This is a genomic window from Bradyrhizobium sp. P5_C12 (genome assembly GCF_054049735.1).
The window spans coordinates 55,227-149,396 of record NZ_JBFULU010000015.1; the positions used below are offsets into that span (position 1 = coordinate 55,227).

The following is a 94,170-nucleotide window of genomic DNA, read 5'->3' on the forward strand; positions in this document are numbered from 1 at the left end:
CTACGGCATGGCGGTGGCGCAGGCGCAGCACGCGCTGCGCGAGATGGGCGACATCCTGAAGAAGGAGGGCGTCGAGGTGAAATACGCCATCCATCCCGTCGCGGGCCGCATGCCCGGCCACATGAACGTGCTGCTGGCCGAAGCCAACGTGCCCTATGACGAGGTGTTCGAACTCGAGGACATCAACTCCGAATTCGCGCAGGCCGACATCGCCTTCGTGATCGGCGCCAACGACGTCACCAATCCGGCCGCCGAAGAGGACAAGACCTCGCCGATCTACGGCATGCCGGTGCTCCAGGTCTGGAAGGCCGGCACCGTGATGTTCATCAAGCGCTCGCTCGCCTCGGGCTATGCCGGCATCGACAATCCGCTGTTCTATCGCGACAACACCATGATGCTGCTCGGCGACGCCAAGAAGGTCACCGAGAACATCGTCAAGGCGATGTAGTCGCCGAGGGGGACGGGCCGTGGCCCTGAACAGGCAATGGCACCAGTCCCATCGCATGCCGCCCAAGGCGACGCGGGAACGGCGCATCGCATGGCACGCCGCCCATGCGGCGGCGTGCGGCTGCCGCGAGATCCCCTTGAGCATCCGGCCGGATGTCCTCAAATTGCTCAAGAGTCGTCGCAAGCCCTGAATTCCGGAGGGGCGGCACAGCGATGACATTCCTGAAATGGATCGCCATCATCCTTGCGGCCGGCTATCTCGCCGGTCTCGTCCTGCTCTTCGTGAAGCAGCGCGCGATGTTGTTTCCGATCCCGACCGGCGAGCGCACCGCGCCCGCCGCCGCGGGCCTTCCGGAGGCCGAGGAGCACGTCCTGACCACGTCGGACGAGGAAAAGGTCATCGTCTGGCATATTCCGCCGAAGCCCGGCCGTGCCGTGGTCCTCTTCTTTCACGGCAACGGCGATTCCCTTGCCGGGCTTGTCGGCCGCTTCAAGGCTGTCACGGCCGACGGCACCGGGCTCGTCGCATTGTCCTATCGCGGTTATGCCGGCTCGAGCGGCGCGCCGAGCGAGCAGGGCCTGCTGCGCGACGCCGCGGCCGCGTATTCGTTCGCGACGGCGCGCTATGACGCCGGGCGCATCGTCGCCTGGGGCTTCTCCCTGGGGACCGGTGTTGCGGTGTCAGTTGCGTCCGAGCATCCGGTCGGAAAGCTGATCCTCGAAGCCCCCTACACATCGATCGCCGATGTCGCGGCCTCTCACTTCTGGTATGTCCCGGTTCGCCTGCTGATGCGCGACCCGTTTCGCTCCGACGAGCGCATTGCACGCGTCACGGTGCCGCTCCTGTTCATCCACGGCACGGAGGACCTGACCATTCCGATCGCATTTGGCGAGAAGCTGTTTGCGCTGGCGCACGAACCGAAGCGGTTCGTGAGCATTCCCGGCGGCGGACACAATGATCTCGACAGCTTTGGCATCATCGAGATCGCGCGGCAATTCATCAATGGCGGCTGAGGGCTGACGGGCGCGATCTTCTCGCGCATAATCGATCGCCATATTGAAGGAATCGCCTGCATGAGCGCACACGGACCGATGCCGCGGTCGTCATGGATCTTCCCCGCTCTGGCGGTGCTGCTGTTCCTGATCGTGACCGCGACCGGCTACGGTTTCACCCTGTCGGTCGGCGGAGGCCTGTTTGCGATCATCCTGCTGGTGATCCTGTTCGGCACCGTGTTCGCGGCCGTTCATCACTCCGAGGTGATCGCGGAGCGGATCGGCGAGCCCTACGGCACGCTGCTCCTGACGCTCGCGGTCACCATCATCGAGGTCGCGCTGATCACCACGATCATGCTCGGCGACAAGCCGGCGCCCGAGCTTGCCCGCGACACCGTGTTCGCGGTCGTGATGATCGTCTGCAACGGCCTGGTCGGCCTCTGCGTGTTCATCGGCGGACTTCGTTACCGCGAGCAGGGTTTTCAGGTCTCGGGCGCCAACGTCTATCTCAGCGTGCTGATCGCGCTGGCGACCCTGACGCTGATCATGCCCAATTACACGCTGACGACGCCGGGTCCGTTCTTTTCGGCGCTTCAACTCGGCTTCGTCGACCTCGTGACGATCGTGCTCTATGGCGTGTTCCTGTATACCCAGACCGTCCTGCACAAGGATTACTTCGTCCACGAGAGGGCGGATGGCGAGGGCGGGGAGGCCCGCCTGTCGGGCAAGATGCTGGGTCTCAGTATCGCGCTGCTCCTGGTCTCGCTGCTGGCCGTGGTTCTCCTGGCCAAGAAGTTCTCGCTGGTTGTCGACGCGGTCGCCGTCAGGATCGGCGCTCCGCCGGCGTTTGCCGGCCTTCTGGTCGCGCTCCTGATCCTCTTGCCGGAGGGCGTCTCGGCGGTCGCGGCAGCCCGCAAGAACGACCTCCAGAAGAGCATCAACCTGGCGCTCGGTTCCTCGCTTGCAACGATCGGCCTGACGATTCCGGCGGTCGGGCTTGCCACCTATGCGCTCGACCAGCCCCTGGTGCTGGGCCTCAATCCCCAGAACACGGCGCTGCTGTTCCTGACATTCCTGCTGAGCATGCTGACCTTCGGAACCGGCAGGACCAATATCCTGTTCGGACTGGTCCATATGGTGGTATTTGCCGTCTTCGTGTTCATGGTTTTCGTGCCCTGAAGCGCGATCGCGCTTCAGATTATTGTTTGAGCATGATCTTTCCGGAAAACCGCTGCACACTTTGGGCTGACGCGGCCCTCCGGGTCCGGATCATGCTGCGAGGAGAAAGACGCCGATGCTTGCCGCCAAGTCCGAGGTTCAGATCGACAACGAAGAGGTCAGGGTGACCGAATGGCGGCTGGCGCCGGGCAGCGCGACCGGGCATCACACCCACGGGATGGACTATGTGATCGTTCCCGTCGTCGCCGGCGAAATGACCATCGTGGCGCCCGGCGGCGAGCGCTCCAAGGCGCAGCTTGCGGCCGGAAAATCCTACTTTCGCAAGGCCGGCGTCCAACATGACGTGCTTAACGAAACCTCAACCGAGATCGTGTTCCTTGAGATCGAGCTGAAGCCGTAAGGGACCGTTACCCTTTGCCATCGATCCGTCGCAGTTGATCCCTTACAATGCCCCAAAGTTCCCGCATCAGATCGCGCGGGGAGTGGCCGAGAAATGCTGAAATACATCGCTAAAATTTCGATGGATATCTTCCCCTCGGTGCTCGCGACGATCATCGGGGCGTACATCGTTAATCATTACATCAACGCCAAGCCGGCGGCGGATACGCCCGCGGCTGTGGTGGCGCCTGCCCCGGCCGGCAAGAACGGTAAGCCTGCAGACGTGGCCAATCTCCCGGCGCCCGGCGTCAAGGCCAAGGGCGTCTCGGAGAAGAGCGTGACGGACAAGCCGGCGGCCGAGAAGGCCGCCGACAAGCCCGTCGACCAGGCGGCCGCCGAGACCAAGGCTGCGGACCCCAAGGCCGCGGACTCCAAGGCTGCAGACCTGGCGCCGGCCGAGACCGCTCCGGCCAGCCCGCGCGGCCGGCCCGCTGCACGCGAGAAGGCGGTCGCCAAGTCCACCCCGGCCGTCACCGCTCCCGCGACCGCCGCCCCGGCGGTCGAGGCCAATTCGGCGCCGGCTGCAGCCGCTCCGGCCGCAACCCCCGACGCCAATGATCTGGTGCGTGCTGCCATCGAGCGGCTGCGCAAATCGCCTGAGGGCAAATCTGCCGAGACCAGGTCTTCCGAGACCAGGTCTTCCGAGACCAGGTCTTCCGAGACCAGATCTGCCGAGAGGTCGGCGGAGCCTGCGGCGCGGGAAGCCATCCGCACCCCCGAGGCCCCGCGTGTCGTCACCACGGAGCCGTCCGCGATCCGTCCGCTGCCGCCGCCGATCACGGTGTCGACACCCGCATCGGAGGCCTATGGCAATAGCGGCTCGTCGCAGGCCAACCCGCCCTATACCGCCTCGATCGGCAACGACGACCCGAACCGGATGACGCCGCCCGCCGACATCCCGGTCCCCGTGATCGCGCCGCCGCTCGATCTGCGCGCCGACGCCGGTGCGTCCATGCCGCGGCCGAAAAAGACCAACGTCGCCGACGAGATGCTGTCCGGCATGAAGTCGATGTTCCACTCCGTCCTGCCGAAGAGCTCCACCCCCGATTGAGATGGCGCTTGCGCCGCGCCGTCAGCCGCCGACGCGGGCAAGGCCGCTGCGCGCGGCGTCGTCGCGCGGGCGAAGCGAGACGGCCTTGGTGTAGGACGCCGCCGCCTTGGCCTTGTCGCCGAGCCGCTCATAGGCCTGGCCCCGCGTCATCCAGACCTGGGCATTGTGCGGATCGGCCTCGGAGGCCTCATCGAGATCGGCCGCAGCCTCCTTGACCTTGCCGATGGCGAGATAGCTGATGGCGCGGCCGAGCAGCGGCTCGGCCTTCTGCGGGTTCAGCCCGTTCGCTGCGCCGAAATCGGTGATCGCGAGTTCGTGCTCGTTGCTGCCCTGGTGGATCAGCGCGCGTCCATAGAGGGCCTGCGCATTGTAGGGATCGAGCGCCACGGCGCGATTGAACTCGTCGAGCGCCGCAACGGTATCCCCCGACTTCGCCAGGGCCTGGCCCTTGGCCGTATGGCCCTGGGCGTCGCTGACATTACCGGCGCTGACGGCCGCGTCGGTGGCCGCCGCCCTGGGCGCTTCCTGCGGCTTCTCCTTCTCGGGCATCAGCGAGCCCAAGTCGAATGAGCAGCCGCAGAGCGCGATCGACATCAGGGCCAGCGCAACCGGTCGCTGCCAGGTCCGGCATGCGCGTGCCAGGCTGAGCTCGGGGAAAGGGAGAGCCATCTACGGTTCGCTCGCGCTGGTGCCGCATCGGTAGTGCCCCGTCCCAGAAAAGGCACCTCTACAAACAATAACGCGGGCCCGGGGCCCGCGTCATCGAAAACTCAGTATCGAAATCTCAGTCTTGCAAATTCGGCAAAATCAGCGGGGGCCACGCGGACCGGCACCCGGGCCGCCACGGCCACCGGCGCCACGATCGCCACCGGGACCCGCGCCGAACACCGGCTTCGGCTTCATCGGCAGCAGGCCTTCACGCTGCAGCTTCTTGCGGGCGAGCTTGCGCGCGCGGCGCACAGCTTCGGCCTTTTCGCGAGCCTTCTTCTCGGAGGGCTTCTCGTAGTGACCGCGGAGCTTCATCTCGCGGAAGATACCCTCGCGCTGCATCTTCTTCTTCAGCGCCTTGAGGGCTTGGTCGACATTGTTATCGCGGACGAGAACCTGCACGCGGCATCCTCTTTGGTGGATCGGATTTGAATTCTGGTAAGTCAAAGGGGATGGCGAAAAGCCCGGCCCTTAACCTTGAGGGCGCGGATGTATCAGACAAAACCCGACATGTCCACCTGTGAAGCGGCCTTTCGGGCCAAGTTACGCCATTAAATGGGGCGAAAACCTGATGCGCGGGTCGCAATTTGGGTGGTTTGGCGCCAAAAGGCGGGCTGTTTTCCGGAAGTTGATCCGGAAATTCTTGAAATCAGGGGAGACGCCCACATGGACATGAAAAAATATGCCGCCGAGGCCATCGGCACGTTCTGGCTCACATTCGCAGGCTGCGGCAGCGCAGTGATCGCCGCCGGCTTTCCGCAGGTCGGCATCGGCCTGCTCGGCGTGTCCCTGGCGTTCGGCCTGAGCGTGGTCACCATGGCCTATGCGATCGGCCATATCTCGGGCTGCCATCTCAACCCGGCGGTCACCGTCGGCCTTGCCGCCGGCGGGCGATTTCCGGCCGGGCAGATCCTGCCCTATGTGATCGCGCAAGTGGCCGGAGCGATCGTGGCCGCGTGGCTCCTCTACGTCATCGCAAGCGGCGCTCCCGGATTCGACGTCGCCAAGGGCTTTGCGTCCAACGGCTACGACGCGCATTCGCCCGGCCAGTACAGCATGGGCGTGTGCTTCCTCACCGAGGTGGTGATGACCATGATGTTCCTCTTCATCATCATGGGCTCCACCCACGGCCGCGCGCCCGCGGGCTTTGCTCCGCTCGCAATCGGTCTTGCGCTGGTGATGATCCATCTCGTCAGCATCCCCGTCACCAACACGTCGGTGAACCCGGCGCGCAGCACGGGCCCCGCGCTGTTCGTCGGCGGCTGGGCGCTGGCGCAGCTCTGGCTGTTCTGGATCGCGCCGCTGATCGGCGGCGCGCTGGGAGGCGTGCTCTATCGCTGGCTGAGCGAGGAGCCCACCGGCGTCATCGCAGGCGCAAAGACGGCATGATCAGCGTGCGGGATCGCAGCTAATCGCCGCGGTCCCGTTACCTGCCCGTTGCCGGCCCGACTTCGGTGACGTGGCCCATCTTGCGGCCGGGGCGCGGCGCGCCCTTGCCGTAGATGTGGACGGTCGCGCCCGGGACGGTCAGCCACTTCTCGTAATCGTTGATCTCGTCGCCGATCAGATTGGTCATGGTGACGACCTCGCCGTGGCGCACGGGCCTGCCGAGCGGCCAGCCGGCAATGGCGCGGATATGTTGCTCGAACTGGGAGACGGACGCACCGTCGAGCGTCCAGTGCCCGGAATTGTGCACGCGCGGGGCGATCTCGTTGACCAGCACCTTCGGGCCGGTGCCGTTTGCGAGAACGAACATCTCGACGGCGAGCACGCCGACATAGTCCAGTGCGCTTGCGATCTTGCCCGCGATGCTGCGGGCTTCCTCCGCCAGCGCATCCGGGATCGCGGCTGGCGCCCGCGACACTTTCAGGATGTGGTCGCGGTGCTCGTTCTCGGTGACGTCGAAACACTCGACCTGGCCCGCGGCCGAGCGCGCGGCAATCACGGAGATCTCGCGCTCGAACGGCACGAAGGCTTCCAGGATCGCCTGCTTGGTACCGAGGCCGGTCCAGATCCTGGCGATGTCGTCGCCCTCGCGGATGATGGTCTGGCCTTTGCCATCGTAGCCGAAGCGGCGGGTCTTCAGCACGGCCGGGAGTCCGATCCGGACGATCGCCTCGCGCAACGAAGCGACGGAGGTGACGTCGGCGTAAGCGGCGGTGCCGATGCCGAGCCGCGTCACGAAATCCTTCTCGGCGAGCCGATCCTGGGTGGTCTCGAGGACCTTGCGGTTGGGCAGCACCGGGCGGCGCGCGTCCAGCACCATCGCGGCGGCCGCCGGTACGTTCTCGAACTCGTAGGTGATGACGTCGACGTCGTGGGCGAACATCTCCAGCGCCTCGACATCGGCGTATTCGGCGCAGGTCGCGTTCAGCACGACGTCGAAGGCCGGCGAATCCGGATCGGGCGAGAACACCTGGCAGCGCAGGCCCAGCCGCGCCGCCGCCATCGCCAGCATCCGGCCGAGTTGTCCGCCGCCGAGGATTCCGATGGTGTCGCCGGGCTTCAGCTTCACCGGTCTGGTGTCCGTCACGCCTTGTCCTCCGGGCGTTCGGCAACCGCCTCGGTCTGCGCCTTGCGCCACGCGGCAAGGCGCTCCGACAGGGCCGGGTCGGACAGCGCCAGCACGCTTGCGGCGAGCAGCGCAGCGTTGATCGCGCCCGCCTTGCCGATGGCCAGGGTGCCGACCGGGATGCCGGCGGGCATCTGGACGATCGAATACAGCGAATCGATGCCCTTCATCGTCCTGGATTCGACCGGCACGCCGAAGACCGGGAGTTCCGTCAGCGCCGCAGCCATGCCGGGCAAATGAGCAGCGCCGCCGGCGCCGGCAATGATGATCTTGTAGCCTGCCGCCTTGGCGCCCTTGGCAAAGCTAAACAGCCGGTCGGGGGTCCGGTGCGCGGAGACAATGCGGGTCTCGGCGGCGACACCGAGCGCTGCAAGCGTGTCGGCGGCATGCCGCATGGTGTCCCAGTCCGACTGGCTTCCCATGATGATGGCGATCGGCGCGGTCATGACGTCAATTGTTCTCGGGAAAACAGAAACATAGGCCAGATTAACGGTTCCGGCCGGCGGATCGCAAGGCGGTGGCAAGGAGAAGGGAATGCACTATCCTGTCTTGGTGAATCCCCGCAAGCCTTCATTGAGCAGGATGCCCATGAAGAAACCAAAAAGGGCGAGCGCTGCGAAGGCCAAAAAGGGCCGGAAGACCAGCGCGAGCCGATCCAAAACCGCCCCCAGGCGTTCCGCCGAACCAGCGCGGCGCGCCGCACCGGCCAATGACGGCGCCAAGGAAACGACCAAGGCGACGATCCGCGGCCTGCGGGCTGAGCTCAAGCAGGCGTTGCGGCGGGTCGCGGAACTCGAGGCCGCCGCCGACACCGACTTCCTGCTCGAGATTCCGAACCGGCGCGGTTTCGAGCGCGAGCTCACGCGCGCCATTGCCTACATGAAGCGTTATCGCGCCAGTGGCGCGCTGATCGTGCTCGACGTCGACCGCCTGAAGCCGATCAACGATTCCTTCGGCCACGCCGCTGGCGATGAGGTGCTCAAGGCGATCGCCGGCACGCTGACGCGGCAGATCCGCGCTTCGGATGTGGTCGGCCGGCTCGGTGGCGACGAGTTCGCGCTGCTGCTGTGGAATCTCAGCGAGACCGATGCCAAGGCGAAGGCTGCGATCTTCGAGCAGGCGGTCGACGAATTGTCCTTCGTCTTCCGCGGTCAGCGCGTGACTGCGGGCGCTTCCGCCGGCGTCGCGCTGCTCGGCCCGCAATCCGATGCAGGTCGTGCTCTGGAGGAGGCAGACGCCGCCATGTATGTCCGCAAGGCGCAGCGGCGGCATGAGCCGCGGATCAGGCTCGTCAGCAGCTAGAGCACGATCCGGACCCGGAGGGCCGCGCTAGCGCAAAGTGTGCAGCGGTTTTCCCGCGCGACAAACGCGGAACGCGTTTGCGCGGAGCTCATGCTCAAACACAACAATCAGAGCGTGGCGAGGTCTTCCGGCACGTTGCCGAATTTGCGCAGCAGCGTCGCGTCGCCGAATTCACCGGTCATGGGATCGCCGCTGCGGCTGAATGCGACTGCGCCGATGTGGCCGGCGCCGCGTGCCAGAATCTCGGCGCGCCGCAGCGCGGCCACCGAGGACTGACATTCCTCGGCCGCGCCCGCGACCGGCGATCCATCGTCATCGATCAGGAAGGGCATTGCAACGTAATAGGTCACGTCCGACATGGCGTTGCTCCAAGTGCTGAAGTCAGAAAGTGCTGAAGTCAGAAAGTGCTGAAGTCAGAAAGTGCTGAAGTCAGAAAGTGCTGAAGTCAGGCGGCGCTGCTCTTGCTCCGCATCTTGCTGCGTGAGGTCTCCGGAATGCAGCCGGCCGAAATCGCCGCCTGCAATTCCTCGAGTTCGGCTTCCAGATATTCGTTGGCCATGATCAGCGCCTTGATCGTGCTGCGCAGATTGCCGTCGCACATCGCGATCGCCTGATCGCAGGCTTGTTCATAGTGACTGTTGTCGAAGAGAACGGTTGCTGACATGGGCGTCTTCCTGGGCGTTTGCTGGGCGTCTTCTTGGGGAGCGGCTGGGCTGAAATGTTCCTATTTTGTTCTTTTCGAGTCAAGCGGATTCCGGCGCGGCGGGCGGCCGCACGAGGCCCTGGCTGTGGATCAGGCGATGATGTCGGGCGTGATCTGGTCTTCGATGAACGCAATGCGGTCGCGCAACAACAGCTTGCGTTTCTTCAACCGCTGTAACCGCAATAGGTCGGGGGCAGGCGATTGATGCAGTGCATCGATCGCCGCATCGAGATCTCGGTGTTCCTGGTGCAACCGGGCGAGCTCGGATTCGAGTTCGCGCGCATCTTCATTGGTCATGTCTGCGGTGGCCGAAAAACCGATAGGCTTGAGATTAAGGCTGTGGATGCCCTGTGGAAATTATCGTCCTTGCGCGGCTTGATCGCAAGCGATCTCGGACCGTCGCTCACGGATCTCCCGCAAGATATTTTCCGTGGATCGCGATCGCGCCGCGCAAGCGCATTGATATCATGGATTTTTCCAGAGCGGTTCCATTACTCACGCTTCGTTACATATGAATTTTCAAAAATGACACTGCGACGACGGATACCCATCGACAGAACGAATCGGTGATGTACACTTCGCTGTCCGGATCGAATCCAAGGTCACCCCTACCGAGGAGGTTTCGAATGACAATTCAGGCACATCTGGTTGAATTGGAACGGAAGCACAAAACTCTCGAAAACGAATTGCACGAAGCTCTCGTGCACCTTTCAACAGACGACCTGCAAATTGTTGAGTTGAAGCGCCGGAAGTTGATGGTCAAGGACCAGATCGAGCGTCTGAAGCACACCGGCGACACGCTTCACTAGTAAAGTAACCCCCGTATCAGCGTAGAGTTTGATCGCACCCTTTCACGCAGGGATGAGAGCTTTTGCGCTCATCCCTGTTGCAGGGTGCGCGATCATTGTTGCGCGGTGCCTGGAGCCATTCCCGTTCCGATGGAATCGGAACGGGAATGGCTCCAGATTCTTGTTTGGACGCGTTTTCTTTTTCTTTACGCGAACCGGTATCCACTTCGCTCGAAAACGCTTTAGATGCCTGCGAACTCGGCGACGTGGTCCGCGATCGCGAGCGACGACGTCAATCCCGGCGATTCGATGCCGAACAGATTGATCAGGCCTTCGACGCCATGGTCGCGCGGACCCTGCATCAGGAAATCCTGCGTGGCGACGGCCGGCGGCACGATCTTCGGACGAATGCCCGAATAGCTCGGCATCAACGCGCCATCGGGCAGCGTCGGCCAATATCTGCGGATCGCCGGATAGAATCGCTCGGCGCGCGAGGGATCGACCGCGTAGTCGATCGTCTCGATCCACTCGACGTCCGGGCCGAAACGCGCCTGGCCTGCCATGTCCAGCGTCAGATGCACGCCGAGCCCGCCGGGCTCCGGCACCGGATAGATCAGGCGCGAGAACGGCGCCTTGGCGCTGCAACTGAAATAATTTCCCTTGGCGAGATAGGCCGGCGGAATCCGATCCAGTGGCATGCCGTCGATGCTGCGCGCCACCGTCGTCGCCGAGAGGCCGGCCGCGTTGACCAGCAGGCCGCATTGCAAGGTCATCGGCGCTTCGCCGCCGGCGTCGATCTCGATGACGCCGCCCGCCGCCTTGGCGCGGATCATCGGCGTGTGAAACGCGAAGGCCGCGCCCGCCGCCTCGGCCTCGCCGCGCAGCGACAGCATGTAGGCATGGCTGTCGATGATGCCCGTCGAAGGCGAGAGCAGGGCGGCGTCGCAGGCTAGCGCCGGCTCCAGTGCGCGCGCCGCTTCCCCCGGGAGCAGCTGCATGTCGAGGACACCATTGGCCTCGGCATGCGCCTTGATCGATTGCAGCTTCTCGGTTTCCCTGGCACTGGTCGCGACGATCAGCTTGCCGCAATTCTTGTGGGGGATGCCGCGCTCGGCGCAGTAGCGGTAGAGCGCGTGCTTGCCGTCGACGCACATGCGCGCCATCCAGCTCCCGGCGCGGTAGTAGATGCCGGCATGGATCACCTCGCTGTTGCGCGAGGAGGTGACGGTGCCGATGGCCTCGGCTTCCTCGAGCACGATCACCTCGCGGCCGGCCTGCGCCAGCTTTCGCGCCACCGCGAGCCCGATCACGCCGGCTCCGATGACGACGCAGTCGACCCTATCCATGGTTGTACAGGATATCCGCTGGAACCGCCGATGGCATCCGAGCCTCGAAGCGGGCGCCAAGGCCGTTTTCCGTTAAGGAAGCATTTATCATGTCAGGCCAATTGCCGTAGTTGACGTCACATTTTTCTGTTGCGCGTACAGGCGTTTACCCGATCCAAACCGGCGAAGCCAGACAATCCCGTATTGAAATCGCGGGTGGCTGATGGCTGAGAAGAACTGGCATGTGGGCAGCACGCTTCCGATTGCTGTGCAGGCCGTCGTGTGCCTGGCCAGCGCGGTCGCGCCTGCACGCGCCTCTTCCCTGTCCGAACGACTCGTCCCCGTAAGCTATCTCGGCAGCCTCGATCCCAATCTGGTCTGGGAAGCGCTGATCGGCGGAATTGCCGTCTGCTCGCTCCTGGCGGCGATCGCGCTGTGGATCCATTCCGCGGTGGGCCGGGCCAAGCGGGCGCAATTGCGCCGCAACGCTTTCGTCTCCTCCGCCATGAACAATCTGAACCAGGGCGTGGTGATGACGGATGCGCAGCGGCGCATCATCTTCTGCAACGACCGCTATCTCGACATCTACGGCCTGTCGCGGTCGGATCTCTGGGCCGACATGAACGGGCATGACCTCCTCAAGCTCCGTCGCGACCGCGGCATGCTCGATTCCACCGACAATGAATTCTACGAGAAGGCGGCAAGCCTCAACGGCCTGATTACCGAACTGCCGGACGGACGCGCCATCCTGACGAAATATTTCGTGCTGCCGAACGGCGGCTCGGTGGCGACGCATCTCGACGTCAGCGACCAGCGCAAGCTGTCGCGGCAGCTTGCCTCGACCAAGCAGTTCCTGGAAACCGTGCTCGACAACGTGCCGGCATGCGTCGCGGCGAAGAACATCGAGGATGGCCGCTACATCTTCGCGAACAGCGCCTATGAGCGGTTCTGGGGATTTTCGCGGGACCACGCCGTCGGCAAGAATGCGCGCGAGCTGTTCGCGCCCGTCTCGGCGGCCAGCATCGAGGCGACCGACCGGGCGGCGCTCAACGCGCCGGGCGGCCAGTTTCGCAACGAGTTCGAGGTCGAGCGCGGCGCGGCCCGGCGCATGGTTGCCTCGATCCGGATCGTGGTCCGCGACGAGAACAACCAGCCCGAATTCCTGCTGGTGGTGTTCGAGGACATTACCGACCGGCGTTCGTTGTCGCAGGAGCTGGAGGGCACGAAGAAGTTCCTGGAGCTCGTGGTCGACAACATCCCGGTGGCGCTGATCGTGGAGCAGGTCAAGGACGGCCGCTATCTGCTCGCCAACCGCAGCGCGGAAACGATCCTCAACCGCAGGCGCGAGGAAGCCACGGGCCTGACCGCCGCCGATATCTTCAACGCCAAGGAGGCGAAGCTGATCATCGCGCGCGACGAAGCCGCGATCAGGAAGCGCGGGATGGTCACCGAGGAGCATCCGATCTCCACCAAGGACGGCTTGCGGCTGTTCCTCACCCGCCGCGCCACCGTGTTGAACGACGCCGGCGAGCCGCAATATCTGATCAAGACCCACGAGGACGTCACCGACCGCCGGCAGACCGAGTCGCGCATGGCGCACATGGCCTATCACGACGGCCTCACCGACCTGCCGAACCGTGCCGCTTTTCTCCAGGCGCTGACCCAGATGATCGAGGCCTGCGAGGGCACCAGCGAGGAGTTCGCGGTCCTCTGCATCGATCTGGACGGGTTGAAGGAGGTCAACGACGTCTTCGGCCATGCGCTCGGCGACAAGCTCCTGATCGAGGTGGCCCATCGGCTCCAGGACGCCGCGCGCGGCGGCGTGGTGGCGCGCCTGTCCGGCGACGAGTTCGGCCTCATCATCGACGGCAAGCAGCCCGAGGCGGGCCTTGTGCTGGCGCGGCAGCTCGGCGACGCCGTTGCCCAGGAATTCCATATCGACGGCCGCGCGGTGCGCGCCGGAGTCACCACGGGCATGTCGATCTTCCCGCACAATGGCGCCGACGGCGCCTCGTTGCTCGCTAACGCCGGCGCGGCGCTGTTTCGCGCCAAGCAGAAGTCGCGCGGCACGATCGGCCTCTACCAGCCGGAGATGGACCAGCAGATCCGCGACCGCCGCGTGCTGCACCAGGACCTGTCGAAGGCGATCAAGAACGGCGAGCTCTCGCTTGCGTTCCAGCCGCAGGGCCTCGCGCGCCACAGCGTGGCCGAGAGCGACATCATCGGTTTCGAGGCGCTGGCGCGCTGGCAGCATCCGGTACGCGGCCAGGTCTCGCCGGCCGAATTCATCCCGATCGCGGAGGAGAGCGGCCTCATCGTCGAGATGGGCGAGTGGATCCTGCGCCAGGTCTGCCGCGAGGCGGCGTCCTGGCCGAATCCGCTCCAGGTCGCGGTCAATCTGTCGCCGGCGCAGTTCATGCACGGCGACGTGGTCGGGCTCGTTCACTCGATCCTGCTGGAGACTGGGCTTGCGCCCGGCCGGCTCGAGCTCGAAATCACCGAAGGCGTGCTGATCGAGGATTTCGATCGCGGCCTGGCGCTGTTGCGCCGGCTGAAGGCGCTCGGCGTGCGTATTTCCATGGACGATTTCGGCAGCGGCTACTCCTCGCTGAGCTATCTCCAGGCCTTCCCGTTCGACAAGATCAAGATCGACCGCGCCTTCATCACCAATCTCGGCCGCAACCCGCAATCGGCCGCGATCGTGCGCGCCGTGATCGATCTCGGCCACGGCCTCGAAATGTCGATCATCGCCGAAGGCGTCGAGACGATCGAGCAGCTCGCCTTCCTCGCCAGGGAAGGTTGCGACGGCGTGCAGGGCTATCTGCTCGGCAAGCCGCTGCCGATCGGGCAATATGCCGGCCTCGTCGGCCGCGCCGAGACGATGCAGCTCGCCCTCCAGACCGGCTAGAGCGTTTTCGAGCGAGTTGGATGCCGGTTCGCGCAAAGAAAGCGCGTCAAACAAGAATCTGGAGCCCCGTTCCGATTCCATCGGAACGGAAATGGCTCTAGTGATGGGAGCGCTTCCTTTCGCACTCCCTCGACGGCTTCATGGCGGATTACGACCTTGCGATCATCGGCGGCGGCCTGAACGGTGTCAGCCTGGCGCGTGATGCCGCCGGCCGCGGCCTGCGGGTCATCCTGGTCGAGCAGGGCGATCTCGGCGGCGCCGCGTCGTCGGCGACGCCGCGGCTGATCCATGGCGATCTGTCGGTGCTGGAACGCCGCGGCTTCTGGCGGGTGCGACGGGCCTTGTCCGAGCGCCGGACCTGGCTCCGGATCGCACCGCATCTGGTTCGGCCGATGCGCTTCGTGATCCCCGCGCATTCCGACGAGCGTCCGCCATGGCTGCTGCGCGCCGGACTGTTCGTCTATGACGGCCTCACGAACCGGAGCGGACTGCCGGCATCGACGACCCTCGACATCACGCATCATCCGGTCGGCGACGCCTTGAAGCGTCCGTTCGGCATCGCCTTTGAATATTCGGATTGCGTGGTCGACGATTCCCGCCTGTTGGTTCTCACGGCGCTGGATGCCGCCGAACGCGGCGCCGCAATCCGGACCGGGGCGCGTTGCGTGCGGGCGGATCGGGACGATATCTGGCGGCTCGCGGTGGTCGATCGCGGCCATCGCCGGGTGATCACGACCCGTGCGCTGGCCAATGCGACGGGCGGCTGGACCTCGATGGTCGCGGAGACCGTGTTGCGGCAGCCTGCGCCCCCGATGGCGGCCATGCAGATGAGCCAGATCGTCGTTCCGCGGCTGTTCGACACCGACAACGTCTATGTCTTCCAGAACAACGACGGGCGGCTGATCTTCGCAAGCCCGTTCGAGCGCGATTTCACGCTGATCGGCACGATCACACGTGCTTTCACCGGCGATCCGGCGATCGTCGCGATGCCGGGTGCCGATGTCAGCTATCTCTGCGAAGCAGCGAGCCGCTATTTCCGCGAGCGCGTCGCGCCGACCGACGTGGTGCGGACGGTCTCCGGCGTCAACCTGACGCCGCCATCGGCGCGCCGGCGCGACGGCACCACGCTGTTCCACGCGCGAAGGCGCAAGGCGCCGCTGATCACGATGTTCGGCGGCGACGTCACCACCTCGCGCCTGCGCGCGGAGCAGGCGGTGACGCGGCTGACGCCGTTCTATCCGATGTCGCCGCTCTGGACCGCCGGCGCCGCGCTGCCCGGCGGAGATTTCGCCTGGGATCGTTTCGACACCGAGGTCGACCTCGCGCGCGACCGCTGGCGCTTTCTGTCGGAGCCAGAGGCGCAACGCCTGGTCGGGGCCTACGGCTCGCGATTGCCGGCGGTGCTGGGCGAGGCGAAGACCCGTGACGAGCTCGGCCCGGCCTTCGGCCCCGAACTGGCTGGCGCCGAAGTGCGCTATCTGATGAACCACGAATGGGCTCGCTTCCCCGACGACATCCTGTGGCGCCGCTCCAAGCTCGGGCTGACGATGCCGGCGGCGGACCGTGACGCGCTGGCCGCGTTCATGGCGGGTGTGAGCTAGGCGGAGGCGTAGCCCGGATGGAGCGAAGCGCAATCTGGGAAAGTCTCACCGCTGCTGTACTGCCCCCGGATTACGCTCCGCTCCATCCGGGCTACGGGGCTGCAATGGAAGTTACCCCGAACCGGTTGAGCAAAGGCCGATCGGCCGCTAGCGTGCGACGGAATCGGGGTTGGCAGGGACCATGACTGACGAGTTGCCCAGAACAGACGCGGATGCGGCCCGCGGAGATGCGCTTTCCGCGGCGGGCCAGCCGTTGCTGCGCATCGAGGGCGTGGCAAAGACGTTCGGGACGTTCCGGGCTGTCGACGGCGTCTCGCTCGACATCAAGGCCGGTGAGTTCTTTGCGCTGCTTGGCCCCAGCGGCTGCGGCAAGACCACGCTGCTCCGCATGCTCGCCGGCTTCGAGGCGCCGGACGAGGGGCGCATCCTGCTCGGCGGCAAGGACATCGCGCAGGCGCTGCCGCATGAGCGCCCGATCAACATGATGTTCCAGAACTACGCGCTGTTTCCGCATCTTTCGGTGCGCGACAACATCGCCTTCGGCCTGAGGCGCGCCGGCATGGCGTGCGCCGACATCGCCACCCGCGTTGCGGAGATGGTCGCGCTGGTGAAGCTCGAAGGACTGGAAAAGCGCAAGCCCGACCAGCTCTCCGGCGGTCAGCGCCAGCGCGTCGCGCTGGCCCGTGCACTGGCGCGCCGGCCGCAACTTCTGCTGCTCGACGAGCCGCTCGCGGCCCTCGACAAGAAGTTGCGCGAAAGCACGCAAGGCGAGCTGATGGAGCTGCAGCGCCGGCTCGGCATGACCTTCATCATCGTCACCCACGATCAGGAAGAGGCGATGACGATGGCGAGCCGGATCGGGGTGATGAAGGCCGGCAAGCTCGCCCAGGTCGCTGGCCCCCGCGAACTCTATGAAGCGCCGCGCTCGCGCTGGATCGCGGAGTTCGTCGGCGACATCAATCTGTTCGACGCCGAGTCCAGATTGCGCGACGGCCATCGTCTGGTCATCGGCACGCGTGATGCGGGTACGCTGGTGGTGGCCGAGCCGCGCGAGCCGGTCGGCGCGGGAAAATTGTCGGTCGCGATCCGTCCCGAGAAGGTCAAGCTGTCGCGCCGCGGCCCGGTGAGCGAGGCCGGTCGCGAGACGGCAATCAACCGGCTGGACGGCGTGGTCGCGGACATCTGCTATCTCGGCGGCACCACCACCTACAAGGTGAAGCTCGATACCGGCGGGATGGTGCAGGCCTCCGTGGCCAACAGCGCGCGCCTCGACGTCGACGCCTATAGCCTGAACCAGCACGTCGTGGCCTGGTTCACGCCCGACGATTGCGTGGTGCTGCCGCCATGAGTTCGCGCCGCATCTTCGCGCGACCGGCGCGCTTCGCCGCGATCGCGCCCTATGTCTGGATGGTGCTGCTCTTCCTGGTGCCGTTCGGCTTCGTGCTGAAGATCAGCCTGTCGCAGACGGCGATCGCGCAGCCGCCCTACGAGCCGGTGTTCGACCTGGCCGCGGGATGGGTGTCGCTCAAGGCTTCCTTCACCGCGCTGTCGATCGACAATTTCAAGCTGCTCGTCTCCGACGACATCTATGTGTTCGCCTATGTGCGCAGCCTCACCGTCGCGGTCACCGCGACCGCGCTGTTGCTCCTGATCGGCTATCCCATCGCCTATGGCATGGCGCGGCTGCCAAAGCGTTGGCAGGCGGTGGCGATGGTGCTGGTGATCGTGCCGTTCTGGACCTCGTTCCTGATCCGGATCTACGCCTGGATCAACATCCTCCAGCACGACGGCCTGCTCAATCAGATCCTGCTGGCGCTGCATCTGGTCAGCCAGCCGGTGGTGTGGCTCTCCACCGACAGCGCGATGTATATCGGCATCGTCTATTCCTATCTGCCGTTCATGATCCTGCCGCTCTATGCCACGCTCGCCAAGATGGAGCCGGCGCTGGAAGAGGCCGCCTCCGACCTCGGCGCGCCGCCATGGCAGGTGTTCTGGCTCGTGACTTTCCCGTTGTCGCTGCCCGGCGTCGGCGCGGGCGTGCTGCTCTGCTTCATTCCCATTGTCGGCGAGTTCGTCATTCCGGACCTTTTGGCCGGTTCAAATTCGCTGATGATCGGCCAGACCCTGTGGCTCGAATTCTTCACCAACAAGGACTGGCCGGTCGCCTCCGCTGCGGCGATCATTCTCCTTGTGGTGCTGCTGGTGCCGCTGTTGCTGTACGAACGGCTGCAGAAGCGGCAACTGGAACAGGGGCGCTGAGGCGATGCGCAAGCTCTCCCGCCTGTCCCGCTTCAACATCGCCTCGCTGGCGCTGGGGCTGGCGTTCCTCTATCTGCCGATCCTCATTCTCGTCATCTATTCCTTCAACGCCTCGCGGCTGGTGACGGTGTGGGGCGGCTGGTCGCTGCGCTGGTATCACGAGTTCTTCAACGACCGCGCCATGATCGAGGCGGCCTGGATGAGCCTCAAGGTCGCCGTCTCCTCCGCGAGCATCGCCACGCTGCTCGGCACGCTGGCGGCCGTCGCGCTATCGCGCGGCGAGCGCTTTCGCGGCCGCACGCTGTTCTCCGGCATGCTCTATGCGCCCCTGGTGATGCCGGAGGTGATCACCGGATTGTCGCTGCTGCTGCTGTTCGTGGCGCTGAACGCCGAGCGCGGCTTCTGGACGGTGACGATCGCCCACACCACGCTGACGATGTGCTTCGTCGCTGTTGTGGTGCAGTCGCGCCTGGGCTCGCTCGACCGGTCGCTGGAGGAGGCGGCGATGGACCTCGGCTGCGATCCCGTCCGCGCCTTCGTGGCCGTCACGCTGCCGCTAATCGCACCCGCAATCGTCGCGGGCTGGATGCTGGCTTTCACGCTGTCGCTCGATGACCTCGTGATCGCGAGCTTCACCACCGGCCCCGGCTCGGCGACCTTGCCGATCCGGATCTATTCCGAGGTGCGGCTGGGCGTGAAGCCCGAGATCAACGCGATCTGCACGCTGGTGATCGCTTTGATCGCGGTCGTCATCGTCATCGCCTCGCTCGCCTCGAAACTGTCGAGCTCGCAGGGCGAGAGCGCGGCGCCGTTGTAGTCGTCCGACGCGCCGTGTGCGGTGCTTGGGCACCRCTGGAATCTAGGTTAACAATTCATATAGCTTATCTCGTTATCGTCGCGCCGCTTGGGGAAGAGGGACGATGAGGCGGCTTTATATTGGTGTGGCCAGCACTGTCCTGGCGTTGTTCTGTCTGGCCGTTCGGCCGTCGGCTGGCGCGACGCAGATGGTGTCGCTGGTGTACAACGGTTCGCCGCAGTCGCCGCAGCAGATTGGCTCTGACCAATTTCGCCGCAAGCTCGCTGAGATCGCACAGGGTCGTATCATCCTCGATGAACGCGCCGGCAACGCGATGGGCAGTGAGACGGCGATCCTTGCCGCCATGCGCAGTGGTGTGGTCGACATGGCGACTCTGTCGGGCTCGGTGGTCAGCTCCGCCGTTCCGGAATTCGGCGTCTTCGACGTGCCGTTCCTGTTCCGCGATGCCGCGCAAGCCAAGGCGGTTGCGGATGGGCCGGTTGGCGCCCTGTTCGCCAAGCATTTCGCCGACAAGGGGTTGGTGCTGCTCGCGATCGGCAAGCAGGGCTTTCGCAACGTCACCAATTCGAAACGGCCGATTCATTCGCCCTCAGACCTCAAAGGGTTGAAGATCCGCGTCCTGCCGAACGAGGTTTATCAGATGACCTTCAAGGCGCTGGGCGCCGAGGTCGTGCCGATGGAGTTCACGCTGGTGTATTCCGCGCTGAAGGACGGCCGCATCGACGGGCAGGAGAACCCGGTCATGACGATCGCCGCCAGCCATCTCGAGGAAGTGCAGAAATATGCGAGCCTGACAGGGCATTTCTTCGCGCCGATCGCCTTCGTCGCCAATCGCGACGTGTTCCAGGCCCTGAAGCCCGCCGACCAGGCCGCCATCATCGCCGCAGCCAAGGCCGGTGCGGAGGCGACCTGGCAGAGTGGCGTCGCGGAGGAGACGAAGAAGCTGGAGGAGCTGCGCAAGGGCGGCATGGAGATCATCGAGAAGGTCGATCGCCAGCCCTTCATCGATGCCGTGAAGCCCCTGGAACCCGAATTCGAGAAGCGCTTCGGCAAGGATCTGCTCGCCCGGATCCGGGCTACGCCGTAATTCTCCGGGAAACATCATGAACCTGTCATTGCTCCTGTCGCGCATCGGTATCCGCCCGCGCATCTTCGGCGGCTTCGCGCTGGTCCTGGGTTTCCTCTGCGTGCTGGCCCTGCTCGCCGTCCTGCGACTGTCCGAGATCGGCGGCACCGTCGGAGAGCTCGTCACCAGTGCGGATGGTGATGCCGGCATGGCGAGGGTGCATGCCGCGCTACTCTCGTCGAACGTCACCGTCGAGAAATTCATCCGGACGCGCAATCTGGGCGACCGCGATAGCGCCATGAAGGCGATCGACGGCTTTGGCCAGACCTTCGATCAGGTCGACCAGCAATTCGCCCGCCTTCCTGCGATTGCCGCCGGCCGGAGCGCGCTGGTGGACGCGCTCGGTACCTATCGAAAATCCTTCACGGCGGTCGCCGCCGCCGTCGATCGTCTGCGCAACGCGAGCACCAAGAGCGAGGCGCTCGGCGCCTCGGCGGGCCTCGCCGTCGGTGCGATCAATGTGACGCTCGCCAACCAGCCCGACCGTCTGCTCCAGCCGCTGCGCCTGGCCGGCACGGTGGATGCGATACGTGTTTCGATGCTGCGCTTCACCATCACCCAGGCCCAGGTCGACGCCGACGATGCCGGGCTGACGATCGGCTATGCGCTGGCCGCGGTGGCCGATAGTGAGGCGGAGATCGCCGATGTCGAGGCGTCGCGATTGAAGAATCTGATCGCGGCCCTGAAGAAGGTGCTTGCTGATCAATCGACAACGCTGACGGAGCTTGCTGCCGCGATCGGCGAGCTGCGCAAGGCGCAGGCCGATCTCGTCAAATCCAGCAGCGCGATCGACGCCAAGGCGGCCGAGATCAGCCGGGCCCTCGGCGCGATGCGCACCGAGCAGAGCCGGCTGACGGCTGGATCGGTCGATCAAACCCGCAATCTCGTGTTCACGGTGGCCGCGTTCGCGCTCGTCCTGGGCGCGTTGCTGGCCTGGCTGATCGGACGCAGCGTGTCGCGTCCAATCGGCCAGATGACCTTGCGCATGCAGAGCCTTGCGGCGGGTGAGCTCGATGAGGCGATCCCGGGCGGCGAGCGTGGCGACGAAATTGGTCATATGGCCGGAGCGGTCGAGGTGTTCCGCCAGAGCGCGCAGACCGTCCGGCGCATGGAGCAGGACGCTGCCGCGCAGCGTGCCGCAGCCGAGACAGAACGTGCGTCGATGATGGCTCAGCTTGCCGACCGCTTCGATCGCGGTATGGAGGGCGTCATTGGCGGCGTCTCAAGCCGTGCCGAGGAGATGGGACAGAGCGCCGGAAGTCTCGCCCGTATCGCCGAGCGCGGTCGCTCGCTTGCCGAGCAGGTCGCCGCGACATCGGCCCAGGCGTCCTCGAATGTGCAGACCGTTGCGGCCGCGACGCATCAGCTCGCCGCCTCGATCAAGGAGATTTCGAGCCAGGTCTCGCGCTCCGTATCGGTGTCGGATCAGGCGAAGGGCGAAGCGTCGCGTACCGAGGCGCTGATGCGCGCGCTGTCGGATTCAGCCGAGCGGATCGGTACGGTGGTCCAACTGATCCAGGCGATCGCGAGCCAGCCCAACCTCCTGGCGCTCAATGCCACGATCGAGTCGGCGCGGGCCGGCGATGCCGGCAAGGGCTTTGCCGTGGTCGCCAACGAAGTAAAGAGCCTTGCAACCCAGACCGCGCGCGCCACCGAGGAGATCGCAGGCCTCGTCGCCGAGATCCAGGGCTCGACCGGACAGTCCGTCGCTGCGATCGGCCAGATCGGCAGAACCATCGCCGAGATGACGGAGATCGCGACGACGATTGCCTCAGCCGTCGAGGAGCAGGGGGCGGCAACCAGCGAGATCGCGCGCAATGTCGAGCAGGCCGCGAACGGCACAGCGGCCGTGACCGACCAGATCGGCGCCGTCCGCACCGTGGCCGGCGAGACCGATGCCGGCGCTGAAGCCGCACTGACGGCCGCCTCGGCATTGCAGGGTCAGGCACGCGCGCTCAAGAAAGATGTTGCAGAGTTTCTGCAGACCGTGCGCAAGGCGGGATGATCAGCGCGACCGGGGCGCTCGTTTCGGGGCTTTTGCCGAACGCGACCGCGTCGCGGCGGCCGCAACGGGGCCCGCGTATCGCGCGCGCACTGCGCCCTGGACAGCGGATCCGAGTTGCCGCAGCGCCAGGCTGTCGAGCGGAAACTCCAGCAGGATGTGGATCAGGCTCAGCGCCAGCAGGAAGGTGAAGCCGAACGCGTAGTCGTAGAAGTACAGCGCGGTGGATGCGGCGCTGGCGGCGGCCATCGCCGCGAGCCGCGCCTTCGGCACCGCGGTCCAGCGGATCACGTCGGCTTTGATGAACCAGTTGAGGTAGTGATAGGTGTAGACGAAGGCGAGCAGGCTGGTCAGCCTGGTGTCGAGCACGAGGCCGGGCATCCCGAACAGCCGGCCCAGGGCCGGGCCGACATTGCCGAAATAGTCCTGCCCGACGCGGGCAAAGCTCGAGATCCGGATTTCGGCGGTCGGCGGCAGCAGCAGGATCGTGGCGATTGCGACGAGGTAGACCACCACCAGCGCGGCCTGGACGCGACTGCCCGACCTGTGAGCGCCGAGCACCATGAAGATCAGCGTGAACAGCGAGACGTGGATCAGGGTCGGGATCAGGATGCCGATGACGGCGAGTGACGACCCGCTCGAATACATGATCGCGGACAATGCGATCGCGACCATGAACAGCAGCATGCTCTCGATCGTCGAGACGGTCGCCGCCAGCATGGCGCAGACGACCAGCGCGCCCCACATCGCAAAGCCGAACCACGACGCGTTGTCGATCAGGGCCGCGACCACGGCGACGATCGCCAGGACAGCGGCAATCCCGCGGTGAGGCAGATAGTAGCTGCGGTCGTGCAGCCACGAGATCTCGGTGAAATAATGCGCCGGGCCGAGCACGACATAGGCCAGCAGCAGCAGCTCGAACGGCACCAGATAGGCCGCCGCGAGCGCCAGCAGCATCAGGCCGAGATGGATCGCGTCGTTGCCGCGCATGATGACGAGCCCTTGACAGGGCTCGAAGTTAGAGCAGGCGCGGACAACCCGCAATTGTCCACGTTGCCGCTCGTACGCCCTGCTTGCGGCGTCCCGATCCGTCCTATTGCGTCACGACTTCACCGCACCCGCCGTGAGCCCGCCCACCATGTAGCGGCGGAAGGCGTAGTAGATCGCGGCCGGCGGCAGCGCGTAGATGAAACCGGTCGTCATCAGCAGCTCCCAGGGTGAATCGTCGGCGGCGAGGAAGTTGCCGAGCGCCACGGGGAGCGTGATCTCGCGGTCGTTCGAGAGCAGCAGGAAGGCGTAGAGATATTCGTTCCAGGCGAGCAGCACCGCATAGGTGCCGATCGCGACCAGCGAAGGCATCATCAGCGGCAGGTAGACCAGGCGGAAGATCTGGAGCGTGGTGGCGCCGTCCATCACGGCGGCCTCGTCGAGCTCGACCGGCAGCTTGTCGGAGGCCTGCTTCAGCACCCAGATCGCATAGGGCGAAGCGATCGTGACCATGGCGAGGATCAGCGCCCAGTGATTGTTGAGCAGGCCGTAATTGCCCATGGTGCGGTACATCGGCACGGCGAGGAACGCCGCGGGGATGAAATAGGTGAAGAGCGCCAGGTTCATCACGATGCGTCCGCCGGGCACGCGCAGCCGCGAGATCGAGAATGCCGCCGCGGTGGCGATGAACAGCGTCAGCACACCGACCGAGGCGGCGATCACCAGCGAATTCCAGAACTGAATGTAGAAGTCGCGCAGGAAATAGTGCTGCTGCTTGAACACGATCTCGAAGTTGTGCAGCGTAGGATGGTCCGGCCACAGCTTGCCGGAGAACGCGTCCTCCTTCGGAGAGATCGCGAACAGGAACATGTGATAGATCGGCACCATCGTCCAGATGAAGACGGGAATGCCGATCAGCAGCAGCCGCGCTTCGGTCGCGACGTCGCGCCAGGAAAATTCACTTACGCCGGGAAGCTTCATCGCGACAACCGTTTCATCATGAAGTACACGAGCGGCAGGACGAACGGCATCGCGCAGACGATGGAGGCCATCGCGAGCGAGAGCTGGTCGAGCCGGAGATAGCGGATGCCGAGCGTCGCCAGCACGTGCGTGAGGTCGGCGGGTCCCCCGCCGGTCAGCAGATAGACGCTGTTGAAGTCCCCGAGCGTCCAGATCATCGAGAGCAGCGTGCAGGTGATATAGAGGGTCTGCATCGACGGCCACGTGATGTAGCGGAATTTCTGCCACCAGCTCGCGCCATCGACCTCGGCGGCTTCGAACAGATCGTGGGAGATCGCGAGGCGGCCGGTGATCAGGATCAGCGTCCAGAACGGCARSGACTTCCAGATGTGCACGCCGATCGCCATGGTGAGTGCCACGGTCGGGTCGTTCAGCCAGTTCGGGCCGTCATCGCCGGTGAAGGAGAAGATCAAGTGGTTGATCACGCCCCATTCGGGATTGAGCATGAAGCGCACCGACAGGATGGTCGGGATCGACGGCACCGCCCAGGGCAGGATGAAGATCACCGAGAGCCATTTGATCCAGGTGCGCTGCTGCGCGAAGAAGCCGGACAGGAACAGCGCGATCAGCATCTTGATGTTGATGCCGATGACCAGGAAGATCAGCGTGTTGACCGCGGCACGCGCGAAGATCGGGTCATTATACAGCGCGACATAGTTCGCCGGAGCGCGCGCCAGCCATAACCCGTAGCAGACGGGATAGACGACGAAGGCGAGGAAGACGAGCAGATAGGGTGCGAGCAGCGCGATGCCCCAGGCCTGCGCCGGGGTCAGCCGCGACGACAGAGGCGGCGCGGGAAGTGCCTGATCGCCAGAGAGCGTAATCGCCATTCTTTTCGGACTCTTCTCTCAAATCTTATACCTCTCCCCGCTTGCGGGGAGAGGTCGGAGTGCTCTCGGCGATGCGAAGCATCGTCCTGAGCACTCCGGGTGAGGGGGTACAGGACTCACCGCGAGCATTACTCGTGGATAGAGCCCCTCACCCCACCCTCTCCCCGTGAAGAACGGGGAGAGGGTGGGATACAGTTCAACCCGCGACCTGCTTGATGCGGACGATCAGCTCGTCGACGGCCTTGTCGACCGGAACCTTCTCGCTGACGACCCGGTTCATCGCCTTGGCCCACACGTTCTCGTTGTTGAGGATCGTGAACTTCCAGTTCTTGGTGAAGTCGAACGCGGCGGTGCCGCCGGTGAACTGGGCGTAGACCGCCTTGCGGTGCTTGTCGGCCTGCCAGAACGGGCTGGCCTGGCTTTCCTTGGTCACCGGGAACCAGCGGCCGAGCGCGCCCTCGATATAGGGGCGGACGTTCTCCTCCTGGAGCAGGAAGCTGATGAACTGCTTGGCCTCGGCCTTGTTCTTGGCCGCGGTGAAGACCAGCCCGGTCTTGACGTCGGAGCGGTAGCGGATGGTCGACCCGTCGGGCGCCTTCGGGAAAGAGGCGGTGACGATGTCCTGCTCATAGGCCTTCTTGCCGGCCTCGCGCTGTTCGGGCGTCAGCGCCTGGTTCTGCGAATCCTCGAACCACTTCGCCGCGATCGAGATCGTGAAATTGTGGGTCATCACGATCGTCTTGTTGTGGAAGGCGACGTTGTTGTCCGGATCCTTCCAGGTCGTGGACGAGGGCGGCGTGCAACCCTTGATGTAGGTGTCGGTGTAGTCCTTCATCGCCTTGATCAGGTTCTCGCGAACCTTGGGATCGTCGACCAGGAGCTTGCCGTCGTCGTCGACCAGCTTGACGTGATAGGCGTCCATGAAGGTGTAGAACGACTGGAAGGCGTCGGTGGATTCCACGCCCATCGGCTGGCCGACGCCGTAGATACGCTGGCCGCTGGCCTTGCGGATCGCCGGCTGCACCTTGTCGCACCAGAACGTCCAGTAGCCTTCCCAGTCGGTCGGGATGTCGGCGAGCTTGAAGCCGGCCTTCTCCAGCATGTCGTTCCAGATCTCGACATGCATGCTCTGCTGCTTCAGCGGGAAGCCGTAATAGGCCTTCTTCTTGGTGACGTCGTTATAGAGGATCGACGCATCCAGCGTGTTCTGCACGAAGCGATCCTTGATCGGCTCCATGACGTCGGACAGATCCTCGAGCTTGCCCTCATAGGCCCACTTGCCCTGCGCCTGAACGTCATACGAGTCGGAATAGGCGACATCGGGCACGGTGCCGGCATCGAGCGCAGCGACCGTCTTCGGAATCATGTCCTGGATCGCGTACTGCGACAATTCGACCTTGATGCCGGTCTTGGCTTCGAACTTCTTGATCGTCTCGATCAGCGCGTCGTCTTCGGACCGATAAAAGCCCTTGCCCCACCAGACCGTAATCGTCTTCTGCTGCGCAAAGGCGGGTGCAGTGGCCGCAAACAGCCCGACCGCAGCGACCGCCAGTGATACTGCGCCAATAACCTTGGATTTCACGTTTTTCTCCCTCAAGCCGCCGGTGTTTAACCGGTCGGGTAAAACACTAGCGCATGGCGGTGAGCCGATCTAGCGGCATCTTGTCAGACCTAGGTCGTGGGCCTTGCACCGGAGGAGATGTGCTTAAGGTGCGCATCGATCCAATCGCTGCATCAATTCGCGGCAATCAATTCGGGTTCTGCGTTCTGATCGCCTGACCATGTGCATCCGTACCTGCTCGCGACTGGCGAAGCCCGGCTTTGTAAGCGGTATGAGGACTGAACGCAACGCAGTCGGCCGGCCACACCACGGTGCTGCGGCCGGAGGACCCAAATGCCTCTGAAAACACGGCGGGGCTGATCCGAGGAACTTCCGGTTCGACAGGGGAACGGTCTTGCAGCGCTGCGCTGCCGAGCTATCAGCGTTTCCTCTTCAGGCCCGCCGAAACGGCGTTCGAACTGGCCTGAGCGGATCGGGGCTTCGGCTTGTCTTGCCCGCGCGCCCCGGAAGGCGTGTGCCACGCCTCGAGGAGCATCTTGAGAAACTGGCTCGCGTGGGGAGATAGCGTCGCCCCGTGCCTGCGCACGATTCCGATCGTCCGCGACACTTCCGGCTCGATCAAACGAACGGTGTGAATGATGGGGTGACCGGCCGCCGGCGTCGCGAGCCTCGGAAGCACGGCGATGCCGAGTCCCGCTTCGACGAGGCCAAGCGAACCGGAGAGGTGAGCGACTTCATAAGACCAGTTCAGCTGCAGGCCGTGTCGCGCCAGCGCATTGTCGATCAGCGCGCGATTGCCGCTGTTGCGACCGACGGTGATGACCCGGTGCGACACGATCTCCGACCAGCTGACCTGTTTGCGCGACGCCAACGGATGATCATGGCGGCAGGCCAGGACGAAGGGATCTTCAACCAGTTTCTCGAATTCGATCTCGGCATGCGACGCACCGATGAAATTGATGCCGAAGTCGGCTTCTCCGCGCGCGACCGCTTCCAATCCCTCATTGGCACCGATGTCCAGAATCCGGATGCGAATGCGTGGATACGTTTCGGCAAACCGGCCGATCGCGCGCGGCAGGAAATAGAACACCGCTGTCGGCACCGCAGCCACCGAGACGAGGCCCGAACTTCGCGCGCCGATATCGTGGATGGCGAGCACCGAGGTTTCGAACTCGTCGATGAGGCGGCGCACCTTCGGCAGGAAATCACGGCCGGTCATGGTGAGATTGACGTGACGCGTCGAGCGTTCGAGCAGCGGCGCACCGAGACTTTCTTCCAGCTTCTGAATACGTCGGCTCAGCGCCGGCTGCGACAGGTTCAGCGCCCTGGCAGTGCGGACGAAGCTTCCCGTCTCCGCCACGGTGATGAACGCCTTGAGGTCGAGAAGTTCTGCGTTCATGGCACGCTCCATTGTATCGATAATCGGAATAATACATCAGATATTTGCATTTCACAAAAGAGTTCGGTCGAGGGATGCTCCGGATCGAGCGAAGTTGTCGCGAACGGAACAGCACCATGAACGATCAGATTGCCATTCCCTGTGTAGTCATGCGCGGGGGCACCTCGCGCGGGCCGTTCTTCCTGGCCCGCGACCTTCCGGCCGACCCCAAACTGCGCGACGCGATCCTGCTATCTGTGATGGGAGGGGGGCACGATCTTGGAATCGACGGGATCGGCGGCGGCAATGCCGTTATCAACAAGGTCGCGATCGTTGGACCGGCATCGGTGCCAGGCGCCGATGTCGACTACCTGTTCGCCCAAGTGCGTGTTCGTGAAGGCATCGTCGATACCTCCCCGAACTGCGGAAACATGCTCGCGGGGGTGGGGCCATTCGCAATCGAAGCCGGCCTGGTCGCCGCCGCCGCCGCGGATCGCACCCATGTGCGGATTCACAATGTCAACACCGGCAAGCTGATTGACGCGACCGTTCCGACCCCCGCAGGGCGCGTGACTTACGACGGTGAGGCGCGGATCGACGGCGTACCGGGAACGGCCGCGCCGATCGAGCTGTCGTTCCCCAACGCGGCCGGCGCACGCACTGGTCGTCTCCTGCCCACCGGACGACCGGTCGATCGCATCGAAGGGATCGATGTGACCTGCATCGACGCGGCGATGCCCGTCATGCTGGTCCGCGCGGCGGATCTGGGGTGGACCGGCCGTGAGGCTCCCTCCGACTTCGCCGACGGCGGCTTTCGCGCGCGTCTCGAAACTCTGCGCATCGAGGCCGGCCGCCGGATGGGCTTTCCAAATTCCGCGACAATGGTGATTCCGAAGCCGGTTCTGATTGCGCGCGGAGGCGAGGCGACGTTGAACACCAGGTATTTCATGCCGCATGACTGCCATAACGCGCTGGCGGTGACCGGCGCTGTCGCGATCGCGACGGCGTGCGTCACGCCCGGGACGATCGCGGCAGAGATGGTCGGACCATTGGCGCCGCCGGTGCCGATCACCCTCGCCCATCCCTCCGGCCAGCTCGTGGTTCGGCTGGAGCCCGGCCCGGTTGCCCGGGTGCTGCGGACGGCCCGCCGAATCTTCGAGGGCCACGTCTTCGCCCGTCGATCGCACGTGCCTGATTTGGTGCTGGCGGCCTGAAGCCGGACTGCTCTTAAACCGCAAGAATAACACAAGGGAGAAACGAGAATGCAGATGCGAGCGCCAGCTGGGTCCGCGAGCAGCGAGCCGCGAAAGCCATTCTACCGTATTCTCTACGTCCAGGTGCTGATCGGTCTCATGCTGGGTGTCCTCACGGGCCATTTCTGGCCCGAATTCGGCGCCGCGCTGAAGCCCTTTGGCGACGGCTTCGTCAAGCTGGTCAAGATGATGATCGCGCCGATCGTGTTCTGCACCATCGTGAGCGGCATCAACAGCATCAGCGATTCCCGCGAGGTCGGCCGCACGCTGGTGAAATCCATGGCGCTGTTCTACCTGCTGACCGTGCTCGCGTTGCTGGCCGGGCTGATCGCCGTGTCACTGATCCAGCCGGGCGTTGGCATGCATGTGTCCGTCAATACGCTGGATCCGTCGGTGGCCGCGAAATTTACCAAGCAGGCAGGTGCGACCGGATTTGCGGACTTCATGCTGCACATCATCCCGCACTCCTTCTTTGGAGCGTTCGCCGATGGCGAAGTGCTGCCGGTGTTGCTCGTCTCCATCCTGATCGCCTTTGGCCTGAGCCGCACCGGCGATGGCGGCGTTGTGGTGACGAAGGCGGTCGAGTCGTTCTCACAAGTGCTGTTTGTGTCCTTCGGCTTCATCATGAAGCTCGCTCCGCTCGGCGCCTTTGGGGCCATGGCGTTCACCGTGGGGCGCTACGGCATCCGATCGATCGGCTCGCTCGGACTGCTGATTCTGACCTTCTATATCGCCTGCTCGGTCTTCGTTGTCGTCGTGCTTGGGACGCTGGCGCGGCTGAACGGCTTCAGCCTGTGGAAGACGATCCGCTACTTCAAGGAAGAGCTGCTGATCGTGCTCGGCACGTCGTCGTCGGAGCCGGCGCTGCCGGGCGCGCTGCGCAAGCTGGAGCAGCTCGGATGCCGGAAAGGCGTGTCAGGGCTCGTGTTGCCGATGGGCTATTCCTTCAATCTGGACGGCAGCGCCATTTACCTCACCCTGGCGTCCATCTTCATCGCGCAAGCCTGCGACATTCATCTGTCGTGGGGGCAGATCGCGGCGATGCTCGGACTGATGCTGTTGACGTCCAAAGGGGCGGCAGGTGTCACCGGCAGCGGCTTCGTTGCGCTTGTCGCGACCCTCTCCGTCATGCCGGATCTGCCCGTGACCGGCGTGGCGCTGCTCGTCGGCATCGACCGCTTCATGTCGGAGGCGCGGGCGCTGACCAGCATGATCAGCAATTGTGTCGCGGCCATCACCATTTCGCTGTGGGAGGATGCCTGTGATCGCGAGGTATTGGCCCGTGAACTGGGGCAGAGCCTCACGCGCGAGGTCGCGGCGGGGACGGCGATCGGCGGAGCAACAGTGGTGCAGGAGAACGAGGGCTGGATTTCGACGACGCAATCGGCCGCTTGAACCCGAAGAGAGCGACGCCAATCACCCTAGTTGGACTTCGCGCCCTCTTTGGCGTTCTCCGCCGTGGGCGATTCCGGCGCGGGGCGCTTGCCGCCACCGGTGATGCGCTCGATCGCGGAGCGCACTGCGTCGCCGCCCTTGCGGTCCTTCAGCATGTCGAGCAGGGGGGCCGAGGCCGGCGAGCGGCGGATCAGGCTTTCCGGATCGGGGAAGATCAGGGGATCGTCCCAGGGACCCTGCACCACGAAGGGCAATTCGAAGCCCGACGCGCTGTTGAGGCTCGCCACGCCCTTCATGTCGTATTCGCGCGTCGGTACCGAGGCGGTGCCGGTCATCGTGATCTTCGCGGCAGGTCCCTCGACGCGGATGTCCTCGGCGGTCGCGATCCCGTCGGCGAATTTCACCGCGATGGTGAGATTATCGTAGGGGGTCGAGCCGTTGCGGAAATTGCCGCCGCCCGACAGCGGCCGGCGCTCCAGCCGCTTCAGGAGCTGCTCGGCGTTGAAGCCCGCGATCGCGCCGTCGTGGCCGGTCACGTGGGCGCTGCCGTCGAGCGACTGCACGAGGCCGAACGGGCTCGACCCGGAGGCGACGAGCGACACGTTGATGGTGCCGCGGCCGGACAGCTTGTTGATGCCGAACAGTTCGGAGGCGCAGGCCTGGAGATCGACATCGATGAACTGGAATTGCGCCTTGACGTCGGCGACCGTGTCGGAGCGCGCGATGCCGAACGAGCCCTTGGCGATGCCGCCATAGACCTGAGCCTCGCCGACCGAGAGCGCCAGCGTGCCGTTGCGCAAACTCGCGCCGATCGCGGTGCGGCCGAGTTTCGACGGCCCGACCGTCAGCCGCGCCGCCGACAGGCGCATGTCGAGGTCGGTGGTCGACAGTCCATTCAGGTCGAACAGCTGCCTGTTCCAGTCCCGCGCGCCGCTCGCGAGCAGGCGGAAGGTCGAGATATAGGGCGTGAAGTCGAGCGCGTCGGCGGCGAGCGTGGCCTGGAGCGTCTGCCGGCCGTTATTGGCGTAGGTCATCACGCCCTCGGCGGCATTGCCGTCGAGCTCGACATTGACGTTGGTGAGCGCGATCGAGGCGCCCACGACATTGGCGCGTGCCTTCAGCGCGAAGCGGCCGAAGCCGCCGCTGCCGGGCTGCGGCTGGCCGGTCCAGCGCAGCGCGTTGCGCAAGGACGGGCTGTCGATGGTGAGGGTGCCTTCCATCATCGGGCTGGTGCGGTTGGCGACGCTGCCGTCGAAGGCGAGCTTGAGCGGCGCGCTGGCGATCCGCGCCTTCAATCCCGAGCGGTCGCCGGAGAGGGCCGCTACGAAATCGGAAAAGCTGATCGATCCGTCGACGCGCTCGCCGCGCCAGTCGAACTGCCCGGTCGCGGCAAAAGAGCGCGAGATCGAGGGCCACGCCAGCGACAGGTCGATATCGTCGAAATGCTCGGTGGCGTGCGTTGCGGCGTCCTCGTAATTGAGCACGCCGTCCTGGATCCTGATCTCGGAGAACGAGACCTGATTTTCGGCGCCGGGCTTCATGGTGCGCGCAATGGTCTGGATGAAGGGCGTCCAGTTGCTCTCGCCGTCCGGCTTCAGGCTGACATGGATGCGCGGCCGCAGCAGCGTCAGGTCGGCGATCTCGAACCTTTGCAGCAGCAGGGGCAGCAGCCGCAGATTGGCGGTGAGCACGTCGACATGGAGCGCGGGGTCGCTGGTGCCGCCACCCTTCAGGCCGACGTCGTGGAACGAGATGTAGCTCGCCGGCAGCACCGAGATGTCGATGCTGCCTGCGACACTGAGCTCGAGCCCGGTGACGGCGCGGATCTGCGCTTCCACCGCCTTGCGCAGCGCGTCGCGGTTGATGAGCCAGGAGGTCGCGATCAGGGCGATCAGCGCCACGCCGAGCAGCGCCGCGATCGGCGTCCCGAGGCGCTTCATTCCTTGGGCCATGGTCAATGGCATGTCCTGATCGGGTTGGTCGTTGGAGCCAGACGGGCGGACCGGGAAACCTGCGCGCCCACGCCCAAGCCTTGTTAAGTTACAAGTCCTGTTATGTTAAGTCGCGCAACTTGATGGGTTTTCTTGTCGCTTTCAAGGCCGGGGGCGGGTTTGCCCACGGCGTGGGCAGCTTCTATCACCGGGCCGCGGGGCGGAGAACCCCGTATGATTGACGGCCTCGGACGATTTCGCCTAATAATCGCCGCCAATAAGGCGCGACGCCTGCAAGCCGAAGGTTCAGTCGAGGGTTTTTGCATGAACAAGGTCTATCCCGACGCCAAGTCGGCGCTTGAGGGCGTTCTCAAGGACGGCATGATGATCATGTCGGGCGGCTTCGGCCTCTGCGGCATCGCCGAGGCGCTGTCGGATGCGATCCGCGAGTCCGGCGTCAAGGGCCTGACGGTGGTCTCCAACAATGCCGGCGTCGACGGCATCGGGCTCAGCCGCCTGTTGGAAACCCGCCAGATCAAGAAGATGATCTCGTCCTATGTCGGCGAGAACAAGCTGTTCGCCCAGCAATTCCTCGCCGGCGAGCTGGAACTCGAATTCAATCCGCAGGGCACGCTGGCCGAGCGCATCCGCGCCGGCGGCGCCGGCATTCCGGCCTTCTACACCAAGACCGGTGTCGGCACGCTGATCGCCGAAGGCAAGGAAGTGAAGGAGTTCGACGGCGAGAAGTACCTGATGGAGCGCGGCCTGTTCGCCGACCTCGCCATCGTCCATGCCTGGAAGGGCGACACCGCCGGCAACCTGATCTACCGCAAGACCGCGCGCAATTTTAACCCGATGATGGCGACCGCCGCCAAGGTCACGGTGGCCGAGGTCGAGCATCTGGTTCCGGCCGGCGAACTCAATCCCGACCACATCCACACGCCCGGCATCTTCGTGAAGCGCATCGTCGAGGTCGGTACGGCCAAGAAGCGCATCGAATTCCGCAACACTCGCCCGCGCACCGCCGCTTAAGATCAGGAGAGCCACATGGCCTGGACCCGTGAACAGATGGCTGCGCGCGCCGCCAAGGAACTGCGCGACGGCTATTACGTCAATCTCGGCATCGGCATCCCGACGCTGGTCTCGAACTACATTCCCGACGGGGTCGATGTCAGCCTCCAGAGCGAGAACGGCATGCTCGGCATGGGACCGTTCCCCTATGAGGACGAGGTGGACGCCGATCTCATCAACGCCGGCAAGCAGACCGTCAGCGAGCTGCCCTCGACCTCCTATTTCTCCTCGGCCGATTCCTTCGGCATGATCCGCGGCGGCCACATGGACCTGTCGATCCTCGGCGCCATGCAGGTGGCCCAGAACGGCGATCTCGCCAACTGGATGATCCCCGGCAAGATGGTCAAGGGCATGGGCGGCGCGATGGACCTCGTCGCCGGCGTCAAGCGCGTCGTGGTGGTGATGGAGCATTCCGCCAAGGACGGCGCCAAGCTGCTCAAGAAGTGCAATTTGCCGCTGACCGGCGAGCGGGTGGTCGACATGGTCGTCACCGATCTCGCCGTCTTCACCATCGACAAGCACGGCGACGGCGGCATGGCCCTGATCGAGCTCGCCGACGGCGTCTCGCTCGACGAGGTCAAGGCCAAGACCGAAGCCGAATTCCGCGTCGCGCTGACGAACACCTGAGATCGCGGTCGCGAATCATCGTGAATGGCCGGGCCTTCGTCCCGGCCATTTTCGTTTGATCATGTGGGGATGCGAGCCAGTAGGGCGCCACCACATTCTCGGTGTCGTCCTGGCGAAGGCCAGGACCCATACCGCGAGGTCTATCGCGTGCGGGTGGTGCTCATCCCGAACGACGAGCCTTCGCCAAACTTCTCCCTGGGATAATGGGTCCTGGCTTTCGCCAGGACGACATTGAGGGTTTGGGGCGGACTGCCTCCACATCGTCGTTGCGAGGAGCCCTTGCGACGAAGCAATCCAGCCTGTCTCCGCGAAACGATTCTGGATTGCTTCGCTGCGCTCGCAATGACCGAGAGGTCGCGCGAGCAACGCCATCATCGGCCAAACCCGGCGCCGGGACTTTGAGCGAGCGCAAAGTCATCTCCCCATAAACGGGTAGTCCAATGCCATCCGGGACCTGCCGCGACTTGCGCGGCATGAATTTACGAATGGGTAAGACATGAGGACTGATCTCGCAGCGAGCTACGGCGAGGAACGTCTGCCGCGCTACACGAGCTATCCGACCGCGCCGCATTTCTCGCCGGCGATCGGCCCCGAGGCTTACGCCGGGTGGCTGGCCGAGCTTGCTGCCGGCACCAGCGCCTCGCTCTATCTGCACGTGCCGTTCTGTCGCGAGATGTGCTGGTATTGCGGCTGTCATACCCAGATCGTCCGCCGCGACGAGCTCATCGCGGCCTATCAGCGGACGCTGCGCAGCGAGATCGCGCAGGTGTCTGAGACCATCGGTCGCCGCATCAAGGTCGAGCACATCCATTTTGGCGGCGGTACGCCGACGATTATGGCGCCGGAGGCTTTTGCCGAGTTGATGGCGGCGATTCGCCGCGCGTTCTTCGTGCTGCCTTCCGCGGAGATCGCGATCGAGATCGACCCGCGGACGCTGACCGCCGGCATGGTCGAGGCCATGCGGCTCTCCGGTGTCAACCGCGCGAGCCTCGGGGTGCAGAGCTTCGATCCCGTCGTGCAACGTGCGATCAACCGGGTGCAGAGTTTCGAGCAGACGGCCTCCGTCGTCGGCATGCTCAGGGGCGCCGGCATCAAGGGGATCAACTTTGACCTCATCTACGGCCTGCCGCACCAGACTGTCGCTTCCTGTCTTGACACCGTGCGGCGCGCCCTCGCGCTCGCGCCCGACCGTTTCTCGGTGTTCGGCTATGCGCACGTGCCGAGCTTCAAGAAGCACCAGCGCATGATCGGCAAGGGTTTCCTGCCCGACAGCCTGGCGCGCCACGACCAGGCCTGTGCGATCGCCAACGCGCTGAAGGAGGCCGGCTATGTGCAGATCGGGCTCGACCATTTCGCGCGGCCCGACGATTCCATGGCCGTGGCCTACGAGGAGCGGACGCTGCGGCGCAATTTTCAGGGATACACGACCGACAACAGCGCGGTCCTGCTCGGCTTCGGCGCCAGCGCGATCGGGCATCTGCCGCAGGGCTATGTCCAGAACGAGGTGCAGACCGGCGCCTATGCGCAAAACGTCGCTGCCGGCCGCCTGGCCACGGCGAAGGGCTATGGGCTCACCGACGACGACCGGCTGCGCGCCGACATCATCGAACGCATCATGTGCGAGTTCGGCGCCGATCTCGGCGACATCTGCGCGCGACACGGCGCAGAGCCCGAGGCGATGCTGACATCGGCACCACGGCTGAAGGCGCTGATCTCCGACGGCGTCGTCAAGCTCGACGGCGACCGGATCGCGGTGGCCAAGGACTCCCGCTTCCTGGTGCGCAGCGTTGCAGCCGCGTTCGATGCGCATCTCGACGGCGCGAAGCAGCTGCACAGCCGCGCGGTGTAGTTTCTCTCCGTCATTCCGGGCTCGCGCCAAGAGGCGCGCCCCGGAATGACGGAGAGGATTTTGCGCCAGCTTGCGCTTCGACAAAGAGGTCACCGCTCGCTCCGCTACCGTCTGATCGGAACGGAGTTATCCATGCCTTTCCGATCCGACGATCTGGTCGATGACATCATGCGCACGGCGCCGCATACGATCCGCGTGTTTCTCGCCTTCCGGATGGCCTGCGTCGGTTGTCCGATCGCAACCTTCCACACGGTGGACGATGCCTGCCGCGAGCATGGCATCGACCGCGACAAGTTCCTCGCCGCGCTGTGCGATTGCGTGCCGGCATGAGGGGGTTGGAATTCGCGCTGGGCGCGCGGATTCCCGGGTGAGGGAGAGTTTTCGCCGTAAGCGGAAGCGCCCCTCACCCTATCGTCTGAGGCGGAGGAGGCGCGGCAAGACGGCCTTCACGCCGCGCCGCGGTCCGGGTTCTGCTCCGTCAGCACGACGATCTTGTGCGGCTCACGCAGGATGATGCGCTGGCGGCCGCTCTCGACGAGTCCCTGCTGCTCCCAGCTGCTCAGGATGCGGCTCACGGTGTGCAACGTCGTGCCGGTCATCTGCGCGATGTCCTGGCGGCTGATCGGGAAGTCGATCTCGATGCCCTGATCGAGCTTCTTGCCGGATTGTTTGGCGAGCCGCAGCAGCGCATGCGCGACACGCTGCTCGACCTGTTGGGTCGACATTTCCAGGATGCGGGTGTGGCTCTCCTGGAGCCGCGCCCCGACGGTCTGAAGCGTGTTGGTGGCGAGCGCCGGAAATCGATCGGCCAGCCGCGGCCAGGCGGCGGTCGGCCAGATCAGGACGACGCTGTCGTCGACGGCGGTCGCGGTCGCCGGGTACTGCGCAAGGCCGATCGCCATCGCGAGCCCGAAGGTCTCGCCGGGCGCGACATAGCGCACCACGATCTGCTCGCCGGTCGGCGTGGTCTTGGCCGCGCGGACATGGCCGTGCAGCAGCAGGAAGAACGACTGCGCGTCCGCGCCCTGCTCGAAGATCGCGCTGTTCTTCGGATAACGCACCGAGCGGGCCTCGCGCAGGATCTCCTCGCGGTCTTCCGGCTTGATCTCCGCAAACAGCGGCAAATGCGCAACCAGCGATGTGTCGACCTTGGCCATTCTGCTCTGCCTCCCTGGCGCAGCGCTCGGGAGTGTGATGGCACCTGCAATCGTCCGGCAGTTTGCGATAGCGCAAAGCGGGCCGGCCGGACGGCAGTATTTTTCCATGTAACGGTCCGATTTCACTGGAGTGCCCCATGGCTGGTGCCCGATCCCGCAATTTTGAGGGCTGGCCGCTGTTTGCGAACAGCTTTCGGCCCTTCTTCCTGCTGGCCGCGATCCAGGCCGCGCTCTCGATCCTGGCCTGGCTGCCGACGTTCTATGGCGAACTGTCGGTGACATCGGCTTTTGCGCCGCGCGACTGGCACGTCCACGAGATGCTCTATGGCTTCCTGCCGGCGGTGATCACGGGATTTCTGTTCACGGCGATCCCGAACTGGACCGGCCGGCTGCCGATCCAGGGCACGTCGCTCGGGGCGCTGCTGATGGTCTGGCTCGCCGGGCGCGTCGCGGTGACCCTGTCTGCCGACATCGGCTGGGCGTTTGCGCTTGCCGTCGATGCTGCCTTCCTGGCGCTGGTCGTCGCCGCCGCAACCCGCGAGATCATCGCGGGCGGCAACTGGCGCAATCTGCCCGTGGTGGTGCTTGTGCTGGTGCTGCTCGCCGGCAATGTCGCCTTTCATCTGGAGGCGCATGATGACGGCGCTGCCGATGTCAGCATCCGCGTCGGCATCGGCGTGGTCGTGCTGCTGATCGCGCTGATCGGCGGCCGCATCATTCCGAGCTTCACCCGCAACTGGCTGGTCAAGTTCAATCCAGGCCGCCTGCCGGTGCCGTTCGGACGTTTTGACGGCGCGGTGATCGCATGCAGCGCGCTGGCGCTCATCTCATGGATCGCAGCGCCGCTGAATGTGGTCACCGGTGTCGCGATGGCGCTTGTCGGCGCGCTGCATCTGGTGCGGTTTTCGCGCTGGGCCGGCGACCGCACTGCGGGCGAACGGCTGCTCCTGATCCTCCACGTCGGCTATGCCTTCGTGCCGCTCGGCTTCCTATTGCATGCCCTGGCCGTCTTCGGCGCCCTGCCGCCGAGTGCCGGCATTCACGCCTGGATGGCGGGCGCGGCCGGCATCATGACGCTCGCGGTGATGACGCGTGCGAGCCTCGGCCATACCGGACAGGCATTGACGGCCTCGCCCGCGACGCAAGCCATCTACCTTGCGATCATCGTCGCGGCGCTGGCGCGCGTCGCTGCGGTGGTGTGTCCGGGGCAAAGCGATGTGCTGCTGCATGTTGCGGCCCTCGGCTGGGTCGCCGCGTTCCTCGGCTTTGCGATTGCCTTCGGCCCGCTGCTCGCCGGCAGCCACCGGCGCGCTCTCGCCACGATGGGCGCGGCAGCGCCGGCGCGCTAGGCCGCGGCTGACTTCTCCAGCGGCCGCGTGCCCTTGCGCCATTCGGTGATGGTGCAGCCGAAGCGGCCTCGGAACCAGCGCGCCATGGCGCTTTGCGCGGAGAAGCCGAGCTGCACGGCGATATCCGCCAGCGGCCGGCCGGGGTCGTCGATCAGCTGGGTCACGAGATCGGCGCGCTGGGCGTCGAGGATCGCCGAGAAGCTGGTGCCTGATGCGGCGAGGTGGCGGTGGATGGTGCGGCGGGTGCAGGCGAGATGCTCGGCCACCCGCTCGACGGTGCAGTCGCCGCTTGCGAGCAGGATGCGCACGACCTCGTCGACCTTCTCCTCCCAGCTTGCCGGCCGGGTCTCGATCGCCTCGATCCGCTTGCGCAGATAGCTCGCGATCAGGGGATGTGCGCTCGGGATCCGGCGCTCCATGTCGTGCGCCGACAACAGGATCGCATCGTCTTCCGCGTTGAAGGTCACACGGCAGCCGTAGAACTCGCGGTAGCGCTTGCGGTCGTGCGGCGGCGGATAATGCAGGTGCACCTCCTGTGGCCGCCAGTCCTGGCCGAACAGCGACTGGATGATGCGGTGGACGCTGCCGAGCGCCATGTCGATCGACTGGCGCGGCGCGGTCGGCTGCCGCCCGCGCAGATGCAGCGTGACGGTCACGGTCTGCTTGCTGCGCGCGACGTCGAGCCGCATGCCGTCGTGATGGATATGGATGAAGCGCGAGAACGCCTCGATCGCCTCGCCGACGGTGGCCTGTTCGCGCACGATCAGGCCGACTGCGCCGAAATTGGTCAGGCCGCCGCGCTCGGCGAGCCTCAAGCCGAAATCCTCGGCACCGGAAGCCTCTGCCGACAATTCCAGCAGGCGGCGAAGGCCTGTGACGGCAATGGGCGTATCGGGCTTGTCGAGGCAGGCCAGCGGCAGCCTGACCTTGCGCATCATCTGTTTGGGGTCGAGCCCGACCGACCGGGCGACCTCCGGATAATAGCTCAAGCCTGCGCTGCGAATGAGGTCGGTCATGCGAACCGTTCCTGCCAGCCATTCCCGCAGATGTCCCGAAATGTAAAGTTTCTGTCCCGATCCGTCAAATCCGGGAACAGCGCGGAACATACATAAGGAGAACCGAAGCACGGGCGTGAATGCCGTGCTCATGACGGCGCGGCTGGGCGATGAGGCCCGCTTCCGTCTCGGATCATTTGACCAAGACATTGCTGGATCGGGATTATGCCGGGGAACATGCTTTCCAAGGGTGAGGTATTCGTCATCGATACTGACGCCGCCTCCCGCGAACAACTTTCAACGGCGCTTCAACAGCGCGCCTATGACGTGATCTGCTTCGCCGACGGTGCGTCTCTACTGTCGGAAGCAAAGGCGCGGATGCCGGCCTGCGTGCTGCTGGAGATGCCGCCCGATCGCTCCGGCCTCGACGTGCTCAAGCGGCTGCGCGAGGAAAACTGCATGGCGCCGGTGCTGGTGACCTCGGCCAACGGCAGCATCGCCATGGCGGTCGACGCCATCAAGAGCGGCGCGGCCGATTTCATCGAAAAGCCGTTCCGCACCCGTGACATCGTCGACCGGATCGATGCCGCGATCGACGAGTTCGCGCAGCCCGGTTCGAACCGGCAGCGCTGGCTGCCCGGCTGCGAACCCCTGACCGGGCGCGAAGGCGACGTGCTCGAGCATCTCGCCGCCGGCCTGACCAACAAGGAGATCGCCCGGCGCATGCATCTGAGTGCACGGACGGTCGAGGGCTACCGTGCCGGCATTCTGAAGAAGGCCGGCGCCAAGAACGTGACCGACCTGCTTCGGCGCATCTTCGGCCAGGGTTCGCCCGGCCCGGTCTGAGGCAGATCCGCCGCGGCGCGCCGATGCGTTCCGCGGCCTTGGTACCGCCGCAGCGGTGCCCCACGGAAACCCCAATCGAACCAGTTCCTTCGCTGCCGCGTCCAACCATGTTGGCGAGGCATTTTGATCGCGCGTCCGGCTGGCGGCGCGGCGATATCGGCAGGAGGGACTTTATGCGCATCACCGCAAGATGTTTGGCAACGACGAGCCTGGTTCTGGTGACCATGGCGGCGGCATCACCGTCATGGGCCGCTGATCTCGACGCCAATTCGGCGATCGACACCGTCACGGTTTATCCGGACGGCGCCACCGTCACCCGTATCATCACGGTCGACTTGCCGCCCGGCGACTCGACGCTGGTTGCCAAGGATTTTCCGCTTGGTCTCGATAGCTCCTCCATCCGGGTGGAGGGTGAGGGGAGCGCAAAGCTCACCATCGGCACGATCGACGCGCGAACGCCGCGCGCGGCGCCGGTCAACCTGCCCGAGCTGGAGAAGCGCATCCAGGCTCTGAACGACCAGCGCGCCGACCTGGGAGACGCGATCGACGCGCTGAATGCGCGACGAAAATTTGCGGAGCGCTTTGCAGAAGCCTCTCCCGCTGGGATCGGCGACAAAGGAGAGGCGAGGCCGGTCGCCGAATGGCGCGCGGCCTTCGCAGCAGTCGGTGAGGAGGTCGCTGCCGCGAACACCGCCGTCCGCGATGCGACGCGCAAGGTGCGCGAGATCGATCGGCAGATTGCCGAGCTTGAAGCCGAGCGCAAGGCTAAGCCGACGACAAAGCTCGAGGTGCGTATGGACGTTGTCGCGCCCGCCGCGACCAAGGCGACGTTGCGGGTGACTTACAATGTGCGCAACGCGCGCTGGCTGCCGCTCTACGACGCCCGGCTCGACACCGGCGCCAAGGACCGCAAGCCGCAGCTGGAGCTGGTCCGCCGCGCCGAGATCACGCAATCGACCGGCGAGGACTGGTCGAACGTCACGCTGGGCGTCTCCACCGTCCGCATCGGCCGCGGCGGTAGCGCGCCGGAGCTGAACACGCTGGCTGTGAGGTATCCGCAACTGCCGAAGCCGCTGGCATTGGGCGCGGCGTCGGACATGGCGATGCCCGCGCAGCCGATGACGCGGCAGGCGCAATCTCCGGCGATGGCGAAAGCGGCGGAGCCCGAGCTGCGTGAGCGCGCGGACGAACAGCAGGCCAACGCCGAGATCGGCGATTTCCAGGCCGTGTATCAGATCAGCGGCCGCGTCAGTCTCGGCGCCAATGAGGGCGCCAAGAGCCTGCTCATCTCCTCCATGACGGTGACGCCCGACCTCGCCATCCGCGCCGCCCCGGTCGTGGATCCAACTGCTTACCTCGAGGCGTCATTCAAGCTTGCCGAGGATACCAATCTGCTGCCCGGTAAGGTCGCGATCTTCCGCGACGGCACGTTCGTCGGTCGCAGCAAATTCTCGACCGCCGCGCGGAACGACGCGATCCGGCTTGGCTTCGGTGCCGACGACAAGATCAAGATCGAGCGCACCGTCATCAGGCAGAACGAAGGCACGGCCGGCGTGATCGCGTCCTCCAAGACCGACACGCGTTCGTTCCGCACCGTCGTTCGCAACGGGCACGACTTCCCGATCCGCATCGCGCTCGAGGATCAGCTTCCGGTCAGCGAGAACGAGGATATTGGCGTCGAGATGCTGTCCTCGACCACGCCGCCCACGACCACCAATCTGCGCGACAAGCGCGGCGTGCTGGAATGGGCGTTCGACGCAAAACCCGGCGAGATCAAGGAGATCAAGTTCTCCTGGCGCATCCGCTGGCCGAAGGACAAGAGCATGGTGATCGTGCCGGCGGGTTGAAGTTTAGTCGCCGCGAAGGAAAGTGCGCTCCCTCTCCCGCTTGCGGGACAGGGCTGGGGTGAGGGCTCTCTCCACACCGGGACACTCCCCGTGTGGAGAGAGCCCCACCCGGCGCTTCGCGCCGACCTCCCCCGCAAGCGGGAGAGGTGCAGCCAGTCTGCGGCTACATCGATCGCCCCAAAGTCACTACACTCTAGAGAATTGGCCGCGGCGGCAGTTCGGCTTGCCCCGCCGCCCGCATCGATTGCGGCAGCACGTAAGGCACGCCGTCGTCGGTCTGGTGGACGACGGCGTCGATCTCGAAGATGTCGCGGATGGTCTCGCGTGTGACGACCTCAGTGCGCGGGCCGTCGGCGGCGAGACGGCCGCCGTTCAGCACGACGAGCCGGTCCGCAAAGCGGATCGCAAGATTGAGGTCGTGCAGGATCGCGATCACAGCGGTGCCACCGGCCGCGCGGCGGCGGGCGGCTTCGACCAGGTCGATCTGGTGGCGCAGATCGAGGCTCGAGGTCGGCTCGTCCAGCAGCAGCAGTCCCGGTCCGTGCTCGGCCTCGCCGCAGGCGAGCTGCACCAGCACGCGGGCGAAATGAGTACGCTGCTGTTCGCCGCCGGATAGCGTCGGCAATTGCCGTTCGCGAAAATGCGCAAGGCCAACCTCGTCCAGCGCGGCGTCGACAAGCGGGCCTGCATCGCGAAGGCTGCGATCGCCCGCGCCCATCAGCACGATTTCCTCGACGGTGAAGGGAAAGCTGACATTGATGTGCTGGGACAGCATCGCGCGGCGCGCGGCGAGTTCGCGCGGCGTGAAGCTGCGGATGTCGCGCTGCTTCAGCCGCACCTCTCCCTCGCTCGGGCGGAGATCGCCGGACAGCAGCCGCAGCAGCGTCGATTTGCCGGCGCCGTTCGGGCCGATGATGGCGACCATCTCGCCGGCTGTGACAGCAAGGCCGACGCCATCGAGCAACGTCGCGCGGCCGGCGCGTTTGCTTAAAGCCCGCGCTTCGATCACGGCGCTCATAGCGAGCCGAGCCCGCGCTGCCGCAGCAGGATCCCCAGGAAGAACGGCGCGCCGACCGCGGCGGTCAAGATCCCGATCGGCATCTCCGCCGGCGCCACGATGGTGCGCGCCAGTGTGTCGGCGCCAACCATCAGGATGGCGCCGAGCAGCACCGAGGCCGGCAGCAGCAGGCGATGCGTCGGTCCGATGACGAGGCGCAACAGATGCGGCACGACGATGCCGGCGAAGCCGATGACGCCGCTGATCGACACCGCGACCCCGGTCATCGCAGAGACCATGACGATCGAGATCCGCTTCAGGCGTTCGACGTCGACGCCGCCGTGAAAGGCGTCGGCTTCACCGAGTACCAGCAGATCGAGGCCGCGCGCGATAAAGGCGCAGGCCGCAAGCCCGAGTACGAGAACCGGCGCGAGTAACGCCGCTTTGCTCCAGGTCGAACCGCTCATCGAGCCGAGCAGCCAAAACGTAATGTCGCGGAGCTGGCGGTCGTCGGCGATGAACACGAGCAGGCCGATGCCGGCATTGGCGATGGCGGTGATGGCGACACCGGCGAGCAGGAAGATCGCGATCGAGGTTCGCCCGGCACGGCTGGAGATGCCGTAGAGAATCGCGGTCGCCGTCAGCGATCCGGCGAAAGCCGCGAGCGGCAACAGCTCGGTCTGGAGGAAGTGCAGCGTCTGGCCGAAGCGCGAATCGGTGAAGACGATCGCGCTTGCGGCCGCGAGCGCGCCGCCGCTGGAGATGCCGACGAGTGCGGGGTCGGCAAGGGAATTGCGAAACAGCCCCTGCATGATCGCGCCGGCGGCTGCCAGCAGGCCGCCGACCATCGCGGTCGCCGCGATCCGCGGAATGCGGATCGACCACAACACGAGCTGGTCGCGGGCCGTCACTGCATTCGCGGCGCCGTCCGAGACAAGCCCCAACGCGGCGGGCAATCGTGAGAGCGGAATGCCGGCTGCGCCGACGGTGAGCGCAATGATCGCGGTCGCTGCGAGCGCCGCAAGGAGCACCGGAATTGCGATCGATGCGGAGCGCCGCCCTGCGCCGGCGCGTCGCCGCGCGTCCGTCCCGATCGCCACGCTCATTGCCGGCAATTCGCCGCCGACAAGGCCGACGTGAATGCGCCGCCGCCCCCGTCGGCCAATGCCGGATAGAGCTTAACGGACAGATCTCGCGCTGCTGCGGCCGTGCGCGGTCCAAAGCCGAGCAGGTAAAGCCCGTCCATGGTGATAAAGCCCTTGTTGGCTGCGACGGGCGTCAGCGCAAAGCCGGGATGGGTGTAGATCGCGTCGGCCTGGAGCGTGTCCTTGCTTCGCTCGATCGACAGAACGACGTCGGGTTTGGCCGCCACGATCGCCTCGTCGCCGATGTTCTTGTAGCCATCGTAGTCGTCGACGGCGTTGGTGGCGCCTGCGAGTTGGATGATCTCGTCGGCGGCGGTCTTGTGACCGGCGACCATCGCTCGCCCGTTCACAAGCGACATCACGAACATCACGCGCACCGGCTTCGTCACCTTGGCGCGCAGTGCGCGGAGCTGCGCGAGATCGGTGCCGACTGCGGTCGCCAGGCATTCGGCGCGCGCATCGACGCCCATGGCGTGGCCGACCAGCCTGATCTTTTCGATCAGGCCTTCCTCGGAGAATGTCTCGGGCACCAGCACCAGCGGCACCTTCGCCGTCTCCAGGATGTCCATGGTTTCGCGCGGGCCCGACCCCTGGATCGCCAGGATCAGCGTGGGGTTGAGGCCGAGCACGCCCTCGGCCGAAATCTGGCGCATGTAGCCGACATTGGGTTTGTCGTGCAGCGCTGCCGCCGGATAGAGGCTCGTGGTGTCGACGCCGACCAGGCGGCTCTCGAGCCCGAGCGCATAGAGGATCTCGGTGATGGCGCCGCCGATCGAGACCGTGCGCGCGATATCGCCCACGGCAACGTCGCGGTTGCGGGCGTCATGCACGGTGATGCCGGCGGCGTGCGCAGTGGACGCGAATGCGATCGTGCCGGTGAGCAGGAGTTGGGTGAGGGTGCGACAAAATGTCATTGCAGGTTACTTCGTCAGGAGCAGCTTGTTCTGCGAGGTCAGGCGGAGGCGATAGGTTTCCTCGCCATGCGCGATGATGATCTCGCGCTCGGCAGCGAAGAGTTCGCGGCTGTCGATCCGGCTCCCGCGCATGGTCAAGGTTCTCGTTGTTGCAGAAGGGCTTTCTGCCGGCCCCGCCACGCCGCCGAATTTGTCTTCGGACGCTGCTGACATTGTTGGTGTGATGCGCTTTCGAAATTGCAGATGCTGCCTGCTTGTATAGGTGGCAACAGGCGCATTCCAACGGCGGCAATTTACAATCGATATAAACTGCAACCTAACGTCATTGACCGTCGAACTGTTGCCACGTAACCAATTATGTCAGCGGGGGAACTTGCCCGCGTCTTGAAAAAATCAGCCAGCCAGTCGTTCGCGTTGCGAACGCACGCCAGCCAACAGACTCCAAAACWAAAGTGAAGTGCAGGCTGGGGTGATATGGCTGACGGGGCTAGGTATTCGCGCGCCCTGATTTTGGGCGCGTCGGTGGTTTCAATCGCGGCATTGGCGACGGAGAGCGGTCTTGCGCAGACCGCATCGCCGCAAGCCGAGCACGCGTCGCCGGAACGGCCGAAACAGGCCAAGCGCAAGCCGGCCAAGCCGCAAGTCGCGCAGCAGGCGACACCCGAGGCGATGAACGCCCGCGCCCAGGCCGGCGGCACCGCACCCGTACAGACGCTCGACACCATCACGGTCGCCGCAACCAAAACCCCGGAGCGCGCGATCGATGCGCTTGCGCCCGTCAGCACCGTGACGCTCGACCAGATCCAGGGTCTCCAGCCGAACCGGCTGTCTGATATCTTCTACGCCGTGCCCGGCGTGTCGTTCCAGGAGCGCGGCGACGATCCTGCGACCGTCATCAACATTCGCGGCTTGCAGGATTTCGGCCGCGTCGCGGTAGTCGTCGACGGTGCGCGGCAGAACTATCAGCGTACCGGTCACAACGCCAACGGCTCCTTCTTCCTCGATCCCGAGCTGATCGGCGGCGTCGACATCGTGCGCGGTCCGACCGCCAATATCTATGGCTCCGGCGCGATCGGCGGCGTCGTCTCGTTCCGGACCAAGGACATCAACGACGTGTTGCGGCCCGGCGAGCGCTGGGGCGTTGATCTCTCCGGCTCCTATGGCTCCAACACCAATCGCGGCCTCGGCTCGGTATTCGGCGGCGTGCGCGCCACCCCCGACGTCGATATCTTTGGCGGCGCGGTCTACCGCACGCAAGGCAATTACAAGGACGGAAACGGCACCGAGATTGGCAACACCGGCAACCAGGTCGAGGCCGGGCTGATGAAGCTCACGGTGCGCCCCGCGATCGGTCACGAGGTCAAGTTCGGCGCGGTCTTCCAGGACTATCAGTACGATATCGGCCAGTTCAATCGCGGTCCGACGACGAGCCAGGCGTTGATTGCGCTGAATCGCGGTTCGTCGGTCTACGCATCCGATGCCAAGAACTACACCGGCACCATCACCTGGAACTACTCGCTGCCGAGCGACAATTTGTTCGACTGGCACATGTCGGTCTACGGTAACCGCACCGACAACGATCAGACCAAGACTTATCACTACGGCACGACCACCTCGGTTTTTTGCAACGGCGGCTTCGGAAACAACGTTTCGGGCTGCGTCGGCGACAAGCGCGGCTATGTACTGGATACGGTCGGCTTCGATGCCAACAACACCACGCGCTTCAATGTCGGCGACTGGCGCAACGCGGTCACCTGGGGCGTCGATGCGTTCCAGGACGATGTGAAGACCACCGACAGTCGCGGCAACTCCAACATCACTACGCCAAGCGGCATCCGTACGGTGTCAGGCGGCTTCCTCCAGTTGAAGCAGAACTACAGCACATGGTTCGAGGCGGTGAGTGCGATCCGCTACGACCGCTACGACCTGGACTCTGGCAATACGCACGCCGGTGGCGATCGCTTCTCGCCGAAGATCACCCTCGGCGTTACTCCGGTGGCGGGCTTCCAGCCCTATGTCAGCTATGCCGAGGGTTATCGTGCGCCGTCGATCACGGAGACGGTGATCTCCGGCGCGCATGCGACCGGCGGCGGACCGGTTTTCTTCCCCTGTCCTGATGGGACCAGCGGCCTGTTCTGCTTCCTGCCCAACCCGAACCTTCGTCCCGAAGTCGGCAAGAACAAGGAAGTCGGCTTCAACTTGAAGTATGACAACATCTTCTCAGCGTCCGACTCGTTCCGCGGCAAGATCAACCTCTTCCGCAACGACGTCAGCGACTACATCGACCTCGTCGCCTCGCCGCTGGTGGCGACGCCGTTCGGCCCGGCGAGCCAGTACTACCAGTACCAGAACATCGCCAATGCCCGGATCGAGGGCTTTGAGGCGGAGACCATGTACGATGCCGGCGGCTGGTTCGTCGGTGTCGCCGGTCACTACATCAAGGGCAAGAACGTGGCGACCAATATCGGGCTCGCGACCATCACCCCCACCAAGGTCGTCACGACCGGTGGTGTCCGCCTGCTCGACCGCACCCTGATCCTGTCGGCACAGTGGGCATCCTTCGGCCCCAACAACGACGTGCCTGTCGGCTACGTCCCGTCGACCGGTTACGATCTGGTCAATCTTTACCTGACCTACAACGCGACCAAGGACATCGTGTTTTCGGCCTCGATCGACAACCTCTTGAACCAGTACTACCGGCCTTACGCCATTCCCGGCAGCTCAACCGACGGCACCACGCAGAACGACGTGCTCTGGTCGAGCCCGGGACCGGGCAGGGTCTACAAGGCCGGCCTGAAGATCCACTTTGGAGGTGCGTGAGCCCAGGCATCGCAACACCATTAATCTCCGCCGGGCCGCGTTGATGCTCCAGCGCGGCTTCGGCGCGTTTTCGTCTTGATCAGAAGGAGAGACTTTATGTTCATCGCTATGAATCGCTTCCAGGTGAAGAAGGGCGCGGAGACCGCGTTCGAGACCGTCTGGGCCACCCGCGAATCCTATCTCGGCACCATGCCGGGCTTCGTCGAGTTTCATCTGCTCAAGGGCCCCGAGGCCGAGGACCACACGCTGTACTCGTCGCACACCACCTGGGTCGACAAGGCGGCGTTCGAGGCCTGGACGCGCTCGGAGGAATTCCGCCGCGCCCACGCTCGCGCCGACAACAGGACCGGCGAGAGCCTCTATCTCGGCCATCCCAAGTTCGAGGGCTTTGAGGTGATCCAGAGCGAGCGCAAGGCCGCAGCCGCCTGAGGTGGCGAGCACGAGAGGAGCCGGACATGCCGAGTACCGATCTCGCCGATCTCAGGGCGCATATGGCCGACAATCCCGGCGCGGTGATCGAGGACGTTGCGCGCGAGCGCAAGGTCTCGCCACGCGCGGTGATCGAGGCGCTGCCGCCGTCCATGGTCCGCATCGGCGCCGGCGAGCATTTCGCCGCCGCGATGCAGGACATCGCAGAGTGGGGCGAGGTGACGCTGATCGTGCACACCGATGATGCGATCTTCGAGTTCACAGGCAGCATCCCCGCGGGCGAGATCGGCCGCGGTTACTTCAACCTGACGCAGCCGAAGGGACTGCACGGCCATCTCCGGCACGAGCGCTGTGCGGCCGTGGCTTTCGTCGAGCGTCCGTTCATGGGCAAGACCTCGGCCTTCGTCGCCTTCGTCAATGCCGACGGCGGCATCATGTTCAAGGTCTTCGTCGGTCGCGACGAGGCCCGCGCGTTGCGCGCCGACCAGCTTGTGCGGTTCCGTCAGCTCGCGGACCGGATCGCGGCGTAGTTTCTTCTGTCTGTCGGGAGATCAGGATGCAAAGCAATTCCAGGCTTCGGCACGTGATCGTAACAATCGCGCTGGCGCTCGCGCCGGCCCCGGCCTTCGCGATCGACGAGGCGCTGTTGCCGCGCAATCTGTCGCCCTGGGGCATGTTCGTCAGCGCGGACATCGTCGTGAAAGCGGTGATGATCGGGCTCGCCGTCGCCTCGCTGGTGACGTGGACGGTGTGGCTCGCCAAGACCATCGAGCTGCGCCGCAAGAGCGCGCTCGCTGTGATGCGCACGCGCGCGCTTGAAGGCAACATGAAGCTCGCCGAGGCGGCAGAGCGGGCCGGCGATGCGCATGATGCGGTCGCCCAGCTCATCCAGTCCTGCGCCAGGGAGGCGGAGCTCTCCGGCGGCGTCCTCGACGACGGTCTCCAGGAGCGCGTGGCGCTGCGGCTGGAGCGGGTCGAGGCGGCGATGTCGCGGCAGATCGCGCGCGGCACCGGCGTGCTCGCGACCATCGGCGCCACCGCGCCGTTCGTCGGCCTGTTCGGCACGGTCTGGGGCATCATGAATTCCTTCATCGGCATCTCCGAGAGCCACACCACGAGCCTCGCGGTGGTCGCGCCGGGCATCGCGGAGGCGCTGCTCGCCACCGCGCTCGGCCTCGTCGCCGCGATCCCGGCGGTGGTGATCTACAATCACCTCGTCCGCGGCATCACCAACTACCGCGCGCTGCTCGGCGACGCCTCGGCGCAGCTCATGCTGCTGGTGAGCCGCCAGCGTGACCATCGCGATTTCCGCCTGGCGCGGGCGGCGGAGTAGGCCATGGCCGCGAAGCTCGGCGGACGCTCGCTATCGGGGCTCAGGTCGCGCGGCGACCCCGGCGATCTCGACGTCACGCACGAGATCAACGTCACGCCGTTCATCGACGTGATGCTGGTGCTCCTGATCATCTTCATGGTGGCGGCCCCGCTCGCCACCGTCGATATCGGCGTCGAGCTGCCGGCGACTGCCGCCGAGCCGGCGCCGCGGCCGGACAAGCCGGTCTTCGTCACCGTGAAGCCGGACCTCTCGATCGCCGTGGGCGAGGACGTCGTCGCCCGCGACGCGCTTGCCACATCGCTCGACGCCGCCACCAAGGGCCGCAAGGACGAGCGCATCTATCTGCGCGCCGACAAGGCGGTCTCCTACGGCGATCTGATGGAGGTGATGAACACCTTGCGCAATGCCGGTTATCTCAAGGTCGCGCTGGTCGGCCTCGACGGACGTAGCTGATGGCCGCGAACGCCTTTGCCCTGCACGAACCGCTTGGCGAGCGCGAGGGCATACGCTGGGGCGTGTCGGCGGCGATGATCGTGGCGTTGCATATTGCCGCCGCGCTGCTTGCGATGAGCTGGCTCAGGTCACAGCCGGAACAGGGCGTCAGCCTGCCCGCGATCATGGTGGACATGTCACCCGTGACCTCGGCGCCGCAACCGACCCAGGACAACGTCGCGCCGGGACCGCTGATGCAGGAGGCCGACGCCTCGCCGCCGGAGCCCGTGCAGCAGCAAGTCGTCGAGGACACCATCGCGCCGACGCCGCCGCAGGAGAAGCCGGAGGTCGTCGCGCCGCCGGAGCAGAGGCCGGAGCCGGCACCGGCCAGGCCCGAGGCTGCGAAGATCGTGCCGGTCGAAAAGCCCTTGCCTGCGAAGCCGAAACTGGTTCGCCGTGAGGCCAAGAAGCCGTCGGAAGCGACGCCCGCGCCGCGCACCAGCGCGCCGTCGCGCGCCGAGCGCGAGGCGCCGATGGCTTCCGCCATGAGCGCAGGTGCGGTGGCTTCAGTGATCGCGTCCTATAATCAGCGCGTCCGCGCGCATTTGATGCGCTTCCACCAATATCCGTCCGGTGGCGGCGGTCAGCGCGGCGTCGCGCGGCTGAGCTTTACGCTGAGCCGGAGCGGGCAGGTGACGTCCAGCCGTCTCGGCGGCTCGTCGGGCGTCGCCGCCTTCGATGCCCAGGCCATGTCCATGATCCGCCAGGCGCAGCCGTTTCCGCCGATCCCGCCCGAGATCACCAACGGCGCGATGAGCTTCACGATTCCGGTGGAGTTTACGGTGAGGTAGGGGGCTCTTCACCTCGCCCCGCTTGCGGGGAGAGGTCGGATCGCATCGCAAGATGCGATCCGGGTGAGGGGGACTCTCCGCGAGTCCAACTGTCACCGTTTTCGTGGATAGAGCCCCTCACCCCAACCCTCTCCCCGTAAGAACGGGGAGAGGGAGAGGAGAGAGCGTCAGCCTACTTCGCCTTCAGGAAGTCCGCGACCTCGAGCAGCATGAACTCGTCGTCGTCGGCCTTGTTGGGATCGCGGCTGGACGAGAACGGCAGATTGTTGTCGTTGCCGACGATGATGTGGGTGTCGTCGACCCGGTCGACGTTCTCGATGGTGAAGAACGGGAAGGTGTAGACGCCGTCATTGAGCGGTTTCCGCGCCTTCTTGTCGGGGTCGCGGATCTTCATGAGGTCGATATAGCCGATCTTGCGCACGGGCTTGCCGACATTGGCGTCGGTCAGCTCGATCTTGTAGACGCGCTTGAACTTGGCGATGTCGGGGAAGCAATTGTCGCCGCGGGTGCCCTGCGGACAGGCCTTGTCGGCGGTGCCTTCGCCGTTGTCGCGTTCGATGATGAGGCCGCTGCTCGGATCGATCATGTTGAAGTCGCCGATGGCGTTGCCGTTCTGCTCGAACACATACTGCCAGTAGCGGCCGGTGAACTTTTCCGCGGCGACGTCGAATTCGAGGATGCGGGAGGCCTCCTTGCCGTCGACCTTCTCCCAGTCCTTCTTGTCGGCATCCCACAGCGGACCCTCGAGCAGTCCGTAGAGGAATTTGCCGTCCTTCGACGAGGCAAAGCCCTCAAAGCCCTTGGAGCGGCGCAGGTTGACGTTGGTGTAGGTCGCGCCCGGCGCGCCCGGGGTCGCCACCGCCCAGTTGTCGGGCGAGCGCACCGGCTTGCCGTCGGCGACCGTCTCGAACACGCCGAGGATCTTGCCTGATTTGTCGGCCTTCAGGATGTAGGGGCCGAACTCGTCGCCGATCCAGAAGGTGTCGCCGATGATCTGGAAACCTTCGGTGTCGAAATCGGAGCCGGTGAGGTAACGCTTCTGCGTGTCTTCATGGACGATGCGGAACGGCACCTTCTTGTCCGGATCGTGCAGGAAGACGGTCTCCTGGCGCTCGATCTTGCCGCTCGCCCAATCCATCTTGTAGCGGTTGAGATACAGCATCGAGTCCGGCGAGTTGGCGCGCGCGCCCATGCCGTTGTCGGTGATGACCCAGAAGGTGCCGTCGGGCATCGTCTTGATGCCGGAATGGCCCTGGAGCGGCTGGCCCTTGAACGGCAGCGAGACGCCGGTCGAACGCTCAAAGGACTTGCCCATCACGGTGCCGAGCGCGTCGACGCGCTTGCCGGTGGTGTATTTGCCGGAGGTCTTGAGATCGGCGGGCGCATCCGCCGGGGCGTCGATGAACGACTCGGCCGGCATCACCACGTGGCCTGCGAGCTTGGCCGGGAATTCGCCCTCGTTCTCGGCGAGCGCCGTGCTCGCGGTGAGAATGATCGTTGCGACGGAGGCAAGAAAGGTCGCGCGCATGTGCGTCTCCTGTTAGCGGAAGCACGCCTTATGCGGATCGCACATTGCAGTTTTGTGAACCCGGGCCAAAGGCCGCAGGCAAAGCCCCGGCGCGATGCCCGGGGCTTTGTTCACCCGTCGCTGCGCGTTATCCGCCGTAACACGGTTTGCCGGCCATCTGCATTGCGCGGCTGCATCGGGGCAGATTTTTCGCCTGTGGCGGCTTGCTGCTCTTTTTGGTCGCGGTCGAGCTTCCGGTCTGAGCCTGCACGCTGGATGCGGCAGGGACGAGCAATAGAACAGCGGCGACGATCAAGGCCAATGTCTTCATGTCAAATGCTCCAGAAAATAAAAAACAACAATGCTCTGGAGCCTACGCAGCAGACCGTCAGGTGTAAAGACGTCCGAAAACGCGATTTGGGGGCGCTTCGCGCGCGCCGATCGGTCACCTCACATGCTTGAATTCCTCCCACTCTTACCGCGCCGGTGCGGGCGCCGGGTTTGGATGCTGCGGAATCTCGAAGCTGACCATCTTGCTATCGATCACGCGGTGCGTGGGATCGGCCAACTCGAATAGCACCTTGTGCGGGCCTGGATTCAGTCCGACCACGATTACGGTCTCGCCACTGGCATCGACAAAATGCCACGGCGCGTCGTCGACCGTGACATGAACGTGGCCGATACGCGGCGATACGTCGAGCGCGCCCTTGCCGAATACCGGCACGATACGCAGGTTTTCCGTTGCGTACTGGATGAAGACGAGGCCCCGCGCCAATTGGTCGGCAAGCGGCGGATCGACGATCAGCCGGGCGGGCGCCTCGTTCTCGATCGCGACCAGCGGGGAGGGGCCACGCACGTCCCTGGCGGTTTGGGCGACGGCAGCCGCTGCAAACAATGTGGAGACCGCCAGAACGGCCATGCAGTCGAGGGTGGCATACATGTCCGTTCCTTCCGAAATGATCAGGCGATCTTGCGGGCGAGGAAGTCGCGGATCAGGGGAACCATTTCGTCGAACTTGTCCTCAAGCGCGAAATGGCCGGTGTTGATGAGGTGAAATTCCACCTGCGGCAGGTCGCGCTTGTAGGGATGGGCGCCGTCGGCGGGGAAGATGAAATCGTTCTTGCCCCAGACGATCAGTGTCGGGGGCTTGTGCTTGCGGAAGTAGGCCTGCACTGCGGGATACAGCGGCAGATTGGTCCGATAGTCGTAGAACAGGTCCATCTGGATTTCGCTGTTGCCGGGACGGTCGAGCAGCGCCTGATCTTGGAGCCAGTTGTCAGGCGAAATACGGCTCACGTCGGACATGCCATCGGTGTACTGGAATTTCGTCGTCTCCAGCGTGACCAGCTTCATCAACGCCTGCCGGCTCGTCTCGGACCCGTCGGCCCAGTATTGCTTGATCGGATTCCAGAATTCCTTCAGCCCTTCGTCATAGGCATTGCCGTTCTGCACGATCAGGCCGCTGATCCGCTCGGGATGCTTGAGCGCCAGGCGCCAGCCCACGGGAGCGCCGTAGTCCATCACATACATCGCATAGCGGGTGACGCCGAGCTGACCGAGCAGGCCGTCGACGAGCTCACCGAAGCGGTCGAACGTGTACTTGAACGTCGCGCGCGGCGGCATGTCGCTCTGGCCGTAGCCGGGATAGTCGGGAGCGATCACGTGGTAGCGGTCGGCCAGGGCCGGGATCAGGTTGCGAAACATGTGCGAGGAGGTCGGGAAGCCGTGCAGCAGCACCACCACCGGTGCGTCCTTCGGACCCGCTTCGCGATAGAATATCTTGATCCCATCGACGGTCTTGGTTCGATGGTAGACGACCGGATAGCTGGTGCCCTGCGCGTCCCGTTGCGGCTTGGCTGATGCACTCGACGGAGCAGCGGCTACAGTCATTCCGGATAGTCCGAGAACGACGCGGCGACGGTCGATGCGGGTTGTCGGGGGCGCGATGTCTGCGATGCTCATGTCGATTTTCCTGTCAAAACAGATGGTTCACGAACGTCAGCCGTTCGCTTTTCAAACACCCTGGTAGACCAGTCTGGTGAAGAAGCCGGGATCGATCACGAACTGCCCCCATTTCGCGTCGAAGGCCGCCGTCGGTTTGGCGGCGACGCTTTCGTCCCGCGTTCGTCCTTGTGCCTTCAGCCGGGCGACGTTGTCGCGGATCGCGACAAGCATGTCGCGGAAGGCCTGAAGCTCGTTTTTGTTGCTGACCGGCTGGCCATGACCGGGAATGATGATCGTATCCGCGTCGGTCGCGGCGAGATTGGCGTCCGATGCCGCGATCATCCCGTCAATGCTGCCGCCGGTCGAATAGTCGATGAATGGGTAGATGCCGTTCCAGAAGGTGTCGCCGACATGAACGACGTTGGCTTCTGCGAAGGTAACGGAGATGTCGCTGTCGGTGTGCGCGGGCCCGTAGTACTTCAGGCCGATCGAGGCTCCGTTGAGCCGGAGCTCGTGGCTGCCGGAGAATGTCTCGCTGGGAATTCCGCCGGGGCCGAGCGGAAGGAAGTTGTAGTCCCAGTCCTCGACGCGCTGAACGCCGAGGAGGTGCTTTCGGGTGTTTTCCTGCGCGATGATCCTGGCGCCGGCGGAATTGAGCCATTCGTTGCCGTCGGCGTGATCGAAATGCCAGTGAGTATTGACGAGATGGGTGACAGGGGCGTTGCCGAGATCGGACAGCGCCCTGGTGAGTTGGGTACGCGAGACGCGGATGCCCGCGTCGATCAGCAGCTTGCCGTCAGGCCCGGTGAGGACGGCAATGTTGCCGCCGGAGCCTTCCAGCACCGCAATGTTGCTTCGGAGCTTGTGCGTGACGATCGGGGATGTCGCAGCACTGTCCTTGATCAGGCTGACGAGGCCTCGCGCTTCGGCATAGGCCTGGCGCGGCGAAAGCCAGCCGTTGCTCGCCCCGATTGCCGTGCCGGCCAGGCAGCAGAGGCAAAAGTGACGGCGCGACAGCAAATCTCTCGTGTCCAATCCCATGGCGTCCTCGGTTGTCAGTCGGTCGACGGTATGCAAACCGGGCGGCGCGTCGATTGATCGTTTTTCAGGCAACCATCCAACCGTCGCATTCCCAAGGCCCCACCCAAGGCCCCAGATCGTTTCCGACGTAGCTGATTGCTGCGGAATGGAGCAGCCGGTATGGTCGAGAACCAACTTCTCAATATCTGGAAAGACAGGTCTGATGGACCGCTTGGAGGCGATGTCGGTGATCATCGCGGTCACCGAGACAGGAAGCTTTTCGGCTGCCTCGCGGCGTCTTAAGACGCCGGTCGCGACCGTCAGCCGCAAAGTCGCCGAGCTTGAGGCGCGACTGAAAGCCCAGTTGTTTCAGCGATCGTCACGTCAGGTGACACTGACCGATGCCGGGCGATCCTATATCGAGGCCTGTAAGCGCATCATCGAGCAGGTGGACGACGCCGAACGGGAGGTCTCCGGCGAGTACAGGGCGCCCAAGGGCGATCTCGCAGTCACTTCGCCGTGGGGACTGGGGCACATGCACCTCCTGCCGATTGCGCTCGAATTCATGGAGGCCTATCCCGAGATCGCGTTGCGGCTCGTCCTGACCGACCGCATCGTCAACACCGTCGAGGAGAACATCGATATTTCGATTCGGATCGGCAATCTCCCCGACAGCAACCTGATAGCGACCCGGGTCGGCTCGGTCCGGTTCGCGCTCTGTGCGAGCCCCACATATCTCGCCAAACACGGGCGGCCAAGTGCGCCCGCCGATCTTGCAGCTCACGACTGTATCAGCATCGACAGCGTCGCGGCTCAGCGTAACTGGAAGTTCGTCATAGGCGGCCGCGAAGTTGCGACCCCGATACGATCGCGGTTGACGGTGAGCGACTCCGAGGCGGCGGTCGAGGCCGCGGTTGCGGGTGCCGGCATCGCGCGGGTGATGTCCTACAAGATGGAGACCGCGCGGCGCGCGGGGAAACTCGTTCTCATGCTGGAAAAATTCGAGCAGGAACCGTGGCCGGTGCATATCGTCTATGCGGAGCGCAAGCCCGTGCCACTCAAGCTCCGCGCCTTTCTCAGCTGGGTCACGCCGCGCCTCAAGGCACGGCTGGCTTAGCTCTTGCTATTCCTTGACCGCGCCGGTGAGTGAGGACACGTAGTAATCCACGAACAGCGAGTAGAAGATCGCAACCGGCAGCGAGCCGAGCAGCGATCCCGCCATCAGCGCGCCCCATTGGTAGACGTCGCCGGTGACGAGCTCGGTCAGGATCGCGACCGGCACGGTCTTGTTGGCGCCGCTCTGGATGAAGGCGAGCGCGTAGATGAATTCGTTCCAGGACAGCGTGAAGGAGAAGATGCCGGCCGAGATCAGGCCGGGCACCGCCAGCGGCAGCGTGATCCGCCGCAGGATCTGGAGCCTTGTGGCGCCGTCGACCAGCGCGCATTCTTCCAGCTCGTACGGGATCGACTTGAAATAGCCGATCAGCAGCCAGGTGCAGAACGGCACCAGGAAGGTCGGATAGACCAGGATCAGCGCCATCGGGCTGTCGAACAGGCCGAACTGCACCACGACCGTGGCGAGCGGAATGAACAGGATCGACGGCGGCACCAAATAGGCGAGATAGATGCCGAGGCCCACATAGGGACTGCCGCGGAAGCGCAAGCGCTCGATGGCGTAGGCCGCGAGCGTGCTCGCGATCAGCGACAGCGTGGTCGAGCCGATCGCAACCAGCATCGTCGTCTTCAGCCAGCGCGGATAGGCGGTGTCGAACAGCAGATGCTTGATGTGGGCGAGCGTCGGCGAGGTGATCCAGAACGGGTTGTGTTCCCTAAAATTCATCAGCTCTGCGTTCGGCTTGAACGACGTGATCGCCATCCAGTAGAACGGAAACAGCAGGATCAGCACGAAGCAGCCGAGCGGCAGGTAGATCATCATCAGCCGCCGCAGCCCGGAATCCCAGGCCATGGTGTCCGGCGGTGTGGTGGCGACGGCGGCCGGTTGCGCGGCGGTATCAGTCATTGCTCTCTCCCTGCTGCCATTTGCGGCGCGCCAGGCCGAAATAGGAGAACAGCGTCGCGAACACCAGGAACGGGATCATCGACACCGCGATCGCGGCGCCTTCGCCGAGCTCGCCGCCGGCGATGCCGCGCTGGAACGCCAGCGTCGCCAGCAAATGGGTCGAGTTCACGGGGCCGCCACGGGTGATGGCGTAGACCAGCTGGAAGTCGGTGAAGGTGAAGATGATCGAGAACGTCATGACGATGGCGAGGATCGGCATCATCATCGGGAAGGTGATGTAGCGGAAGCGCTGCCAGGCGCTGGCGCCGTCGAGCATCGCGGCCTCGTAGAGCGACGGCGAGATGGTCTGAAGGCCCGCCAGCAGCGAGATCGCGACAAAGGGAATGCCGCGCCAGATATTGGCGACGATCAGCGAGAAGCGCGCCGGCCAGGGCGAGCCGAGAAAGTCGATATTGGTCGACCGCCAGTGCAGCACGTCGACCAGCAGGTAGGAGATGATCGAGAACTGCGGATCGTAGATCCACCAGAATGCCAGCGCCGAGAGCACCGTCGGCACGATCCAGGGCAGCAGCACGATGGCGCGGAGCAGGCTCTTGAACGGGAAATGGTTGTTGAGCAGCAGCGCGAGCCAGAAGCCGAGCGCGAATTTTCCGAAGGTCGCGACGCCGGTGTAGAACACGCTGTAGAACACCGCGTTCCACCACAGGGGGTCGGTGAGCAGGTACTGGAAATTCTCCAGGCCGACGAAGACGCCGCGCCGGCCGATCGTGGTGTCGGTGAAGGCGAGCCAGATGCCGAGGCCGAGCGGATAGGTGAGGAAGACCGCGAGCAGCCCGAGCGCGGGCGCGAGGCACATCACGATCAGGAACGGCTTGTAGTCGAACAGCCGCACGATCCAGCCCGGTTGCCGGACCGCCAGGGCGGGAGAGGAGAGTGTGGTCACGGACATTGGGTCGCTTGTCCTGTTTTGAATGTCACCACACCGTCATTGCGAGCGAAGCGAAGCAATCCAGTCTGTTTCCGTTGTTACAGCCTGGATTGCTTCGTCGCTTTGCCCCTCGCAATGACGGCCGCGCCTTTCGGCGTCACTTGGCCGCCTGACGCCGGAAGTACCGCTTGCAGCGCTGCTCCGCTTCCGCGGCCGCCGCCTCCGGCGTCGCGGCGCCGGTCGCGACCGAGGCGAACATCTGCACCGTCACGTAGTCCGCGCGAACAGCCCCGGTGGCGGTCGAGATCGGACCCTTGTAGCCGGCGTAGTAGTTGCTGTTCATGGTGTTCTTGAAGATCGCCACCTTGGGATCGCCCTTCCACACCGCCGCATCGGCATAGGCGGCGAGCGGCTGCGACCAGTAGCCGCTGTTGGCGTTGAGCCACGGCTCGTACTGCTCCTTCTCCAGCATGAACTGCAGGAAGGCCTTCGCGGCATTGGGATAGGGGCTGTGCTTGAACACCATGGCGTTCAGCGTCAGTCCCGACATCGGCGAGATCGGTGCGAGACCCTTCGGCAGCAACTGGTGTTCGGAATCCTCGGCGATCGCGGCGGTCGCCGGATCGTTCTTCAGCGAGAAGTACAGCGAGACGCCGTTCGCCGTCAGCGCGATTTCCTGCGAGGAATAGGCGCGGTTGTTGCTGACGTCGTTCCAGGACGGTGTGCCGGCGATGAAGGTCGGATAGAGCTCCTTGACGTAGTTCAGCGCCGCGATGGTCTCCTTGCTGTTGATGGTGACATTGCCTTCTTCATCCAGCAGCGCGGCGTTGTGCGACCACATCATCCAGTCCGCAAAGCCGTTGCCGTCGCCGACGGCATTGCCGAGCGCAAAGCCGGCGGGCTTGCCGGCTTTTTGCAGCTTCTTGCAGAGATCCAGGAACCCGGCATGGTCGTCCGGCGCCTTGTCGAATCCGACGGATTTGAGGACCGACTTGCGGTAGATCAGGGGACCGGCGGTGGCGCCGAACGGGAGGCCGATCCAGGTATCGCTCTTGGCCTTTTTGCCGTAGGCCTTCGCGAGGTTCTGCCAGCCGCCGTACTTCTTGCCGAGATAGTCGGCGACGTCGGTGAGCTCGATCAGCTTGTCGACATAGATGTGCGGGGCGTCGGAGAAGCCGATGATGATGTCGGGGCCGGCGCCGGAGTTCGAGGTCACCGCGGTCTGCTGGTTGATGTCCTCCCAGCCGACGAAGTCGACCTTGATGTCGACCCCGGTCTCCTTGGTGAAACTTGCCGCGTTGGCGCGGAACACGTCCTCGTCGGCCTGGACGAAGCGCACCGGCCGCAACATGCGCAGGCTCGCGCCCTTCTCGATGGCGAGCTTGGGCGCCGCGACGTCGGCGGCCTTGATCTGCGATCCCGCAGTTTGCGCTGCAGCACCAGTGGCGGCGAATGCCGTAGCGGACAGGCCCAGCGCCAAGGCATCACGACGTGTGATGTCGTTCCTCATCAGTTCCTCCCTTGATGTCTCCCTTCCCGGCGTTGATCGCCGGTGAAGGGCCTTTGCGGTTTCCGGCGCGTTTTGCGCCGGCCGCCTAGCTGTTCGGCCCGCGGTCCATGCTGACGGGCTGCCAGCGGCGGAGCGCGGTGCTTTGCAGCACCGACGGGTTGACGCAGCTTACCGGCCACATGCCCTGCAGCACCAGTGACAATTCGTAGCCCACGCGGCGCTTGCGCGCTTCGTCGAACCGTGCCGAGGCGGAAGCGACATGGGCAGTCAGGGTGACGTTCTCCATGCCGAGCAGGGGATTGTTGTGCGACGGCGGCTCCTTTTCCAGCACGTCGAGCGCCGCATGCGCGATCCAGCCCTCCTGCAGCGCCTTGATCAGGCTCTCCTCGTCCACCGTGGCGCCGCGGCCGGTATTGATGAAGACCGAGCCCTTCTTCATCTGCCGAAAATGCTTCTCGGTCAGCATGTGGTGCACCTCCGGCCGGGCCGGCGCGTGCATCGAGACGAAGTCGGATTGCGACAGCACCTCGTTCAGCGTCGCCGGGATGACGCCGTGGTCGTACATCAGCGTTTCCTGGATGAAGGGATCGTAGGCCATCATGCGCAGGCCGAAGGGCGCCGCGCGCTTCGCGACCGCACGCGCGACACGGCCGAACGAGATGAAGCCGAGGGTCTGGCCCATCAGCCGCGGGATCTTCAACAGCGCGGGCCGCCCCTCCGCCCAGCGTCCGCTGCGCACCATGCGGTCCTGCTCGACCAGGCGGCGGAAGCCGGCGAGCAGCAGCATCATGGCGTGGTCGGCGACCTCCTCGATGAAGGTGTCGGGGATGTTGGTGACGGGAATGCCGCGTGCGGTCGCGGCCTTGACGTCGACGCTGTCGACGCCGACCGAGCCGAGCGTAATCACCTTGCAGCTCTCCAACGCGTCGATGATGGTCTTGGTGATCGGGATGCCCTTGGCGTAGATGGCGTCGGCGGTCTTCGCTGCCGCGATGAACTCGGCCTCGTTGGCGGGCGCCTCGACGATCTCGGCATCGATCGGATCGAGCGCCTCACGCTCGTAGGAATAGTCGCTGCCCGCGACCGTGAAGCTCGCGCCCTTCGGCGTCACCACCCTGTATTTCGGCATGTCCTGCTCCCGATTTGGTTTGTCGGTTCTTGTTGCGGCCCGCACCTGTGGGCGGGCCTTTGCGTCTTTTACGCGAAATCACCGAGGGTGCGTACAATTCCCGGTTGTCGGATGCGATGGATATTGTCGGTTTTCGCTCTCCGGTCAGGGCTTCTACGGGCCCGTCGTAACAGGTTGCTAATGGGTCCCACACTAAAAGTTGATTCAATTTCGATCGAGTCAGTCGCGCGCCCGTATCCCTTTATCTCCATCTCCGGAGCCATCCAGTGAAGTTGAGCAACCTGAAGATCGCCCCCAAGCTCGGCATTCTTGTCGGCGTCACCTTGTTCGGCCTGTGCGTGTCCGGCGTTCTTGCCGGCTACTTGATGAAGCAGGAGATGGTGAACGCGCGCATCGATCAGACCAAGGCGATCGTCGAATTGGCGCGCAACTACGCCGCCACCTTGATGAAGCGGGTCAGCGCCGGCGAGATGACCAAGGATGCCGCGTTCGCGGATCTCCGCCGCTACGGCAACGCGATGACGTATGACAAGAATTCCGGCTACCTGTTCGGCACCAGCTATGACGGCATCACGCAGCTTGCGCCGGATCCGAAGGTGATCGGCCAGAACCGCATGGACGTCGAGACCAATGGACGCAAGCTGTCCCGCGAGATCATGGACGGGGTCAAGGCCAATGGCGAAATCCTGCTGTTCTATGAATACATGAAGCCCGGCCAGGACAAGCCGATCCGCAAGCTCGGCTACGCCGTCGCCGTTCCCGGCTTCGACATGTATCTCGGCACCGGCGCCTATCTCGAGGACATCGACGCCAAGATGGGCCCGGTCTACTGGCTGCTCGGCCTCGCCATGCTCGGCATCGTCATTGTCGCCGGCAGCGTCGCCTGGATGATCGGCCGCAGCATCAGCCGTCCGCTGGCGCTGCTCGGCACCCGGATGAAGGATCTCGCCGACGGCAAGCTCGAGGGCGACATTCCCGGCGTCGGCCGCGGCGACGAGGTCGGCGCGATGGCTGCCACCGTCCAGATCTTCAAGGACAACGCGGTCCGGATCCGCGACCTCGAGCAGACCGAGGCCGTGGCCAAGGAGCGCGCCGCGGCGGAACGTCGCAGCGCGATGGAAGGCATCGCCAGCGACTTCGAACGCAGCGTCAACGGCATAGTCCGCTCGGTCTCCTCGGCCGCAGCCGGCATGCAGACCACGGCGCAGTCGATGACCGCGACCGCCAGCGATGCCTCCTCGCGGGCCGCGACCGTCGGCGCGGCGTCGCAGAAGGCGTCCGGCAATGTCGGCACGGTCGCCGCCGCCGCCGAGGAGCTGTCGAGCTCGGTTGCGGAAATCTCCCGCCAGGTGACGCGTTCGACCGAAGTGGCGAGCCGTGCGGTCAGCGATGCCGAGCGCACCAACGCCACGGTGCAGGAGCTGTCCACCGGCGCCGAGAAGATCGGCGAGGTGGTCAAGCTGATTCATTCGATCGCGGCGCAGACCAATCTGCTCGCGCTCAACGCCACCATCGAAGCGGCGCGCGCCGGCGAATCCGGCCGCGGCTTCGCGGTCGTGGCCTCAGAGGTCAAGGCGCTCGCCAACCAGACCGCAAAGGCGACCGAGGAAATCTCCGCCCAGGTCGCGGCGATGCAGACCTCGACCAGCGATGCGGTCGCGGCGATTGGCGGCATCACCCAGACCATTGCCGAGATGAGCGAGATCACGGCGGGCATTTCCGCGTCGATCGAGCAGCAGGGCGAGGCGACCCGCGAGATCGCGCGCAACATCCAGTCGGTCGCGGCCGGCTCGAGCGAGATCAATGCCAATATCGGCAGTGTCACCTCGGCTGCGCAAGCGACCGGCAGCGCGGCGAGCGACGTGCTCTCCAACGCCCGCGAGCTCGACACCCAGTCCGGCGCCCTGCGCAGCGCGGTCGATGGCTTCCTCGCCAAGGTGCGTGCGGCGTAAGCCTCGCTGTCATGCCCCGCGAAGGCGGGGCATCCAGCGGAATTCGTAGGGTGGGCAAAGGCGCGCGAGCGCCGTGCCCACCTCTTTCTTTTTGGGTTCGGTATGACTGGTGGTGGGCACGCTCCGCTTTGCCCACCCTACGACTGTCATGCCCCGCGACGGCGGGGCATCCAGTACGCTGCGGCCTCTCGGCTTGAGCACGGCCGCCTCTGGAATACTGGATCGTCCGCCCCAGTGCGCAATTGCGCACAAGGCGGACGATGACAGCTTTCCAGGAGGCTCACTGCTTCTCGATCCCCGCATTCGTGATCAGCTTCTCCCACAGCACGAGCTGCTCGCCCACGAACGTGCCGAGCTGCTCCGGCGTGCCGGAGAAGGCGTCCATGCCGAGGGTGGCGAGCTGGGCCTTGATCTCCGGCTTCTCGACGATCTTCCGGATCTCGGCGTTGAGCCGCGTCACGATCTCCTTCGGCATGCCGGCCGGGCCGAAATAGCCCTGCCAGGAGGAGATGTCGAAGTCCGGCACGCCGGCCTCCTGCATCGAGGGCAGCTGCGGCACCAGCGACGAGCGGTCCTTGGTGGTGACGGCGAGCGCGCGTAGCGCATTGCCCTGGACGTGCGGCAGGCCGGTCAGGATGTCCACGAACATCATCGAGACGCGGCCGCCCATGACGTCGTTGAGCGCCGGCGGCGAGCTCTTGTAGGGCACGTGCAGCAGGTCGAGCCCGGCATTGTGCGCAAAGGTCGCACCCGACACGATCGCCGACGACGAGCCGGAGGCGTAGCTCAGCTTGCCCGGATTGGCCTTGCCATAGGCGACCAGCTCGCCGACGGTTTTCGCCGGCACGTCCGGATGAATGACCAGCATGAAGGGCAGGTCGCCGGTGCGCGCGATCGGGGTGAAGTCCTTGACCGGATCGTAGGTCAGGCTCTTGAGCAAATAGGGATTGGCCGAATGCGTGGTGTTGGTGGTCACCAGCAGCGTGTAGCCGTCGGGGGCGGCGCGCGCGACAAAGGTCGCCGCGATCATGCCGTTGGCGCCCGCCTTGTTCTCGATGACGATGCCGACGCCGAGCGCCTGCGCAAGATGCTGCGAGATCAGCCGCGTCGTGGTGTCGGTGCCGCTGCCGGCCGCGAACGGCAGCACCAGCGTGATGTTGCGGCTCGGATAGTTTTGCGCCAGGGCGGGCGAGGCGGCGGCGAGACACAGCGCGACCGCGCCGATGGTGCGAATGCCCCGGATGAGCGATGACAGCATGTTTGGACGTTCCCTCTTCTTGATTGGCAGGGAACCTAGCGTTTCCGCGTTGAAACCGGAAGGCGTGAGTTTGTCGCCCGCAGCATCCGCCGCGCGGAATTATTTCACCGTCGAGGCCTGACGCGACGCGATCACGACGCCCGCAAGCACCAGCGCGTAGCCGATCAGGTGAAACGGCTGGAGCTTTTCGCCGAGCAGCAGGATCGCCATCGCCGAGCCGAACACCGGCACCAGATGGAAGAACGGCGCGGCCCGGTTCGGTCCGATCAGCGCCACGCCGCGGTTGAAGAAGAGATAGGCGAGCGTCGAGGGGAAGATCAGGATGTAGCCCAGCGTCGCCAGCGTCACGGTATCGAATTGCATGACATTGCCGCTCCAGGCCTCCCAGACGGCGGTGGGCAGCAGCATGATCGCGCCACAGCAGGTGGTGAAGGACAGGAAGGAGAGCTGATGGACCTTGGGCCGGCGCGGGATGAAGGCGGAGTAGAGTCCGAACGCCACCAGCGAGGAGGCGAACATGATGTCGCCCCTGTTGAAGCTGATGCTTGCGAGCGCCGCCAGATCGCCGCGCAGGATGATGATCAGGACGCCCGCCAGCGAGATCGCGATGCCGGCAAGCTGCGCGGCCGTCAGCCGTACGCCGAACAGCACCAGCGACCACAGCGCCACGAACAGCGGTCCGGCCGACTGGATCAGAAGCGCGTTCAGCGCCTCGGTGTATTGCAACGCCCAGTAGGAGATCGCGTTGTTGAAGGCAAAACCCACCAGCGACAGGAACAGCATCAGCGGCAGGCTCGCGCGTAGCGCCGGCCAGTCGCGCTTGAGGTGCGGCCATGAGAACGGCAGCAGGATCAGGAACACGCCGAACCAGCGGATCGTGGTCACCGTCAGCGGCGGCACATGAGCGCCGACATGGCGCGCAAGCACGATGTTGGCGGCCCAGAACAGCGAGCTCAGGCTCAACAGCAGATAGGGCTGGTTATTGAGCCAACTGGCCGCGAGGCTGGCGGCGGCGACGAAGCGATCTTCATTGGCGTCGGTCTTGCGCCGGTTTCCCGCCGTGACACAAGTCACGCCGCCGCAATGCTACAATGCAGGCATGACCCGAGGAGGTGCCATTGGCGGTCAATATGTTGAACATCGAGGGCCTGGAAGGGCTCGAGCGGCATGCGCCTGTGGTGATGCTGAACCTCATGCGCTTCCACGCCCGTTCGCGCGACGGCGACGGTTCGGGCTGGGACGCCTATCTTCGTTACAGCGCGGTCACAGTGCCCATGATCAAGGCACGCGGCGGCACGCTGCTGTGGACAGGTGAGGCCAAGGCGGTCGCGCTCGGTCCGCACGACGGCAACGCATGGGATTTCGTCGCGCTGGTCTCCTATCCGTCCGTGGCGGCCTTCCTCGACATGATGACGTCGGAGGCCTACGCGCGAGAGGCCGATCCGCATCGCGTCAATGGCTGCGCCGAACACGTCATCATCGCGACGCGCGAGGCCTACAGCAAGTTCAGAGCGAAGTAGCGCGCGCTTACGCTCCAGGGGAGGGTGAACGGGGGAGCAATCACTTCTTCCGCTCCTGCGTCACCGCATGCACCGCGTCACGGCAGGCCGTCTGCAACAGGCGGCAGACCTCCTCGGTCGATCGCTGCGGGCTCAGCGCTGCGAAGGTCGGGTAGCTCGTCAGGACGAAGATCAGGTCGACCGCGTCCTGCAAGGCGCGCTTTGCCGCGCGTTTCTCCGTGATGCGCGCGACCAGCCCTGTCAGCAGCTCGCGCCGCCGCGCGTTGCGCGCGACCAGCGCCTCGCCGAATTCGGGATCGGTCGCGATCGCCTGGTTGAGCCCGCCGATGGCGGGGTCGTGCGCCCAGAACGTGCAGAAGATCGCGACGACGCGGTCGAGCGCGGCGCGCGGATCGGCCATCGCCATCACCTCGGCCAGCTCGAACAGCCCGCCCTGACGTGCGATGTCGTCGAACACGGCCTCCAACAATCCGCGCCGCGATCCGAACTGGTTGTAGACGGTCAGCCGCGTGACGCCGGCCGCCTTCGCCACCACGTCGAGGGAGAAGTTCGCGATGCTCGCGTCCTTTCGCAACAGCCGGGCACCGGCCGCGATGATGCGTTCGCGCGTCTCCGCCGACGCGGAGGCCCGGACCGAACTCACATAGCTGCGCTTCGGCATGCCGTTGCCACTCTCTTGACGTATTGACTATACATATTGTATATCTAATTTAGAAGCCGGTTTGGAGCTTGCCATGCAGACTGCCCTCGTGATCGCCCTCTCGCTTCATGTGTTGTCGTCCGTGTTCTGGGCGGGATCAAGCTTTGCGCTGGCGCGCACCGGCGGTGCCGGTGGGGAGCAGCTCGTCTTTCCACAACTCGGGGCAGCGACGATCGCGATCCTGACCGGGGCCTATCTCGGCCATCTCGTCCACGCTGGCAGTTTCGGCACGCCCGAGCAGGTGCTGGCGCTCGGCGCGGTCTGCGCGTTGATCGCGGTCGGCGTTCAGGCGGCAATCGGCCCCCGCGCGGTCCGCGCCCTGCGCCGTGGCGCGGGCGATTCAGCGGCCATGCGTTCACGCATTGCGACCGCACAGCGCGTGGCGGCGGCGCTGCTCGGCATCACAGCGCTCTGCATGGGCGCCGCGCGCTACATCTGAAAGTGAACGTTGAGACGATAATGCGGCGTCCAGCCGTTTTTTGAAGGAAAAGCGATGTCCAAGATGATTCTGGTGAACCTGCCCGTACGCGACCTCGCCGCATCGACAGCGTTCTACGTGGCGCTCGGTGGCGTGGTGAATCCCCAATTCTCCGGCGCAGATTCGACCTTGCTCATGTTCACGGACGTGATCGGCGTGATGCTGCTGACCCACGACCACTATCGCCAATTCACCCAGCGCAGGATCGGCGACGCGCGGCTCGACAGCCAGGCCATGTTCGCTCTTACGGTCGAGGACCGCGATGCCGTCGATGCAACGCTGGCTCGCGCCGTGGCTGCGGGCGGTCGAGCCGATCCCAACCCGGCACAGGACCTTGGCTTCATGTACAACCGGCACATTGAAGACCGAGATGGCTATGTCTGGGAGCTGGTATGGATGAACCCATCGGCGAACGCTTGATCGCAGACGATTTCAATCCGGCGCATCCGCGCCGTCGAAAGCCGATACACATCACTCATGGCGGGGCCTTCTCGTGCCGCCATGAATCAAGTCCCAACACGCGCTCCGGAGACTAGGTCGTCTGCTTCCTTGACGCCACGAATACGCCCGACAGCACCAGCGCGAAGCCGATGAAGTGGAAGGCCTGCGGGTGTTCGCCCAGGAAGATCATGGCCATGATCGAGCCGAACACCGGCACGACGTGGAAGAACGGCGCGGCGCGGTTGGCGCCGATCAGCCTCACGCCGCGGTTGAAGCAGAGATAGGCGAGCGTCGAGGGGAACACTGCGACATAGAACAGGGTCAGCAGGTTCGGCCCGTCGAGCTTCATCACGGGACGCGCGTAGAGCTCCCAGATCTCCAGCGGAATGAGACAGGCGGCGCCGCAGCCGAAGGTGAAGGCGAGGAACGACAGGCCATGCATCGCCGGCCGCTTCAGGCTCAGCACCGAATATAGCGCGAAGAAGATCAGCGCGACGATGAAGATCAGGTCGCCCTTGTTGAAGTCGATGTTTGACAGCGTGGTGAAATCGCCGTGCAGGAGAATCGTCAGCACGCCGCACATCGAGAGCAGAACGCCGAACGCCTGCGCGCCCGTGAGCCGGACGCCGAGGATGGCCAGCGACCAGAGCGCCACGATCAGCGGCGCGGACGACTGCAACAGCAGGGTGTTGAGCGCCTGCGTATGCTCCAGCGCCCAGTATTGCAGGGTGTTGAAGGCGCCGATGCCGGTGATCGAGAGGGTGACCATCAGGCCGAGCTTGCTGCGGATCGCGGGCCAGTCCCGCGCGAGATGCTTCCAGGCGAACGGCAGCACCAGCAGGAAGGCGAAGAACCAGCGCAGGAAGGACAGCGTCACCGGCGGGATGTGGCCGGCGGCGAGCCGGCCGACAATGGCGTTGCCGGCCCAGCACAGCGCGGTGATGCTGAGCAGGAGGTAAGGCTGGTTGGCGATCCAGTTGTGGCCGGGTGTGGCGGCGCCCGTGGTCTGGTCGGTGGCGGACATTGTGATTGTTATGGCCCCGCGTCATGCGCCAAGGCCCCGGCCCGGCGGCACCCGGGCCGGTTCAGACCCGGCCCGTTCAAAGACACGGAAATCGCGGTTGCATCAACGGGGGGCGGATGCATCGCGACCATGCAACCGCGGATGCGGTTTCTGAGGCTTTGGTCGAAGCCATGGCGCCGGCCCCGAAGGTTGCAGGATTTTAAGGGGATATCAAAGGCTTGGACTGCCTTCCCGACCTCGAAAAAGCCCCCTTCTTGCTTGCCTAGAGGGGCCGCTTCCTTTATCCGGTTGGGCTGCCTCGCATGCGAGCGGCCGCGGCCGTGACTTGGGCTGGGCGCAGGCATGATCCCGGAAAAGTGGGCACCCGTTTTCCGGGAGGATCATGCCGCTTAGAGACAGTTTGCATAGGGATTACCCGCGAATGGCCAATGTTGTCGTCGTCGGCGCCCAGTGGGGCGACGAGGGAAAGGGCAAGATCGTCGACTGGTTGTCGGAGCAGGCGGACATCGTCGTCCGCTTCCAGGGCGGCCATAATGCCGGCCACACGCTGGTGATCAACGGCAAGACCTACAAGCTCGCGCTGTTGCCCTCCGGCGTGCTGCGCGACCAGAAGCTGTCCGTGATCGGCAACGGCGTGGTGTTCGATCCCACCGCCTTCCTCGACGAGGTGACCAAGCTGCGGGCGCAGGGCGTCGCGATCTCTCCGGACAATCTGCGCGTCGCCGAGAACGTCACCCTGATCCTGCCGCTGCACCGCGAGCTCGATGCCTTGCGCGAGTCCTCCAATGCGGCGACCGCCATCGGCACCACCCGCCGCGGCATTGGACCGGCCTATGAAGACAAGGTCGGCCGCCGCGCCATCCGCCTGATGGATCTCGCCGATCTCGACACCCTGCCGCACAAGATCGACCGGCTCCTTGCTCACCACAATGCATTACGCCGCGGGCTCAACCTGCCGGAATTCGACGGCAAGGATATCCTGCGCGAGCTGACCGCGCTGGCGCCGCAGCTTCTGCCCTATGCCGAGACGGTGTGGAGGCTGCTCGACATCAAGCGCCGCGAAGGCAAGCGCATGCTGTTCGAAGGCGCGCAAGGCGCGCTGCTCGACGTCGACCACGGCACCTATCCCTATGTCACCTCGTCCAACACGGTGGCGGCGCAGGCCGCGACCGGCTCCGGCCTCGGACCGGGCGCCGTCGGCTATGTGCTCGGCCTGTGCAAGGCCTATACGACCCGCGTCGGCCAGGGGCCGTTCCCGACCGAGCAGGACAACGCGATCGGCCGCAAGATCGGCGAGCGCGGCCGCGAGTTCGGCACCAATACCGGGCGTCCGCGCCGCTGCGGCTGGTTCGACGCCGTGCTGGTCCGCCAGGCGGTCCGGACCTGCGGCATCAACGGCCTGGCGCTGACCAAGCTCGACATCCTCGACGGCTTTGATTCGATCGAGGTCTGCACCGGCTACAGACTCGACGGCAAGGAGATCGACCATTTCCCGGCCGGCGAGGGCGCCCAGGCCCGGGTCGAGCCGATCTACGAGACCATCGAGGGCTGGAAGGAGCCGACCGCGAACGCCCGGTCATGGGCGCAACTGCCGGCCCAGGCCATCAAATATGTCCGCCGGATCGAGGAATTGGTCGGGTGCCCGGTCGCACTGCTTTCCACCAGCCCCGAACGCGAGGATACTATCCTGGTGCAAAATCCGTTTGAGGCTTAACGATATCTTACCGGGACGTGCGCATAGTTGAGTTGAAATGGCTGATTACTATCCGCTGATCGCCCGCGCTATTGCCGCCCTGGATCCCAACGCTCCCGGCGAAAGCCGTCGCGCGCTCTATGAGCGGGCGCGCACGGCGCTGATCGCACAGCTCCGCAGCGTGCAGCCGCCGCTCTCCGAATCCGAGATCACCCGCGAACGGCTGTCGCTGGAGGAGGCCGTTCGCAAGGTCGAATCCGAGGCCGCCCAGCGCGCCCGCGAGGCCTCGCGCCCAGGCGGTGGCGGCGCCCGTAGCAGCGGCGGCAGCGGCGACGCCTTCCGCCGGGCCAGCACCCGCGCCACCGAGGGCAACCCGGCCGCGTCCCAGCCGGCGGCCCCGCCGCGCACCCGTCCGGCCCCGCCGCCCCCCCGTGCGGACCGCCCGTCCTTCAACGTCGACGACCAGGGCGACGCCCAGCGTCCGCCGCGGGCTCCGCGGTTCGACGCGCCGCGCCAGCCGGGTCCGTCCGCGCCGCCCCCGATGCCGGAGCCGCCGGCTCCACCGCCAGCCGGACGCGATCGCTCCGGCGGTCGCCGTCCACCGGATGTCGGACCGCCGCCGCCGCTGCCGCAATCGCCCGGTGTGCGCGGCTTCCGCGACATCACCGCCGACGTCAACGATCTCGGCGGCGCCGCCGCGCAGGCCAACCGCGCCGCGCGCCGCACCTACGCCAACGTGCCGTCGCCCTCGCCGGAATTCGACCGGCTGGAGCCGAGCCTGGAGAACCGGGTCGGCGAGCCGGACGCGCCCTACTCCTATGACGAGTCGATGGAGGAGGCCGAGCGCTACGCGCCGCCGCCGCAATCGCAGCGCCCGCGCATCGCGCCCGAGCGCGAGGCCAAGAAGCGCGCCCGCTCGCGCTCCATCTTCCCGTTCAAGAGCGCGATCGCCGTCGGCATCGTGCTGATCCTGGTCGGCGCCGGCATCCTCTGGGGCAAACAGCTGGTCCAGACCGTGAGCGGCCTGTTCAAGTCCTCGACCACCCAGGTGGTGGAAGCGCCGAAGGATCCGTCGCAGCCGCAGAGCAAGCCCAAGATTCCGGATCGTGTCGGCCAGCCCTCGAGCGATCAGCCGGTCGCGCCGGTGGCGCAGAAGGTCGTGCTCTATGACGAGGATCCGTCCGACCCGAAGGGCAAGCAATATGTCGGCTCGGTGGTGTGGCGGCTCGAGCCGATCAAGGCGTCGGGCAACCAGAAGGCCGACGTCGCCGTGCGCGCCGACATCGAGATTCCCGACCGCAAGTTCAAGATGACGATGTCGTTCCGCCGCAACACCGACTCGTCGCTGCCGGCGAGCCACACCGCGGAGCTGACTTTCGTCCTGCCGCAGGATTTTTCCGGCGGCAGCGTCTCCAACGTGCCGGGCATCCTGATGAAGTCGAACGAGCAGGCGCGCGGCACCCCGCTCGCGGGGCTCGCGGTCAAGGTCACCGACGGCTTCTTCCTGGTCGGCCTCTCCAACGTCGACGCCGACCGCGCCCGCAACGTCCAGCTCCTGAAGGAGCGCTCCTGGTTCGACGTGCCGCTGGTCTACGCCAACCAGCGCCGCGCCATCATCGCCATCGAGAAGGGCGCCCCCGGCGAGCGCGCCTTCAACGAGGCCTTCGCGCAGTGGGGCGATTAGTCCTGCTCACCTCTCCCCAGCGGGGAGAGGTCGGATTGCGAAGCAATCCGGGTGAGGGGCCGCAGCATTTGGTGAGACTGTAACCCCTCACCCGGATCGCATCTTTCGATGCGCTCCGACCTCTCCCTGCGGGAGAGGTGAAGTGCCAGCGGCGATCTAATCGAAATCGATCCGGCGCTTACTGCGCCGCCGCTTCCCGCTTGCGCGATGCTGCGTGCTCGCGGTCCATCACGGCGCGGCAGCCGGGACTCACATTCGCCTTGTTCCGCACCATGCAGGCTCTGACGCGCGGGATGTCGGGAATTTCGCTCGAGCACAGCCGCATCGCATCACCTGTGCACATCTGCTGTGCTTCGGATGAGAAGGCGAGGCCGGGCGAAGTCTGGAATGCGATGGCGGTGGTGGCGAAGGCGAAGAGTGTGGCGATGGTCTGGTAGCGTGTCATGAGAGATGCGTCCCCGAGTTCCACGGATGTGAACCGCTTGATTATTGGGGCGCCGCACGCAGCTTGATTTGCCGCATGTCGCAACCATCACGCTGGGAATTAAATCCCGCATGTGGTGCTCGATCTCTCGTGATGTTCGAATCGAAAAGTGCTGCGCCGCCCGAGCGAAGTATGCGCCATTGTCAAAGAGCTGCAATGGGCGGCGCGAATGAATTCGCAATTGTTGCGCGTTCGTCACGCAAAATGCGGACGTGCATCACATGCCGTGACTCGCGAACACCTTGCTGCAGGATTTCGACAGCTTGGCCCGGTTTGCTTGCAGGCAGCTCTGCACCGCACCGTCATTGCCGAGGTCCTTGCGGCACAGCCGCGAAGCATCGCGCGAGCAGGCCTGCTGCTCCTGCGACGTGCCGGCATGGCCTTGCGCGAAAGCGGGCGCGTTCGACAGGCCGCCCAGGGCTGTCAGGGTAATGGTCGCCAGGAACAACAGTTTGCGGGACATCGGTGGCTCCAAATCTGACGGGTGAATTTCAGGTCCTGTCTGAACTCGTCGCTTTGCCGCTTGTTCCCCCGGCGGGCATAGCCCGCTGCCCGCTATTCAAGGTTCCCGCGGCGCTGCTATAACGGCGGCGAAGGATGAGGGTACTTGATGAAACGCTATCTGGTGTTTGCGCTCGTCGGTCCGTTCGTAGGCGGGTTCCTGCTGCTGCTGACGACGACCTATCAGTCCGGCTATTGGGCCCAGACCAGTCTCGGCGAGGTCGGCAAGCTGTTCGTGGTGTTCTTCAAGACCCTGCAATACAGCTATTTGTTCGGCTTCCTGCCCTCGCTGATGATCGGCGCGGTCGACGACATCCTGATCCACATCAGGCGGATCGGCCCGGTGCTGCGGATGCTGCTGGTCGGCGCCTTCGCCTTCATCCTGGCCTCGCTGACCTACAGCTCGCGCGGGCCGGATTCCGGCGCGGTGCAGTTCATCCTCTACGGCCTGGTCGGATTTGTGCCGGCGGTGGTGTCATCCTGGCTCGTGCACAAATATGTCGAGGAGCCGCATCCAGCCGCGGCCTCGACCTGAGGGCGCGACCTTCGACCGCGCCGCGGCAACCTCCGCCTCGCTGGCGCGTTCCTTGAAGGCCATGACCATGTCCGACGACGACATTCTTGCTCCGCGCCGATCCCGCTCAGGGAGCCGCACGACCTCCCCGGGCGCCGAGGCGCGCGGGCCGATCATCGACCAGGAAGGCCACGAGATCCGTCCCGAAACGCTGGAGCAGGGGTTTCGCGAATTTCGCTTCGAATTCGGGCAAGGCAATCCGTTCGGCAATCTGACGCGCGAGCAGCGGATCGCGCGGATCGAGGCGATCGCAAAGCTGCTCGACGTCGCCTTCATCGTGCCCGGCACCAATATCCGCTACGGCATCGACGGCCTGATCGGGCTGATCCCGGTCGTCGGCGACATCATCACGACCGCGATCTCGCTGTGGCTGGTGCGTGAGGCCCGCGCGCTGGGCGCCCCCTGGTACCTCACGGCGCGCATGCTCGGGAATGTCGCGGTCGACGGCGTGGTCGGCATTGTGCCATTCGCGGGCGACGCCTTCGACGTCATGTTCCGCGCCAACATGCGCAACGTCCGCCTGTTGCGGCGCTGGCTCGACAAGCAGCCGCGCATGTAGAAGTGGAGGCCTTCTTTCTTCGCCTCTCCCCGCAAGCGGGGCGAGGGAGAAGGAAGAGCACGGGCCAGAACCGCAAAAAGCGCGACAGCCTTTCGGCCATCGCGCTTTCTGCGCACATCGGAGGCTTGCGAAAAACTTACGCCGCGTCGGCGTCGGTGTTCGTCTCCGCCGGCTTGCGGCGGCGGGGCAGCGGGAAGGCTTCGCTCTCATAGAGCGAGCGGATGCCGTTCTGGTCGAAGCGCGCTTCCTCGACCTGCAGATAGGCGCCGTTCAGCGAATCCGTCGGCAACTGCTCCATCGCGAACTGCACGGCTTCGGCCGCGGTGCCGAACCGGCGATAGGTGAAGCCCGCGCGCTTCTTCTTGCGGATCGCGGCGGGGAAGAGTTCGGCGGAAGTGTTGAAGTTGAACGGACGCAGTGGACGCATGGTCAAAGACCTCGTGATCTTCTCTGGGGCTTTAAGCGCGTGGGGTTTGGGGGCGAAGGCCGCAATCGGGCGGGCCCGCCGTGCCTGTCATTTTCGCTCTCTAATATAGGCTGTTTTGACAAAATTGCGACCCCTGCGAACGGAGATGATGAATCCGCGCATGGCAGCCCCGCAATCAAAATAAACGAAGCAATTACAATTACTTAAATGGTTTACAGTTTGCCGAGGAGCAGCAGCACGAGCAGCACCACGAGCACGACGCCGCCGATCCCCATGCCGGAATGGCCCATCCCATAGCCGTAGCCGCCGACCCGGCCCGACAGGCCGCCGACGAGATAGATGATCACCAGGATGATCAGGATGGTCCCAAGGGTCATGGCATCCTCCCTGGCGGTCGCCGAAATGCGCTGATCGGCCGCGCCGCCAGAGAAGAAAAGCACATCGCGCCCCCGGGTTCCATGGCGGAACCCGGCGGCGCGCAACGTTTATTTCGGCTCGAGCTTCAGCGCCGCCGAATTGATGCAGTAGCGCAGGCCGGTCGGCCCGGGGCCGTCGGGGAAGACGTGGCCGAGATGGCCGCTGCACTTGGCGCAGAGCACCTCGGTGCGGATCATGCCGTGGCTGACATCCCGCTCCTCGTCGATATGGCTCTCGGCGGCGGGCTGCGTGAAGCTCGGCCAGCCGCAGCCGGAATCGAACTTGGCGTCGGACTCGAACAGCACGTTGCCGCAGCCGGCGCAGACATAGGTGCCGGCGCGGTGGTCGTGCTCATACTCGCCCGAGAAGGGACGCTCGGTCGCCTTTTCCCGCAGCACCGCATATTGCATCGGCGACAATTCCTGCCGCCACTGCTCGTCGCTCTTGATGACCTTGTCGTCCGTGGTTTTCGTCTTGGTGTCGGGCATGGCTCTCCCGTTGTTGCGATGATCTCGCGATCAGTTGGTGGCCTTGCTGGCACTCACCAGCGTCGGCTTGTCAATATAGTTATCCGCGAACAGTTTCTTCAGGTTCTCGACCTTCGGAATGTCGTTGTAGGCGATGTAGGGCTGGTTCGGGTGCAGCGTCAGATAGTCCTGGTGATAGGCTTCCGCCGGGTAGAACGCCTCCAGCGCGCCGACCTTGGTCACGATCGGCTTGTTGAAGACCTTGGCGCCGTTGAGCTGGGCGATATAGGCCTCCGCCACCTTCTTCTGCTCGTCGGAGGTGGTGAAGATCGCCGAGCGATATTGCGTGCCGGTGTCCGGGCCCTGGCGGTTGAGCTGGGTCGGGTCGTGCGCCACAGAGAAGTAGATCTGGAGGATCTTGCCGTAGGAGATCTTCTTCGGGTCGTATTTGATCTCGACCGATTCCGCGTGGCCCGTCGTGCCGGACGAGACGCTGCGATAGTCGGCGGTTGCCTTGCTGCCGCCGGCATAGCCGGAGACCGCGTTGACGATGCCTGCGGTGTGCTGGAATACGCCCTGCACGCCCCAGAAGCAGCCGCCGGCGATCACGGCGGTCTGGATCCCGCTCGCGGGTGCCGCATCCATGGCGGGGGCGGGGATCACGACCGCATCCTCCGCGGCCCGGGACGGCAGGGCAAAGGCCAGCGTCAGTGCGGTGGTGGCGGCGAGCAGGGTCAGGAGGGCGGGTCGGCGCATGGCGGATCCTCTTTCGAAAGGTGTGACAAGTCTAGGGCGGTTGGGGTCGGGCGAACAGCCTGCCCGGCCGCATTTCCGGTCATCTGAGATACGGGCGCGGCCGGCGATTGTTACGCCGGGACGGACACGAGGCTGTGAAAAGCGCCGGTCAAATAGCCGGCTTGGCGGGGCCGGGATCTCCGGGCTAGATGAACCCGCGCGATCGATGATCGACTTAGAAATGTGGTGGCTGGAGCAGATCCGACAACATGCTGCGCGTCGTTCCCCTGATACTCCTCGCCCTCGCCGCCTGCGTCTCGATCGCCGCGGCCGATCCCCAACCCGACGATCTCGCCCTTTGCCGCGACCGCCAGGCGGACATGCAGGCCAGGGCGCCGGCCTGCGACAACCTGCTCAACGCCGACCGGCTCGCCGGCAAGGACAAGGCGATCGCGCTCACCGTGCGCGGCAATACGCTGGTCAACAAGCGCGACTACGCCCACGCGATCGAGACCCTGTCCATGGCCGTCGATCTCGATCCCGACAATGTCGTGACGCTCAACCTGCGCGGGCTCGCCTACGAGCGCAAGGGCCAGGACGACCTCGCGATGGCCGACTACAACCTCGCCCTCCAGAAACGCCCGACCTACGGTGTCCCCTACAACAATCGCGGCGTCATCCATCTGCGCCGGAACGCGCTGCAAAGCGCGCTCGACGATTTCAACCTGTCGATCAAATACGCGCCAAAGTTCCTGCTCGGCTACACCAACCGCGCGCGCGTGCGCACGCTGATGAAGGATTTCGACGGCGCGATCGCCGATTTCGCCGAAGCCGGGAAGATCGATCCGAACGCACCGCAGATCGCCGGCAACCGGTGCATCACCTACGGCATGATGGGTAAGTTCGACCTGGCCCTGGCCGACTGCAACGGCCTGATCGAGAAGCAGCCGAAAAACGTCTACGCGATCAACAATCGCGCCGATGTCARCATGATCAAGGGCGACCTCGACGCCGCGCTGAAGGACTACAATACGGCCATCCAGATCAACCCGAACAATGTCCGCGCTCATTCCGGCCGCGGCCAGATCTACGAACGCAGGAAGGATCTCGCCCAGGCGCGCGCCGACTATCGCGCGGCCGCCTATTCGCTGACGAAGTTCGATGAGCTCGACGTCGCGCGTGCCCGCGCCATCGCGCAGGAACGGCTCGCCGCGCTGACGCCGCAGGCGCCGGCCGGGGCGACCGGGCGCCGCGTCGCGCTGGTGATCGGCAACGGCGCCTACAAGAACGTCCATGCGCTGCCGAATCCGCCGCGCGACTCCAAGCTGATCGCAACCGTGCTGCACGATCTCGGCTTCCAGACCGTGATGTCGACCAGCGACCTGACCCGCGACAAGTTCTTCCAGACCCTCCAGGCATTTGCGGAGGAAGCGGAGAAGGCGGATTGGGCGATGGTCTATTATGCCGGCCACGGGTTCGAGATCGGCGGCGTGAACTATCTGGTTCCGATCGACGCCAAGCTTTCGGCCGACAAGGACGCCGAGACCGAAGCGGTGGCGCTGGAGCAGGTGATCGCAGCCGTGGGGGCAGCCCGCAAGGTGCGGCTCGTGATCCTGGATGCCTGCCGCGACAATCCGTTCGCGCCGACCATGCAGCGCACGCTGTCGCTCAAGCTGGTCGACAAGGGCTTTTCCAACATCGAGCCCGGTGCGGGGTTCATGGTGGTCTACGCCGCCAAGCACGGCGAGACCGCGATAGACGGCGACGGCGGCGCCAACAGCCCCTTCGCCACCGCGCTCGCTCGCGACATCAAGGAGCCGCGCGTCGAGATCCGAAAACTGTTCGACATCGTCCGCGACGACGTCTGGTCCGCAACCAAGCACGGCCAGCAGCCGTTCACGTACGGCTCTCCGCCGGGGCGGGAGGATTTTTATTTTGTGGCGGGGAAGTGACGAATTGAGTTGCAGAGCAACTCAACTCGTCATTCCGGGGCGATGCGGAGCATCGAACCCGGAATCTCGAGATTCCGGGTTCGGCTCTTCGAGCCGCCCCGGAATGACGGGGTAGGCAGCCTCACACCACAATACTCAATCTTTTCGCCGCGCGCGTGATCCCCGTGTAGAGCCACCGCGCCCTGGAATCCTGAAACGCAAAACTCTCGTCGAACAGCACGACGTCGTCCCATTGCGAGCCCTGCGATTTGTGCACGGTCAGCACGTAGCCGTAGTCGAACTCGTCATAGGGCTTGCGCTGCTCCCAGGCGATCTGCTCGATGCCGCCTTCGAAGCAGTCGGCGCGCACCGAGACCTTCGTCACCTTGTGGCCGAAGTCCTCATCCGGCGACAGCCGCATGCTGAGGATGCGCGATTTCGAGCGCGAGGTGTTGCGCGACTTCACGCGCCACAGGCCGCCGTTGAACAGGCCCTTCTTGCGGTTGTTGCGCAGGCAGACCAGCTTGTCGCCGGCGACCGGAAAAGTGTCCTCGAAGTTCTGGCGCTGGCGCACCCGCATATTGTACGCGCGTCGCGTGTTGTTGCGGCCGACCAGGACCTGGTCGGCGCCCATGACGCGGTCGGGATCGAGCTCCTTGCGCGACACCACTTCGCTCTCGCCGTAGCGGCCGATGTCGAGCTCGCGGCCCTCGCGGACGTCCATCGACATCCGCACGATCGGGTCGTCTTGCGCCTGGCGATGCACTTCGGTCAGCATCGCGTCGGGCTCGGTGTTGGTGAAGAAGCCGCCGCCCTGGATCGGCGGCAGCTGCGCGGGATCGCCCAGCACCAGCAGCGGGCAGTCGAACGACATCAAATCGCGCCCCAGTTCGGCATCGACCATCGAGCATTCGTCGATCACGATCAGCTTGGCCTTGGAGGCCGGCGCGTCGTCCCAGAGCTCGAAGCTCGGCTGCTCCTCGCCGGATTCGCGGGCCCGGTAGATCAGGGAATGGATGGTGGAGGCGTCGTCGCACCCCTTGTTGCGCATCACCAGCGCGGCCTTGCCGGTGAAGGCTGCGAACTTCACCTCGCCGTCGACGCCGTCGGCGATGTGCCGCGCCAGCGTGGTCTTGCCGGTGCCGGCAAAGCCGAACAGCCGGAACACCGGCGGCGTGCCGTTGCGGCCGGGTTTTGCCTTGAGCCAGTCGCCAACGGCTTTTAGCGCGGCATCCTGATGCGGGGTGAATGTGGCCATATCTGTCTTGAGAGGTGCGAAATCGACCGATTCGCCATCCCCCAAAACTAACCATTCGCCCCGCCGGTTCAAGCGCGGGGCAAGCGCATTTCAAGGCTGCTTCTCTGCGGCCATCCTTCGAGACGCCCGCCTTTGGCGGGCCCTCAGGATGAGGGCGGAGTGCGTGGCGGCAGTTTCGGCAGGCCAAGATGCCGCTGAGCCTCATCCTGAGCAGACCGCGAAGCGGTCGTCTCGAGGGACGAGGCGCTTGCTCGGACCTTGCCGACAGATCGCCCTATTGCCAGCCGGGAACGCCGCGCATGTCGGGCAGGTGGTGGGCGATGCCCTTGTGGCAGTCGATGCAGGTCTTTTCGCCCGTGAACAGGAAGCGCTGGTGCGCCACCGAGGCCCGCGGCGACTGTTTGGTGATGTCCATGGAATCGGCGCTGTGGCAGTTGCGGCATTCCAGCGAATCATTGGCCTTGAAGCGCGCCCATTCATGCGCCGCGAGCTCGAGCCGGTGATCGAGGAATTTCTCCCGTGTATCGATCGTGCCAAAAATCTTGCCCCAGACCTCCTTGGAGGCCTGCATCTTGCGCGCGATCTTGTCGGTCCAGTTGTGCGGCACGTGGCAGTCCGGGCAGGTCGCGCGCACGCCAGAACGATTGCTGAAGTGGATGGTCGATTTCAGCTCGGCGAAGACGTTGTCCTTCATCTCGTGGCAGCCGGTGCAGAATTTCTCCGTGTTGGTCAATTCCAGCGCGGTGTTGAAGCCGCCCCAGAAGATGACGCCGGCCGCAAAGCCCGCCAGCACCAGCACGCCGAGCCCGAACACCGAGCTCGGCCGGATCAGCACCTGCCAGAGCTCGCGCGCAAAGTCCCAGCTTCGCAGGACAAAGCTGCGCTTGGCTTCCACCTTTCCCTTGGGCTCGTCAGCAGCCGTCGTCATCGGCGGCCACCGGGGCTTGCGCGCGAGAGCAGCGTGTCGATGTCGGTGAAGTCGTTGCTGACGGGCGGCGTGGCGGTGTTCTGCGGCACGTGGCACTCGGTGCAGAAGAAGCGCCGCGGCGAGATCGATGCCAGGAACTGGCCGTCGCGATCCATGAAATGCGTGATCGAGACCATCGGCGCCTGCGATTCCGCGGTGCGCGCCCGCGCGTGGCAGGACAGGCACTTGTTGCCGTTGAGGTCGACCTGGTAGCCGTCGATCGTATGCGGGATCACCGGCGGCTGCTCCGGATAGTTGCGCACCTCCCGCTCGGAGGTGTTGCGGTTCGGCAGCATCGGCGGCGCCGGCCCCTCGTCATTGAGCGGGGCCGGGCCGCGCAGGCCCGATGTCACCGTCTGCGCGGTCAGCGAGCTCGCGCCGGCGGCAATCGCGACCGCGAGCACGGCAATTGCAAATCGTCTGGTCATGACAGGCCCACCCGCTCGATGCGCACGGCGCACTTCTTGAAATCGGCTTGCAGCGAGATCGGATCGGTGGCGTCCAGCGTCACCTTGTTGATCAGCTTGGATTCGTCGAACCACGGCACGAACACCAGGCCACGCGGCGGCCGGTCGCGGCCGCGGGTCTCGACGCGGGCCCGGATGAAGCCGCGGCGCGAGACCACCTTCACTTCGTCACCGCGCCGGAACTTTGCCTCCTGCGCATCGTCGGGATGCATGAAGCAGACGGCCTCGGGGAAGGCCTTGTAGAGCTCGGGCACGCGGCGCGTCATGGTGCCGGAATGCCAGTGCTCCAGCACGCGGCCGGTCGAGAGCCAGAACGGATACTCGCTGTCCGGCGACTCCGCCGCCGGCTCGTAAGGAAGCGCGAAGATGCGCGCCTTGCCGTCCGGATAGCCGTAGAACTGCACGTCAGTGCCCTGCTTGACGTAGGGATCGCTGCCCTCGCGGAAGCGCCACTTCGTCTCCTGGCCGTTGACGACGGGCCAGCGCAGGCCGCGCTCGCGGTGATAGCTTTCGAACGGCGCGAGGTCGTGGCCGTGGCCGCGGCCAAACGAGGCATATTCCTCGAACAGTCCCTTCTGCACGTAGAAGCCAAACGCCTTCGACTCTTCGTTGAGATAGCCCTGCTCGATCTCCGAGGCCGGGAACTTGTCGACCTGGCCGTTCCTGTAGAGCACGTCGAACAGCGTCTTGCCGCGAACGTCCGACTTCTTGGCGATCAGTTCCTCCGGCCAGACCTCCTCGATCTTGAAGCGCTTCGAGAACTCCATCAGCTGCCAGAGATCGGACTTGGACTCGCCCGGCGCGGTGACGAGCTGGTGCCAGAACTGCGTGCGGCGCTCGGCATTGCCATAGGCGCCTTCCTTCTCCACCCACATCGCGGTGGGCAGGATCAAATCGGCGGCGAGCGCGGTGACGGAGGGATAGGCATCCGAGACCACGATGAAATTGTCGGGATTACGGAAGCCCGGATAGGTCTCCTCGTTGACGTTGGGGCCGGCCTGGAGGTTGTTGTTGACCTGCACCCAATAGGCGTTGATCAGGCCGTCCTTCAGCATCCGGCTTTGCAGCACAGCGTGCGCGCCGGGCTTGTCGGGAATGGTGCCTTCGGGCAGGAGCCAGATGTGCTCGGTCTTGGCGCGGTGCTCCTTGTTGGTGACGACCATGTCGGCCGGCAGGCGATGCGAGAAGGTGCCGACCTCGCGCGCGGTGCCGCAGGCCGAGGGCTGGCCGGTCAGCGAGAACGGGCTGTTGCCGGGCGAGGAGATCTTTCCGGTCAGAAGATGAATGTTGTAGACGAGGTTGTTGCACCAGACGCCGCGGGTGTGCTGGTTGAAGCCCATGGTCCAGAACGAGACCACTTTTGTCTTCGGATCGGCGTAGAGCTCGGCAAGCGCCTCCAGCCGGTTGAGCGGCACGCCGGACATCTCGGCGGCCTTCTCCAGCGTGTACTCCGACACGAACTTGACGTACTCGTCATAGCTCATGTCGGTGGAGTCGTTGGCCTTGGCCGCGCCCGTTGCCTTCTTCTGCAGCGGATGCTCGGGCCGCAGGCCGTAGCCGATGTCGGTCTGGCCGCGCCTGAAGATCGTATGCGCGGCGACAAAATCCTTGTTGACGCGCCCGGTCTTGATGATGTGGTTGGCGATGGCGTTGAGGAGATAGAGGTCGGTCTGCGGCTTGAACACCATGCCGATGTCGGCGAGGTCGAACGAGCGGTGCTCGAAGGTCGAGAGCACGGCGACGCGGACATGCGGCGCGGACAGCCGGCGGTCGGCGAGACGCGTCCACAGGATCGGGTGCATCTCCGCCATGTTGGAGCCCCACAGCACGAAGGCGTCAGTCGCCTCGATGTCGTCATAGCAGCCGGCCGGCTCGTCGATGCCGAAGGTGCGCATCATGCCGGCCACGGCGGAGGCCATGCAGTGCCGCGCATTGGGGTCGATGTTGTTGGTGCGGAAGCCGGCCTTGAACAGCTTTGAGGCGGCATAGCCTTCCCAGATCGTCCACTGGCCGGAGCCGAACATGGCGACGCCGTTCGGCCCGCGCTTCTTGATCGCTTCCTTCCACTTCGTCTCCATGATGTCGAAAGCTTCGGTCCACGACACCGGCGTGAACTCGCCGTTCTTGTCGTATTTGCCGTTCGCCTTGCGCAGCATCGGCTGGGTCAGGCGGTCATGGCCGTACATGATCTTGGAGAGGAAGTAGCCCTTGACGCAGTTGAGGCCGCGATTGACCTCGGCCTTGATGTCGCCGTGGGTGGCGACCACGCGGTTGTCCTTGGTCGCCACCATCACCGAGCAGCCGGTGCCGCAGAAACGGCAGGCGGCCTTGTCCCATTTCAATTCGGATGTGTCGCGCTCGGTGACGAGATTGGCGGCGAGCGCCGGCGCCGGCATGCCCGCGGCGGCAGCCGCGATCGCGGCGGCCTCCAGCTTCAGCATCTGGYGGCGGTCGAGCTTGGGTGACGTCATGATGGCTCTCCCGGCCGTTAGGTCGTTTCGATGGCGTGAAAGACGAGCGCCGCGGAATAGACGTGCGGCAGCGAATGGATGGTGTTGAGCAGGGTGCCGAGGCTGCCGGCGTCGGGCGCCTCGGTCACGACGACGAGTTTTCCGCGCGCGTCGCGGCCGTGGATCTCGCAGCCCGGAAGCGCGGTGATCCCGGCTTCGACCTCGGCGAGGCGCTCGGGACGCGCCTGGACGATGATGCTGGCGATCTCGCAGCCCGGCGGCGGAACGATGCGCTCGGTGCTGAGCACCCGGCCGGTGATCAATGCGCGGCGGTTGAGTTTGGCTTTGTTGAGTAAGCCTTGGACCATGGTGCCTGTCTTTCGCTGTTCGGGGATCAATGCGGGGGTGGCGGACCGGGAGGCCCTGCGACCATCTGGTAGATCCAGACGGCGAGGCCGTAGGAGCCGACCGTTCCGACTGCGAGGACGGGCATCACGACCGCGGTCAGAAACAGGAACGCAAAAATCTCCATGCGCTTACGGCGCACGCGCCCAGTCGTGTCGTCAGGGGCCGACATATTCGGTCTCTTTGAAATGGTATGGGAATCGGGACGGCATCCGGGCCGTTGCCTTGCCGTACCTTAGATGCGTTCGAGCCGTTAACGCGTTGATCTGGATCAATTCATCGACTTGCAGCGGGGACCGCAGCAGTGGCCAAAGCCGCAAGTTTGGGTTGTGCATGCGCGAAGGCGATGCGAGAGTTGAGCTCTCGAATGGGGTTCCCAGGGTGTGAACGGGATGGGGCTCACGGCCATCGATCTTGGGCTGCGCGGTGCGACGAGCGGTGTGTTCCTGCTGATCATTCTCATCGCATTGCTGCGTCGTGCGACCGGCCAACAGGTTTTGCTGGGCATCGCGATGTGCGCAGGCGGCATATTCTATGCGATTGTGACCGCGCCCAACTTCCCCAAAATGACTTGGTGGTGGACGTTGCCGATCCTATCCGCCCAGCCCGCCGTATTCTGGTTGTGGGCGCGCGCGGCGTTAGACGACGATTTCGTGCTGAAGCGGTGGCACGGCGCCCTGTGGCTAAGCATCGTGGCCTATGGGTTCGCGATCACGCTGAGCTGGGCGCACTGGCCCGCTTTGGCTGGCGCAGGCGGGCGAGTCCTGGCGCTGGCTACCCTGGTGCTGGCCCTCGCTGCCGCGGTTCAGACGGTCAAGACCTGGCGGGCCGATTTGGTCGCACGGCGCCGCCGACTGCGGCTGGCGATGCTTGCGATCAACGTCGTGCTCATCGCGGCCGTCGCCGTCGCCGGCTTCGCCGCAATTCCCGTCGCGGTTCCCGGCGCGCCCGGCAGTCTCCCGACCGCGCTCGGCCTGTTCGTGGTGGCGATGCTCGCCGGATTGGGTGCTTTCGCCACCCAGCCGGCCGCCGCCGTCAACGACGCCACGTCGGCCATCGCATCCGGCGATGTGCGCGGGGCCGATCGTGCTCCCACGAGCCGTGTCGTCGTCGATCCAATCCTGTTGCGGCGCCTCGACTATCTGATGACCGTGGAACGAACCTACCGGCAGGAGGGTCTTGCGATCGGCGCGCTGGCGGCACGGCTCGACGTTCCCGAGCACCGGCTGCGCCAGGCCATCAACGAAGGGCTGGGCTATCGAAACTTCAACGCGTTCCTGAATCGCTATCGCATCGAGGATGCCAAGCTGGCGCTGTCCGATGCGGCGCAACGGGAGGTCCCGGTGCTGACCATCGCCATGGATGCAGGGTTCCAGTCGATCGGACCGTTCAATCGCGCCTTCAAGGCCGAAACCGGCGTGACCCCGACCGAATTCCGGCGCGAGGCGCTGACCCCGCCGGAAACCGACTGCGATCCCGGGATCAGCCAGCCGCGCCGAGAAATCGGCTAGCCGATTTTTGGATCGGGCGAGAGGGCCGCGCCCCGATTGGGCAGACTGTCCGGCGAGAAACCCCTCACCAGCCAGCATGAGCCCCGTCCATGTCACATACGACCGCCGTCGCCCCCGCATCGGAACGATTGCACGCCCTTGATGCGCTCAGGGGCGGCGCCCTTCTGCTCGGCATCGTCCTGCACGCGGCAATGTCGTTCGTGCCCGCCACGCCCCGGTTCTGGTTCATCCAGGACACCCATCCAAGCCTCCTCCTGGGCCTGCTGACCTTCACCATCCACGTCTTCCGGATGACGACCTTCTTCCTGATGGCCGGTTTCTTTGCCCGCATGAGTTTCCATCGCCGGGGGAGCTGGGGCTTTGTCAGGGACAGGTTGCAGCGGATCGGGCTCCCGTTCGTGATCGGCTGGCCGATCGTGTTTACGCCGATGGCTCTGGTGGTCATCTGGGCCTCCGGCTTTCCCAATGGCGGTCCGACTCCCGGCATGCGCAATTGGCCGCCGGTGCTGCCGAATTTCCCCCTGACGCATCTCTGGTTCCTCTATGTGCTGCTGGAGCTCTACGTTGCGATGCTCCTGCTGCGCGGCGCAATTGTCTGGCTTGATGCCTCCGCCACGCTGCGAACGGTCATCGACCGTGTCTTCGCTGGGATCGTGCGAAGCCCGCTGGCCCCCCTGCTTCTGGCGATCCCGATCGGCATCGCTTTCTGTCTCGACCAGCGCTGGATCAATGTGATGGGGGTGAGGACCCCGGATCAATCGCTCATCACCAACGCGCAGGCCTGGATCGGCTTCGGCACCGCCTTCGGGGTCGGCTGGCTGTTGCATCGGCAGGTCGATCTGCTGCGGCTGCTCGAGCGACGCTGGCTCCCGCATCTCCTGCTTGCGGTCGTGCTGATCCTGATCAGCTTCGTGCTCTCGGGTGTGATCCTGTCCGCGCCGGGTGCGCCGAACCTGCCCTTCAGCGCTGCCACGCTCAGGCTTGTCTCCGCGATCCTCTATGCACCGGCGATCTGGATATCGACCTTCGCGGCCATCGGTCTCGCGCTTCGCTTCATGTCCGGCTTCAGCCCGACCTGGCGCTACCTCGCCGATGCGTCCTACTGGCTCTATCTGATCCACATGCCGATCGTGATGGCGCTGCAGGTCGTGCTGTCGCAACTCGACTGGCCCGGGCTGATCAAGTTTGCCGTCATTCTCGTCGTCGCAATTCCGGCGATGCTGGCAAGCTATCATTGGCTGGTGCGCTTCACCTTCATTGGTGCGATCCTGAATGGCCGCCGCGCCGTGCGGCGTGTTCTCCCGCAAGGCGGAATTGCGACTGCGTAGACAGCGCCGCCCCGCTCATTAAGATGCCCGCAACAAGAATAAGCGGGAGAGGCGTCATGAAGTTCGGCATCTTCTACGAGCTGCAACTGCCGCGGCCCTGGGTGGCTGGTGACGAACTCAAGCTCTACCAGAACGCGCTCTCGCAGCTGGAACTCGCCGACCAGCTCGGCTACGACCACGCCTGGGTCGTCGAGCATCATTTCCTCGAGGAATATTCGCATTCGCCCTCGCCGGAATCCTTCCTCGCCGCCGCGAGTCAGCGCACCAAGAACATCCGGCTCGGCCATGGCATCCTTCAGCTCACCACCAACCATCCCGCGCGCGTCGCCGAGCGCGTCGCGGTGCTCGACCTGCTCTCGAACGGCCGCTGCGAATTCGGCATGGGGGAAAGCGCCTCCATCACCGAGCTCGAGCCGTTCGGCCGCGACATGGAGACCAAGAAGGAGGTGTTCGAGGAGGCCGTAGCCRCAATCTTTCCGATGTTCAAGGACGCGGGCAGCGAGCACCACGGCAAGTATTTCGACATCCCCTTGCGCAATGTCGTGCCGAAGCCGATGCAGAAGCCGCATCCGCCGCTGTGGATGGCCTGCTCGCAGCTGCCGACCATCGAGCGCGCCGGGCGACACGGTTTTGGCGCGCTCGGTTTCCAGTTCGTCAGCGCGGATGCCGCCCATGCCTGGGTGCACGCCTATTACAATGCGATGACCAAGCGACTCGCAAAGCTCGCCGACTACGAGATCAATCCGAACATGGCGCTGGTGTCGTTCTTCATGTGCGCCAGGACGGATGAAGAGGCGCGCGCCCGCGCCGACGGTGCCACCTTCTTCCAGTTCGCGCTGCGCTTCTACGGCGCATCGCAGAACCGCCAGCGGCCCGCGCCCTACACCGTCAACATGTGGGACGAGTACAACAAGTGGAAGCGCGACAATCCGGAGGCGCAGGAGGCGGCGCTGCGCGGCGGCCTGATCGGTTCGCCCGACACCATCCGCAGGAAGCTCAAGCGCTTCCAGAGCTCGCATATCGACCAGGTCATCCTGCTGAATCAAGCGGGCAAGAACAGCCACGAGCACATCTGCGAATCGCTCGAGCTGTTCGGCCGCGAGGTGATGCCGGAGTTCCAGAACGATCCGGCGCAGGCGGCCTGGAAGAGGAGCGTCATGAGCGGCGAGATCAAGCTCGAGGAGATCGACACCCAGGCCTTCACCGACCGCTACGGCAAGCTCGCGGTCAACGTCGCCCCGGCGAGGGTGGTGGCGGGGTAGGGCGCGCACTCGCCAAAATCAATCCTTTGTCGGACGCGTTTTTGGCCGCCGATTTTCAGCCAGCGTAATCGCGCCGGTCGCCACCAGGACAATGACGATGACCGTGGCAAGCGCCTCCACCGAGGCCAGGGTGTCGTACCAGCGGTTCCAGAGCTCAAGCATGCGCTGGCCTCCATCGAGCGGGTGTCCACCAGCGATAAAATACGCTCCGTCGAAAGGACGTGCCTTCGCGCACAAGGACAATGCTACGTTTCGTCGCGCGCGGTTTGATCGCGCGGCAACATGACCTATGCCCGACGCCCGAATATCGAGCGAAGGTAGGTTCCGGTCGCCGTGCACTGAGATCGCCCGCGGCTATGTCGAAGATGTTGGCTGACTGTGAAGTAGTTTACATCCCCTGTTCTTGGCCCGGGCTAATGTGGCGGAAGCTTCTTGCTTTGAAGGAGGCATCCAATGCTCGCAGCAATCAAATGGAACTCCCGATACAACGCTCGCGAATGGGTGATGATGGTTGGCGTGCTCGCCGTCCAACTCCGTGCACTGAATGCAAATCGACAGAAGGGTAAAAGCAAGCCAAGGCGGCCACCCTGGAAACACTTCGACGACACCCATCATTGGGACGCAGCCGCGGAGGAATGGGTCCCCAACATGATCGGTGATCATGCAACGCATGATGCGTTCCGCAGGCCGAACTCCGAGACGTCAAGATCCCTTCGCTGACGGGGCTTCTGGCACCTTTACGCGGTCATGGGTTGACGTCCGTTGGCGGCGCCAAAGGGGACGTGCGGGGATGCCGTCGGGATCGACGCGAATGACCGAGCTGAGACATTGGCGCGGGGCTTCTGTCCCGCGTTTTGCGTTTAGGACCACGGCGGCTCTTCGCTCGCCCCGGCCGCCTCGTGGTGGGTCGTGACCCCCGCCGAACGCAAGCCGGTCAGCAATACAGTTCTTACAGAGGCCGGGTCGAATCCGATATCCTTGGCGTTTGGCGGATGTGCCTCGCTGCCCTTCAATCGGAGCGCCAAGTGCAATTGCTCGCAAAGGTGCTGAACGACGAGATTGACCTGATCGTCAGTCATGATCTGCTCTTCCCGCTACCATTTTGCTACCCAACTAAGTAGCACACATGAAAATGGGGCGGTACGCGATCGGGCCGCCCCAAGGATCAACCCCACGCGATTGCCCATGGGCGAGCTCCAAGATCGTCGGCCTATCGGGCGGACCGGAAGTGACTGGCGGGTGACTAGACGGTTCGATGTCCTCGGCCATAGGCCCCGGCTCGGCAGCGCACCGAAGAGGCCGCTGCGCTGCGTCCGGCGCACGAGACCTCACCGGGACAATCGCTCTCGTGTCCCGGACGCGCTGCAGCGTGTAACGCTGCTGCGCAGAGCCGGGACCCGCGCCGCAGGGAGATCGTGGCGCCTTCCGGCGCGCTGCCGTTGCTGATATCCTCCGCCAAAAGACCTTTTGGAGGAATACGATGCGGTCTCGCCCGGTGCCCGCAAATCCGGCGGCTAGCGATGTCACGCCCGCGGTACTCGCCATCGGCCGCCCCGATTTCCCAAAGGTTCTGATCGACACAATGCGCAGCCAGGCCGGAGTCGGCCATTGCATGGTGTTCGCGCTGGCGCGGAACGGTTTGGCGCGCTGCCTGCTCGATGTCGGCAACATCCCGATCGGCGCGGATCTCGGCGCCGCCTATGCCGGGCAGTTCCACGAATCCGATCCCAACCGTGATGCAATGTTCGAGGGGCAGGGCACTGCGCCGATCATGCTGCCGGCCTTCGCGCCGCGCATGTACGGCGCGCGCTATCGAAAAATATTCTTCGACGAGTCCGGCATCGTCGACAAATGCGCCACCGCGATCTGGGTCGACGACACCTGCTTCTACGTCAATTTCTACCGCATCGCCGCCCAGGGCCGCTTCAGCAACGCCCAACGTGCGCGGCTTCGCGCCATTGCACCGGCGATCGGCGCCAGCGTCGCGCGCCATTTCCAGCAAGGTGCGACGACCGAGCAGACTCTCGCCGCGCTGTTCGCGGGGCGCGCGCCGCTCGCCGACCTCACGCCGCGCGAGCAGGAGGTCTGCCGCCGCATTCTCCTGGGCTTCAGCTCCGAGGCGATCTCGCAAGCGCTCGGCATCAGCCTGCATTCGACCCTGACCTACCGCAAACGCGCCTATGAGCGGCTCGGCATCTCTTCGCAGAACGAGCTGTTTTCGATCGTGCTGGGCTTGCTCGCAGGACCACGCGGCCTGAACTGAGAGCTACGCTTAGTCCGCGATGTCTGCTTGCGAGCGCAAAGCGGATGCGCAGTCCGCCCGTCGGGATCGTCGCCTTTGACCCGGAGCGGAAGTCGCAGGCCAAGACGGTCCGAACCTCTGGCACGGACACCAGCCAAACGAATCCGGCGGTGGCGCAAATGCGAAGTGCCGCGGCGTCTACTAGGGCGACCTTCGCATGGACCAGAGGATAGCGTTCGTGAGGATTCGCTGGTAGCGGGCGTCCTGCCAAACTGACGGCTCGTGGCCTAGCGCCGAATAAAATACTCGTCCCTCGCCATAGAATCGGGTCCAGGTGAGAGGCCAGCCATAGAATCGTTGATGCACGCCGGTCTTGCCAAGGTCCACCGAGCTTGGGTCGAGGCGCAGGAGCACGCGTGAACCACGATAGTCGAAGTCGCTGATTTGGTAGATCTCGTCCTCGACTTCCAACGAATTCCCGAGAAAAGCCACCAGGGGATCGCCAGGATCAACCACCTCAATCTTCACGGCCTGATGCCAAGGATGACCATTAAAGTAGCCGCCCACCAGATCGAGATAGTCCGGCCAAGCGTAGAATGTGTCCGTCGCCGAATGAACGCCAAGGAACCCGCGGCCCGAGCGCACAAAGTTGAGAAGAGCTCTCTTTTGCGCGTCGCTCATCGGAAGTTCTCCGGTTGTGTAGAACATCACCGCTGCGTAGCGCTCGAGGTTTTCGGTAGAAAATTCAGACGTGTCTTCCGTTGCAGTGACTTCAAAGACACCCGAATTGCTTCCGAGCTGGGTCAGGATTACCTTAGAAAGCGGTATGACATCATGCCGGTAGCCGGCGGAGTATGTGAAATAGAGGATGCGCTCTGGCGGACGCTCCGGATGCGCGCCGAGTGATCGGATTGCCGCCGCGCCGCCGAGGAGCGCGATGAACTCACGTCGCCTCACAATCGCCTCCGCCAAAACCAACCATGTGCTGAAGAAGCCTAGCACAGATCAGCCCGGCGCCGACCCTGGGGCATCGCCCTCTGGTGTCCTATGCAACACTGCTGGCCCATCAGCGAAGTGGCGAACCGTCTTATTGAGGTCCGCTACGTGGGTGGAAGCGGACTAGTTTTGCTCAGGCCGGGTTCTTCGCGTTTTGACCCACAGCAGACATTGCTTCCGCGACGCACGGGAATACTACCGTTCCGGTTTCGACTTCCACTCAACCGCCAGCTTCTGCGCTTCGGCGATCTGTGCCGGAGTCATCTGCTGCGCGATGCGATTTCGATTGCTGATCGCATCTTGGTCACTTCGCGCAGCCGCCAAACTGAGCCACATGTATGCTTGAATACTGTCTTGCGGCACGCCTAGTCCCGTAGCGTAACAGAGGCCAAGATATACCTGCGCTCCAATATGACCTTGGTCTGCAGCGCGGCGAAACCACTTCGCAGCCTCGATCCGGTTCTCGGACACGGCCACGCCCGCGAAATGCAGGACCCCGACGTTGAACTGCGCACCATCGTTACCGCGCTCGGCGGCAAGGTGATACCACTTCAATGCTTCAGCTTTGTTCTGAGGCACCCCATTGCCGTTGTCGTACAAGGTCCCCAGGTTGTACTGGGCGAAGGTATGGCCTTGATCGGCTGCGAGGCGCCACCACTTTGCAGCCCTAGCGTAATTTTTCGGCACACCTTGGCCGCCGTCGTACATGAACCCGAGTGCGTACTGCGCCTCAGCATTGCCTTGGTCGGCCAGCGGACGCCAGAGCCGTAGCGCGGTTGCGTAGTCGCGTCTGCTATGCGCCGCCTGCGCATCCTCAAACGGCCCCGCAACAGCGCCTCCCGCCATCGACAGCGGCGAAGCGAGCGCGAGAAGGACCAGGAGGATTCGGACGATCGGCATGAGAAACCTCAATTGGCGTCGCGCGATCGGCGCGGCACGCACCGCCGTCGCGACGATGGCGGCTTGTTTGTCGCGGGCCGCCGGCGAAAGGTTCACCGCCGACGGCCTCTTGCGGGCACAAACGAACGACCATTGCGCATTAGCCCGGATCCGTGCTTTTGCAAGCATGTCGCCTATTGGCCCATCAGCGAAGTAGTGGCGCACCTTATTGAGGTCCGCTCAGCGAGGCATGGCGGACCAGATTTGCTCAGGTTGAGTTCTTCGCATTTTGACCCATAGCAGACCTGCACCCGAGCATTCGCCGAGTGGCCGCCTTAGCCTCGCAGTGGCAGCGGGATGGAAGCAGTTAACGCGCGAGTGCAATCACTTCGTAATCTTAATTTGCGCGAAGGCGTCCCACCGAAATTGCTCACCCGCGCCGACGAGTTGATCGAATAACTCGCTCCTAGCTGAGGCGCTTGGGTCCACACCTAGCCCGAGCCGACTCGCGCAGCGCTTCATCGCACTCCGCTTCCGGGCGTATTCAGACCTTGAGAAAGCATTGGCGAGGTCTGGCAGTGACCCGGCAGCTGACTCTGGATGTAAGCCTGAAGTAGACCGGGCGCTCTAGCACCCGTCGTCTCCTTCCACGACGGTCGACAGGAAGCTGGAACGAGCCAGATCACATGCAATCGGTTTCGCGAACGAGGTGCCAAACCATCTACTCGTCAACGAACCATCGTTGGTGACCCAGGGGATTGGCGGCAGTTGCGGCAGATAAGATGCATACGGCATCACTTTCGCAAGCGTCACTCTGACCAGATACTTTGCTAGAAAAGTCTCGTTCATTCCGCCGTCCAGTCCGCTATAGATCGGGGCTGCCGGCACGTTGTCATTGAGCAATCGCGCGAATTCGAGTTCGTCGGTACGTTGCTTCTCAAGCGCCCGCCGCGCAATTTTGGAATCCACGACAAACGCGGGGCATTTATCGGTGGGACTGAACACGAGAGGATACGGCGAATTTAGTGGAGCTTGCGCATCGAACACATAGCGTCGATTGCACACGTCCACCTTAGGTTCGAGATGCGTCGTCTCGAAGTGATCGTTGCCGACTTTGAGCATTTTCCAGAAGGAGAGGTTCGGAGAATTTCGATGCTGCGCCAGGTTTGCCGGCGTCAGGCGGAATGGATAAGCCTGGACCTGAAAGGACGGTCGGCCGCCAAGGGAGTCCCGCGCTAGCGAATAGATCTCGCTTATCTGTTCGTCGGTCATGGCATAGCAACCGCTCGATGAGCAGTCGCCATGGATCATGAGTAAGCTGCCGTCGCGATTGTTTGCCTTGTCGAAGCTGTTGGGAAAGCCGACGTTGATCGCGAGATGGTAATCGGAGTTGGGATTCATCAGCTCGGGAGTAATCGTATAGAACCCCTCTGGAGCCTGACGGTCACCCTCCTTCAGTTTCGGCCCGAGATCTCCCGACCACCGACAGATCGGGTACACCTTGAGGATTTTGAAGAGGCCGGTGGTGTCCTGTTTCCAGACTTCGAGCTCCGCCTCTTGCTTGAAGACGCGCACAAGGATAGGCGAGTATTTTGGCATCTTCTTTTGTCGGAGCAGCGAGAGCAACGCCGGTGGTAGCTCCTTTGTAGCCTTGGCCGGCAAGCGGTTGCTGTTTTCGCCAAGGCAGGTGGCCGGCGACAACGCCGCTAAAAAGGCTGCAGTCAGCACAAGCGCACGGAGTGCCGTGGCGCCGATCATGACCTTACCTCGGGCGTGGAATCTGCTCATTTGGGTAGCGTGTAGTCAGTGGGTTCGTAAGGCAAGCCCAGATGGACGCAGTCACCGGAGAAGTTCGAGCTTATCGTTGGCCTGGGGGATGCCAAGACGCTAGGTCTCGTCGTCCGCTTCTGGCCCTTCGGCGAAGTGGCGGCGTCGCTCCACGAGGTCCGCTTATTGAGGCATGGCGGACAGGATCTGCTCAGGTTGAGTTCTTCGCATTTTGACCCAAAGCTGACAATTGCAGGTCACGATCGGGTTGCTACAGTGACACGATACCGACGGTGCCGTGCTGCGCGCTTCCGGGGAAGGAATCTTCAGATGCTTCGTAATCTGATAGGCGTGATAACCGTAATTTCGGTGATCGGCATTTCGTTCGCGTCGTTTTATCTGAGTATCGAAATGGCGAAGAAAAGGGTGGCGGCCTGGAGAAGGGGATCGACTTACATGTTCGTTCGTTCGAACGGCATGGGCGGCATTCAGCGAAGAG

General features: G+C 64.6%; 94 protein-coding genes (1 of these 94 cut by a window edge). 44 read left to right on the forward strand and 50 right to left on the reverse strand.

Annotated elements, in window-relative coordinates; all coding sequences use genetic code 11:
* The 5 genes from ACXJMY_RS15905 to ACXJMY_RS15925 form a co-directional block, all read left to right on the forward strand.
* Nucleotides 1-448 carry the end of an NAD(P)(+) transhydrogenase (Re/Si-specific) subunit beta gene (locus ACXJMY_RS15905; protein ID WP_456620277.1) on the forward strand. 950 nt of this gene lie to the left of the window's left edge, so the window shows 448 of its 1,398 coding nt (coding positions 951-1,398); the start codon falls outside the window, past its left edge; its stop codon occupies nt 446-448.
* Nucleotides 449-660: 212 nt separating this feature from the next.
* Entirely contained in the window at nt 661-1,461 is an 801-nt protein-coding gene (locus ACXJMY_RS15910; RefSeq protein ID WP_456620278.1) for an alpha/beta hydrolase, read from the forward strand.
* Between the two features lie 60 nt (nt 1,462-1,521).
* Complete coding sequence (locus tag ACXJMY_RS15915) at nt 1,522-2,619, forward strand: calcium:proton antiporter (protein WP_456620279.1); 1,098 nt, start codon at nt 1,522-1,524, stop codon at nt 2,617-2,619.
* Between the two features lie 115 nt (nt 2,620-2,734).
* Nucleotides 2,735-3,019 carry a cupin domain-containing protein gene (locus tag ACXJMY_RS15920; protein WP_271552407.1) on the forward strand — a complete coding sequence of 95 codons (285 nt, stop codon included), beginning with the start codon at nt 2,735-2,737 and terminating at the stop codon, nt 3,017-3,019.
* Between the two features lie 93 nt (nt 3,020-3,112).
* Nucleotides 3,113-4,108 carry a hypothetical protein gene (locus tag ACXJMY_RS15925; protein ID WP_456620280.1) on the forward strand — a complete coding sequence of 332 codons (996 nt, stop codon included), beginning with the start codon at nt 3,113-3,115 and terminating at the stop codon, nt 4,106-4,108.
* Nucleotides 4,109-4,129: 21 nt separating this feature from the next.
* Here the strand turns inward: ACXJMY_RS15925 and ACXJMY_RS15930 are convergent, their stop codons facing one another.
* Entirely contained in the window at nt 4,130-4,777 is a 648-nt protein-coding gene (locus ACXJMY_RS15930) for a tetratricopeptide repeat protein (protein ID WP_456620281.1), read from the reverse strand.
* A gap of 138 nt (nt 4,778-4,915) precedes the next feature.
* Nucleotides 4,916-5,218 (reverse strand): 30S ribosomal protein S21, encoded by a 303-nt coding sequence (gene rpsU / locus ACXJMY_RS15935; protein ID WP_212406250.1) that lies wholly within the window; start codon nt 5,216-5,218, stop codon nt 4,916-4,918.
* A 264-nt stretch (nt 5,219-5,482) separates the two neighbouring features.
* Here rpsU and aqpZ point away from each other — a divergent pair, with 264 nt between their 5' ends.
* A complete protein-coding gene (aqpZ, locus tag ACXJMY_RS15940) occupies nt 5,483-6,205 on the forward strand; it encodes an aquaporin Z (RefSeq protein ID WP_456620282.1) in 723 nt (240 codons plus the stop codon).
* Nucleotides 6,206-6,242: 37 nt separating this feature from the next.
* On the opposite strand, the gene ACXJMY_RS15945 is transcribed toward aqpZ, so the two are convergent.
* Together ACXJMY_RS15945 and purE are read right to left on the reverse strand one after the other, a co-directional pair.
* Entirely contained in the window at nt 6,243-7,349 is a 1,107-nt protein-coding gene (locus ACXJMY_RS15945) for a 5-(carboxyamino)imidazole ribonucleotide synthase (RefSeq protein WP_456620283.1), read from the reverse strand.
* On the reverse strand, nt 7,346-7,834 hold the full coding sequence (purE, locus tag ACXJMY_RS15950) for a 5-(carboxyamino)imidazole ribonucleotide mutase (RefSeq protein WP_456620284.1): 489 nt from the start codon (nt 7,832-7,834) through the stop codon (nt 7,346-7,348). The genes ACXJMY_RS15945 and purE overlap by 4 nt, the downstream gene beginning before the upstream one ends.
* A 142-nt stretch (nt 7,835-7,976) precedes the next feature.
* Between purE and ACXJMY_RS15955 the strand changes: the two genes are divergently transcribed.
* The gene (locus tag ACXJMY_RS15955; RefSeq protein WP_456620285.1) at nt 7,977-8,690 is read left to right on the forward strand and encodes a GGDEF domain-containing protein; all 714 of its coding nucleotides are present in this window, start codon (nt 7,977-7,979) and stop codon (nt 8,688-8,690) included.
* Nucleotides 8,691-8,797: 107 nt separating this feature from the next.
* Here the strand turns inward: ACXJMY_RS15955 and ACXJMY_RS15960 are convergent, their stop codons facing one another.
* The 3 genes from ACXJMY_RS15960 to ACXJMY_RS15970 form a co-directional block, all read right to left on the reverse strand.
* Nucleotides 8,798-9,049, reverse strand: a complete 252-nt coding sequence (locus ACXJMY_RS15960) for a hypothetical protein (RefSeq protein ID WP_456620286.1) — start codon at nt 9,047-9,049, stop codon at nt 8,798-8,800.
* Between the two features lie 86 nt (nt 9,050-9,135).
* Nucleotides 9,136-9,354, reverse strand: coding sequence for a hypothetical protein (locus ACXJMY_RS15965; protein ID WP_456620287.1), 219 nt, complete (start codon nt 9,352-9,354; stop codon nt 9,136-9,138).
* A 129-nt stretch (nt 9,355-9,483) separates the two neighbouring features.
* The gene (locus tag ACXJMY_RS15970; RefSeq protein ID WP_027519980.1) at nt 9,484-9,690 is read right to left on the reverse strand and encodes a YdcH family protein; all 207 of its coding nucleotides are present in this window, start codon (nt 9,688-9,690) and stop codon (nt 9,484-9,486) included.
* Between the two features lie 329 nt (nt 9,691-10,019).
* Between ACXJMY_RS15970 and ACXJMY_RS15975 the strand changes: the two genes are divergently transcribed.
* Nucleotides 10,020-10,202: a YdcH family protein gene (locus ACXJMY_RS15975; protein ID WP_008131172.1), complete on the forward strand. Its 183-nt coding sequence runs from the start codon at nt 10,020-10,022 to the stop codon at nt 10,200-10,202.
* A 221-nt stretch (nt 10,203-10,423) separates the two neighbouring features.
* Here the strand turns inward: ACXJMY_RS15975 and ACXJMY_RS15980 are convergent, their stop codons facing one another.
* Nucleotides 10,424-11,527 (reverse strand): NAD(P)/FAD-dependent oxidoreductase, encoded by a 1,104-nt coding sequence (locus ACXJMY_RS15980; protein WP_456620288.1) that lies wholly within the window; start codon nt 11,525-11,527, stop codon nt 10,424-10,426.
* A gap of 202 nt (nt 11,528-11,729) precedes the next feature.
* Here ACXJMY_RS15980 and ACXJMY_RS15985 point away from each other — a divergent pair, with 202 nt between their 5' ends.
* The 7 genes from ACXJMY_RS15985 (at nt 11,730) to ACXJMY_RS16015 (ending at nt 22,222) form a co-directional block, all read left to right on the forward strand.
* Complete coding sequence (locus ACXJMY_RS15985; protein WP_456620289.1) at nt 11,730-14,414, forward strand: sensor domain-containing protein; 2,685 nt, start codon at nt 11,730-11,732, stop codon at nt 14,412-14,414.
* Between the two features lie 140 nt (nt 14,415-14,554).
* On the forward strand, nt 14,555-16,015 hold the full coding sequence (locus tag ACXJMY_RS15990) for a glycerol-3-phosphate dehydrogenase (RefSeq protein WP_456620290.1): 1,461 nt from the start codon (nt 14,555-14,557) through the stop codon (nt 16,013-16,015).
* 181 nt (nt 16,016-16,196) lie between these two features.
* Nucleotides 16,197-17,363, forward strand: a complete 1,167-nt coding sequence (locus tag ACXJMY_RS15995) for an ABC transporter ATP-binding protein (RefSeq protein WP_456620291.1) — start codon at nt 16,197-16,199, stop codon at nt 17,361-17,363.
* The gene (locus ACXJMY_RS16000; protein WP_456620292.1) at nt 17,360-18,274 is read left to right on the forward strand and encodes an ABC transporter permease; all 915 of its coding nucleotides are present in this window, start codon (nt 17,360-17,362) and stop codon (nt 18,272-18,274) included. The genes ACXJMY_RS15995 and ACXJMY_RS16000 overlap by 4 nt, the downstream gene beginning before the upstream one ends.
* A 4-nt stretch (nt 18,275-18,278) precedes the next feature.
* Nucleotides 18,279-19,091: an ABC transporter permease gene (locus tag ACXJMY_RS16005; RefSeq protein ID WP_456620293.1), complete on the forward strand. Its 813-nt coding sequence runs from the start codon at nt 18,279-18,281 to the stop codon at nt 19,089-19,091.
* Between the two features lie 103 nt (nt 19,092-19,194).
* On the forward strand, nt 19,195-20,178 hold the full coding sequence (locus ACXJMY_RS16010; protein ID WP_456620294.1) for a TRAP transporter substrate-binding protein: 984 nt from the start codon (nt 19,195-19,197) through the stop codon (nt 20,176-20,178).
* A 16-nt stretch (nt 20,179-20,194) separates the two neighbouring features.
* Nucleotides 20,195-22,222, forward strand: coding sequence for a methyl-accepting chemotaxis protein (locus tag ACXJMY_RS16015; protein ID WP_456620295.1), 2,028 nt, complete (start codon nt 20,195-20,197; stop codon nt 22,220-22,222).
* Here ACXJMY_RS16015 and ACXJMY_RS16020 read toward each other — a convergent pair whose 3' ends face one another.
* From ACXJMY_RS16020 to ACXJMY_RS16040, 5 genes are all read right to left on the reverse strand, one after another.
* Nucleotides 22,223-23,209, reverse strand: a complete 987-nt coding sequence (locus tag ACXJMY_RS16020; RefSeq protein ID WP_456620296.1) for a hypothetical protein — start codon at nt 23,207-23,209, stop codon at nt 22,223-22,225.
* Nucleotides 23,210-23,320: 111 nt separating this feature from the next.
* Nucleotides 23,321-24,187, reverse strand: a complete 867-nt coding sequence (locus ACXJMY_RS16025; protein WP_456620297.1) for a carbohydrate ABC transporter permease — start codon at nt 24,185-24,187, stop codon at nt 23,321-23,323.
* Nucleotides 24,184-25,056: a carbohydrate ABC transporter permease gene (locus tag ACXJMY_RS16030; RefSeq protein ID WP_456620298.1), complete on the reverse strand. Its 873-nt coding sequence runs from the start codon at nt 25,054-25,056 to the stop codon at nt 24,184-24,186. The genes ACXJMY_RS16025 and ACXJMY_RS16030 overlap by 4 nt, the downstream gene beginning before the upstream one ends.
* Nucleotides 25,057-25,252: 196 nt before the next feature.
* Nucleotides 25,253-26,638, reverse strand: coding sequence for an ABC transporter substrate-binding protein (locus ACXJMY_RS16035; protein ID WP_456620299.1), 1,386 nt, complete (start codon nt 26,636-26,638; stop codon nt 25,253-25,255).
* A gap of 397 nt (nt 26,639-27,035) precedes the next feature.
* On the reverse strand, nt 27,036-28,016 hold the full coding sequence (locus ACXJMY_RS16040) for a LysR substrate-binding domain-containing protein (RefSeq protein WP_456620300.1): 981 nt from the start codon (nt 28,014-28,016) through the stop codon (nt 27,036-27,038).
* Between the two features lie 116 nt (nt 28,017-28,132).
* On the opposite strand from ACXJMY_RS16040, the gene ACXJMY_RS16045 reads away from it, so the two are divergent.
* Both ACXJMY_RS16045 and dctA read left to right on the forward strand, forming a co-directional pair.
* Entirely contained in the window at nt 28,133-29,209 is a 1,077-nt protein-coding gene (locus ACXJMY_RS16045) for a 4-oxalomesaconate tautomerase (RefSeq protein WP_456620301.1), read from the forward strand.
* Nucleotides 29,210-29,263: 54 nt separating this feature from the next.
* The gene (dctA, locus tag ACXJMY_RS16050; protein ID WP_456620302.1) at nt 29,264-30,643 is read left to right on the forward strand and encodes a C4-dicarboxylate transporter DctA; all 1,380 of its coding nucleotides are present in this window, start codon (nt 29,264-29,266) and stop codon (nt 30,641-30,643) included.
* Nucleotides 30,644-30,669: 26 nt separating this feature from the next.
* On the opposite strand, the gene ACXJMY_RS16055 is transcribed toward dctA, so the two are convergent.
* Entirely contained in the window at nt 30,670-32,595 is a 1,926-nt protein-coding gene (locus tag ACXJMY_RS16055) for an AsmA family protein (protein ID WP_456620362.1), read from the reverse strand.
* A gap of 303 nt (nt 32,596-32,898) precedes the next feature.
* On the opposite strand from ACXJMY_RS16055, the gene ACXJMY_RS16060 reads away from it, so the two are divergent.
* The 4 genes from ACXJMY_RS16060 to ACXJMY_RS16075 all read left to right on the forward strand — a co-directional run bounded on the left by ACXJMY_RS16060 (nt 32,899) and on the right by ACXJMY_RS16075 (nt 36,451).
* On the forward strand, nt 32,899-33,606 hold the full coding sequence (locus ACXJMY_RS16060) for a CoA transferase subunit A (RefSeq protein ID WP_456620303.1): 708 nt from the start codon (nt 32,899-32,901) through the stop codon (nt 33,604-33,606).
* A 15-nt stretch (nt 33,607-33,621) separates the two neighbouring features.
* Entirely contained in the window at nt 33,622-34,272 is a 651-nt protein-coding gene (locus tag ACXJMY_RS16065; protein ID WP_456620304.1) for a 3-oxoacid CoA-transferase subunit B, read from the forward strand.
* 496 nt (nt 34,273-34,768) lie between these two features.
* On the forward strand, nt 34,769-36,121 hold the full coding sequence (hemN, locus tag ACXJMY_RS16070; protein ID WP_456620305.1) for an oxygen-independent coproporphyrinogen III oxidase: 1,353 nt from the start codon (nt 34,769-34,771) through the stop codon (nt 36,119-36,121).
* A 132-nt stretch (nt 36,122-36,253) separates the two neighbouring features.
* Nucleotides 36,254-36,451 (forward strand): DUF1858 domain-containing protein, encoded by a 198-nt coding sequence (locus ACXJMY_RS16075; protein WP_063701414.1) that lies wholly within the window; start codon nt 36,254-36,256, stop codon nt 36,449-36,451.
* Between the two features lie 116 nt (nt 36,452-36,567).
* On the opposite strand, the gene ACXJMY_RS16080 is transcribed toward ACXJMY_RS16075, so the two are convergent.
* A complete protein-coding gene (locus ACXJMY_RS16080; RefSeq protein WP_456620306.1) occupies nt 36,568-37,278 on the reverse strand; it encodes a Crp/Fnr family transcriptional regulator in 711 nt (236 codons plus the stop codon).
* Between the two features lie 137 nt (nt 37,279-37,415).
* Here ACXJMY_RS16080 and ACXJMY_RS16085 point away from each other — a divergent pair, with 137 nt between their 5' ends.
* Entirely contained in the window at nt 37,416-38,627 is a 1,212-nt protein-coding gene (locus tag ACXJMY_RS16085) for an NnrS family protein (RefSeq protein WP_456620307.1), read from the forward strand.
* Here the strand turns inward: ACXJMY_RS16085 and ACXJMY_RS16090 are convergent.
* Nucleotides 38,624-39,643, reverse strand: a complete 1,020-nt coding sequence (locus ACXJMY_RS16090) for an AraC family transcriptional regulator (RefSeq protein ID WP_456620308.1) — start codon at nt 39,641-39,643, stop codon at nt 38,624-38,626. The two genes, ACXJMY_RS16085 and ACXJMY_RS16090, sit on opposite strands and share 4 nt — an antisense overlap.
* Before the next feature lie 204 nt (nt 39,644-39,847).
* On the opposite strand from ACXJMY_RS16090, the gene ACXJMY_RS16095 reads away from it, so the two are divergent.
* Together ACXJMY_RS16095 and ACXJMY_RS16100 are read left to right on the forward strand one after the other, a co-directional pair.
* Nucleotides 39,848-40,468: a response regulator transcription factor gene (locus tag ACXJMY_RS16095; RefSeq protein ID WP_456620309.1), complete on the forward strand. Its 621-nt coding sequence runs from the start codon at nt 39,848-39,850 to the stop codon at nt 40,466-40,468.
* Nucleotides 40,469-40,641: 173 nt separating this feature from the next.
* Nucleotides 40,642-42,315, forward strand: a complete 1,674-nt coding sequence (locus ACXJMY_RS16100; protein ID WP_456620310.1) for a mucoidy inhibitor MuiA family protein — start codon at nt 40,642-40,644, stop codon at nt 42,313-42,315.
* A 193-nt stretch (nt 42,316-42,508) separates the two neighbouring features.
* Here the strand turns inward: ACXJMY_RS16100 and ACXJMY_RS16105 are convergent, their stop codons facing one another.
* Genes ACXJMY_RS16105 through ACXJMY_RS16120 form a run of 4 tightly spaced genes read right to left on the reverse strand, consistent with a single transcriptional unit; the run spans nt 42,509 to nt 45,584 of the window.
* On the reverse strand, nt 42,509-43,333 hold the full coding sequence (locus ACXJMY_RS16105; RefSeq protein WP_456620311.1) for a heme ABC transporter ATP-binding protein: 825 nt from the start codon (nt 43,331-43,333) through the stop codon (nt 42,509-42,511).
* Nucleotides 43,330-44,418, reverse strand: a complete 1,089-nt coding sequence (locus tag ACXJMY_RS16110; RefSeq protein WP_456620312.1) for a FecCD family ABC transporter permease — start codon at nt 44,416-44,418, stop codon at nt 43,330-43,332. Before ACXJMY_RS16110 ends, ACXJMY_RS16105 begins: the two co-directional genes overlap by 4 nt.
* Nucleotides 44,415-45,371 carry a heme/hemin ABC transporter substrate-binding protein gene (locus tag ACXJMY_RS16115; protein ID WP_456620313.1) on the reverse strand — a complete coding sequence of 319 codons (957 nt, stop codon included), beginning with the start codon at nt 45,369-45,371 and terminating at the stop codon, nt 44,415-44,417. Before ACXJMY_RS16115 ends, ACXJMY_RS16110 begins: the two co-directional genes overlap by 4 nt.
* 6 nt (nt 45,372-45,377) lie before the next feature.
* Nucleotides 45,378-45,584, reverse strand: a complete 207-nt coding sequence (locus ACXJMY_RS16120; protein ID WP_456620363.1) for a hemin uptake protein HemP — start codon at nt 45,582-45,584, stop codon at nt 45,378-45,380.
* Nucleotides 45,585-45,845: 261 nt separating this feature from the next.
* Between ACXJMY_RS16120 and ACXJMY_RS16125 the strand changes: the two genes are divergently transcribed.
* The 6 genes from ACXJMY_RS16125 (at nt 45,846) to ACXJMY_RS16150 (ending at nt 51,236) form a co-directional block, all read left to right on the forward strand.
* On the forward strand, nt 45,846-48,191 hold the full coding sequence (locus ACXJMY_RS16125) for a TonB-dependent hemoglobin/transferrin/lactoferrin family receptor (RefSeq protein WP_456620314.1): 2,346 nt from the start codon (nt 45,846-45,848) through the stop codon (nt 48,189-48,191).
* 96 nt (nt 48,192-48,287) lie between these two features.
* Entirely contained in the window at nt 48,288-48,620 is a 333-nt protein-coding gene (locus tag ACXJMY_RS16130) for an antibiotic biosynthesis monooxygenase family protein (protein ID WP_456620315.1), read from the forward strand.
* Nucleotides 48,621-48,646: 26 nt separating this feature from the next.
* Nucleotides 48,647-49,150 carry a heme utilization cystosolic carrier protein HutX gene (gene hutX / locus ACXJMY_RS16135; protein WP_456620316.1) on the forward strand — a complete coding sequence of 168 codons (504 nt, stop codon included), beginning with the start codon at nt 48,647-48,649 and terminating at the stop codon, nt 49,148-49,150.
* 26 nt (nt 49,151-49,176) lie between these two features.
* Nucleotides 49,177-49,953: a tonB-system energizer ExbB gene (exbB, locus tag ACXJMY_RS16140; protein ID WP_456620317.1), complete on the forward strand. Its 777-nt coding sequence runs from the start codon at nt 49,177-49,179 to the stop codon at nt 49,951-49,953.
* A gap of 3 nt (nt 49,954-49,956) precedes the next feature.
* Nucleotides 49,957-50,406: a TonB system transport protein ExbD gene (gene exbD / locus ACXJMY_RS16145; RefSeq protein WP_456620318.1), complete on the forward strand. Its 450-nt coding sequence runs from the start codon at nt 49,957-49,959 to the stop codon at nt 50,404-50,406.
* Entirely contained in the window at nt 50,406-51,236 is an 831-nt protein-coding gene (locus ACXJMY_RS16150; RefSeq protein ID WP_456620319.1) for a TonB family protein, read from the forward strand. Before exbD ends, ACXJMY_RS16150 begins: the two co-directional genes overlap by 1 nt.
* A 172-nt stretch (nt 51,237-51,408) precedes the next feature.
* Here the strand turns inward: ACXJMY_RS16150 and ACXJMY_RS16155 are convergent, their stop codons facing one another.
* The 5 genes from ACXJMY_RS16155 to ACXJMY_RS16175 all read right to left on the reverse strand — a co-directional run bounded on the left by ACXJMY_RS16155 (nt 51,409) and on the right by ACXJMY_RS16175 (nt 55,728).
* Nucleotides 51,409-52,764, reverse strand: a complete 1,356-nt coding sequence (locus ACXJMY_RS16155) for an esterase-like activity of phytase family protein (protein ID WP_456620320.1) — start codon at nt 52,762-52,764, stop codon at nt 51,409-51,411.
* Between the two features lie 127 nt (nt 52,765-52,891).
* Nucleotides 52,892-53,074, reverse strand: coding sequence for a hypothetical protein (locus tag ACXJMY_RS16160; RefSeq protein ID WP_456620321.1), 183 nt, complete (start codon nt 53,072-53,074; stop codon nt 52,892-52,894).
* Nucleotides 53,075-53,218: 144 nt separating this feature from the next.
* The gene (locus tag ACXJMY_RS16165) at nt 53,219-53,683 is read right to left on the reverse strand and encodes a DUF6130 family protein (RefSeq protein WP_456620322.1); all 465 of its coding nucleotides are present in this window, start codon (nt 53,681-53,683) and stop codon (nt 53,219-53,221) included.
* Nucleotides 53,684-53,703: 20 nt separating this feature from the next.
* The gene (locus ACXJMY_RS16170) at nt 53,704-54,705 is read right to left on the reverse strand and encodes an alpha/beta fold hydrolase (protein ID WP_456620323.1); all 1,002 of its coding nucleotides are present in this window, start codon (nt 54,703-54,705) and stop codon (nt 53,704-53,706) included.
* A 51-nt stretch (nt 54,706-54,756) separates the two neighbouring features.
* Nucleotides 54,757-55,728, reverse strand: coding sequence for an MBL fold metallo-hydrolase (locus tag ACXJMY_RS16175; RefSeq protein WP_456620364.1), 972 nt, complete (start codon nt 55,726-55,728; stop codon nt 54,757-54,759).
* Nucleotides 55,729-55,930: 202 nt separating this feature from the next.
* Here ACXJMY_RS16175 and ACXJMY_RS16180 point away from each other — a divergent pair, with 202 nt between their 5' ends.
* Nucleotides 55,931-56,824, forward strand: a complete 894-nt coding sequence (locus ACXJMY_RS16180) for a LysR family transcriptional regulator (RefSeq protein WP_456620324.1) — start codon at nt 55,931-55,933, stop codon at nt 56,822-56,824.
* A gap of 6 nt (nt 56,825-56,830) precedes the next feature.
* Here ACXJMY_RS16180 and ACXJMY_RS16185 read toward each other — a convergent pair whose 3' ends face one another.
* From ACXJMY_RS16185 to ACXJMY_RS16200, 4 genes are all read right to left on the reverse strand, one after another.
* Nucleotides 56,831-57,727, reverse strand: coding sequence for a carbohydrate ABC transporter permease (locus ACXJMY_RS16185; RefSeq protein WP_456620325.1), 897 nt, complete (start codon nt 57,725-57,727; stop codon nt 56,831-56,833).
* Entirely contained in the window at nt 57,720-58,676 is a 957-nt protein-coding gene (locus ACXJMY_RS16190) for a carbohydrate ABC transporter permease (protein WP_456620326.1), read from the reverse strand. The genes ACXJMY_RS16185 and ACXJMY_RS16190 overlap by 8 nt, the downstream gene beginning before the upstream one ends.
* Nucleotides 58,677-58,812: 136 nt before the next feature.
* Nucleotides 58,813-60,165 carry an ABC transporter substrate-binding protein gene (locus tag ACXJMY_RS16195; RefSeq protein WP_456620327.1) on the reverse strand — a complete coding sequence of 451 codons (1,353 nt, stop codon included), beginning with the start codon at nt 60,163-60,165 and terminating at the stop codon, nt 58,813-58,815.
* Nucleotides 60,166-60,250: 85 nt separating this feature from the next.
* On the reverse strand, nt 60,251-61,294 hold the full coding sequence (locus ACXJMY_RS16200; RefSeq protein ID WP_456620328.1) for a C-terminal binding protein: 1,044 nt from the start codon (nt 61,292-61,294) through the stop codon (nt 60,251-60,253).
* A gap of 266 nt (nt 61,295-61,560) precedes the next feature.
* Here ACXJMY_RS16200 and ACXJMY_RS16205 point away from each other — a divergent pair, with 266 nt between their 5' ends.
* The gene (locus tag ACXJMY_RS16205) at nt 61,561-63,246 is read left to right on the forward strand and encodes a methyl-accepting chemotaxis protein (RefSeq protein WP_456620329.1); all 1,686 of its coding nucleotides are present in this window, start codon (nt 61,561-61,563) and stop codon (nt 63,244-63,246) included.
* A gap of 280 nt (nt 63,247-63,526) precedes the next feature.
* Here the strand turns inward: ACXJMY_RS16205 and ACXJMY_RS16210 are convergent, their stop codons facing one another.
* Nucleotides 63,527-64,504 carry a Bug family tripartite tricarboxylate transporter substrate binding protein gene (locus ACXJMY_RS16210; protein ID WP_456620330.1) on the reverse strand — a complete coding sequence of 326 codons (978 nt, stop codon included), beginning with the start codon at nt 64,502-64,504 and terminating at the stop codon, nt 63,527-63,529.
* Between the two features lie 99 nt (nt 64,505-64,603).
* Nucleotides 64,604-65,473, reverse strand: a complete 870-nt coding sequence (locus ACXJMY_RS16215; protein WP_456620365.1) for a DMT family transporter — start codon at nt 65,471-65,473, stop codon at nt 64,604-64,606.
* Between the two features lie 161 nt (nt 65,474-65,634).
* Between ACXJMY_RS16215 and ACXJMY_RS16220 the strand changes: the two genes are divergently transcribed.
* Nucleotides 65,635-66,024 carry a DUF1330 domain-containing protein gene (locus ACXJMY_RS16220; RefSeq protein WP_456620366.1) on the forward strand — a complete coding sequence of 130 codons (390 nt, stop codon included), beginning with the start codon at nt 65,635-65,637 and terminating at the stop codon, nt 66,022-66,024.
* Between the two features lie 40 nt (nt 66,025-66,064).
* Here ACXJMY_RS16220 and ACXJMY_RS16225 read toward each other — a convergent pair whose 3' ends face one another.
* Nucleotides 66,065-66,685, reverse strand: a complete 621-nt coding sequence (locus tag ACXJMY_RS16225) for a TetR/AcrR family transcriptional regulator (protein WP_456620331.1) — start codon at nt 66,683-66,685, stop codon at nt 66,065-66,067.
* A gap of 73 nt (nt 66,686-66,758) precedes the next feature.
* Between ACXJMY_RS16225 and ACXJMY_RS16230 the strand changes: the two genes are divergently transcribed.
* Both ACXJMY_RS16230 and ACXJMY_RS16235 read left to right on the forward strand, forming a co-directional pair.
* Entirely contained in the window at nt 66,759-67,163 is a 405-nt protein-coding gene (locus ACXJMY_RS16230; RefSeq protein WP_456620332.1) for a hypothetical protein, read from the forward strand.
* Nucleotides 67,164-67,217: 54 nt separating this feature from the next.
* On the forward strand, nt 67,218-67,622 hold the full coding sequence (locus tag ACXJMY_RS16235; protein WP_456620333.1) for a VOC family protein: 405 nt from the start codon (nt 67,218-67,220) through the stop codon (nt 67,620-67,622).
* 112 nt (nt 67,623-67,734) lie between these two features.
* Here the strand turns inward: ACXJMY_RS16235 and ACXJMY_RS16240 are convergent, their stop codons facing one another.
* Complete coding sequence (locus ACXJMY_RS16240) at nt 67,735-68,667, reverse strand: DMT family transporter (protein ID WP_456620334.1); 933 nt, start codon at nt 68,665-68,667, stop codon at nt 67,735-67,737.
* Between the two features lie 421 nt (nt 68,668-69,088).
* On the opposite strand from ACXJMY_RS16240, the gene ACXJMY_RS16245 reads away from it, so the two are divergent.
* Nucleotides 69,089-70,381, forward strand: coding sequence for an adenylosuccinate synthase (locus ACXJMY_RS16245; protein WP_456620335.1), 1,293 nt, complete (start codon nt 69,089-69,091; stop codon nt 70,379-70,381).
* Nucleotides 70,382-70,418: 37 nt separating this feature from the next.
* Nucleotides 70,419-72,044, forward strand: coding sequence for a hypothetical protein (locus ACXJMY_RS16250; protein WP_456620336.1), 1,626 nt, complete (start codon nt 70,419-70,421; stop codon nt 72,042-72,044).
* Between the two features lie 178 nt (nt 72,045-72,222).
* Here ACXJMY_RS16250 and ACXJMY_RS16255 read toward each other — a convergent pair whose 3' ends face one another.
* Together ACXJMY_RS16255 and ACXJMY_RS16260 are read right to left on the reverse strand one after the other, a co-directional pair.
* Nucleotides 72,223-72,489 carry a hypothetical protein gene (locus tag ACXJMY_RS16255; RefSeq protein WP_456620337.1) on the reverse strand — a complete coding sequence of 89 codons (267 nt, stop codon included), beginning with the start codon at nt 72,487-72,489 and terminating at the stop codon, nt 72,223-72,225.
* A gap of 256 nt (nt 72,490-72,745) precedes the next feature.
* Nucleotides 72,746-72,991: a hypothetical protein gene (locus tag ACXJMY_RS16260; RefSeq protein ID WP_456620338.1), complete on the reverse strand. Its 246-nt coding sequence runs from the start codon at nt 72,989-72,991 to the stop codon at nt 72,746-72,748.
* A 147-nt stretch (nt 72,992-73,138) separates the two neighbouring features.
* Here ACXJMY_RS16260 and ACXJMY_RS16265 point away from each other — a divergent pair, with 147 nt between their 5' ends.
* Together ACXJMY_RS16265 and ACXJMY_RS16270 are read left to right on the forward strand one after the other, a co-directional pair.
* Complete coding sequence (locus tag ACXJMY_RS16265; protein ID WP_456620339.1) at nt 73,139-73,564, forward strand: DUF5413 family protein; 426 nt, start codon at nt 73,139-73,141, stop codon at nt 73,562-73,564.
* Between the two features lie 61 nt (nt 73,565-73,625).
* On the forward strand, nt 73,626-74,162 hold the full coding sequence (locus ACXJMY_RS16270; protein WP_456620367.1) for a DUF4112 domain-containing protein: 537 nt from the start codon (nt 73,626-73,628) through the stop codon (nt 74,160-74,162).
* Nucleotides 74,163-74,298: 136 nt separating this feature from the next.
* On the opposite strand, the gene ACXJMY_RS16275 is transcribed toward ACXJMY_RS16270, so the two are convergent.
* From ACXJMY_RS16275 to msrA, 4 genes are all read right to left on the reverse strand, one after another.
* Complete coding sequence (locus ACXJMY_RS16275; RefSeq protein ID WP_456620340.1) at nt 74,299-74,589, reverse strand: hypothetical protein; 291 nt, start codon at nt 74,587-74,589, stop codon at nt 74,299-74,301.
* 212 nt (nt 74,590-74,801) lie between these two features.
* A complete protein-coding gene (locus ACXJMY_RS16280; protein WP_456620341.1) occupies nt 74,802-74,966 on the reverse strand; it encodes a DUF3309 family protein in 165 nt (54 codons plus the stop codon).
* A 108-nt stretch (nt 74,967-75,074) separates the two neighbouring features.
* Complete coding sequence (gene msrB, locus ACXJMY_RS16285; RefSeq protein ID WP_456620342.1) at nt 75,075-75,494, reverse strand: peptide-methionine (R)-S-oxide reductase MsrB; 420 nt, start codon at nt 75,492-75,494, stop codon at nt 75,075-75,077.
* A gap of 30 nt (nt 75,495-75,524) precedes the next feature.
* Nucleotides 75,525-76,229: a peptide-methionine (S)-S-oxide reductase MsrA gene (gene msrA, locus ACXJMY_RS16290; RefSeq protein WP_456620343.1), complete on the reverse strand. Its 705-nt coding sequence runs from the start codon at nt 76,227-76,229 to the stop codon at nt 75,525-75,527.
* Nucleotides 76,230-76,477: 248 nt separating this feature from the next.
* Between msrA and ACXJMY_RS16295 the strand changes: the two genes are divergently transcribed.
* On the forward strand, nt 76,478-78,160 hold the full coding sequence (locus ACXJMY_RS16295; protein ID WP_456620344.1) for a caspase family protein: 1,683 nt from the start codon (nt 76,478-76,480) through the stop codon (nt 78,158-78,160).
* A 121-nt stretch (nt 78,161-78,281) separates the two neighbouring features.
* On the opposite strand, the gene ACXJMY_RS16300 is transcribed toward ACXJMY_RS16295, so the two are convergent.
* From ACXJMY_RS16300 to napE, 6 genes are all read right to left on the reverse strand, one after another.
* A complete protein-coding gene (locus ACXJMY_RS16300; protein WP_456620345.1) occupies nt 78,282-79,397 on the reverse strand; it encodes an ATP-dependent DNA helicase in 1,116 nt (371 codons plus the stop codon).
* 274 nt (nt 79,398-79,671) lie between these two features.
* A complete protein-coding gene (locus ACXJMY_RS16305; protein ID WP_456620346.1) occupies nt 79,672-80,325 on the reverse strand; it encodes a NapC/NirT family cytochrome c in 654 nt (217 codons plus the stop codon).
* Complete coding sequence (locus ACXJMY_RS16310; protein ID WP_456620347.1) at nt 80,322-80,792, reverse strand: nitrate reductase cytochrome c-type subunit; 471 nt, start codon at nt 80,790-80,792, stop codon at nt 80,322-80,324. Before ACXJMY_RS16310 ends, ACXJMY_RS16305 begins: the two co-directional genes overlap by 4 nt.
* Nucleotides 80,789-83,302 carry a nitrate reductase catalytic subunit NapA gene (gene napA, locus ACXJMY_RS16315; RefSeq protein WP_456620348.1) on the reverse strand — a complete coding sequence of 838 codons (2,514 nt, stop codon included), beginning with the start codon at nt 83,300-83,302 and terminating at the stop codon, nt 80,789-80,791. The genes ACXJMY_RS16310 and napA overlap by 4 nt, the downstream gene beginning before the upstream one ends.
* A 17-nt stretch (nt 83,303-83,319) precedes the next feature.
* A complete protein-coding gene (locus ACXJMY_RS16320) occupies nt 83,320-83,649 on the reverse strand; it encodes a chaperone NapD (protein WP_456620349.1) in 330 nt (109 codons plus the stop codon).
* A gap of 26 nt (nt 83,650-83,675) precedes the next feature.
* Entirely contained in the window at nt 83,676-83,858 is a 183-nt protein-coding gene (gene napE, locus ACXJMY_RS16325; RefSeq protein WP_456620350.1) for a periplasmic nitrate reductase, NapE protein, read from the reverse strand.
* A gap of 220 nt (nt 83,859-84,078) precedes the next feature.
* Between napE and ACXJMY_RS16330 the strand changes: the two genes are divergently transcribed.
* From ACXJMY_RS16330 to ACXJMY_RS16340, 3 genes are all read left to right on the forward strand, one after another.
* On the forward strand, nt 84,079-85,197 hold the full coding sequence (locus tag ACXJMY_RS16330; RefSeq protein WP_456620351.1) for a helix-turn-helix domain-containing protein: 1,119 nt from the start codon (nt 84,079-84,081) through the stop codon (nt 85,195-85,197).
* 89 nt (nt 85,198-85,286) lie between these two features.
* Complete coding sequence (locus tag ACXJMY_RS16335) at nt 85,287-86,525, forward strand: acyltransferase family protein (protein WP_456620352.1); 1,239 nt, start codon at nt 85,287-85,289, stop codon at nt 86,523-86,525.
* A 56-nt stretch (nt 86,526-86,581) separates the two neighbouring features.
* Nucleotides 86,582-87,787 (forward strand): LLM class flavin-dependent oxidoreductase, encoded by a 1,206-nt coding sequence (locus ACXJMY_RS16340; protein ID WP_456620353.1) that lies wholly within the window; start codon nt 86,582-86,584, stop codon nt 87,785-87,787.
* A gap of 18 nt (nt 87,788-87,805) precedes the next feature.
* Here the strand turns inward: ACXJMY_RS16340 and ACXJMY_RS16345 are convergent, their stop codons facing one another.
* Together ACXJMY_RS16345 and ACXJMY_RS16350 are read right to left on the reverse strand one after the other, a co-directional pair.
* Nucleotides 87,806-87,949, reverse strand: a complete 144-nt coding sequence (locus ACXJMY_RS16345) for a hypothetical protein (protein ID WP_456620354.1) — start codon at nt 87,947-87,949, stop codon at nt 87,806-87,808.
* A gap of 698 nt (nt 87,950-88,647) precedes the next feature.
* Nucleotides 88,648-88,866 (reverse strand): hypothetical protein, encoded by a 219-nt coding sequence (locus tag ACXJMY_RS16350; RefSeq protein ID WP_456620355.1) that lies wholly within the window; start codon nt 88,864-88,866, stop codon nt 88,648-88,650.
* Nucleotides 88,867-89,267: 401 nt separating this feature from the next.
* On the opposite strand from ACXJMY_RS16350, the gene ACXJMY_RS16355 reads away from it, so the two are divergent.
* Nucleotides 89,268-90,050, forward strand: coding sequence for a helix-turn-helix transcriptional regulator (locus tag ACXJMY_RS16355; protein WP_456620356.1), 783 nt, complete (start codon nt 89,268-89,270; stop codon nt 90,048-90,050).
* 180 nt (nt 90,051-90,230) lie between these two features.
* Here the strand turns inward: ACXJMY_RS16355 and ACXJMY_RS16360 are convergent, their stop codons facing one another.
* The 3 genes from ACXJMY_RS16360 to ACXJMY_RS16370 form a co-directional block, all read right to left on the reverse strand.
* Nucleotides 90,231-91,031, reverse strand: a complete 801-nt coding sequence (locus tag ACXJMY_RS16360) for a ThuA domain-containing protein (protein ID WP_456620357.1) — start codon at nt 91,029-91,031, stop codon at nt 90,231-90,233.
* Between the two features lie 189 nt (nt 91,032-91,220).
* Nucleotides 91,221-92,129, reverse strand: a complete 909-nt coding sequence (locus ACXJMY_RS16365; RefSeq protein WP_456620358.1) for a tetratricopeptide repeat protein — start codon at nt 92,127-92,129, stop codon at nt 91,221-91,223.
* A gap of 402 nt (nt 92,130-92,531) precedes the next feature.
* On the reverse strand, nt 92,532-93,662 hold the full coding sequence (locus tag ACXJMY_RS16370; RefSeq protein ID WP_456620359.1) for a L,D-transpeptidase family protein: 1,131 nt from the start codon (nt 93,660-93,662) through the stop codon (nt 92,532-92,534).
* Nucleotides 93,663-94,170 lie beyond the last annotated feature (508 nt).

Coding starts and splice junctions, on each gene's coding strand:
- ACXJMY_RS15910 (WP_456620278.1), top strand. CDS start 661: ATGACATTCCTGAAATGGATCGCCATCATCCTTGCGGCCGGCTATCTC.
- ACXJMY_RS15915 (WP_456620279.1), top strand. CDS start 1,522: ATGAGCGCACACGGACCGATGCCGCGGTCGTCATGGATCTTCCCCGCT.
- ACXJMY_RS15920 (WP_271552407.1), top strand. CDS start 2,735: ATGCTTGCCGCCAAGTCCGAGGTTCAGATCGACAACGAAGAGGTCAGG.
- ACXJMY_RS15925 (WP_456620280.1), top strand. CDS start 3,113: ATGCTGAAATACATCGCTAAAATTTCGATGGATATCTTCCCCTCGGTG.
- ACXJMY_RS15930 (WP_456620281.1), bottom strand. CDS start 4,777: ATGGCTCTCCCTTTCCCCGAGCTCAGCCTGGCACGCGCATGCCGGACC.
- aqpZ (WP_456620282.1), top strand. CDS start 5,483: ATGGACATGAAAAAATATGCCGCCGAGGCCATCGGCACGTTCTGGCTC.
- purE (WP_456620284.1), bottom strand. CDS start 7,834: ATGACCGCGCCGATCGCCATCATCATGGGAAGCCAGTCGGACTGGGAC.
- ACXJMY_RS15955 (WP_456620285.1), top strand. CDS start 7,977: ATGAAGAAACCAAAAAGGGCGAGCGCTGCGAAGGCCAAAAAGGGCCGG.
- ACXJMY_RS15960 (WP_456620286.1), bottom strand. CDS start 9,049: ATGTCGGACGTGACCTATTACGTTGCAATGCCCTTCCTGATCGATGAC.
- ACXJMY_RS15965 (WP_456620287.1), bottom strand. CDS start 9,354: ATGTCAGCAACCGTTCTCTTCGACAACAGTCACTATGAACAAGCCTGC.
- ACXJMY_RS15970 (WP_027519980.1), bottom strand. CDS start 9,690: ATGACCAATGAAGATGCGCGCGAACTCGAATCCGAGCTCGCCCGGTTG.
- ACXJMY_RS15975 (WP_008131172.1), top strand. CDS start 10,020: ATGACAATTCAGGCACATCTGGTTGAATTGGAACGGAAGCACAAAACT.
- ACXJMY_RS15980 (WP_456620288.1), bottom strand. CDS start 11,527: ATGGATAGGGTCGACTGCGTCGTCATCGGAGCCGGCGTGATCGGGCTC.
- ACXJMY_RS15985 (WP_456620289.1), top strand. CDS start 11,730: ATGGCTGAGAAGAACTGGCATGTGGGCAGCACGCTTCCGATTGCTGTG.
- ACXJMY_RS15990 (WP_456620290.1), top strand. CDS start 14,555: ATGGCGGATTACGACCTTGCGATCATCGGCGGCGGCCTGAACGGTGTC.
- ACXJMY_RS15995 (WP_456620291.1), top strand. CDS start 16,197: ATGACTGACGAGTTGCCCAGAACAGACGCGGATGCGGCCCGCGGAGAT.
- ACXJMY_RS16000 (WP_456620292.1), top strand. CDS start 17,360: ATGAGTTCGCGCCGCATCTTCGCGCGACCGGCGCGCTTCGCCGCGATC.
- ACXJMY_RS16005 (WP_456620293.1), top strand. CDS start 18,279: ATGCGCAAGCTCTCCCGCCTGTCCCGCTTCAACATCGCCTCGCTGGCG.
- ACXJMY_RS16010 (WP_456620294.1), top strand. CDS start 19,195: ATGAGGCGGCTTTATATTGGTGTGGCCAGCACTGTCCTGGCGTTGTTC.
- ACXJMY_RS16015 (WP_456620295.1), top strand. CDS start 20,195: ATGAACCTGTCATTGCTCCTGTCGCGCATCGGTATCCGCCCGCGCATC.
- ACXJMY_RS16020 (WP_456620296.1), bottom strand. CDS start 23,209: ATGCGCGGCAACGACGCGATCCATCTCGGCCTGATGCTGCTGGCGCTC.
- ACXJMY_RS16025 (WP_456620297.1), bottom strand. CDS start 24,187: ATGAAGCTTCCCGGCGTAAGTGAATTTTCCTGGCGCGACGTCGCGACC.
- ACXJMY_RS16040 (WP_456620300.1), bottom strand. CDS start 28,016: ATGAACGCAGAACTTCTCGACCTCAAGGCGTTCATCACCGTGGCGGAG.
- ACXJMY_RS16045 (WP_456620301.1), top strand. CDS start 28,133: ATGAACGATCAGATTGCCATTCCCTGTGTAGTCATGCGCGGGGGCACC.
- dctA (WP_456620302.1), top strand. CDS start 29,264: ATGCGAGCGCCAGCTGGGTCCGCGAGCAGCGAGCCGCGAAAGCCATTC.
- ACXJMY_RS16055 (WP_456620362.1), bottom strand. CDS start 32,595: ATGGCCCAAGGAATGAAGCGCCTCGGGACGCCGATCGCGGCGCTGCTC.
- ACXJMY_RS16060 (WP_456620303.1), top strand. CDS start 32,899: ATGAACAAGGTCTATCCCGACGCCAAGTCGGCGCTTGAGGGCGTTCTC.
- ACXJMY_RS16065 (WP_456620304.1), top strand. CDS start 33,622: ATGGCCTGGACCCGTGAACAGATGGCTGCGCGCGCCGCCAAGGAACTG.
- hemN (WP_456620305.1), top strand. CDS start 34,769: ATGAGGACTGATCTCGCAGCGAGCTACGGCGAGGAACGTCTGCCGCGC.
- ACXJMY_RS16075 (WP_063701414.1), top strand. CDS start 36,254: ATGCCTTTCCGATCCGACGATCTGGTCGATGACATCATGCGCACGGCG.
- ACXJMY_RS16080 (WP_456620306.1), bottom strand. CDS start 37,278: ATGGCCAAGGTCGACACATCGCTGGTTGCGCATTTGCCGCTGTTTGCG.
- ACXJMY_RS16085 (WP_456620307.1), top strand. CDS start 37,416: ATGGCTGGTGCCCGATCCCGCAATTTTGAGGGCTGGCCGCTGTTTGCG.
- ACXJMY_RS16090 (WP_456620308.1), bottom strand. CDS start 39,643: ATGACCGACCTCATTCGCAGCGCAGGCTTGAGCTATTATCCGGAGGTC.
- ACXJMY_RS16095 (WP_456620309.1), top strand. CDS start 39,848: ATGCCGGGGAACATGCTTTCCAAGGGTGAGGTATTCGTCATCGATACT.
- ACXJMY_RS16100 (WP_456620310.1), top strand. CDS start 40,642: ATGCGCATCACCGCAAGATGTTTGGCAACGACGAGCCTGGTTCTGGTG.
- ACXJMY_RS16105 (WP_456620311.1), bottom strand. CDS start 43,333: ATGAGCGCCGTGATCGAAGCGCGGGCTTTAAGCAAACGCGCCGGCCGC.
- ACXJMY_RS16110 (WP_456620312.1), bottom strand. CDS start 44,418: ATGAGCGTGGCGATCGGGACGGACGCGCGGCGACGCGCCGGCGCAGGG.
- ACXJMY_RS16115 (WP_456620313.1), bottom strand. CDS start 45,371: ATGACATTTTGTCGCACCCTCACCCAACTCCTGCTCACCGGCACGATC.
- ACXJMY_RS16120 (WP_456620363.1), bottom strand. CDS start 45,584: ATGTCAGCAGCGTCCGAAGACAAATTCGGCGGCGTGGCGGGGCCGGCA.
- ACXJMY_RS16125 (WP_456620314.1), top strand. CDS start 45,846: ATGGCTGACGGGGCTAGGTATTCGCGCGCCCTGATTTTGGGCGCGTCG.
- ACXJMY_RS16130 (WP_456620315.1), top strand. CDS start 48,288: ATGTTCATCGCTATGAATCGCTTCCAGGTGAAGAAGGGCGCGGAGACC.
- hutX (WP_456620316.1), top strand. CDS start 48,647: ATGCCGAGTACCGATCTCGCCGATCTCAGGGCGCATATGGCCGACAAT.
- exbB (WP_456620317.1), top strand. CDS start 49,177: ATGCAAAGCAATTCCAGGCTTCGGCACGTGATCGTAACAATCGCGCTG.
- exbD (WP_456620318.1), top strand. CDS start 49,957: ATGGCCGCGAAGCTCGGCGGACGCTCGCTATCGGGGCTCAGGTCGCGC.
- ACXJMY_RS16150 (WP_456620319.1), top strand. CDS start 50,406: ATGGCCGCGAACGCCTTTGCCCTGCACGAACCGCTTGGCGAGCGCGAG.
- ACXJMY_RS16155 (WP_456620320.1), bottom strand. CDS start 52,764: ATGCGCGCGACCTTTCTTGCCTCCGTCGCAACGATCATTCTCACCGCG.
- ACXJMY_RS16160 (WP_456620321.1), bottom strand. CDS start 53,074: ATGAAGACATTGGCCTTGATCGTCGCCGCTGTTCTATTGCTCGTCCCT.
- ACXJMY_RS16165 (WP_456620322.1), bottom strand. CDS start 53,683: ATGTATGCCACCCTCGACTGCATGGCCGTTCTGGCGGTCTCCACATTG.
- ACXJMY_RS16170 (WP_456620323.1), bottom strand. CDS start 54,705: ATGAGCATCGCAGACATCGCGCCCCCGACAACCCGCATCGACCGTCGC.
- ACXJMY_RS16175 (WP_456620364.1), bottom strand. CDS start 55,728: ATGGGATTGGACACGAGAGATTTGCTGTCGCGCCGTCACTTTTGCCTC.
- ACXJMY_RS16180 (WP_456620324.1), top strand. CDS start 55,931: ATGGACCGCTTGGAGGCGATGTCGGTGATCATCGCGGTCACCGAGACA.
- ACXJMY_RS16185 (WP_456620325.1), bottom strand. CDS start 57,727: ATGACTGATACCGCCGCGCAACCGGCCGCCGTCGCCACCACACCGCCG.
- ACXJMY_RS16190 (WP_456620326.1), bottom strand. CDS start 58,676: ATGTCCGTGACCACACTCTCCTCTCCCGCCCTGGCGGTCCGGCAACCG.
- ACXJMY_RS16195 (WP_456620327.1), bottom strand. CDS start 60,165: ATGAGGAACGACATCACACGTCGTGATGCCTTGGCGCTGGGCCTGTCC.
- ACXJMY_RS16200 (WP_456620328.1), bottom strand. CDS start 61,294: ATGCCGAAATACAGGGTGGTGACGCCGAAGGGCGCGAGCTTCACGGTC.
- ACXJMY_RS16210 (WP_456620330.1), bottom strand. CDS start 64,504: ATGCTGTCATCGCTCATCCGGGGCATTCGCACCATCGGCGCGGTCGCG.
- ACXJMY_RS16220 (WP_456620366.1), top strand. CDS start 65,635: ATGTTGAACATCGAGGGCCTGGAAGGGCTCGAGCGGCATGCGCCTGTG.
- ACXJMY_RS16225 (WP_456620331.1), bottom strand. CDS start 66,685: ATGCCGAAGCGCAGCTATGTGAGTTCGGTCCGGGCCTCCGCGTCGGCG.
- ACXJMY_RS16230 (WP_456620332.1), top strand. CDS start 66,759: ATGCAGACTGCCCTCGTGATCGCCCTCTCGCTTCATGTGTTGTCGTCC.
- ACXJMY_RS16235 (WP_456620333.1), top strand. CDS start 67,218: ATGTCCAAGATGATTCTGGTGAACCTGCCCGTACGCGACCTCGCCGCA.
- ACXJMY_RS16240 (WP_456620334.1), bottom strand. CDS start 68,667: ATGTCCGCCACCGACCAGACCACGGGCGCCGCCACACCCGGCCACAAC.
- ACXJMY_RS16245 (WP_456620335.1), top strand. CDS start 69,089: ATGGCCAATGTTGTCGTCGTCGGCGCCCAGTGGGGCGACGAGGGAAAG.
- ACXJMY_RS16250 (WP_456620336.1), top strand. CDS start 70,419: ATGGCTGATTACTATCCGCTGATCGCCCGCGCTATTGCCGCCCTGGAT.
- ACXJMY_RS16255 (WP_456620337.1), bottom strand. CDS start 72,489: ATGACACGCTACCAGACCATCGCCACACTCTTCGCCTTCGCCACCACC.
- ACXJMY_RS16260 (WP_456620338.1), bottom strand. CDS start 72,991: ATGTCCCGCAAACTGTTGTTCCTGGCGACCATTACCCTGACAGCCCTG.
- ACXJMY_RS16265 (WP_456620339.1), top strand. CDS start 73,139: ATGAAACGCTATCTGGTGTTTGCGCTCGTCGGTCCGTTCGTAGGCGGG.
- ACXJMY_RS16270 (WP_456620367.1), top strand. CDS start 73,626: ATGACCATGTCCGACGACGACATTCTTGCTCCGCGCCGATCCCGCTCA.
- ACXJMY_RS16275 (WP_456620340.1), bottom strand. CDS start 74,589: ATGCGTCCACTGCGTCCGTTCAACTTCAACACTTCCGCCGAACTCTTC.
- ACXJMY_RS16280 (WP_456620341.1), bottom strand. CDS start 74,966: ATGACCCTTGGGACCATCCTGATCATCCTGGTGATCATCTATCTCGTC.
- msrB (WP_456620342.1), bottom strand. CDS start 75,494: ATGCCCGACACCAAGACGAAAACCACGGACGACAAGGTCATCAAGAGC.
- msrA (WP_456620343.1), bottom strand. CDS start 76,229: ATGCGCCGACCCGCCCTCCTGACCCTGCTCGCCGCCACCACCGCACTG.
- ACXJMY_RS16300 (WP_456620345.1), bottom strand. CDS start 79,397: ATGGCCACATTCACCCCGCATCAGGATGCCGCGCTAAAAGCCGTTGGC.
- ACXJMY_RS16305 (WP_456620346.1), bottom strand. CDS start 80,325: ATGACGACGGCTGCTGACGAGCCCAAGGGAAAGGTGGAAGCCAAGCGC.
- ACXJMY_RS16310 (WP_456620347.1), bottom strand. CDS start 80,792: ATGACCAGACGATTTGCAATTGCCGTGCTCGCGGTCGCGATTGCCGCC.
- ACXJMY_RS16320 (WP_456620349.1), bottom strand. CDS start 83,649: ATGGTCCAAGGCTTACTCAACAAAGCCAAACTCAACCGCCGCGCATTG.
- napE (WP_456620350.1), bottom strand. CDS start 83,858: ATGTCGGCCCCTGACGACACGACTGGGCGCGTGCGCCGTAAGCGCATG.
- ACXJMY_RS16330 (WP_456620351.1), top strand. CDS start 84,079: ATGGGGCTCACGGCCATCGATCTTGGGCTGCGCGGTGCGACGAGCGGT.
- ACXJMY_RS16335 (WP_456620352.1), top strand. CDS start 85,287: ATGTCACATACGACCGCCGTCGCCCCCGCATCGGAACGATTGCACGCC.
- ACXJMY_RS16345 (WP_456620354.1), bottom strand. CDS start 87,949: ATGCTTGAGCTCTGGAACCGCTGGTACGACACCCTGGCCTCGGTGGAG.
- ACXJMY_RS16350 (WP_456620355.1), bottom strand. CDS start 88,866: ATGACTGACGATCAGGTCAATCTCGTCGTTCAGCACCTTTGCGAGCAA.
- ACXJMY_RS16355 (WP_456620356.1), top strand. CDS start 89,268: ATGCGGTCTCGCCCGGTGCCCGCAAATCCGGCGGCTAGCGATGTCACG.
- ACXJMY_RS16370 (WP_456620359.1), bottom strand. CDS start 93,662: ATGATCGGCGCCACGGCACTCCGTGCGCTTGTGCTGACTGCAGCCTTT.